The sequence below is a fragment of the Nesterenkonia haasae genome, assembly GCF_010119385.1.
Lineage (GTDB): Bacteria > Actinomycetota > Actinomycetes > Actinomycetales > Micrococcaceae > Nesterenkonia > Nesterenkonia haasae.
In genome coordinates this window covers 200,302-315,644 of record NZ_VFIE01000019.1, presented here as the reverse complement: position 1 = coordinate 315,644, position 115,343 = coordinate 200,302, and the positions used below count along the sequence as shown (strand labels likewise).

General features: G+C 60.4%; 108 protein-coding genes (1 of these 108 running past the window's edge). 70 read left to right on the top strand and 38 right to left on the bottom strand.

Translation table 11 applies throughout. From position 1 onward, the window contains the following. Positions 1-778: the end of an RNA polymerase recycling motor ATPase HelR gene (helR, locus tag FH975_RS08110; protein WP_162320893.1), read on the top strand. The gene continues 1,385 nt to the left of window position 1, outside the view; 778 of the gene's 2,163 nt are visible here — the last part of the coding sequence; the start codon falls outside the window, past its left edge; the stop codon is at positions 776-778. 768 nt (positions 779-1,546) lie between these two features. Here the strand turns inward: helR and FH975_RS08105 are convergent. The 5 genes from FH975_RS08105 to FH975_RS08085 form a co-directional block, all read right to left on the bottom strand. Then, entirely contained in the window at positions 1,547-2,323 is a 777-nt protein-coding gene (locus tag FH975_RS08105; RefSeq protein WP_162320892.1) for a phosphatase PAP2 family protein, read from the bottom strand. Positions 2,324-2,326: 3 nt separating this feature from the next. Then, positions 2,327-3,412 (bottom strand): inositol-3-phosphate synthase, encoded by a 1,086-nt coding sequence (locus FH975_RS08100; RefSeq protein WP_162320891.1) that lies wholly within the window; start codon positions 3,410-3,412, stop codon positions 2,327-2,329. Continuing rightward, on the bottom strand, positions 3,409-4,053 hold the full coding sequence (locus tag FH975_RS08095; RefSeq protein ID WP_162320890.1) for a DedA family protein: 645 nt from the start codon (positions 4,051-4,053) through the stop codon (positions 3,409-3,411). Before FH975_RS08095 ends, FH975_RS08100 begins: the two co-directional genes overlap by 4 nt. Before the next feature lie 333 nt (positions 4,054-4,386). Beyond that, complete coding sequence (locus tag FH975_RS08090; RefSeq protein WP_162320889.1) at positions 4,387-5,223, bottom strand: ABC transporter permease; 837 nt, start codon at positions 5,221-5,223, stop codon at positions 4,387-4,389. After that, positions 5,220-6,221: an ATP-binding cassette domain-containing protein gene (locus FH975_RS08085; RefSeq protein WP_162320888.1), complete on the bottom strand. Its 1,002-nt coding sequence runs from the start codon at positions 6,219-6,221 to the stop codon at positions 5,220-5,222. Before FH975_RS08085 ends, FH975_RS08090 begins: the two co-directional genes overlap by 4 nt. Before the next feature lie 207 nt (positions 6,222-6,428). Between FH975_RS08085 and FH975_RS08080 the strand changes: the two genes are divergently transcribed. Continuing rightward, positions 6,429-7,127, top strand: coding sequence for a TetR/AcrR family transcriptional regulator (locus tag FH975_RS08080; protein ID WP_162320887.1), 699 nt, complete (start codon positions 6,429-6,431; stop codon positions 7,125-7,127). Between the two features lie 504 nt (positions 7,128-7,631). Continuing rightward, the gene (locus tag FH975_RS08075) at positions 7,632-8,795 is read left to right on the top strand and encodes a glycosyltransferase (protein WP_162320886.1); all 1,164 of its coding nucleotides are present in this window, start codon (positions 7,632-7,634) and stop codon (positions 8,793-8,795) included. Positions 8,796-8,959: 164 nt separating this feature from the next. Here FH975_RS08075 and FH975_RS08070 read toward each other — a convergent pair whose 3' ends face one another. Continuing rightward, positions 8,960-9,736, bottom strand: a complete 777-nt coding sequence (locus FH975_RS08070; protein ID WP_162320885.1) for a TetR/AcrR family transcriptional regulator — start codon at positions 9,734-9,736, stop codon at positions 8,960-8,962. A 64-nt stretch (positions 9,737-9,800) separates the two neighbouring features. Here FH975_RS08070 and FH975_RS08065 point away from each other — a divergent pair, with 64 nt between their 5' ends. The 4 genes from FH975_RS08065 to FH975_RS08050 all read left to right on the top strand — a co-directional run bounded on the left by FH975_RS08065 (position 9,801) and on the right by FH975_RS08050 (position 14,711). After that, the gene (locus tag FH975_RS08065; RefSeq protein WP_162320884.1) at positions 9,801-10,724 is read left to right on the top strand and encodes an ATP-binding cassette domain-containing protein; all 924 of its coding nucleotides are present in this window, start codon (positions 9,801-9,803) and stop codon (positions 10,722-10,724) included. Continuing rightward, on the top strand, positions 10,721-11,578 hold the full coding sequence (locus tag FH975_RS08060) for an ABC transporter permease (RefSeq protein WP_328821826.1): 858 nt from the start codon (positions 10,721-10,723) through the stop codon (positions 11,576-11,578). The genes FH975_RS08065 and FH975_RS08060 overlap by 4 nt, the downstream gene beginning before the upstream one ends. A gap of 192 nt (positions 11,579-11,770) precedes the next feature. Next, positions 11,771-12,628 (top strand): alpha/beta fold hydrolase, encoded by an 858-nt coding sequence (locus FH975_RS08055; protein WP_162320883.1) that lies wholly within the window; start codon positions 11,771-11,773, stop codon positions 12,626-12,628. Between the two features lie 301 nt (positions 12,629-12,929). After that, on the top strand, positions 12,930-14,711 hold the full coding sequence (locus FH975_RS08050; RefSeq protein WP_162320882.1) for a gamma-glutamyltransferase family protein: 1,782 nt from the start codon (positions 12,930-12,932) through the stop codon (positions 14,709-14,711). Between the two features lie 8 nt (positions 14,712-14,719). Here the strand turns inward: FH975_RS08050 and FH975_RS08045 are convergent, their stop codons facing one another. Together FH975_RS08045 and FH975_RS08040 are read right to left on the bottom strand one after the other, a co-directional pair. Next, entirely contained in the window at positions 14,720-15,253 is a 534-nt protein-coding gene (locus tag FH975_RS08045) for an XRE family transcriptional regulator (protein WP_162320881.1), read from the bottom strand. A gap of 5 nt (positions 15,254-15,258) precedes the next feature. Beyond that, the gene (locus FH975_RS08040) at positions 15,259-15,873 is read right to left on the bottom strand and encodes a helix-turn-helix domain-containing protein (protein WP_162320880.1); all 615 of its coding nucleotides are present in this window, start codon (positions 15,871-15,873) and stop codon (positions 15,259-15,261) included. A gap of 194 nt (positions 15,874-16,067) precedes the next feature. Between FH975_RS08040 and FH975_RS08035 the strand changes: the two genes are divergently transcribed. From FH975_RS08035 to FH975_RS07960, 16 genes are all read left to right on the top strand, one after another. Further along, positions 16,068-16,394, top strand: a complete 327-nt coding sequence (locus FH975_RS08035; RefSeq protein WP_162320879.1) for a putative quinol monooxygenase — start codon at positions 16,068-16,070, stop codon at positions 16,392-16,394. 57 nt (positions 16,395-16,451) lie between these two features. Beyond that, a complete protein-coding gene (locus tag FH975_RS08030; protein WP_162320878.1) occupies positions 16,452-18,050 on the top strand; it encodes an ABC transporter substrate-binding protein in 1,599 nt (532 codons plus the stop codon). A gap of 4 nt (positions 18,051-18,054) precedes the next feature. Continuing rightward, positions 18,055-19,116, top strand: a complete 1,062-nt coding sequence (locus FH975_RS08025; RefSeq protein WP_162320877.1) for an ABC transporter permease — start codon at positions 18,055-18,057, stop codon at positions 19,114-19,116. 17 nt (positions 19,117-19,133) lie between these two features. Then, entirely contained in the window at positions 19,134-20,102 is a 969-nt protein-coding gene (locus tag FH975_RS08020) for an ABC transporter permease (RefSeq protein WP_162320876.1), read from the top strand. Beyond that, a complete protein-coding gene (locus tag FH975_RS08015) occupies positions 20,099-20,899 on the top strand; it encodes an ABC transporter ATP-binding protein (protein WP_162320875.1) in 801 nt (266 codons plus the stop codon). The genes FH975_RS08020 and FH975_RS08015 overlap by 4 nt, the downstream gene beginning before the upstream one ends. After that, entirely contained in the window at positions 20,896-21,744 is an 849-nt protein-coding gene (locus FH975_RS08010; RefSeq protein WP_162320874.1) for an ABC transporter ATP-binding protein, read from the top strand. Before FH975_RS08015 ends, FH975_RS08010 begins: the two co-directional genes overlap by 4 nt. Positions 21,745-21,949: 205 nt before the next feature. Beyond that, positions 21,950-23,302, top strand: a complete 1,353-nt coding sequence (glnT, locus tag FH975_RS08005) for a type III glutamate--ammonia ligase (protein WP_162320873.1) — start codon at positions 21,950-21,952, stop codon at positions 23,300-23,302. A gap of 57 nt (positions 23,303-23,359) precedes the next feature. After that, positions 23,360-24,349 (top strand): alpha/beta fold hydrolase, encoded by a 990-nt coding sequence (locus FH975_RS08000; protein WP_162320872.1) that lies wholly within the window; start codon positions 23,360-23,362, stop codon positions 24,347-24,349. 71 nt (positions 24,350-24,420) lie between these two features. Continuing rightward, positions 24,421-25,470 (top strand): D-2-hydroxyacid dehydrogenase, encoded by a 1,050-nt coding sequence (locus FH975_RS07995; RefSeq protein ID WP_162320871.1) that lies wholly within the window; start codon positions 24,421-24,423, stop codon positions 25,468-25,470. Then, positions 25,466-26,395 (top strand): NAD(P)-dependent oxidoreductase, encoded by a 930-nt coding sequence (locus FH975_RS16925; protein WP_328821840.1) that lies wholly within the window; start codon positions 25,466-25,468, stop codon positions 26,393-26,395. The genes FH975_RS07995 and FH975_RS16925 overlap by 5 nt, the downstream gene beginning before the upstream one ends. A 63-nt stretch (positions 26,396-26,458) precedes the next feature. Continuing rightward, positions 26,459-27,553 carry an FAD-dependent oxidoreductase gene (locus FH975_RS07985; protein ID WP_202923105.1) on the top strand — a complete coding sequence of 365 codons (1,095 nt, stop codon included), beginning with the start codon at positions 26,459-26,461 and terminating at the stop codon, positions 27,551-27,553. Then, the gene (locus tag FH975_RS07980; protein ID WP_202923104.1) at positions 27,550-28,377 is read left to right on the top strand and encodes an ABC transporter permease; all 828 of its coding nucleotides are present in this window, start codon (positions 27,550-27,552) and stop codon (positions 28,375-28,377) included. Before FH975_RS07985 ends, FH975_RS07980 begins: the two co-directional genes overlap by 4 nt. Then, the gene (locus FH975_RS07975) at positions 28,374-29,165 is read left to right on the top strand and encodes an ABC transporter permease (RefSeq protein WP_162320869.1); all 792 of its coding nucleotides are present in this window, start codon (positions 28,374-28,376) and stop codon (positions 29,163-29,165) included. Before FH975_RS07980 ends, FH975_RS07975 begins: the two co-directional genes overlap by 4 nt. Positions 29,166-29,265: 100 nt before the next feature. Continuing rightward, the gene (locus FH975_RS07970; protein ID WP_162320868.1) at positions 29,266-30,051 is read left to right on the top strand and encodes an ABC transporter ATP-binding protein; all 786 of its coding nucleotides are present in this window, start codon (positions 29,266-29,268) and stop codon (positions 30,049-30,051) included. A gap of 29 nt (positions 30,052-30,080) precedes the next feature. Further along, positions 30,081-31,064, top strand: a complete 984-nt coding sequence (locus FH975_RS07965) for an ABC transporter substrate-binding protein (protein WP_162320867.1) — start codon at positions 30,081-30,083, stop codon at positions 31,062-31,064. A gap of 126 nt (positions 31,065-31,190) precedes the next feature. Further along, the gene (locus FH975_RS07960) at positions 31,191-31,901 is read left to right on the top strand and encodes a TetR/AcrR family transcriptional regulator (protein ID WP_162320866.1); all 711 of its coding nucleotides are present in this window, start codon (positions 31,191-31,193) and stop codon (positions 31,899-31,901) included. Positions 31,902-31,906: 5 nt separating this feature from the next. On the opposite strand, the gene FH975_RS07955 is transcribed toward FH975_RS07960, so the two are convergent. From FH975_RS07955 to FH975_RS07945, 3 genes are all read right to left on the bottom strand, one after another. Next, positions 31,907-34,300: a DEAD/DEAH box helicase gene (locus FH975_RS07955; RefSeq protein WP_328821825.1), complete on the bottom strand. Its 2,394-nt coding sequence runs from the start codon at positions 34,298-34,300 to the stop codon at positions 31,907-31,909. 17 nt (positions 34,301-34,317) lie between these two features. Beyond that, on the bottom strand, positions 34,318-35,367 hold the full coding sequence (locus tag FH975_RS07950) for a homocysteine S-methyltransferase family protein (protein ID WP_162320865.1): 1,050 nt from the start codon (positions 35,365-35,367) through the stop codon (positions 34,318-34,320). Between the two features lie 228 nt (positions 35,368-35,595). Then, positions 35,596-36,303, bottom strand: coding sequence for a GNAT family N-acetyltransferase (locus tag FH975_RS07945; RefSeq protein WP_162320864.1), 708 nt, complete (start codon positions 36,301-36,303; stop codon positions 35,596-35,598). A gap of 284 nt (positions 36,304-36,587) precedes the next feature. Between FH975_RS07945 and trhO the strand changes: the two genes are divergently transcribed. The 3 genes from trhO to nagB all read left to right on the top strand — a co-directional run bounded on the left by trhO (position 36,588) and on the right by nagB (position 40,259). Continuing rightward, positions 36,588-37,547 (top strand): oxygen-dependent tRNA uridine(34) hydroxylase TrhO, encoded by a 960-nt coding sequence (gene trhO / locus FH975_RS07940; protein ID WP_162320863.1) that lies wholly within the window; start codon positions 36,588-36,590, stop codon positions 37,545-37,547. 197 nt (positions 37,548-37,744) lie between these two features. Next, positions 37,745-39,394, top strand: coding sequence for a DUF7059 domain-containing protein (locus FH975_RS07935; RefSeq protein ID WP_162320862.1), 1,650 nt, complete (start codon positions 37,745-37,747; stop codon positions 39,392-39,394). An 88-nt stretch (positions 39,395-39,482) separates the two neighbouring features. After that, a complete protein-coding gene (nagB, locus tag FH975_RS07930) occupies positions 39,483-40,259 on the top strand; it encodes a glucosamine-6-phosphate deaminase (RefSeq protein ID WP_162320861.1) in 777 nt (258 codons plus the stop codon). Positions 40,260-40,299: 40 nt separating this feature from the next. On the opposite strand, the gene FH975_RS07925 is transcribed toward nagB, so the two are convergent. After that, positions 40,300-41,094: a FadR/GntR family transcriptional regulator gene (locus tag FH975_RS07925; protein WP_202923102.1), complete on the bottom strand. Its 795-nt coding sequence runs from the start codon at positions 41,092-41,094 to the stop codon at positions 40,300-40,302. A gap of 70 nt (positions 41,095-41,164) precedes the next feature. Here FH975_RS07925 and FH975_RS07920 point away from each other — a divergent pair, with 70 nt between their 5' ends. The 8 genes from FH975_RS07920 to FH975_RS07885 all read left to right on the top strand — a co-directional run bounded on the left by FH975_RS07920 (position 41,165) and on the right by FH975_RS07885 (position 51,266). Beyond that, on the top strand, positions 41,165-42,736 hold the full coding sequence (locus tag FH975_RS07920) for an ABC transporter substrate-binding protein (protein ID WP_162320860.1): 1,572 nt from the start codon (positions 41,165-41,167) through the stop codon (positions 42,734-42,736). A 92-nt stretch (positions 42,737-42,828) separates the two neighbouring features. Next, the gene (locus tag FH975_RS07915) at positions 42,829-43,785 is read left to right on the top strand and encodes an ABC transporter permease (protein WP_162320859.1); all 957 of its coding nucleotides are present in this window, start codon (positions 42,829-42,831) and stop codon (positions 43,783-43,785) included. 2 nt (positions 43,786-43,787) lie between these two features. Further along, complete coding sequence (locus FH975_RS07910) at positions 43,788-45,803, top strand: dipeptide/oligopeptide/nickel ABC transporter permease/ATP-binding protein (protein WP_162320858.1); 2,016 nt, start codon at positions 43,788-43,790, stop codon at positions 45,801-45,803. Beyond that, positions 45,800-46,621 carry an ABC transporter ATP-binding protein gene (locus FH975_RS07905; protein WP_162320857.1) on the top strand — a complete coding sequence of 274 codons (822 nt, stop codon included), beginning with the start codon at positions 45,800-45,802 and terminating at the stop codon, positions 46,619-46,621. Before FH975_RS07910 ends, FH975_RS07905 begins: the two co-directional genes overlap by 4 nt. Beyond that, entirely contained in the window at positions 46,618-47,535 is a 918-nt protein-coding gene (locus tag FH975_RS07900; protein WP_162320856.1) for a dihydrodipicolinate synthase family protein, read from the top strand. Before FH975_RS07905 ends, FH975_RS07900 begins: the two co-directional genes overlap by 4 nt. Continuing rightward, positions 47,532-48,488: an ROK family protein gene (locus FH975_RS07895; RefSeq protein WP_162320855.1), complete on the top strand. Its 957-nt coding sequence runs from the start codon at positions 47,532-47,534 to the stop codon at positions 48,486-48,488. The genes FH975_RS07900 and FH975_RS07895 overlap by 4 nt, the downstream gene beginning before the upstream one ends. Positions 48,489-48,556: 68 nt before the next feature. Continuing rightward, entirely contained in the window at positions 48,557-49,252 is a 696-nt protein-coding gene (locus FH975_RS07890; protein WP_162320854.1) for an N-acetylmannosamine-6-phosphate 2-epimerase, read from the top strand. Positions 49,253-49,463: 211 nt separating this feature from the next. Further along, a complete protein-coding gene (locus FH975_RS07885; protein WP_162320853.1) occupies positions 49,464-51,266 on the top strand; it encodes an exo-alpha-sialidase in 1,803 nt (600 codons plus the stop codon). 39 nt (positions 51,267-51,305) lie between these two features. On the opposite strand, the gene FH975_RS07880 is transcribed toward FH975_RS07885, so the two are convergent. Next, positions 51,306-51,971 carry an amidohydrolase family protein gene (locus FH975_RS07880; RefSeq protein WP_162320852.1) on the bottom strand — a complete coding sequence of 222 codons (666 nt, stop codon included), beginning with the start codon at positions 51,969-51,971 and terminating at the stop codon, positions 51,306-51,308. A 292-nt stretch (positions 51,972-52,263) separates the two neighbouring features. Here FH975_RS07880 and topA point away from each other — a divergent pair, with 292 nt between their 5' ends. Genes topA through FH975_RS07860 form a run of 4 tightly spaced genes read left to right on the top strand, consistent with a single transcriptional unit; the run spans position 52,264 to position 57,375 of the window. Further along, complete coding sequence (gene topA / locus FH975_RS07875; protein WP_162320851.1) at positions 52,264-55,047, top strand: type I DNA topoisomerase; 2,784 nt, start codon at positions 52,264-52,266, stop codon at positions 55,045-55,047. Between the two features lie 22 nt (positions 55,048-55,069). Then, entirely contained in the window at positions 55,070-56,131 is a 1,062-nt protein-coding gene (locus FH975_RS07870) for a Ppx/GppA phosphatase family protein (protein WP_162320850.1), read from the top strand. A 46-nt stretch (positions 56,132-56,177) separates the two neighbouring features. Beyond that, entirely contained in the window at positions 56,178-56,933 is a 756-nt protein-coding gene (locus FH975_RS07865) for a sugar phosphate isomerase/epimerase family protein (protein ID WP_407938623.1), read from the top strand. Between the two features lie 52 nt (positions 56,934-56,985). Then, positions 56,986-57,375 (top strand): hypothetical protein, encoded by a 390-nt coding sequence (locus tag FH975_RS07860; RefSeq protein WP_162320848.1) that lies wholly within the window; start codon positions 56,986-56,988, stop codon positions 57,373-57,375. An 84-nt stretch (positions 57,376-57,459) separates the two neighbouring features. Here the strand turns inward: FH975_RS07860 and FH975_RS07855 are convergent, their stop codons facing one another. Further along, a complete protein-coding gene (locus tag FH975_RS07855) occupies positions 57,460-58,083 on the bottom strand; it encodes a TetR/AcrR family transcriptional regulator (protein ID WP_162320847.1) in 624 nt (207 codons plus the stop codon). 77 nt (positions 58,084-58,160) lie between these two features. Between FH975_RS07855 and FH975_RS07850 the strand changes: the two genes are divergently transcribed. From FH975_RS07850 to proC, 8 genes are all read left to right on the top strand, one after another. Continuing rightward, a complete protein-coding gene (locus tag FH975_RS07850; RefSeq protein WP_162320846.1) occupies positions 58,161-58,832 on the top strand; it encodes a hypothetical protein in 672 nt (223 codons plus the stop codon). A 112-nt stretch (positions 58,833-58,944) separates the two neighbouring features. Beyond that, complete coding sequence (locus FH975_RS07845) at positions 58,945-60,507, top strand: class I SAM-dependent DNA methyltransferase (RefSeq protein ID WP_328821824.1); 1,563 nt, start codon at positions 58,945-58,947, stop codon at positions 60,505-60,507. Then, entirely contained in the window at positions 60,504-61,649 is a 1,146-nt protein-coding gene (locus FH975_RS07840; RefSeq protein ID WP_162320844.1) for a restriction endonuclease subunit S, read from the top strand. Before FH975_RS07845 ends, FH975_RS07840 begins: the two co-directional genes overlap by 4 nt. Before the next feature lie 230 nt (positions 61,650-61,879). Beyond that, a complete protein-coding gene (locus FH975_RS07835; protein WP_162320843.1) occupies positions 61,880-62,680 on the top strand; it encodes a hypothetical protein in 801 nt (266 codons plus the stop codon). A 215-nt stretch (positions 62,681-62,895) separates the two neighbouring features. Beyond that, entirely contained in the window at positions 62,896-63,171 is a 276-nt protein-coding gene (gene relB, locus FH975_RS07830; RefSeq protein ID WP_162320842.1) for a type II toxin-antitoxin system RelB family antitoxin, read from the top strand. Beyond that, positions 63,168-63,434 carry a type II toxin-antitoxin system RelE family toxin gene (locus tag FH975_RS07825; protein ID WP_162320841.1) on the top strand — a complete coding sequence of 89 codons (267 nt, stop codon included), beginning with the start codon at positions 63,168-63,170 and terminating at the stop codon, positions 63,432-63,434. The genes relB and FH975_RS07825 overlap by 4 nt, the downstream gene beginning before the upstream one ends. Positions 63,435-63,544: 110 nt before the next feature. Further along, positions 63,545-66,703, top strand: coding sequence for a type I restriction endonuclease subunit R (locus FH975_RS07820; RefSeq protein WP_162320840.1), 3,159 nt, complete (start codon positions 63,545-63,547; stop codon positions 66,701-66,703). Beyond that, positions 66,700-67,539, top strand: coding sequence for a pyrroline-5-carboxylate reductase (proC, locus tag FH975_RS07815; protein ID WP_162320839.1), 840 nt, complete (start codon positions 66,700-66,702; stop codon positions 67,537-67,539). Before FH975_RS07820 ends, proC begins: the two co-directional genes overlap by 4 nt. Here the strand turns inward: proC and FH975_RS07810 are convergent. The 10 genes from FH975_RS07810 to ectA all read right to left on the bottom strand — a co-directional run bounded on the left by FH975_RS07810 (position 67,514) and on the right by ectA (position 76,406). Further along, a complete protein-coding gene (locus tag FH975_RS07810; RefSeq protein WP_162320838.1) occupies positions 67,514-67,789 on the bottom strand; it encodes a glutaredoxin family protein in 276 nt (91 codons plus the stop codon). The genes proC and FH975_RS07810 overlap by 26 nt on opposite strands. A gap of 72 nt (positions 67,790-67,861) precedes the next feature. Then, a complete protein-coding gene (locus FH975_RS07805; RefSeq protein ID WP_081652675.1) occupies positions 67,862-67,960 on the bottom strand; it encodes a 30S ribosomal protein bS22 in 99 nt (32 codons plus the stop codon). 248 nt (positions 67,961-68,208) lie between these two features. Beyond that, a complete protein-coding gene (locus FH975_RS07800) occupies positions 68,209-69,351 on the bottom strand; it encodes an acetoin utilization protein AcuC (RefSeq protein ID WP_162320837.1) in 1,143 nt (380 codons plus the stop codon). Positions 69,352-69,444: 93 nt separating this feature from the next. Further along, positions 69,445-70,485: a CNNM domain-containing protein gene (locus FH975_RS07795; protein ID WP_162320836.1), complete on the bottom strand. Its 1,041-nt coding sequence runs from the start codon at positions 70,483-70,485 to the stop codon at positions 69,445-69,447. Beyond that, entirely contained in the window at positions 70,482-71,858 is a 1,377-nt protein-coding gene (locus tag FH975_RS07790; protein WP_162320835.1) for a hemolysin family protein, read from the bottom strand. The genes FH975_RS07795 and FH975_RS07790 overlap by 4 nt, the downstream gene beginning before the upstream one ends. A 106-nt stretch (positions 71,859-71,964) precedes the next feature. Further along, a complete protein-coding gene (locus FH975_RS07785) occupies positions 71,965-72,603 on the bottom strand; it encodes a potassium channel family protein (protein WP_328821839.1) in 639 nt (212 codons plus the stop codon). A gap of 22 nt (positions 72,604-72,625) precedes the next feature. After that, positions 72,626-74,020, bottom strand: a complete 1,395-nt coding sequence (locus FH975_RS07780) for a TrkH family potassium uptake protein (protein ID WP_328821823.1) — start codon at positions 74,018-74,020, stop codon at positions 72,626-72,628. A 99-nt stretch (positions 74,021-74,119) separates the two neighbouring features. After that, entirely contained in the window at positions 74,120-74,509 is a 390-nt protein-coding gene (locus FH975_RS07775) for an ectoine synthase (RefSeq protein WP_162320834.1), read from the bottom strand. 41 nt (positions 74,510-74,550) lie between these two features. Continuing rightward, on the bottom strand, positions 74,551-75,837 hold the full coding sequence (ectB, locus tag FH975_RS07770) for a diaminobutyrate--2-oxoglutarate transaminase (RefSeq protein WP_162320833.1): 1,287 nt from the start codon (positions 75,835-75,837) through the stop codon (positions 74,551-74,553). 44 nt (positions 75,838-75,881) lie between these two features. Continuing rightward, complete coding sequence (gene ectA, locus FH975_RS07765) at positions 75,882-76,406, bottom strand: diaminobutyrate acetyltransferase (RefSeq protein ID WP_162320832.1); 525 nt, start codon at positions 76,404-76,406, stop codon at positions 75,882-75,884. A 213-nt stretch (positions 76,407-76,619) separates the two neighbouring features. Between ectA and FH975_RS07760 the strand changes: the two genes are divergently transcribed. After that, entirely contained in the window at positions 76,620-76,841 is a 222-nt protein-coding gene (locus FH975_RS07760; RefSeq protein ID WP_162320831.1) for a CsbD family protein, read from the top strand. Between the two features lie 858 nt (positions 76,842-77,699). Next, positions 77,700-77,921: a hypothetical protein gene (locus tag FH975_RS07755; RefSeq protein ID WP_162320830.1), complete on the top strand. Its 222-nt coding sequence runs from the start codon at positions 77,700-77,702 to the stop codon at positions 77,919-77,921. Here the strand turns inward: FH975_RS07755 and FH975_RS07750 are convergent. After that, complete coding sequence (locus FH975_RS07750; protein WP_235928558.1) at positions 77,918-79,438, bottom strand: amidase; 1,521 nt, start codon at positions 79,436-79,438, stop codon at positions 77,918-77,920. The two genes, FH975_RS07755 and FH975_RS07750, sit on opposite strands and share 4 nt — an antisense overlap. Positions 79,439-79,506: 68 nt before the next feature. Between FH975_RS07750 and FH975_RS07745 the strand changes: the two genes are divergently transcribed. Together FH975_RS07745 and pheA are read left to right on the top strand one after the other, a co-directional pair. After that, positions 79,507-79,836 carry a rhodanese-like domain-containing protein gene (locus tag FH975_RS07745; protein ID WP_162320829.1) on the top strand — a complete coding sequence of 110 codons (330 nt, stop codon included), beginning with the start codon at positions 79,507-79,509 and terminating at the stop codon, positions 79,834-79,836. Then, positions 79,833-80,747, top strand: a complete 915-nt coding sequence (pheA, locus tag FH975_RS07740) for a prephenate dehydratase (RefSeq protein ID WP_162320828.1) — start codon at positions 79,833-79,835, stop codon at positions 80,745-80,747. The genes FH975_RS07745 and pheA overlap by 4 nt, the downstream gene beginning before the upstream one ends. Here pheA and FH975_RS07735 read toward each other — a convergent pair. From FH975_RS07735 to FH975_RS07725, 4 genes are all read right to left on the bottom strand, one after another. Beyond that, positions 80,733-81,299 carry a TetR/AcrR family transcriptional regulator gene (locus tag FH975_RS07735; protein WP_328821822.1) on the bottom strand — a complete coding sequence of 189 codons (567 nt, stop codon included), beginning with the start codon at positions 81,297-81,299 and terminating at the stop codon, positions 80,733-80,735. The two genes, pheA and FH975_RS07735, sit on opposite strands and share 15 nt — an antisense overlap. A gap of 2 nt (positions 81,300-81,301) precedes the next feature. Then, the gene (locus FH975_RS16555) at positions 81,302-81,664 is read right to left on the bottom strand and encodes an HAD family hydrolase (RefSeq protein ID WP_235928557.1); all 363 of its coding nucleotides are present in this window, start codon (positions 81,662-81,664) and stop codon (positions 81,302-81,304) included. A 27-nt stretch (positions 81,665-81,691) separates the two neighbouring features. After that, entirely contained in the window at positions 81,692-82,024 is a 333-nt protein-coding gene (locus tag FH975_RS16550) for an HAD family hydrolase (RefSeq protein WP_235928556.1), read from the bottom strand. Between the two features lie 106 nt (positions 82,025-82,130). After that, a complete protein-coding gene (locus FH975_RS07725) occupies positions 82,131-83,240 on the bottom strand; it encodes a diacylglycerol/lipid kinase family protein (RefSeq protein WP_162320827.1) in 1,110 nt (369 codons plus the stop codon). A 107-nt stretch (positions 83,241-83,347) separates the two neighbouring features. Between FH975_RS07725 and serS the strand changes: the two genes are divergently transcribed. Further along, positions 83,348-84,631 carry a serine--tRNA ligase gene (gene serS / locus FH975_RS07720; RefSeq protein ID WP_162320826.1) on the top strand — a complete coding sequence of 428 codons (1,284 nt, stop codon included), beginning with the start codon at positions 83,348-83,350 and terminating at the stop codon, positions 84,629-84,631. 184 nt (positions 84,632-84,815) lie between these two features. After that, on the top strand, positions 84,816-85,310 hold the full coding sequence (locus FH975_RS07715; RefSeq protein WP_162320825.1) for a Dps family protein: 495 nt from the start codon (positions 84,816-84,818) through the stop codon (positions 85,308-85,310). 94 nt (positions 85,311-85,404) lie between these two features. Here the strand turns inward: FH975_RS07715 and FH975_RS07710 are convergent, their stop codons facing one another. Next, on the bottom strand, positions 85,405-86,265 hold the full coding sequence (locus FH975_RS07710; protein ID WP_162320824.1) for a phosphogluconate dehydrogenase C-terminal domain-containing protein: 861 nt from the start codon (positions 86,263-86,265) through the stop codon (positions 85,405-85,407). After that, entirely contained in the window at positions 86,262-87,062 is an 801-nt protein-coding gene (locus FH975_RS07705; RefSeq protein ID WP_162320823.1) for a sugar phosphate isomerase/epimerase family protein, read from the bottom strand. Before FH975_RS07705 ends, FH975_RS07710 begins: the two co-directional genes overlap by 4 nt. Before the next feature lie 47 nt (positions 87,063-87,109). Here FH975_RS07705 and FH975_RS07700 point away from each other — a divergent pair, with 47 nt between their 5' ends. Then, complete coding sequence (locus FH975_RS07700; protein ID WP_162320822.1) at positions 87,110-87,838, top strand: FadR/GntR family transcriptional regulator; 729 nt, start codon at positions 87,110-87,112, stop codon at positions 87,836-87,838. Between the two features lie 18 nt (positions 87,839-87,856). On the opposite strand, the gene FH975_RS07695 is transcribed toward FH975_RS07700, so the two are convergent. Then, entirely contained in the window at positions 87,857-88,777 is a 921-nt protein-coding gene (locus tag FH975_RS07695) for an SMP-30/gluconolactonase/LRE family protein (RefSeq protein WP_162320821.1), read from the bottom strand. A gap of 38 nt (positions 88,778-88,815) precedes the next feature. Continuing rightward, positions 88,816-89,604 (bottom strand): SDR family NAD(P)-dependent oxidoreductase, encoded by a 789-nt coding sequence (locus FH975_RS07690; protein ID WP_162320820.1) that lies wholly within the window; start codon positions 89,602-89,604, stop codon positions 88,816-88,818. A 187-nt stretch (positions 89,605-89,791) separates the two neighbouring features. Here FH975_RS07690 and FH975_RS07685 point away from each other — a divergent pair, with 187 nt between their 5' ends. Next, positions 89,792-90,265, top strand: a complete 474-nt coding sequence (locus FH975_RS07685) for a ribose-5-phosphate isomerase (RefSeq protein WP_162320819.1) — start codon at positions 89,792-89,794, stop codon at positions 90,263-90,265. An 18-nt stretch (positions 90,266-90,283) separates the two neighbouring features. On the opposite strand, the gene FH975_RS07680 is transcribed toward FH975_RS07685, so the two are convergent. Then, positions 90,284-91,252, bottom strand: a complete 969-nt coding sequence (locus FH975_RS07680; RefSeq protein ID WP_328821821.1) for a sugar-binding transcriptional regulator — start codon at positions 91,250-91,252, stop codon at positions 90,284-90,286. A gap of 216 nt (positions 91,253-91,468) precedes the next feature. Here FH975_RS07680 and FH975_RS07675 point away from each other — a divergent pair, with 216 nt between their 5' ends. From FH975_RS07675 to FH975_RS07615, 13 genes are all read left to right on the top strand, one after another. Continuing rightward, positions 91,469-93,211, top strand: a complete 1,743-nt coding sequence (locus tag FH975_RS07675) for a dihydroxyacetone kinase family protein (RefSeq protein WP_162320818.1) — start codon at positions 91,469-91,471, stop codon at positions 93,209-93,211. Then, a complete protein-coding gene (locus FH975_RS07670) occupies positions 93,208-93,978 on the top strand; it encodes a triose-phosphate isomerase (RefSeq protein WP_162320817.1) in 771 nt (256 codons plus the stop codon). The genes FH975_RS07675 and FH975_RS07670 overlap by 4 nt, the downstream gene beginning before the upstream one ends. Positions 93,979-94,151: 173 nt before the next feature. Beyond that, the gene (locus FH975_RS07665) at positions 94,152-95,324 is read left to right on the top strand and encodes a zinc-binding dehydrogenase (RefSeq protein WP_162320816.1); all 1,173 of its coding nucleotides are present in this window, start codon (positions 94,152-94,154) and stop codon (positions 95,322-95,324) included. Then, the gene (locus FH975_RS07660; protein WP_328821820.1) at positions 95,321-95,995 is read left to right on the top strand and encodes a DUF2291 family protein; all 675 of its coding nucleotides are present in this window, start codon (positions 95,321-95,323) and stop codon (positions 95,993-95,995) included. Before FH975_RS07665 ends, FH975_RS07660 begins: the two co-directional genes overlap by 4 nt. After that, positions 95,995-97,608 carry a sugar ABC transporter ATP-binding protein gene (locus tag FH975_RS07655; RefSeq protein ID WP_162320815.1) on the top strand — a complete coding sequence of 538 codons (1,614 nt, stop codon included), beginning with the start codon at positions 95,995-95,997 and terminating at the stop codon, positions 97,606-97,608. Before FH975_RS07660 ends, FH975_RS07655 begins: the two co-directional genes overlap by 1 nt. After that, positions 97,605-98,747: an ABC transporter permease gene (locus FH975_RS07650; RefSeq protein ID WP_162320814.1), complete on the top strand. Its 1,143-nt coding sequence runs from the start codon at positions 97,605-97,607 to the stop codon at positions 98,745-98,747. The genes FH975_RS07655 and FH975_RS07650 overlap by 4 nt, the downstream gene beginning before the upstream one ends. Positions 98,748-98,794: 47 nt before the next feature. Next, positions 98,795-99,784, top strand: a complete 990-nt coding sequence (locus tag FH975_RS07645; protein ID WP_162320813.1) for a D-ribose ABC transporter substrate-binding protein — start codon at positions 98,795-98,797, stop codon at positions 99,782-99,784. Between the two features lie 183 nt (positions 99,785-99,967). Beyond that, a complete protein-coding gene (locus FH975_RS07640) occupies positions 99,968-100,936 on the top strand; it encodes a sugar phosphate isomerase/epimerase family protein (protein WP_162320812.1) in 969 nt (322 codons plus the stop codon). A 51-nt stretch (positions 100,937-100,987) separates the two neighbouring features. Next, positions 100,988-101,965, top strand: a complete 978-nt coding sequence (locus FH975_RS07635) for a 3-hydroxyacyl-CoA dehydrogenase family protein (protein WP_162320811.1) — start codon at positions 100,988-100,990, stop codon at positions 101,963-101,965. A gap of 230 nt (positions 101,966-102,195) precedes the next feature. After that, the gene (locus tag FH975_RS07630; protein ID WP_162320810.1) at positions 102,196-103,470 is read left to right on the top strand and encodes an ABC transporter substrate-binding protein; all 1,275 of its coding nucleotides are present in this window, start codon (positions 102,196-102,198) and stop codon (positions 103,468-103,470) included. Between the two features lie 50 nt (positions 103,471-103,520). After that, complete coding sequence (locus tag FH975_RS07625) at positions 103,521-104,447, top strand: carbohydrate ABC transporter permease (protein WP_162320809.1); 927 nt, start codon at positions 103,521-103,523, stop codon at positions 104,445-104,447. A 3-nt stretch (positions 104,448-104,450) separates the two neighbouring features. Next, positions 104,451-105,401, top strand: a complete 951-nt coding sequence (locus FH975_RS07620) for a carbohydrate ABC transporter permease (RefSeq protein WP_162320808.1) — start codon at positions 104,451-104,453, stop codon at positions 105,399-105,401. A 52-nt stretch (positions 105,402-105,453) separates the two neighbouring features. Then, positions 105,454-107,790 carry a glycoside hydrolase family 3 N-terminal domain-containing protein gene (locus FH975_RS07615; protein WP_328821819.1) on the top strand — a complete coding sequence of 779 codons (2,337 nt, stop codon included), beginning with the start codon at positions 105,454-105,456 and terminating at the stop codon, positions 107,788-107,790. 15 nt (positions 107,791-107,805) lie between these two features. On the opposite strand, the gene FH975_RS07610 is transcribed toward FH975_RS07615, so the two are convergent. The 4 genes from FH975_RS07610 to FH975_RS07595 form a co-directional block, all read right to left on the bottom strand. Continuing rightward, on the bottom strand, positions 107,806-108,471 hold the full coding sequence (locus tag FH975_RS07610; protein WP_162320807.1) for a DUF624 domain-containing protein: 666 nt from the start codon (positions 108,469-108,471) through the stop codon (positions 107,806-107,808). Between the two features lie 135 nt (positions 108,472-108,606). Continuing rightward, positions 108,607-110,301, bottom strand: a complete 1,695-nt coding sequence (locus FH975_RS07605; protein WP_162320806.1) for an ABC transporter substrate-binding protein — start codon at positions 110,299-110,301, stop codon at positions 108,607-108,609. Positions 110,302-110,373: 72 nt separating this feature from the next. Next, positions 110,374-111,324 (bottom strand): carbohydrate ABC transporter permease, encoded by a 951-nt coding sequence (locus tag FH975_RS07600; RefSeq protein WP_162320805.1) that lies wholly within the window; start codon positions 111,322-111,324, stop codon positions 110,374-110,376. Continuing rightward, the gene (locus FH975_RS07595; protein ID WP_162320804.1) at positions 111,318-112,364 is read right to left on the bottom strand and encodes an ABC transporter permease; all 1,047 of its coding nucleotides are present in this window, start codon (positions 112,362-112,364) and stop codon (positions 111,318-111,320) included. Before FH975_RS07595 ends, FH975_RS07600 begins: the two co-directional genes overlap by 7 nt. Before the next feature lie 393 nt (positions 112,365-112,757). Here FH975_RS07595 and FH975_RS07590 point away from each other — a divergent pair, with 393 nt between their 5' ends. The 3 genes from FH975_RS07590 to FH975_RS07580 all read left to right on the top strand — a co-directional run. Then, positions 112,758-113,861 (top strand): Gfo/Idh/MocA family protein, encoded by a 1,104-nt coding sequence (locus FH975_RS07590; protein WP_162320803.1) that lies wholly within the window; start codon positions 112,758-112,760, stop codon positions 113,859-113,861. Continuing rightward, positions 113,861-114,781 (top strand): DUF6807 domain-containing protein, encoded by a 921-nt coding sequence (locus FH975_RS07585; RefSeq protein ID WP_162320802.1) that lies wholly within the window; start codon positions 113,861-113,863, stop codon positions 114,779-114,781. Before FH975_RS07590 ends, FH975_RS07585 begins: the two co-directional genes overlap by 1 nt. Continuing rightward, the coding region (locus FH975_RS07580) for a cupin domain-containing protein (protein ID WP_235928554.1) at positions 114,781-115,343 on the top strand (563 nt) is incomplete at its 3' end. The genes FH975_RS07585 and FH975_RS07580, both read left to right, overlap by 1 nt.

The window sequence follows — 115,343 nt, the reverse complement described above, 5'->3', positions numbered from 1 at the left end:
CGCACGGCAGGAACGTCGGCGCCAAGCGGCCATTAATGCGGAGCGTGAACAGATGTCCTTAGTCGTCGACGACTTAATTTCTGCAGATCGTGACGGTAATGACGGAGAAGGTCTGGTGACGATGCTGCGTCAGGACGATTTACAGCGCCCTCTGGTCGATGATGCTGCCCTGCCTCATACAGACCCGGACATTCTTGCCGGTCCGTTCGGACACATCATTGTTGATGAAGCACAGGAACTTACCGATACCGAGTGGGATATGGTCCTTCGTCGATGCCCTTCCCGAAGTCTCACTATCGTCGGTGACCGTGCCCAAGCCAGGCAAGGATTTACTGAGACCTGGCAGGAGCGACTTCAGCGGGTCGGACTCCAAACCATCACCCGAACTACTCTCAGCATCAACTACCGCACACCCAAAGAGATCATGGCAGAGGCCGGACTAGTGATCCGCCGCATCCTGCCGGACGCAAACGTCCCCGAATCCATCCGCAACACCGGTATCCCGGTAACCCAACGCTCCGCAAGCGACTTAGATCAGGTTATACAAGACTGGCTCGTCAGGCATGAAGACGGTATTGCCTGCGTGATAGGAGCTCCCGCATTCGCAGCGAGGCCGAGGGTAAGATCGATGATGCCCGAAGACGTCAAAGGTCTTGAATTCGACTTCGTTGTCCTCGTCGAACCAGATGACTTAAGCGTCGGCGGTGGAAAGGCTGTCGACCACTACGTCGCGATGACCCGAGCAACCCAGCAGCTCGTCATCCTCACCCACAGTTAGGGTGTTCCACGTGTTAGCGTACCCAGGCGATGGAAGCGCAGAACACCGAGACTGGCCACCCCGACCGGCTTCGGCGGGAGACCCGTCCCGAAAAACTGGGCTGGATTGCGAACATCTTGGGTATCGGTCCATTATGTCGGTCGTATTGGTCATGATCGCGTCGTCGTCGCGGGAGCATCTCAGGACCAGACCGTGGCCATCCCGAGCAAATCGCAATGTTATGTTTTGGTGATACCTCGCCTTCGGCTAGCAATCAGAATCAGAGAGCTTGGCACGGTCCAGCAATGCAAGCTGTGGTGCCTCCACGTGTGGGCAGCAGAGATCGAGATACGCCCAATAAGAAAGTCGCAAAAACGATTCCCCAGTTGCTGAAGCCCGGCCTACAGATGAATGTCGATGGCCGAAATCATTGGACCAGTGCAAGTTCACTATTCACCAGTGATTGTGGGAACGGTGTGAGGCTACATTATGTGAACTCGGCCCCTACTGGTGGAATTGCCGAGGCAGAGATAACCACCGCAGCACCGTTCTATCAATATATAATATAAATTATGTAATCTGTTTGAGTATGCCTAATTCAGTATTTATCTCGAGAGATTCTCTTCGATTGGTTCTGGTGCTGGTTAGGCTTTTGGAACGTTCGGTGATGTCGGCGTTGTAGTCTGCAGATTACTGCGCGGGCGGGGTATCTAGAAGACTAGTAGGCGGATGATTATGGAGGTCACCGCGGTCGGGATTGACAATGCAAAAAAGAGCGATCGGTTGTGCTTAGGTGTTGGGTGGTTCTGTGGAGTCTTTGGTGTCGATTCTTCGTTGGTGGCGTGTGCTGACGGCTAGGCTCGTTAGGATGATCGCTGCCCCGGCCGCGGCGTCGAGGATGAAGTGATTGCCGGTGATTACGATGCTGAGCAGCATGAGCAGTGGTAGTCCCCATCCGATGATCCGGGCCCATAAGGCAGGTGCTTCTCGTGCCAGTGCGATTCCTATGAGTAGGTTCCAGCCGAAGTGGAAACTTGGCATGGCTGCGTACTGGTTGGTCAACGACGGGGGCTGTAGTACTCGGTAAGCTTCGGAGTGCATGGTGACGGTATCTATGACTCCGATGTCGAGTAGTCGTGGCGGTGCCATGGGGAAGGTGGCAACGATGACCATTCCCACTAGTCCGGAGATTACTAAGGTGTTTCGGTAGAGTGTGAACTTCTCGCGTTTCTTCCAGGCCAACCAACCCAGTGTTGTCACGATGACTGGCCAGTGCCCCCATATGTAGATCGTGTTCATGGCCTGCTGTATTCCAGGCAGTTCTAGTGCCCAGGCCTGGAAGTCACGTTCTACACTGATGCCGATCCTCTCTTGGAGGTTGATGACCAGCTCGGCGTTGCGTGTGGCGTTTTCTGTGCTCCCTTCAGTGAAATGTCGGACTCCGAAGTAGGTGATGACTGCTACTAGGACTACCAGAGACTGGCGTAGCAGGAATGGCAGCGTGCCGTGATGTCTTGGTTTCTGCCTTGGTATGGATGAGGTAGCGGCCGAAGTGGAGAGGTTCACCAATCAAGGGCTCCCGTGGCCGCGGATAAAAGCCTCCACGTACTCATGGGCGAGATCGTCATGGTACTGCTGTGGTGGGGATTTCATAAAGTAGGCTGAGGCTGAGATCAGTGGTCCGCCGAGTTTGCGATCCAAGCCGATTTTGGCCGCGCGGATGGCGTCGATGATCACTCCGGCGGAGTTCGGGGAATCCCAGACTTCCAGTTTCAGCTCAATCGCGAGGGGCGCGTCACCGAAGTTGCGGCCCTCTAGCCGGATGTATGCCCACTTGCGGTCATCTAGCCAGGGAACATAGTCGCTGGGACCTATGTGAACATCTCGTTCTCGGAGATCCGCGGTGGTGCTGGAGGTTACTGCCTGGGTCTTAGAGGTCTTTTTGGATTCCAGTCGGTCGCGTTGAAGCATGTTCTTGAAGTCCATGTTCCCGCCGAAGTTCAGCTGATATGTCTGGTCCAGGTGGACTCCGCGGTCTTCAAATAGGTGAGCTAGTTTCCGGTGGATGATAGTGGCTCCGACTTGGGATTTAATGTCATCGCCGATGATCGGCAGTCCTGCCCTGGTGAACTTATCAGCCCACTTCTTGGTGCTGGCGATGAAGACTGGCAGTGCGTTGACGAACGCGCAGCCAGCATCGATGGCTGCTTGGGCGTAAAACTGAGTGGCTTCATCTGAGCCGACGGGTAGGTAGCAGACAATGACATCGACTTCGGCTTTTTTCAGCGTGGCAACTACGTCGACTGGTTCCAGGGGGGACTCGCTGATGGTCTGGCGGTAGTACTCGCCCAGGCCGTCGAGTGTGGGTCCGCGCTCTACGATGAGGTTGCTGTGGGGGACTTCGGCGAAAGTGAGCGTATTGTTCTGGCTGGCATGGATGGCCTCGGAGAGGTCTTTGCCTACTTTGTTGTCATCGACATCGAAAGCGGCCGCGAACTGAATATCACCGACGTGGTAGTTGCCGAAGCGCAGGTGCATCAGCCCAGGCACGTCCTGGTCCTCGGGGGCATCCTTGTAGTACTCCACACCTTGGGCCAGGGAGGCGGCACAATTGCCGATACCTACCAAAGCCACACGGATAGGGTGGTTATTCATGAGTGGTCTCCTTCTAGAGTTGGGTGTATCTGGCATCGTGAGGTGGTTTCTCTCTTCGGGGGTTCCCCTGCGGGGACTACATGTTTACGAGGAGAGGCCTCGAGTCTGTGTTGGCGCTGCGCGCGACGTCTGCGGGTGCCGATGTAAGCGATTGCTGCCCCTGCGGCAGAGCCAACGGTGATTCCAAGAACCGTGCTCAGCCAGGGCGGGAGATCCGTGGCAGAGGTGGGTAGAAAGCCCAGGCCGATCAGCCACCAGGACCACATGAATCCTCCCGTGATGGCCAAGCTCAGAAGCCGGGCCCAGCTCATTCGCATCATCCCGGCAGTAGCCATAGCAGCTGACCGGCCAAACGGCATAGCGAAGACCACCAGCAGCCCTGCCCAGGTGGAGGGGCCGCCAGCGTGCAAAGAAATCCGAAGAATCTTCCGATGCAGCAGGCGCCCCCACCTCCAGCGATAGAGCACCCGGATGAACTTGTACCTAAACAGCGCGTAGAGCCCGATATCACCTGCCAGGCAGCCGGCGAAAGTTGCAAAGAATGCACCATGGATCGGTACGAGACCTTCTGCGGCCAAAGCCCCGGAAGCGATGACCATGAACTCTGAAGGCAAGGGCGGCACCAGAGCAGTCAGTGCCACGGCCAATCCCTGTACTAGGAATAACCAGAAACCCCACTTCGTGTAGGACTCCGAAAAGTCAAAAGCCAACATGGGATCAGATCTGCTCGCTCAGACACCGAGCGCAGGTCGTTGAGTTAAAGCTGCCTGACAGGTCCAGCCGATAATCCGTGTAGGTCATACACAGAGTATTACACACACTGTGTATCCAATGCACATTCGATTGAGACTGAGATATGGCATGAAGCTGCGTCGATTCTAAAGTTGTCTTATCCATCGGAAACGCCAAAGCTTCACTAGCCCACGCTCTCGAATAGCCGGTGCAACCTGTCACGCTCGTGCCCGCCGTGGCGGTCAGCTGCGCAGGTGCCGATAGGTCGACACTGCCAAAGGCAGAAATATCGCAATGAGTAGTCCAGGCCAAACCACTGCGAAGGTCGAAGCGTGTTCGGCAAACCATGTCTCACCACCGGTCATAGGTGCACCGAGGAGTTCGCGAACCGTGGTCGCGGTGGCGGAAAGGGGGTTGGCGTCAGCGATGGTTCCCAGCCATCGGGGCATGGTCGCAGTGTCGACAAAGACGCTGGAAAAGAACAGGATCGGCCAGACCAACATGTTAATCGGACCCAGGGACTCAGGAGTAGGCGCTTTTAGCCCTACGAAGATGCCGGTCCAGAGCATCGCTACCCGGAGCAATAGCAAGAGCCCCAGGACGGCGAGTGCCTCGGCGCCGGTGGTATCGGGTCGCCACCCAAATATTAGGCCAGCGCCAAACACCACAGTGAGCGAGACCAGGGAATCCAACAGATCTGCGATACAGCGCCCCCCGACCACCGCGATGCCACTCATCGGCAACGAGCGGAAACGGTCTGTGACCCCGCGAGAAGAGTCTTGACTTACTGCCGCCATCGTTCCCTCGAGCCCCAGGAAGACTGTCATCGCCAGCACCCCGGGCATCACGAAGTTCAGGTAGCTTCCACCCAGGGCGTAGCCGAGTGCGCCTCCCATCAGTCCCAAGAAAAGTGTCATCAAGATGATCGGCCAAACCCAGTTGAAGATCCTGGTCCCAAGCATGTGGCGCCAGTGTTGGAGGTCTCGGAGAGTGATAGTCCAGGTGTCAGCGAGTGCGCGAGCTGCCGGAGAGGTCGAGCCGTCAGGCTTAGTGGTGATGGGAGTCGTGGAGGTGTTCATTTGGTGTCCTTCCCAGCAGTTTCCGGGGTTATGTGGTGGTGCGTTTCGAGCGCTGTCTGTCCGCTGATTTGGACGAAGACCTCGTCTAGACTTGGTGTGCGTAGAGCGAGGTCGCGAACCGGCAAGGTGGCTTCATGAAGTGCTGCGGTGGCCCCTATCATTGAGGAGCTTCGGTTGGCCAGCGGTACTCGGATGACACCATCGACGAGACTGACCTCCCCGCTTGACCATTTGGATAGTTTCTGGCGAAACAGTGGCCAATCTGCTTCGCTCTCGGGGGTCACCTCAAGCCAGTCGTCGCCGACTGTCGCTTTCAACTGGCTTGGGCTGCCCTCGGCTACTACGCGACCTCGCCCGAGCATCGAGATTCGATCGGCTAACTGATCTGCCTCCTCCAGATATTGAGTGGTCAGTAGCACCGTGGTGCCTTCGCGGACGAGTTCACGGATTGCCGTCCAGACGTCCTGGCGCACCCCAGGATCGAGACCCGTGGTCGGCTCATCGACGAACAAAACATCAGGAGCTGTGACAAGACCCGCTGCAAGATCAACACGTCGGCGCATGCCACCTGAGTATGTCTTGACCTGACGGTCGGCAGCCTCCCCTAGTCCGAATCTTTCCAGAAGCTCATCGGCACGCCGAGTTGCTGACGCGGGGCGGTATCGGTTGAGGCGGGCGAACATCACTAGGTTTTGTCGCCCGCTGAGTGCCTCGTCCACTGCGGCGTACTGGCCGACCAAGCCGATTCGCGAACGCACCCGCCCAGACTCGTGGACAGCATCAGCACCAGCGACCACCACCCTGCCGGCATCGGGTGCCAGCAGGGTGGTCATGATCCGCACCGCGGTGGTCTTACCAGCTCCGTTTGGTCCCAGCATCCCGTGTACGCTGCCGCGCGCAACCTGGAGGTCGAGGTTATCCAGCACCAACGTACCTTTTGCCCCTCCATAGCTCTTCTGCACGCCCTCAAGTGAGATCGCGGTTTCGATGTCCTGCATATCTGAACCTTTCTGACGCCGTAATGTACGGCGTACACTGCAAGGCTACGATAGCCTGATCGTGTTCGCACATAAGCAGGCATATGTGGCTGGCCGATCACGGAATGCAGGAGAATTATGGGCACTGAGAAGACGGCCCCGCAGCTGGTGCATAGCTTGTACCTTCTTTGGGGCCATCACCCCAGGCCTGGTCGAAGCGGGATCAGCGTGACGCAGATTGTCCAGGCTGGAGTTGATCTGGCTGACGCCCAAGGGCTGGAAGCCACCTCTATGCGGAAAATTGGCGAGCAACTCGGTGTGAGCCCGATGGCGCTTTACACTCATGTCCCGAGCAAAGAGGACCTCGTGGCGCTGATGGTCGATTCTGTCTACGGCGAGCTGTACAGCGACAAAGCCAACGCTACGAACACCCGTACCTGGCGAGACGGCCTACAGCAAGTGGCTATGTGCAACTGGGGACTATTAATCCGGCATCCTTGGCTGCTTGACGTATACGATCTGCGAAGCCTCCTGGGACCTAATGCCAGTCGGAAATACGAGACCGAGCTGAAAGTCCTGGATGGAATCGGCCTCTCTGACCTGGATATGGAAGCCAGCCTTACGACGCTGCTGAATGTGGTGCAAGGCGCCGCTCGGGACCAACGCAGTGACTTCGAGTCCGAGAACCGTTCCGGCCTTACCGATACTGAATGGTGGGCGATCGTCGCACCGGCCTTAGAGCACCTCATGAGCGAAAACGACTACCCCGTGTCAGACCGAGTTGGAAGCACCCTCGGCGAGTTATTTGACGCAGCCCGGGATTCGCAGCGATCGTTCCATACTGGGCTCGAATTGGTCCTGGCCGGCATTGAGGCGCTGATTCGCCCGCCAGACGGATCACCTGCTTCTCCGCCATCGGCTTCATAGCTCCTAAAACGCAAGCGGGCAGATTCATACGAGAGTGGATTTGGACATGGTGGTCCACTCCGATGCTGTGTCTATTCTTGTCTCCACCAGATCTACCTTTCCTGGGAATGCGGCGATGCCCGCGGGGACCAGCGCACTCGGGACAAGTGCCGGGAGCGATATGCGTAATGCGCAAATAAATGACATTGTGCGCTGAGACGGATTTGGAACAGCTTCTCTGCCCTCTGCGGCCGCTACGTCCAAGACGGGCGGAACGCTCCCAGAACTTTTAGTCGGTTGCCGAATCATTGGGCGACTTATGGCTGAGTGGATCCTCCGGGCGAATCGTTCGTCCATAGAGTCGCACTCGATAGAGAGAATTTAAGTGACAGCTGGCAGTAGGAGGAAGCCTCCCTTTTCCTGCCACTCTCAATATATAGCGCACCAGGGGGCTTGTGGCAAGGCCTGGGTCATGCCGCAAAATCATTGGTTGTGAAGTTAAATCATAGGAATGGGAGAGATGAAATGCGCGTGGTATTGGCGACGTATGGGACACGAGGAGACGTCGAACCAGTTGTCGCGTTGGCAACCCAGGTAAGGGCCATGGGTGCTGAAGTGAAGGTATGCGCACCCCCGGATGAAGAGTTTGCACAATTGATGACACGTGCCAAGTTGCCATTTGTCCCTTTCGGAAAGCCGTGGAGTTCATGGGCGAACGGAGTGTCGACGGCGGAGGAGCGAGTAGAGGACGCTGACGAGTTCGTAGCGAGGCACATCGCCGCAACATACGAAATCCTCGCCGAGGCCGCGCAGGGATGTGATCTCCTCTTGGCGACGGGGATGTTGCATTTTATTGCCCAGTCGGTGGCAGAGAAATTGTCCATCCCACACCGGTTTGTGCTCTTTTCCCCTGGACTGGAGCTGGAGTCTCCAGAAAGAGACAGGCTAGTTGGCGCGCCGATCAATGCCCATCGGACCGCTATCGGGCTGCCACCGGTTGATGATATCCGTCAGTTCCTGTTTACTGACCAGCCGTGGATGGCGGCGGACCCGGTTTTGGCACCGCAGCGAGCCTCCGGACGCGGCAGCACCGTGCGCACCCCTGCGTGGATCCTGCGAGACGATCGGCCCGTGGCAGCTGAGTTGATGGCATTCCTAGATGCTGGTGCCCCGCCCGTGTATGTGGGTTTTGGCAGCATGCGCATCACACAAGATAGTGCAAGGGCAGCCATTGAGGCGATCCGGGCGAAGGGGCGCCGGGTGCTCCTCCGACGCGGGTGGGCCGATCTGGCCGCAATTGACGACCAGGACGACTGCTTCATCGTCGGAGATGTCAATCAGCAGGCGCTGTTTCCCCGGGTTGCGGCCATCATGCACCACGGAGGCGCTGGCACTACGACGACCGCCGCCCTGGCTGGCACTCCACAAGTAGTAGTGCCCCAAGCGGCGGATCAGCCTTACCAGGGCCTCAGAGTAGCCGAATTGGGAATCGGGGCGGCACACGAGGGTTCAACACCGAGTTTTGAGTCCCTATCGGGGCCTCTCACTATTGCGCTGGACCCTGAGACTCGGGCACGCGCCACCGCTCTGGCCGGTGCTATCCGCACCGACGGGGCGACCGTAGCTGCGAGGCTGTTGCTCGACACGGCCAACGCTCAGGCGAAATCATTCTCAGCACTAAACATGTAGGAGCGGGGGCTCCTCACTTTGCCGGAACCCCCTCGAATCTGTCAGACAGCTCCCAGTAAGACGCCGTTGGAGGCACTTTGGCACTAGACGTGAGTCCAGAGCTTGGGACCCTGGTGAACACTCAAGGAACGAGCAGTTTCTTTGGTTGGATACAAGACTGACTGCTACTTGGTGGCGTCGTTGACCGGTGTTCCTTGCTGTTCCATTGTTTCGAGGCCGGAGATGATGAGGTTGAGACCTAGATCGTACTCGGCATCGATGCCGTCGCCGTTCTCAACTACAGGAACCTCGTCATCGATGTAGTTGCCGGATTTCATCACCGGCGCCAAGTGCGGAAACCGCTCTGGTGTAATAACTTCTGCGAGAACTGCGACCCCCTCTGCCGGAACGGCAACGATGCCTTCCTGGGCGAGGTCTCGCTCCAGTTCCACGGAGGAGGCAACATGCTGGGAGATTACCAGGATCACGCCAATCTTGACATCGTCGGCCAGTGGCAGATCCTTCATGGCGCCCAGGCCCAGGTTCGCTGCCCGGACGCTGTTCGGCATCAGGATGGAGACCGGGCCGCGAGGGATCTCCAACACCCACGGGTGGGCACGGTACGCCTCGCGGACCACTCCAGCCCAGACTCGTAACGCCTCTCGCCAGTCAGTTGGAAGTTCGACTTTCTCAGGAATCGTCAGTGCGGCATCCTGCATAAGCCTCAGCAGCTCATCCTTACTGGAGACGTAGCGATAGAGAGACATCGTGGTGAAGCCCAAAGGCTTGGCGACCGCCTGCATGGTCACCGCGGCCAGCCCTTCGTTGTCGGCAACCTCGATGGCAGCTTTCACTATCCGTTCATGGCTCATCCCTCGACTCGGCCCGCGCTGGGGCACTTCCTGCATTCCCCAAGCGATGGCGACCGCGCGGGGGAGCCCGGTATCAGTGGTTTCAGCCATGTTCTTCATTCTCTCACCATTTACGGAGGTGCATTTCATACACAGTGTGTGTCATAATCTGTTTATGACCTACACAAACATGCCACTCGTCGAGATCTCAGGACTCTCCAAGAGCTACGGCAAACACCAAGTCCTGAACGACTTACACATCACCCTTCCGCAAGGAGTTCATGCCCTGTTGGGACCCAACGGCGCCGGCAAGACCACGCTGGTCAATATCCTCTCGACACTGATCCCGTTCAGTTCGGGTGAGGCGCGCGTACTGGGCCTCGATGTTCACCGTGACCGCAAAAAGCTCCAAGGCCTGATTTCCCTGACTGGGCAGTATGCAGCGGTGGATGGCGCACTCTCCGGTATAGAAAACATGGTGATGATGGGGCAGCTCTTCGGACTCTCCCGACGTGACGCCAAACGGCGGTCCGATGAGCTTCTGGAGCGCTTCGAGTTGTCTAAGGCGGCCGCTAAACGGGTGGCCACATACTCGGGCGGCATGAGACGCAAGCTAGACATCGCAGCCAGTCTCATCGCCGGCCCTCAGCTGATCTTCCTCGACGAACCGACCACAGGTTTGGACACCCGCAGCCGGCAGGCGCTCTGGGATGAGATCAATACTCTGGCTGCTGCCGGGACCTCGATCTTCCTGACCACCCAGTACCTGGAGGAGGCAGATGTGCTCGCCGAGCGCATCATGGTGCTACACGGCGGTGGGATCGTCGCTGAGGGAACCGCCGTCCAGCTGAAACAGCGGGTTGGCGGTTCCACCATCCAACTGCACGACGATGCCGGGCACATCATCGAGACCCTTCCCACTCAAGGAGATGCCGCGGACCTGGCTCAGCAACTGGCAGCCATATCTCAGCAGCGGCCCGAGGTCAGCGTGACTGTGCGCAAACCGACTTTGGATGAGGTCTTCCTGGAACTCACCGGCGCGCGATCACCCTCAGTATCACCAACAACGAAAAGCGACAAGAAAGAGGTCTCCCAGTGACTAAGACTGCCACTCGACCTACATCCAGAGTGCCTGCCCGCAACATCGAAACGCACAGCGCCGAACCGATGTCTGGCGCTAACTTCGTGACAGGTTTGATTGTCTTTTCGGTGCGGAGTCTCAAGCACTCCTTTCGTGATGCCGAATCTCTGCTGATGGCTGTGATCCTGCCGATCATGCTCATGCTGATCTTCACCTATGTGATGGGCGGGGCGATGGACGTCACCGGCGATGGCGCGACCTCCAGCGCTCAATACCTCTCTTATGTGCTGCCTGCAATCGTGGTGACGGCAGCCGGCTTCGGCGCTTCATACACGGCTGTGGTGGTTAGTAACGATATGACCACCGGATTTATGAACCGACTGCGCACGATGCCCTTCCCCTCAGTCACCGTACTGCTGGGACACACGGTCTCGTCAATGGTGCGCAACTTAATGGCCACCGCGGTGGTCTTCGCTGTCGCGCTGGCTGTCGGGTTCCGCACTGATGCATCTGCTGCACAGTTGGCCGGCTCAGTCGGACTGGTCGCCCTATGGATCCTGGTGATCACCGTCGTCTTCGCCGTCCTCGGCATGGTCGCAGGTTCTGCCGAATCAGCCAGCGGATATGGATTTATGCTGCTGTTCCTACCCTACGTCTCATCAGGCTTCGCTCCAGTGGAATCGATGCCCAACTGGCTCCAAGGCTTCGCTCAGCACCAGCCCATGACCCCAATCATCGACGCCTCCCGCGCCTCGCTGAACGGCGAAACCCCCGGCAACGAATGGTGGATCGGAATCCTGTGGTGCACAGGATTCGTAGTGCTGGCAGTGTGGATGGCAGCTGTACTCTTCCCCAAGAAAGTCGCTCGCTAGCTTGCAGCGTTGAGAGCACCCATAGCGGAGCCAAAGGAGGCAGCGATCGGTTCCTGGGGACCGAAGAACAGCACATCCGGTTTCGCCTCGTAGTAGCTCAAGGAGGTCTTCGTAGACGCTTCCGTACCGATAGAAGACGCGAATAATGGTGAAAGTATCATCAGTGTCCGCATTTAGGGGAGAGGGACAAACATGACTGATGGGGAGGCTGGGTGGGTTCAACAACCTCTGCAGATTGAGCGGCCGGAGGCTGTAATAAAAGCGGAACTGCACGGGTCGACTAATGGACCTTTGGTCGTGTTCACCCATGGTGGTTGGATGGACCGGCACATGTTCGACGCTCAAGTTCAACCCTTAGTCGCCGCAGGTTATTGTGTGCTTCTCTGGGATGTAGCAGGTCACGGCGAATCCCTCCCGCGCGGGGTGGAGAGACCTTCCGTAGCCCAAATGGGAACCGACCTGCTTGCCGTGTTAGATGCGCTAGGGCCTATTGAGCCGGTTTTCCTTGTAGGGCAGTCCCTGGGCGGCATGATCTCGCAGCACGTGGCATTGGTGGCACCCGAACGGGTTGCCGGACTCGTGACGATTGGGTCTCCCTGCATCAATCCTGAAAACCCGCGGCTGGCCAAACGAATGACAGCACTGTGGCGCATCTCCGCATGCGTCGCTGGTTTGCTCCCGACATCGTTGCTCCTGCGGCAATTGCCCAAGGGTACTGCACTTACACCGGAGGCGCAGGAATACGTCCAGACTGTGACGCAGAATGTCACTAAAGAGAATTTCCGGTGGCTCACGGAAGCAGCTCGGGAGGCTGGGCGTGGATTGCAAGGTCGTTCGATTCAGGTTCCACTGCTCATCATTCGGGGCGAGCAGGATATCAGTGGCTCTGGACGGCTGACCGTGATGACCGCTCAGCACTGGTTGGAAAGGGACCCACAGGCTCGCTACTCGGAGATTCCCGACGCGGGGCACCAGGCACACCAGGACCAGCCAGAGATCTTCAATGAACTACTGCTCGACTATTTGAGCGCTGCACGTCACACGCATTGAACGGACCAGCTGGTGTTGGATATGCCTTGGGAGCGTGGTCGCCAGCCCGTCCTCGTCCTGATGAAGTGTGGCCAAGGAACGCGGTGTGGACCCGGTGCTCATGAAGTTCTCCTCTCCGAGGGAATGCCGCATCCCGATCAGCAGCGGCTAACTCCGCGGTGCCCCAGCAAGTTCTGACCGCGCCTCGAACGATGAACCCGTGGGACACCCGGAGTGTCGGCGCTGTGCCCTTACTCATGGGGGAAGACCGACTGAACCACCGGTCCAGCCGATAGTTGACCTAGGCAACTATGCTGGTGTCATGCTTGAGTCAACGCGACCTGAACTGCTCGGCGACTTCGGAATGGTCTCCTCCACCCACTGGCTGGCTTCTCAGACCGGTATGAGCATCCTTGAACGCGGAGGCAATGCCGCCGATGCGGCAGTAGCATCCGGGTTCGTCCTCCAAGTGGTGGAACCCCACCTCAACGGGCCCGGTGGGGAAGCCCCCATCCTGGTCTGGTCTGAGACCGAGCAGCAGGTGGAGGTGATCAACGGTCAGGGCACAGCGCCCCAAGCTGCCACGGTGGAACGGCTGAAAGAAATGGGCCTAGACATCATGCCGGGCACTGGGCTTCTCTCCGCAGTTGTCCCCGGCGCATTCGGCGCCTGGCTGACCTTGCTTCAACGCCACGGGACTATGAGTCTGCGTGAGGTTCTCAGCCCGGCGGTCCGGTTCGCCGACCAGGGGCATCCGGTGCTCAGCAGAGTCTCCCGAACCATCGAAACCGTGCAGGAGATGTTCGCCAACGACTGGCCGACCTCCGCAGCCACCTGGCTCTCTGGCGGTCACGTGCCCGCCCCCAACAGTCGATTTCGCAACACCGTGCTCGCTCGCACGTTCAGCCGCCTCATCAATGAGGCAGAAGCTGCTGGTGGAGACCGGGATAAACAGCTCGACGCCGCCCAGCAGGCCTGGTATTCAGGCTTCGTCGCTGAGGCCATCGAAGCATTCTGCCGCGACAACTCTGTTAGAGACACCAGCGGTCACCGGCATTCTGGGCTGCTCACCGGCCAGGACATGTCCGAGTGGCATGCCGAGGTCGAAGCCCCGGCGACCTTCGATTATCAGAACTACACCGTGTGCAAGACCGGCCCATGGGGCCAGGGGCCGGTGATGCTTCAGCAGCTCGCTCTGCTGGAGGGATACGCCCTGGATTCAGTGCCGGTAGGCTCCGCTGATTGGGTCCATGTGATGGTGGAGACCGGAAAATTGGCATTCGCCGACCGGGAGGCTTGGTACGGCGATCCACGCTTCACCGATGTCCCCCTGCAGGATCTTCTCAGTCCTGAGTACACCATCCGGCGCCGGGCGCTGATCGATGACCATGCCGCGTCGCGGGAACTCATTCCCGGTGCACCGGGCGGTCGCCAGCCTCAGCTGCCGCACTACCCAGAAGTAGGCCCGAGTGCTGAAATCGCTGGTGTGGGAGAACCGACGGTGGCTCATAACGGCGACACTCGCGGAGATACCTGCCACGTCGACGTCGTCGACTCCGGCGGCATGATGGTTGCTGCGACACCCTCGGGTGGATGGCTCCAAGCCTCTCCGACGATTCCCGAACTCGGATTCTGCCTGAGTTCAAGAGCGCAGATGTTCTGGCTGCAGGACGGACTGCCGAATTCTCTGCGACCTGGAGCTCGTCCCCGGACCACTTTGTCGCCGTCCTTTGCGCTGCGTGATGGTAAACCGTGGATGGCCTTTGGGACCCCCGGTGGTGACTCCCAGGATCAGTGGAACCTGCAGCTGTTCCTCAACGTCGTCCACGGTGGAATGAACCTCCAGGAAGCCATAGACGCTCCAGCGTTCCATTCCACCCATGTGCCGAGTTCGTTCTATCCGCGGGAGGCGTTCCCTGCCCAGGTGATGATCGAGGACCGCTTCCCGGCCTCCGTTTTGGACGATCTTCGCCGCCGGGGGCACGACCTCAAGGTCGGTGGGGGATGGACTGAAGGTCGTCTCTCCGCGGTGGCCAAAGACGGCGGGTGGCTGCGCGCCGGCGCCAACCCGCGCGGAGCACAAGGTTATGCAGTAGGGCGCTGACCTGCGGTCTAGGATCCCGAGCTCGGGGTGGTCGAGACAAGGATGTCCGCGTCCTCGGTGACATGGATCATCGCACTGAGCACGCTTCGAGCATCAAGTGCGTCACCGGGCGCAAGTGAGTACTCGGCGCCGTCGATGGTGACTACAGCTGAACCGCTCAGCATTGTCAGAAAGCAGTCGTGTCCGCTCAGCGGCAGCGGAAAGTCCAGGTTGTCTCCGGCGTCGAAGGCGCCCGCCATGATGCGAGTCTCAAGTGAGGGGTGGGAGAGTTCCCGCCAGCCCTCCCGAGGACCCGGAAGATGTGACTGTTGGACCACGAGTCTGTTCTCGTCTCGGGTCAGTTCAGCCAGGCTCGTGTTCAGCGCCGCTGCGACCTTGGCCAACAGCGGCAAGGAGGCAATCGAAAGGCCGTTTTCAATGTTGGACAGATGAGACACCGAGATGTCGGCTCTGCGCGCGACTTGGGTCAGGGTCAGGCGGGCGTCTTTTCTCCGGCGACGAATGGCCTCACCGAGGCGGAAACCCAGGTGCTCAGTATTCATCCGGCTCACCGCACCAGCGCCGGAGTGACGATCCACAGGAGTTCGACACTTCCCGTCCCGTCATCGATGGACAGCGCGTGCTCGGGATGAGAGGAATAGTGCAGCGATTCGCGCGGGCCCAGACTGAAGGTTTCGGACCCGAAGGAAAATGTCACCTCGCCCTGCAGGACCAGACAGAAGCGCTCACCCACATACCGATACGTCGCGCTGGAGTCTATGGCCGAAAATTCGTGGCGCAACGCTGTGTAGGAGGGATTATCCAGGCGGGAGGACAGCAGCGAGTACGACTCCGTGCTCGACTCTGAGAATTTCAGGTGATGGGGAGAGCCTGCCCGGTGCACGGTCACCTCAGGCTCCACCTCACGAGGGAAGAATGCCGAGACGTCGACCCGGAGCACAGCCGCGAGCGTACTCAGGGCGCTCAAGCTGGGCACTGTGGCCGAGGTTTCCACAGCAGAGATGTAGCCTTCGCTGTACCCGCCCTGCTCCGCAAGGTCGGAGAGCGTCATGCCGCGATTCTTCCTCAGTTCTCGGATCCGGGCCCCCAAATTGCTGAGCACCCCGTCGGTCTCCGACGATTCGCCCTTCTCGGCACGGTTCCCTACACCATCTGGGCTCATACCCTCCACTTTCACGTTGATCCCCACGATCACAAGCACAACAATAGTCGCCTCCGAGCCACCCTCTGGCCGGAGAAGGTTCACATGTTTCGGTTGGGTAAAACTTTTGACGCATTAGAGCGAAACTGATGACTATCGTTATAAGAGGGTATACCTTTGCTTATACAGAAATTTTCGACCTTGGAGTTCAGCACATGATCAGAACCTTCCTGACACTGGAGGCTAAACCGGGACAGCGTGATGCCCTTGTTTCTTGGTACAAGGAATCAGCGGCCCTGGAGAAGGCGGTGGAGTACGCCGGATGCATCGCCACGGAACTGTACCCGGACGCGGACCACGACGATCGCCTGATGGTCACTGCCCTGTGGAACTCCGGCGAAGACTACGACCGTTGGGTGCAGCACCCATGGCGGCAGTCAACAACCGCGGAAATCAACAATTACCTCAAAGACGAGGTCAGCCAGAGCTCCCGTGGGTCTGCGCTTGAGAGTATTCACCAAGCCTCACGGGCACATCTGTAAACCATCGCACCACGGCAACCACAGCGTTGCTCCCCCTTGATGAGAAGAGGAACATTCATGTCCGCACCACGAGTACGCCGAACAGCTGCGCTGTTTCTGGCCGGATCCCTAGCTCTCACCGCCTGTTCGGGAGGCAACACCGGCGCCCAGTCCGAATCCGATGATGACACCGGCCAGAGCACCGGCGGCACCCTCGTCATCGACACAGCGTTCTCCCTAGAGACGGGCGATCCGGGCCGCAACTACGTTCCCACAGGCTCCACCGTCCTGCACCCGCTGTACGAAACGTTGCTGACATTCGAGGGCGACGACGAATCAGAACCCGTGCCCGGCCTTGCCACGATGGAGGTGAACGACGACGCCACCGAATTCACCTTTACGCTCGAGGAGGATCGTGTCTTCTCCGACGGCTCCGCCATCGACGCTGACGACGTCGTCTTTTCCTTCGAACGCCTCCAAGGGATGGAATCCTCCAAAGCGAACCACCTCGTCGTCGGCATTGAGATCGAAAAAGTCGATGACATGACAGTGCGCATCACCACAGAGGAGCCCTACCTGCAGCTTCCCGCCATCGTGACCAACCCCGCGCTGTCGATCCTCAACTCCGAGGCTGTAGAGGAAAATGGCGGAACCACGGACGATTCCGACGAAGCTGAAGAATTCCTCAACGGCACCTCGGTAGGCTCAGGCCCATACCAGTTGGAGACTTTCGATCTGACATCTCAGGTGGTCCTGGTGCCCAACGATGAATACAACGGGGATCAGCCCGCACAGTTTGAACGCGTGGTCATCCGCAACGTCTCAGAGGCGGCCACTCAGCTCACCAACCTCCGCGGTGGCGACTCCCACCTGGCCCTCGATCTCTCCGGAGATCAGGTCGCCGAACTGGGTGAGGATTTCGATATCACCGCTGGTCCCGGCGCGCAGACCATCTTCCTGCTCGTCAACCAGGACGAGGGCGTCTTCGGCGACCTGGCCAACCCTTCATTCGCAGAAGCCGTCCGCTACGCACTGGACTACGACTCGATCCTGGAACTCGCCGGTGACGGTGCAGCCCAGGCAACTGGTGTGATTCCGCCCATGTTCCTCGGAGCTCCAGAAGAGGGTGTCGAGCAGGACCTTGACCGCGCTGCGGAAGCCCTCGAGGAATCCGGCTACGACGGTGAGACCCTCACGCTGCGATTCCCCAATGATCAGCCCATTGGCGGGGTGGACTTCACAACGCTCGCAGAACGGATTCAATCGCAGCTCGCGGAGGCTGAGATCAACGTTGACCTAGCCCCGGCACCGTTTGCCTCCGAAATCGACCCCTACGTTGAAGGCACCGCAGATTTCGCCATGTGGTACTGGGGCCCGGACTTCGCAGACTCCTCCTCATTCCTGCCCTTCGGGCCCGATGAGACAGTCGGAACCCGCTCCGGCTGGACCGCGGACGACGCCCCCGATATTGCAGATCTGGTCACTGAGGCGAGAACAGCAACGGACCTCGATGAGCGCGAGCAGGCCTTCACTGACTATGCGACCGCCATGCAGGAAGAGGGACCCTTTGTCCCGCTCCTGGTTCCCGCGCGCAGCTTCGCATCCTCAGGGGTGGATGGAGTCACCTACAACTCCAACTGGACCATCGATATTGCTGAGCTCAGCCCGGCGGACTGACCGTATGCCAACAGCCACCAAGGCAGCGCGGAGCCGTAGCACCGGTTCCGCGCTGCCGCGCTACCTGCTCCGACGACTGGGCACATCCATTGTGCTTCTCTTCGGAGTGACTCTGGTGACGTTTGTTCTCACCGCCTTAGTCCCCGGCGACCCTATCGCCGCGGCACTGGGTGAGGGTGCGATACAGAATGAGGCCACAGTCGAGGCCTACCGCGAACGGTACGGTATGGACCGATCGCTGCCCGAGCGTTACCTCCTCTATCTCCTGGCACTCGTGCAGGGAGACCTCGGCACCTCCATCCGCACCAGCCGACCAGTCCTGGAAGAACTTTCGACCGCTCTGCCGGCCACGGTTGAGGTAGCTTTCGCCGCCATCGTGGTCTCCCTGGCGGTTGCTCTCGTCCTGGGCACCATCGCCGCATGCCGGGCCGGCAAGGTCTCCGACCAAGTCGTACGTGTGGTCTCCCTGGTTGGTCTCAGTGTGCCCACCTTCTGGCTGGCGATCATGGTCTATCGGTTGTTCTTCATGCAGCTTGGCTGGGCTCCCGGGTCAGGAAGGCTTTCGCCGGCGCTCAACCCGCCGCCGCGCATCACGGGTCTCTACCTCGTGGACTTCGCCCTCGATGGGGACCCCGTGGGGTTCATCGACGCCGCCGCTCACCTGGTACTGCCGGTGGTGGTCCTGTCGCTATTCACCATCGGTCTGCTGACCAGGTTCATCCGATCCTCAGTGCTTGAGGTGCTTTCCACGGACTATGTGCGCGCTGCACGGGCAAAAGGTCTCTCGTCTCGCCGTGTGATCGTGGGATACCTCCTGCGAGGCGCATCACTTCCGATCCTGACCATGGTCGGTGTGGCCTTTGGGGCGCTGCTGTCAGGAACTGTGCTGGTGGAGGCTGTCTTCGCGTGGCCAGGTCTGGGCACCTACGCCTACTACGCGGCAATCAATCTCGATCTTCCGGCAGTGATGGGTGTCGGTCTCGTCGTCGGAGTGATCTACGTCGTCATCAACCTAGTAGTGGACCTGCTCTACGGAGTTCTGGATCCCAGAGTGAGGCTCGGATGAGTGCACAAGTTTCTCGCATGAGCCGCGCAGCCGATGCGCGGGTCTCTCGCCGATCAAAGCGCCGACTTCCCGCCGCATGGCGCAGTCCCCTGGCCCTGGTCGGCATTGTGATCGCTGGTGCTTGGTTTCTCGCAGCGATCCTCGCACCCTGGATCGCGCCCTACGATCCGCTCGCCCAAGGCCTGCCGCGGCTCACCCCGCCTGGAGAATACAGCGTGCTCGGAACAGATGTCCTCGGCCGCGATGCGCTTTCGCGGCTCCTCCACGGCGCCCGGGTGACCATCCCCTTGGCCGGTGTGCTGGTGGTCTGCGCTATGGTTCTGGGCACCATCATCGGCGCGGTCGCTGGATACATCGGGGGATGGGTGGACGAAGTACTGGGCCGCCTGACGGATCTGTTCATGGCGTTTCCCACCGTGATCTTGGCGATGGTGATTGCCGCTGCCCTGGGGCCGTCACTGTACAACGCAGTATTGGCGGGCATCGTGGTGACCTGGCCGATGTACGCACGTGTGACCCGATCCCTGGTGATGAGTCTGCGTTCTCAGAATTTCGTGATCGCCTCGAGACTGCTCGGGTACTCCCCATGGAGATCCATGGGCACTGACATCCTGCCCAATGTGATGGGACCGGTACTGGTGCTGGCCTCTCTGGAAGTCGGTACGGCCATCCTCCTGCTCACTGGCCTGTCCTTCCTGGGCCTGGGCGCACAGCCTCCGACCGCTGAATGGGGCTCCATGATCTCCGGGGCCATGCAGAATATCGACGCCTGGTGGCTCGGAGTCTTCCCCGGTTTAGCGATCCTCACGGTGGTGATGGCCTTCAACTTCATTGGTGACTCGCTCCGCGATGTCCTCGATCCGCTCTCGTCCGCGGAACGTCAGGGTGCCGGGTCAGCTGTCGGACCCACCACCGTCAATGCCGACGAGGGGGATCCCAGTGCCGCCGTGCCAAGTGAACCAACGGAGCAGGAGGCACCTCGATGAGCACTGTGCTGTCATTGACCGACCTCGCTGTAGAGCTGGGTCCCAAAACGGCTCGCCGTCAGGTGGTGCGTGGAGTCACCCTGGACCTGGTTGCGGGACAGATCCAGGGCTTGGCGGGGGAGTCCGGCTCCGGTAAGACCGTGACCGCCATGGCAGTTCTCGGATTGCTCCCGGGTTCGGCCACAGTGAGTGGATCCGTCCGCATGGGTACCACCGAGCTGACGACACTGCGAAAGCGTGAGCTTAACCGCGTCAGAGGGCGCCGCATTGCAATGATCTTCCAGGATCCCTCGGCGAGTCTGCATCCGCAGCTGTCCATCGGAGCGCAGCTGACCGACCATGTGCGGCACCATCTGGGTATGAAACGGAAGGAAGCGCGCGGTCGGGCGGCCGAGCTGCTGGACCGAGTGAAAGTTCCGGACCCGGAGAGCGCGCTGAATCGATACCCACACCAGTTTTCCGGCGGCCAGCGGCAGCGCATTGCCATTGCGATGGCGCTGGCCTGTGAACCCGAGGTGCTTCTGGCGGATGAACCGACCACAGCGCTCGATGTGACAGTCCAAGCCGGCATACTTCACCTGCTGCGTGACCTCGTGGATGAACGCAACCTTGCGGTGCTGCTGGTCACCCATGACCTCGGGGTGATGAGCGCAGTCGCCGATGATGTGGCTGTGATGCGTCATGGGCGCCTCGTCGAGTCGGGTGCGCGCAGGCAAATGTTCACCGATCCCCAGCATCCGTACACGCGGCAGCTGCTGGAGGCCATGCCCGATGCCCAGGAGAGTGAGATTCTGTGAGTGAATTACTGAGGGTGAAGGACCTGGTCGTCCGGTACGGCACCATGACCGCTGTTGATGGGCTCTCAATGAGTATCGAACCTGGTGAAGTGTTGGCGCTGGTCGGTGAATCAGGATGCGGCAAGTCCTCAACAGCCCGAGCTGTAGTCGGCATGGAACGGCCCGCAGCGGGTGACGTTCACTTCCGGGACCTCCCTGTGCCGCCCCTGGGGTTGCGGCGTCGTGAGAAGCGATTCACTGCCATCCAAATGGTGTTCCAGGACCCCAACTCATCGCTCAATCCCAGGAAAAGAGTCGGTGATCAGATTGCTGACGGGGTGCGGGCGGCCCGAGAGCGGAATATTGAATCCGAGGAACCGGGCCATTGGTTGGAATCAGTAGGGCTCGAGGCGAGTATGGCCTCCAGATACCCCCACCAGTTCTCAGGTGGTCAGCGTCAGCGGCTTGCCATCGCGCGCGCCCTGGCTGCTAAGCCTGACCTTATTGTGGCTGATGAGCCCATCTCCGCCTTGGACGCGTCAAGTCAGGCCTCCGTAGCCGCGATGATGCGCCGACTCTGTTTGGACGCAGGAGCGGGGATGCTCTTCATTTCTCACGACCTCTCCGTGGTGCGGCTCATGGCCGACCGGGTCATGGTGATGTACCAGGGCTCCGTGGTGGAATCGGGCGCCACCTCCCAGGTCTGGTCCGACCCGGTACACCCGTATACCCGGGCACTTCTGGCTGCGATCCCGCACCCCGATGGTCGCGGCGTCCTTCCGGCGGCACCGGCGGCGGAATCACCGCAGGAGTGGTCATCTCATGTCCCTGAGGCTCTGAACAGGCACGCTGCCCCCGGCCGCTAAGTAGGCCCCCGCTCTAGCGGTGATGGGAGCGCGGAGGCCGGGATGGCCATCGCGACTTCCTACGCTCAGTCCTTGCAGCGCTCTTGCACCTCCTGCTTTTCTGCATCGTGGAAGAAACCTTCTTGTAACAGAAAAGATAAGCAAGAGAAATCTTGTCCTTCTATGGTTTCGATACATAGTAGAAACCCTCCACGGAAGGACAAAAGTGTTCCAGGAAGCACAAGCCGCGACGCTAGGTTCGCAGCTCAAAAAAGACGGCGTACGCTTCGCCATTGCGGGATACACCGACCTCCACGGAAACCTCAAAGGCAAGATGGTCCCTATCGACCATTTCGTGCAGATGGCAAACGGGTCCGAGCTGTTCACGGGTGCAGCGCTCGACGGCCTGCCACAGGACGTTTCCGACGAGGAGCTCTCTGCACGTCCAGATCTTGACCGCGGCGTTGTGCTTCCTTGGCGTAAGGACGTCGCGCTCTTCCTCTCTGATCTCTATGTGGCGGGGGAGAAGTTCGACGCCTCCACGCGCAACATTCTCGGACGGCAGACCCAGGCAGCAGCTGAGCTCGGATACACCTTCAATCTAGGTGTAGAAACGGAGTTCTTTGTCCTCAAGGACGGAGACTCAGGAACCGACAACGTTAGTGACCGGGACACTCTGGACAAGCCCTGCTACAACGTTCCGGCCCTGATGGACAATCTTGGATGGCTTCAAGAACTCGTTGATCATATGAACACCCTCGGTTGGGATGTGTACTCCTTCGACCACGAAGATGCCCAGAGTCAGTTTGAGGTGGATTTCGACTACGCGGACGGCATGACCATGGCTGACCGAGTGGTCATCTTCCGGACTATGGCAGCAGAGGTAGCCCGCAAACATGGTGCCTATGCGACCTTCATGCCGAAACCCTTCGCCGACCGCACCGGATCTGGGGCGCACTTCAACATGTCCTTCGGCGACGCTGAGACAGGAGAAAACCTCTTCGCATCCGATAACGACCCGCGCCGGGCGGGTCTCAGTGACATCGGGTATCACTTTGCTGCCGGAATCGTCCGTCACGCAGCTGCCATTTGTGCGGTGATCGCCCCTACTGTCAATAGCTACAAACGGCTCGTCCGTCAGGGAAGCATGTCCGGTTCCACTTGGGCCCCCATCTTCGCCAGCTGTGGGGACAACAACCGGACCAACATGCTGCGCATCCCGCTCGGCGGCGGACGAGTCGAGTGCCGTGCCGTCGACTCAGCATGCAACCCCCACCTGGCAGCTGCCCTCCTGCTTGCCGCGGGCCTGGAAGGAATCCGCGAAAAGACTGAGCTGAAAGAGTTCCACACCGAGAACCTCTATGACGTGGACCCGATGGACTACCAGAAGCGCGGTCTGGAGTTGCTTCCGCGCACACTCGAGGAAGCGATCGATGCGTTCGAAGCCGACCCCTTCACCAAGGAAGTTTGTGGTGAGAAGTTCTGGAAGGCCTTCATCGATTACAAGCGTGGTGAGTGGGAGTCCTACGCGACCGCCGTCACCGACTGGGAACGCGACCAGTACCTGAAGTTCTACTGATCACGCACTGATGATGGGACATCCAAAACACTCAGTGCAGAGGCGGAGGGCTCAAACATGACTGTCGAAGCCACAGCGCTGCAGACTCTCACCGCAGAGAGCTTCCGGCTCGAATCCGGAGAGCTGCTCGAGGCAGAGATCCGCTACCGCACCTACGGAGAGCTCTCCGCGGCGGCCGACAACTGCGTTGTGATCTTCAGCTACTACACCGGTACTGACCTGAGCTACCTGCCCTGGATCGGCGAGGGCCGGCCCCTGGACCCGAAGCGGTACTTCATCATCATCATTAACCACTTCGGGGGAGGTGTCTCATCATCACCGTCGACGACCGAAGGACGGTTTCCGCCGGTGAGCATCGCAGACAACGCTCACGCGGCCCGCATGGTTCTCGATGACCTAGGCGTGGAGCACGTTCACCTGGCCGCCGGCTGGTCCCTGGGTGGGATGCAAGCCTTGGAGTTCGCTGTCAGATATCCCGAAAGCGTGACAGGCGTCCTGGCGGTGTGTTCTGCAGCGCGGTGTGAGCCGGTGAACCGTGTGTTCCTCGGCTCGGTGGCCGCAGCTCTGGAAGCTGATCCGCGATTCGCCACCCACGACCCCGACGATCCACCCCTGGCGGGGCTCGACGCCTTTGGTCGGGTCTACGCCGGGTGGGCCTATTCGGCGTCGTTTTTCTCACATCGGATCTATCAGGACTTCGGCTTCTGCAGTGTCGACGAGGTCCTGGACAGCTGGGGGCGTGATCACCAGGCCATGGAAGCCCAAGACCTGATGGCGAGCCTCAAGATGTGGGACTCGGCCGATATTGGAACAGGCCGTGGGGGCACAGAGGCAGCGCTAGCCAGTATCAGAGCTCGGGTCATTCTCATGCCATCGACAACTGATGCCTACTTCACCCTCGAAGACAACCTCAGCGAGGCAGAGCATCTGGCGCACGGCGAGGTCACTCCGCTGGAGTCACCGCTCGGCCATGTCGCCGGTCGTCCCGGAATCCACTGTTCTGAGCAAAAGAAGGTCGACGACGCCCTTAGCGCTCTCCTGGAATGAGGCTCGCTCTCCACTACACACAGCACAGAGACCACGTGAGACAGACCGAATCATGAATGAAGGGACAAGGAATGCGGAAAGACGCCGAACCACTCAACGTGGTCGTTGCCGGCCTACCCAAAGCCGTCCAGGGCGCAGCGGACCCGGACGAGGGTATGTGGCTCACTGAGCAGCAGAAGCAGAAGATCACCTCAGTCGCCGAGAACGTGTGGATTGAGCACCTACCAGTCTCCGAGCTCAATACCGGACGAGGCCCTCAACGTCCGCCGCACGCGATCTTGGTGGAAACCTCAGGCTCCAAGAAAGAAATCGAGATCGAACAGGGCATTCTCACCATGCCCGGACTCGAGCAACTGTTCAACCCTGACCTGAAACTGCTGCAATCCATGAGCGCCGGTGCTGAGCACCTGGTGAATATCATGCCCGACGGAGTGGTGCTCGCCAACGCATCAGGTGTCGCCGCCCCGGCCATCGCCGAAACAGTCATCGCAGGGATCCTCGCGCAGGCCAAAATGCTCCGTCAGCGCTGGGAGAACCAAGCGGCGAAGATCTGGGTCGAACTGCCAGCTCGCGAGGTCGACGGATCCACCATGGTGGTGCTCGGAACGGGAAACATCGGAACCCGCACCGCCCTGATCGCCCAGTCGCTGGGCATCCGGACCATAGGGATTAACCGGCGCGGAAACCCAGTGACCGGGTTCGACGAGACACGGCCCACAGGAGAGCTCCTCACCGCGCTCGCCGCGGCTGACTACCTCATCATCGCCGCCCCCCTGACTCCAGAGACCCGCGGGCTGATCGGCGCCGAGGCGTTCTCCACCATGAAATCCGGAGGATGGGTGGCCAATGTGGCACGCGGCGCCATTCATGATTCTGAGGCGCTCGTCTCCGCGCTCAGCAGCGGCCATCTCAGCGGGGCCCTCATCGATTGCCATGTCCAGGAGCCGCTGCCCGCCGAGGACCCGCTGTGGGAGGCGCCCGGCGCTCAGGTGTTTCCCCACGACTCCCACGCCTCACAGCTGCTTGGTGATCGCCAGGTCGATGTCTTCGTCGAGAACCTCAGGCGAATGGTCGCCGGAGACGAGTACATCAATGTGGTCGACCTAGCCCGCGGCTATTGAGCCGACCCCTGCCGAACAGCACCTACCGAAGGAGGCACGCATGAAGATCGGATTCATCGGACTAGGAGTCATGGGGAAACCCATGGCTAAGCACCTCGTCGAGGCCGGACACGACGTGGTGGTCTATAACCGATCGCGGCCGAGCATGGACGAGCTAGCAGCTACCGGCGCCGTCGCCGCAGACAATCTGGCACAGGTGGGTCAAACAGACATAGTGATCACCATGCTGCCCGATTCACCGGATGTTGAGGCGGTGCTCTTTCACGAGGAAGGTGTGGCCTCCACTCTGCAGCCCGGTGCGGTGGTAATCGACTGCAGCACGATCTCACCTCAGGCTGCCGGGGTGATCGGCGAGCAACTGGCTGCGGCGCAGGTGGACTTTGTTGACGCGCCCGTCAGCGGCGGAGAGGCAGGCGCCGTCAACGGTGCGCTGGCCATCATGATGGGAGGAGACGAGGAGACCGTCGCGCGTGCCCAGGACGTTCTCGGTGTGTTCGCAGCGGCGATGGCCCATGTCGGGCCGATCGGCTCCGGTCAGTTGGTCAAGGCGGCCAATCAGATGCTTGTCGCTGGCAACATCGCGCTCGTAGCGGAGGCGCTCTCCTTGCTGCAGCGAACTGACGTGGACGTCCCCGCCGCCGTGGACGTTCTCAACGGAGGGCTGGCGAGTAGCCAGGTCCTCAAGGCCAAGGGCCCCAAAATGCTAGCTCGCGATTTCACTCCCGGATTCCGCCTTGACCTGCACTACAAGGACCTGCTGATAGCTCTTGCCGCCTGCGAACAAGCAGGCGTGGCGGTCCCCATAGCCGGCATGACGACCCAGCTTGTCCAAGCGATGCGGGCTGCGGGCGATGGAGGTCAGGACCATGGAGCTCTCATCAAGGCTGTCGAGCGGCTCAGCGGTATTCCGCCCCATAAAACATAGTCCACGGCGTCGGGTGCGCTGATCGCACGTACCAGGCTCATTCACCAGAGGAAGGAAAATCTAGTGCCTACAGCAATGATCTGCGGGGGTGGCGTCGCTGGGCTCTCCTCTGCGCTGCACCTGAAACAGCGTGGATGGCGGGTGCGGCTCTTCGAAAAGGAATCGGAGCTTCGCACCGCTGGCGTGGGGCTGAACATCTGGCCCAACGGCACACGTGTTCTCCAGGGGCTCGGCCTCGGTGACGAGTTCCTGTCCTTCGCAGCATCGATGAACCGCTGGTGGGCCCTCGACAGCGACGGCACCGTCACCTCGGACGTTGACGTCAGTGTGTGGCGCGACGAACTCGATGCGCCCATTACCGGTGCCCGACGGCGCCGGCTCAACTCGATGCTGGCGGCGGGGCTCGAGAAGGACGAACTGATCTTCAACGCCGCCGCTGATCGCTACGAACAGAATGACGTTGGCGTGACCGTCCATTTTACCGATGGGTCATCGGCCACCGGGGACCTTCTTTTGGGGACCGACGGAGTTGGCTCCAAGATTCGCAATCACATGCTGGGCGGGCCACCCGAATTCACCGATGAGGGAATCGTCCGCTGGCGGGGAGTCTTCGAATGCGCTGCCGCGGGCGTTCCCACTGATGTGCAGGCTGATGTCTATGGTGCAGAGGGGCACTTCGGCTGGATTCCCATCGACTCCACACATGCCTACTGGTACGGAAGCCTTGCGGGACTGAGCACATTCGACGAGTTCTCCAGTGTGTACAACACCTGGTCCAACACGTCCGTGCCAAAGATCATCGCAGTCAGCGACCCGGAGACGATTATCGGCCGGGAAATCTCCCACTACAAGGATCACCTGACTCAATGGGTCGACGGCAGGGTCGCTCTCATCGGAGACTCCGCCCACCCCATGTACCCGGGGATGGCGCAGGGCGCGAATCAAGCTCTCATTGATGGGCAGACCCTGACGCAGTACCTAGAACGCTACGACGACATTCCAGAGGCTTTGCGGGCCTACGAGCATGAACGCATGCCGGTGGCGCACCGGATGGTCGAGTACTCCAGGCTGCACTTCAACTGGGAGCACAACCGCCGCGAGTACGCGACCGCCGGAAACAATCTGCAGATCGACCGATATATGGAGTTCGAGGGATGACAACTGTCACTGCACCTCCGCGCACGTCCAAGCAGATGGTCTGGGTCACCACGCACCGGCGCACTCTGGGCCGCTACATCCTACCCACGGTGTTCATTCTCGGGCTCATCGGGTTGCAAGAGCTCTTGACGCAGAATGGAGCGCTGCCTGCAACCTACTTCCCTCCCGCGAGCGAGATCGCAGCCGCGCTGATCCAGGAGCTCTCAGCGCCCGCACTGGGCAGCGCGCTCTCCAGCACACTATCCACCTGGCTCATGGCGATCCTGCTCTCCGTAGGCCTGGGAACCATAGTCGGAGTGCTGCTCGGACTCATCGTTCCCCTCGAGGCCATCCTGCGACCCATCATTGAGTTCCTGCGGCCCGTGCCATCAGTGGCGCTCATACCGCTGGTGGTGCTGACCATCGGCACTGGGTCACAGTCAGCGCTGTTTCTCGCGGTGTTTGCGGCCTTCTGGCAGGTGTTGGTTCCTGCGATCATCGGAGTGCGCGCAGCCCACCCGGTGGCGCTCGATACCGCCCGTTCTTACAGCTTTTCGCTCTGGCAGCGCATTCGGTGGATCCAACTGCCGAGTATGCTCCCCTATCTGGCCACAGCGGTCCGACTCGCGACCTCCACCTCGCTGATACTCATCGTCACCGCGGAGATCATTATTCAGATGCCGGGTATCGGCTATGAGATCACGATGTCCCGCAGTGTGGGCAACCCTGCACGGATGTACGCCTACATTGCGCTCAGCGGCGCTGCAGGAATCCTACTCAACGGTCTTGTCCGACGCTTGGAAAACAAGCTCTTCGCCACGCATGGTCTCGGAGGCACAGCATGAAAACACTGGTTGCTGCATCAACAACTGACCGTGGCCGTTTGGCGTTCGGCACCTTCGGCGCCGTCGCTGCCGTCACTGCGTGGTTCTTGATCTCCGAGCACAGCAATAACGCGTACTTCCCGCCGCTGCGTGCGATTCTCGAACAAGCGTGGAACTACTGGACGACTGCTGAGGGTGTGACCAACATCCTGGCGAGTCTTCAGACGCTCGCCGGAGGCCTCAGTCTCGCCATTGTCTTTGGCGTCGTGATCGGCCTCATCATCGGGCAGCTGCCTGTAGTGGAACAAACAGTCTCCCCGACCTTGGAGTTCGCCCGGGCGATTCCAGCCACCGCGCTGATTCCCTTCGCCATGATGCTCTTCGGCGTCAGCAGTGAGATGAAGATCTTCCTCATTGCCCTAGGCTGCGTCTGGCCGGTGCTGCTCAGTACCGCAGACGGTGCACGGCGGGTGGACCGCACGCTGAGCGATACCGCCCGAGCATTCCAGGTCTCAGGCACGCAGCGGCAGCTCTACGTGATCCTGCCGGCAGTGCTGCCCCGCATCTTGGTAGGAATCCGCATTGCTATTCCGCTGAGCCTGATCCTGATGGTCACCAGCGAGATGGTGGGTGTGCAACGGGGCCTCGGATTCGTGATTACTCAGGCGCAGGCAACGTTTCAGCTGCTGACTATGTGGTCTGGAATCCTCATTCTCGGGATTCTCGGCTTCACCCTGACGTTCCTCTACACCTTGGTCGAGCGGCGCCTCCTTCGGTGGAGCGACCCGCGCGGAGATCGCAGTTCATGACGAGAAATGAAACTACCCTGTAACACCTCCGACAATGAAAAGAAATGTGACACTTCTATAATTTCAATATGTCGTTGAAATACGACCGAAAGGCAATCATATGCTCGTCGTTTCAGGCTTAGAGAAAACCTACCCGGGTAAGGATGGTGGATTCACAGCCGTGTCCGGCATGTCCTTTGAAGTGCATGAGGGAGAGATCTTCACACTGGTGGGGCCCTCCGGAGCTGGCAAGACCACTCTCCTGCGGTGCATCGCGGGACTTGATGCGCCCACCGGTGGCAGTGTGACCTTCGATGGCGAAGTTGTCAGCGGACCACCGAGGGACTTCGCCGTGGTCTTCCAGGACTACGCCCGGTCGCTGATGCCGTGGATGACGGTCGCTAAGAACGTCGAGCTGCCGTTGATGAAGAAGGGCATCGATGCCGCCGACCGACGGGAACGCATCACACGCGCACTCCAGGAGGTCGGGCTGGGGGATGCTGCAGAGAAACGCCCCTTCCAGCTCTCAGGCGGAATGCAGCAGCGGGTCGCCATCGCCCGTGCCATTGCCTACCGGCCCAAGGTGTTGATCATGGACGAGCCCTTCGCCTCCGTTGACGCACAAACCCGTGCCGATCTGGAAGACCTGCTGCTGCGGGTGCAGGAAGAGACTGGCACCACGGTCCTATTCGTCACCCATGACGTTGATGAGTCCGTCTACCTGAGCAATCGTGTGGCGATCGTGAGTCGCTCGCCCAGCCGGGTGGCCGAAATCGTTGACATCCCACTGCCCTACCCAAGAGACCAAATCGACACCAAGTCTCAGCCCGGCTTCGCGCATCTGAGGGGACACGTCTTCGGACGCATTCGAGAGATGGTTCGTGATGCCAATCTCACTACGACCTGAACACCCATCCAGTCACAGGAGAACACACGATGAACGCTCGCACATTACCTAAAACAACCCTGGGCGGTTTGCTCATGGGTACGCTCTTACTCTCCGCGTGCGGCAGCGCGGACGCAGAGACTGAGCCTGGCACCAATAGCGAAGAAGCAGTCGAGATCAGCGTCGGCACGCTCAATGGAATTCTGAGTGCTCCGCTCTTCCTCGGCGTCTCGGAGGGCATCTTTGAGGAGCACGGACTGGATGTGGACATCAGTTTCGCTGACGGCGGTGCCGCGGTCATTCCTGCCGTGCTCAGCGGCGAATACCAGTTCGGGTACTCCAACACGGTCAGTCAATTGGCCGCCCTGGGAGAAGGGCTTCCTCTGCAATTGGTCCACCCCTCATGGGCGCCGCACGGAGAGTTCGAAGACGACGATCACGGTCTGCTGACTCTGCCGGACAACGGCTTTGACGAGCCAGAGGATCTCGAAGGTGCAAACATCGCCGTCAACACCCTCCAGAACATTGGCGAGGTCCACATTCGGACCGCGTTCGACAACCTCGGGCTCGATCACTCAGACCTCACCTGGACCCAGCTGCCGTTCTCTGACATGAGCGAAGCGCTCGAACGCGGCGACGTCGATGCCATCTGGGTGTCCGAGCCGTTCCTGGCCCCAGGGCTCGACGCCGGCTACGAGTGGCTGATAGCCCCCGGGGCGCAGTCCTTCCCCGAACAAGTCGGCGGTTTCTGGTCCACCTCAGAAACCTTCGCAGAGGAAAGCCCGGAAGTCGTCGAGTCGTTCCGTGAGGCAATGACAGAGATCAATGACTTCGCGGGCGAGAATCCGGAGCTGGTGCGGGAAGTTGCTGTCGAGGAAATGGGCTTCGATGCGGACTACATCGACGATGTGAACCTGCCGATGTTCCCCAACGACAATGACATCGACGCCCTGGAAGACTACGCAGAAGCTGCTGTCGAGTTCGGAATCATTGATGAACTCCCCGAAGATTACGAGGCACTATTCGCCGACTGAGGCTCAGCGACGTACCGCGAACGGACCCGGGACAGTGACTACCGATGCCAGCCCGGGTCCGTTTCCGCTGCGTTGGGCGCACGAGGTCAGGTGTCTGGCTGCAGCCGAACTCGATACCATCGGAGCATGGGAAAGTCAGCAGCGCTTGGGGGACGCCCGCGGCAAAGTGGAATCGTGCCCGATGACCCGCGCGAAGAAATCATCACAACGGCGGCTGAGCTGTTCGCCCAAAAGGGCTTCAAAGCCACGCGCATGACCGAGATTGCGGAGAGCTCAGGACTGCGGCAGTCTTCAATCTACTACTGGTTCCGTTCGAAAGATGAAATTCTGCGCGCCATCATGGACCAGAATCGCGTCTCGCTCACAGCGGCCCGTGCCCTGTCAGACCGCCCAGAGTCCGCAGGCGTCAGGCTCTACATTGTCCTCTACCACGACGTCGTGCAAATGTGCTCCGCTCCGCTGAATTTCTTTGATTTGGAAGAGGCTGCCAATCATCAGCCCGATGTTTTCAGTGATTTCCATTCCGACTATAGGGAACTGTTCGCTCGGCTGCTGACGATCGTCGAAGACGGTGTCCTCGCCGGCGAATTCGACCCCATTGACCCCTCAGAATTTGTTCGCACCGCCCTGAACCTCAATGAAGGAAGCCAGTATCGGTTCCACGTCGAGAGCCTCGGACTGGAGGAGATGCACCGCTTTGCTGACGCGGCGGCTCGAACTTCGGTGCGCGCGATTCTGCGCAGTGTCGATGAACTCGGGACTATCCAGCAGAGCGCCCGGGCAGGCGTCGCGGGCTACCGAGCGCTCATTAGTGACAATCAGGCATCGCTGACCTAACACCGCTAAGGCTTCGCGCTCAAAACTGCCCGGAGAAGGTTCAGGGCACCCTGCTTATGCAGCGGGGAGTTGCGGTTGCCGCATTTCGGTGACTGCACACAGCTGGGGCAGCCATCCGGGCAACTGCATGCCTCGATAGCGCCAGCCGTGGCCGCAATCCACTCCCGGGCAGTCCGGAAACCCCGCTCAGCGAACCCAGCACCACCTGGGTGCCCGTCATAGACAAAAATCGACGGCAGCTCGGTGTCCCGGTGCAACGCGGTGGAAACGCCCCCGATATCCCAACGGTCCGAGCTCGTCAGCAGCGGGAGCAGTCCTATCATCGCGTGCTCCGCTGCATGCAGCGCACCGGGGATATGCTCCACGATCACCCCAGCCTGCTGGAGTGCTGTTTCCGGTGCCGTGATCCACATCGCCTGGGTGCGCAGCGTCGAGGGGGGCAGGTCCAGAGGCTCATCGGAGAGCACCTCAGAACTGCCCAGAGCCTTGCGTTGAAACCCCACTACGGTGCTGGTGACCTCCACCGTTCCGAAATGCAGGTGAAATGCTCCCCAGACCTCATCCTCCAAATCCTCCACCACGGCAATGGAGGTGGTCTCCCGCGCCTGAGTGTAGAACGGCGGATTGGCCGGATTGACCAGTACCGCGTTCTGCTCCACATCCAGCTCTTCAACAATGAAGCTGCGGCCCTGGTGGACATACACCGCCTGCGGATGGGCCTGTGGCTGCACTTGCGCAGAGCCCATTTCTCCGACCACAGTTCCATCTTCGGCGTTGACGATCGTGTACGGACCATCCCCATCGGAACGAATCTTCACCCACGAGGCTGCGGAAACATCGTCATGGGCAAAGAACCAGCCGCGCGGCCGGCGTCGCAAATGCCCCTGATCAGTCAGCGAGTTCACCAACCAACTCAGGCCTCCGAAAAGCCCCGCCTCAGCCACATCATCAGGCGTCAGCGGCAACTCCTGAGCCGCAGCCAGCAGATGTGGAGCCGCCACATGCGGGTTGTGCGGGTCAGTGACCGCATCCTCCACAGGAGTGTCGAATATCGCCTCAGGGTTCTCCAAAAGGTAAGCATCCAGCGGGTCGTCCCCGGCAATAAAGAACGCTGCGCTGCGCTGGGCCGTATCAGCTGCCCTTCCTGCTCGGCCCAACTGCTGGAAGAACCCCGCCCTGGTCCCGGGCCAGCCCGCGATCACCACCGCATCAAGCCCAGAAATGTCGATACCCAACTCCAAGGCGGGGGTCGATGCCACCCCCAGAAGGGCCCCAGACCGCAGGTTCTCCTCCAACTCCCGGCGCTCCTCCTTCAGGTAGCCGGAACGGTAAGTGGCTACCCGCTCCTTCAAGGCCGGGTCAACGTCCAGGAGATGATCACGAGCTATCGCAGCAATGGTCTCGGCGCCGCGGCGCGACTTGATGAACGCCAGGGTTCGGTGTCCCGCCACCATCAGTGAGGAGAGCACATCGGCAGCCTCAACGGTCAGGCTGCGCTTCAGCGGCGCATCATTGTCGCCGGTGTTGTCTGATGGGCTCGACTCCCACAGGTAGACATCTACCGGGCCGTGTGGCGAACCATCGACCGTCACCGGCAACACCTCAGTGCTCACCTCCCCGATCAGGCGGGAGAACGACGACGCCGGATCACCACTGGTTGCCGATGCACCTGTGAACACCGGGTCTGCTCCGTAGGATCTGGCCACCCGGCGCAGGCGGCGCAGCAGCAGCGCCGTATGCGAACCGAAGATGCCCCGAGCCGTATGCGCCTCATCGATGATCACGTAGCGCAACCGCGACAGGAACCTGGCCCAGCCCCGGTGGTTCGGCAAGATGCCGGCGTTGAGCATATCCGGGTTCGTCATCACCACGTTCGCGTGCTGACGGACCCATCGGCGTTCATCCGGGTCCGTGTCACCGTCATAGGTGGCTGGCCTGATTCCACCGGAGGGCCCAACGTGCCCGACGGTCTCAGCCAGTTCCTGCAGCGCATCCAACTGATCAGCGGCTAGGGCTTTGGTAGGGGAGAGGTAGAGGACCGTGGCCTCTCCGGTCGGATGAGCCGTGACGTTGGGTGCCTCCGGGCGGACGCCGAGGATTGCAGCAAGCCCCGGGAGCTGGGTAGCCAAAGACTTACCCGAAGCCGTTCCGGTCGCCACAATCACATGGCGACCGGCGTGCAGTGCCTCCACAGTCTGCCTCTGGTGCGAATACAGCTGCGGCACCCCCACCTGCCGGTAGGCGGCCCGAAGCTCCGCAGGGACCCAGACTGGCCATGGAGCAGTTGACGCCTCACGGGCCGGCAGCGTTCGGATGCGCTTAATCGGCGAGCCCTTACCGACGCGCAGCGGAAGTCCGGCTGCGCGGAGCAGCTCGAGTGCGGCGTCGTCATGGGTCACCGCACCAGAGTAGTCCGTCAGGCTCGGGGGCCCAGGGCAGAGATGTTCTCCGGTAGTCGGTCATGGGTGCCGTACATGAAGTGATTCTTCATGTTCTCGGAGTACCTGCTGGCCGGAGGCGTAAGCCCCACTGCCTCGGCCACCTCCCGGATGTGCATGGGGGAGGCCCCGCAACATACTCCGAGATAGTTGATCCCCATGGCATAGGCCTCCCGGGCAAACGCTCCTACCTCATAGCGGTTCATCATCAGCGGATCCAGGGCTGTAGGGAAGGTGCGTCCGTGAGGGGAAGGCACGGAAGCTCGCACATCCGACAGATTGAAGAATGTCGGCTCCTGTGCGGTCGTGCGGTAGGGGATAGGAAGTGCCGCCACATGGCAGGAGACGGCGTTCCGAATTTCCTTCAGCCAGGGCATCATGGTCTCGGGCCCACGGAAACAGTTCAGGCCCACCACATCAGCACCAGCCTGTTCCAGGCGCTGGCAGGTCTCCACCACTCCCACGCCGTCGGCCATCTCTTCAAACGCCATAGGGGCAAGAGTCAGCACCACAGGGAGCCCCGAGGCCTTGGCGGCATCCAGCGCCGCGTACGCCTCACCGGCATAGTAGAAGGTCTCTCCGATGATGAGGTCCGCACCTTCTTCCACAGCCCACCCGACCATCTCATCGAACATGGCGCGGACCTCCCGCTGCTTCTGTTCGTCTGCGGGATCCCAGATGTTGGTATTGGATATGTTGCCGGCCATAAAGTCGCCTGGACGGGAATTTGCGACCTCGCGGGCTATCCGCAAAGCTGCCCGGTTCAGCGGCTCCAGCAGATCCTCTTTGCCGATGACCCGCATTTTCTCCCGGTGTCCGTTATAAGTGAACGCCTCAACAATATGAGAACCGGCGCGTTGGAAGTCGACGTGCAGGGTGCGCAATGCCTCAGGATGTTCCAGGGCAACCTCGGGGACGAACTCTCCGGCCGTGAGATAGCCGCGGCGCTCCAGCTCGAACAGAAACCCTTCAGCACAGATTACGGGTCCGGCGTCGAGTAGGTCTTTTAGAGAATGGGGGGCGGTCATGCGCCGCTCCTTTCAGTCGTGGGACATGAAGCTGCCACGAGGAGGAGCGGCCGAGGCGAGGCCTCGCGTATCCGGCCGGGGTGTCGAGAGAATCCGTGGCAGTACCCGCCACTCTAACGCATTGTTCACATCATTGCCATCTATGTTCAGACACGGCGGAACTGACGTGACGTGCTGCCGCTGGAGTGCCGGCTGTAGTCACAACTCCGCACAGTCGGCGCGGTGGGACTAGTCGTCCATATCGTCGTCGATCTGAGAGTGGGATGGGCGGGGCTTCCCCTTAGTGGAGGGAGATCCAAAGACATGCACATTGCCCAAGTGCGTCCATCCGAGATACTCATACAGCTCTTGACCGTCGCCGGTGGCCACCAGCAGGCCCTCTGAAACATCATGCTCATGGGCTATCGCCAGCAGTGCGCGGGTGACAAAGGTCCCCAAACCCTGGCGCCGATAGTCGGGGGAGGTGTAGATCCGGTCCAGGATGACGTAATCATCGACCACGGCCATACGGCCGCGGGCGGCCACATTGTCCTCGTGGTGCACCGTGAAGAGCGTCCACCCGTCAAAGTCCTCGCGACTGGTGGAATAAGTCTCCGGCGTGATGGGGTCCTCTACATCTTGGGTGTCCATATCAACCACCATGAGCTTTTCCTCATCGCTGATGAGTTCCAGCCCGTCGATCTCCTCAGCACCCAGGATGTCCGATTCGGGCTCTGCGATCACCGTCAGCAAACGGGAGGGGCTCTTGTTCACAGCGGAGGCGACTTTGCGAAGCTCGGTCTCTTCCGGATCGAAGACAACGTACTCCCACTGCTCAGCATCTTGACCCAGGCGTGCTGAATGCACTGCGCCCTCATGTCGCACCTCATAGCCATGGGTGCGGGCCCATCCCGTCACCCAGGTCTGGACAAGCAAGTCACTCAGCTCGGACGTCATTATCTGCTCCATTCGTTCTCGGCCTGAAAGGAATCTCCGGAGATAGTCCTCAGGTCGGGTCACCATCTATGCCTGCTCGTGTCACCCGAGCGATGCGCCTTATCGGGGAGATTCCTTACATTAGCTGACGCTGAATGATTGGACCCCCCGGCCATATCTGTCCACTACCCAACATATATGCAGGATCACATGTGTCGGTAGGGGGCAAACGTAACAATCTGGTGCGCAGGCCCACTGGGGCCTCGGTGAAATGTGGTGAGCTGCGGCGTCGTACCCTTAATACCGTGACTCAGTCCCGCATCGTTTTGTACTACAAGTTCGCGCCCATCAAAGACCCCGAAGCGGTCAAGCTCTGGCAGCAGACACTCTGCCGTGAACTGGGGCTCAAGGGGCGCATCATCATCTCCGAACACGGCATCAACGGCACGGTGGGCGGTGAACTCAGTGCCGTGAAGTCCTACGTCAAACAGACTCGCAGCTACAGTCCCTTCCGCGGCACCGAGTTCAAATGGTCCGAGGGTGAGGCTGAGCAGTTCCCCCGGCTGAGCGTGAAGGTTCGCCCTGAGCTGGTGGCTTTCGGGGTGCCGGACCAGGTCAAAGTCAATGAGGACGGCATCGTTGGGGGCGGTCAGCACCTGAAGCCCGAACAGGTCCACGAACTCGTTGAGACCAAGCAGAGCGAAGGTGTGGAGGTGACCTTCTTCGACGGGCGCAACGCCATGGAAGCACAGATCGGCCGGTTCAAGAACGCGGTGGTTCCCGATACGGAATCCACGCGTGATTTCATCACCGAGCTGGACTCCGGAAAGTACGACCATCTGAAGGACCAGCCGGTGGTCACCTACTGCACCGGCGGGATCCGCTGTGAGGTGCTCTCTGCACTGATGAAGGACCGGGGCTTCGAGGAGGTCTACCAGATCGACGGCGGCATTGTCCGCTACGGGGAGACTTACCAGGACTCCGGGTACTGGGAGGGAGAGCTCTACGTCTTCGACGGCCGGATGAACACGCGCTTCAGTGAGGACGCAAAAACCCTCGGGGAATGCGTGAACTGTTCGGCGGCGACGTCGCGCTTTTTCAACTGTGCAGACCGCGGCTGCTCCAATCTGCAGCTCTACTGCGCCGACTGCAGTCATATCCCGGCCACCACTCGCTGCGACGTCTGCACCGCCCGAGTGACAGCTGACCCGAACCACCCCAATCAGGGAGAACTGGGAAAACAGCGCCGCCTCACCTCCGCCTGATACCCCGCCGCCCGGTGCAACACCTTCCGGTCCGGGCGCTGGCGGTCTTTGGCCGCTCTCCTGGGGCATTATCAGGCGCCTGTTGAGAGTTCAGCACCCTAAAGGACGCTGAACTCTCAACAACGCGCTGATTTTTCCTAGGCGCGGGCGGACAGTGCAGCGCCACGCCACAGCCTGCCCGGCATAAGCTGAGCTCTATGCCTCACCCCGACGTCACCGCTTCGACTACAAGCCCGGCCCCGCCGTGTTCGGCTGACCTGGAGTTGGTTGCTGCCCTTCGGGAAGATTTTCTGGAGGCCGGATTTACCAACGACGGCCTGGTGGACCTCCTAGGTGCAGATGTGGTGGCCGCGCTCCGCCGCGAGCAGGTCGTGCCGGGCCAACTGCGTGTGGCGGACTTCATTGGCAGCGTGCGCAGCCCCGCCCCAGACGCTGCGCAGCGATCCGATCTGTGGAAGCGTGCGGTGCTCACTGCACTGTGGTTGGTGGCCAGCCAGGTCGACGCCGATCAGGTTAAGGCTGCCCTGCCCCGCACTGGACTTCAGGGGTTGGAGCGTTTGCGGTTGATAGAGGTGACGTCTGCCGGGGTCGTGCTGCCGCGCAGCGAACTGCAGCCCTACCTGGTGGAGACGTCCAACGGTATGCGGGATATGTGGGTCAGCAGCGACCTCAGCTCGCACCAGGTGCAGGGAGCGCTGCCCCATGACCATGTGCTCGGCATCGGGCAGGCGAGCCTCACCTTGGCTGGGGTGACCCACCGCCGCCAGGTGAAGACCGCGTTGGACATCGGCACCGGTTGCGGGATCCAGCTGCTGCATCTGCTGGACCACGCTGAGCATGTGGTGGCAACGGATCTCTCCGAGCGGGCCCTGGAGTTCACCCGCTTCAACCTCCTGCTCAACGCTCCGGCCCTGGGTATGGATCCGGCACGTCTGGATGACCGTGTGGAACTTCTGCACGGGTCGCTGTTAGAGCCGGTGGCCGGCCGACGGTTCGAGCTGGTGGTCTCGAACCCACCGTTTGTGATCACCCCGCGCCAGCCCGAAGAGACCGAAGCCGACCGGTACATGTACCGCGACGGCGGCCGTGAGGGGGATGCGCTGCTCCAGGAGCTCATTGCTGGACTCCCTGATGTTCTCAGCCCGGGCGGCACAGCTCAGCTGCTGGGCAACTGGGAAAGCACTGATGACGACGCCGCCTGGGACACCCGGCCAAGGGCCTGGGTAGAACAGACCGGACTCCACGGGTGGTTGATTCAGCGGGACTCCCAGTCACCGCCGGAATACGCAGAAACATGGTTGCGGGACGCCTCCGAGGAACGCGGTCTCAGCGAATACCGCCGCCGGTACGCGCACTACGTCGCTGACTTCACCACTCGGGGAGTTCAGCGGATCGGATTCGGGTTCATCTGGTTGCAGAGGGCTGACTCACAGTGTCCATGGGGGCGGTTCGAGGAGCTCACAGGAGACATTCAACAGCCACTGGGACCGGTGATGGGTGAAACCGCACACCGGGCGCAAGAAGAGCCGGAGACAGTACTTGCAGCTCCGCTCACCGTTCCGGAAACCGTCACCGAGGAGAGATATCAACGATTCGGGGCTGAGCACCCGGAGGTCATCATGGCCCGGCAGGGTGCAGGCTTCCGGCGCGCCCGCCCCATCAGTTCCGCAGCAGCGGGGTTCATGGGCGCCTCCGACGGCGAGTACACCGCCGCCCAGCTGATCACGGCCGTCTGTTCGCTCACCGACACAGACGAGGACGCGCTCGCAGCCGAGATCTGCGACCTGTATGTCGAGGGGTTCCTGGAGGTCGAGCTTGGGGTGGTTGATGGAGTCCGGCGCATGTGAGCGTCTGCCGTGATGACGTGCTTGCTCTCGTGGTATCTTGTCATCAGACAACAGACGTTTTGGCTCGGTGCTGTGAGGGAGGCAATACATGGAGATCGTCATTATGGAGAACGCCCAGCAGGTGGCGCATCGGGCCTCTGATGTCATTGAGCTCTACGTACGCCGTGGCGCCACTCTGGGTCTGGCCACCGGATCAACACCTTTGGAGACTTATAAAGAGCTGATTCGGCGGCACCACGCCACGGATTTGAGCTTCGCAGAGTGCCGCGCGTTTCTGCTCGACGAATACGTGGGACTGCCTCAAGGGCACCCGCAGGGCTATCGGGAGACGATACGTCGAGAGTTCACTCGTCATATCGACATCAGTGATGACCAGGTCCATGGTCCCGACGCATCCGCCGAGGACGTCAGAGCCGCGGCTCTGACCTACGAGCGTCAACTGTTGGCGGCCGGCGGAGTGGACATCCAGATCTTAGGCCTGGGCACTGATGGTCACATCGGCTTCAATGAACCTGGCAGCTCGTTGGTCTCACGCACGCGGCTTAAGACCCTGCATCCACAGACGGTGCAAGACAATGCACGTTTCTTCGAATCCCCCCAGCAGGTGCCCCGGCACGTCCTGACGCAGGGGTTGGGGACCATCGTTGACGCCGGGCACCTGCTGCTGCTGGCCACTGGGCCCACCAAGAGTGCCGCCCTGGCGGCCCTGTCAGAAGGACCCCTGAGTGCCGCGTGTCCGGCTTCGGTGCTGCAGTGGCACCCCCACGTGACTGTGATCTCTGATGAACCTGCCGCTGCAGAGATGAAACTCCGCCACTACCACCGAGCTGTGCTGGCACAGAAGCCACCCCGGCAGCCCCACTGAGCCGCGCGCCGGTGGCAGGAATTCCGTCCCGCCAGAGCCCTCAGTCGCCCAGGAGGTCTTCCAAGTGGGCGTAGTGGTTCCAGACTGCCTGCTGGTAAGCTTCCGGGTCCCCTGCCTCGGCGGCGTCGAGCATCTGCTGATGAGCCTCTGCTGTTTTGACTTGCCCATCACTGGGTGAGGGGCCCAGGTCCGGCACCACGGCCATGTGCACCATCCACATAGAGGCTGTGAGCTGCTGCGCCAGCACACCGCCGATGCGGTCCAGCAGCCCCTGGTGAAATGCGATGTCCTCGTCCATGAACTTCTCGCCGCGGACAGCTTTAGCCATCATCTGATCCACGTACTCGCGCAGGTCGGGATTCGAGGTGCCATTGAATGCGGTGACGATGTCGTGCGTCAGGCCCAAGTCCAAATACCGGCGCACCTTCACCACCTCTCGGAGGGAGCTCTTGTTGGATTTCTGCTCCAGCGCCGAGCGCAGCACGAGCGTCTCCACCATCGGCGCCAATGACATGTCCCCGACGAAAGTGCCCCTGCCCTGCCGGATGACGACAATATCCAAAGCTTGAAGTGTGCGCAGCGCCTCACGCACCGAGGAGCGCGAAACCTGCAGGTCGGCGCACAGCTTCGCCTCTGTGGGCAGGGCGTCACCCGGTTTAAGGCCTCGGCGCAGGATGTAGGCCTTGATGGCATCAGTCGTCGCAGCCGAACGGCTGATCATTTCTAGTCCGGAGAGCAACTGGCCGTCGGTCTCGTCGCCTTCGATGCGCATCAGATTCTGCAGCATCTGCTGTGGTGTGGTCTGGCTCACTTGCGTGTGTGGGTTCGACGTCATATATTGATCCTACCCGCCATTAGGTCAGATGTCAGACATATGATCTGCTCATTGAAAGGAAACGAATCACATGCGCACCACAGCCAGGGGGGTCACCACCCTCGCAAGCTTGGCCATCACCACGTTGGCGTTGACTGCTTGCGGCGGTGCTACACCGCAAGACGCCGAAGGCGAGGACGGCGGCAACGGAAGTGACACTACTCTCCGTGCCGCCGTTGCCTATGAGACTGACAACTACCATCCGTCATCAACTGCCTCGGCGCTGGCGATGGGCGCCAACTGGCACGTCATGGAGGGACTCTTCGAGCTCGACATGACCACCGGCGAGCCCTATGCGGCCCTATCCGCCGAGGACGAACTCACTGAGATCTCCGAGACCGAGTACGAGGTGACGCTGCGTGATGAGGCCCGGTTCTCTGACGGTGAACCCGTCACCGCTGCGGATGTGGTGGCCTCCTTCGAAAAATCGGCTGACCCCGACAACATCTACGGCCCCATGCTGAGCTTTATTGACGAGGTCACGGAAGTGGATGAGACCACGGTCTCCATCACCCTCCGTCACCCCTTCAGCCTGGTCAAAGAGCGCCTCGCCCTGGTCAAGATCGTTCCGGCTGACGCCTCGGATGAGGAGCTGACCTCCCAGCCGATCGGCACCGGCCCCTGGACCTATGAGTCGATTTCCCAAGCTTCAGTGGACTTCGTGCCGAATGAGCACTACAACGGTGATCGCCCCGCGCAAGCAGGCGCAATGGAATGGGACGTCATTCTCGACGACACCGCACGCACCACCTCGCTCCAGGAAGGCACCGTGCACGTGGCCGAAGCGGTTCCCGCAGATATGCAGGACGTCATCACAGGGTCAGGCGCGGAAGTCGAGGCCGTTCAAGGTTTCAACCTGCCGTTCCTGATGTTCAACACCACCAAAGAACCTTTCGATGACCCCGCGGTCCGGCAAGCAGTCCATTACGCCATCGACGTGGAGCAGCTGATCGAGAACGCGATGTCAGGCACTGCCCAGGCAGCGACGTCGTTCCTTCCCGAAGACCATCCCAACTACAACGAAGCCGCCAACGTCTACGACCACGATCCGGAGCGCGCCCAGGAGCTCCTGGACGAAGCTGGAGTGGAGGACCTCTCGCTGACCCTGGTCACCACTGACCACGCCTGGATCTCCGCTTTGGGCCCGCAGATCCAGAACGATCTGGGAGCTGTCGGGATTGATGTGAGTCTCCAAGAAGAGGCCTCGGCCTCCCTCTACGCCAACTACACCGACGTCGAAGTTCCCACCTACGATGTCGCCCTGGCACCGGGCGATCCCTCAGTGTTCGGCAACGACCCGGACCTGCTGATGAATTGGTGGTACGGGGACAACATTTGGACCCAGCAGAGGTCATTCTGGGGGGAGACCGAAGCCTTTGAAGAGTTCCACGGGCTTCTTGACGAAGCCGTCCAAGCGGAGGGGGACGAGCAGCAGCAGCTGTGGAACGAGGCATTCGACCTGATCTCTGAGGAGGTGCCGATCTACCCGCTGTTCCACCGCGAGGTCCTGACCGGCTACCAGCCTGATGCGATCAGCGGATTCGAACCCATCGGCACCACCGGCCTGAATCTGCTGGGCGCCGAGGCCACCGACGCCGAGTGATACCGACGGATGGGTGGGGCAGGCGCTGATCGGCGTCCGCCCCACCCATCCCGCCCCGTACCTCCACCGCTAGTCCTCCATCGGAATGGATTATGAACCACGTCTTCAGCCTCATCGCGAGGCGACTCATGGTGTTACCGATCATGGTTCTGGGAGTCACATTCCTTGTGTTCTTCCTCATGTCGTTCTCCAACATCGACCCCGCATACTCCGCCCTCGGCGAAGGAGCCAGCCCTGAGGCGCTAGCCGCCTACCGCGAGGCCCACGGTCTGAACGACCCCTGGCTTAACCGTTTCCTGAGCTTCCTGGGCGGACTGCTCCAAGGTGATCTCGGTACCTACGGCACACGCCAAACCCCGGTCGCCGACCGGGTCTTTGAGGCTTTCCCAGTCACCCTGGAACTGACCTTCATCGGGCTGGCCCTGGCTGTGGTGATCTCACTTCCGCTGGGCGTGCTGGCGGCGCTGTATCGCGACAAGTGGCCGGACCAACTGATTCGCGTTGCCTCGATCATCTTCATCGCCACGCCGTCGTTCTGGCTGGCCGTCCTATTGATCCTGGCATTCTCGGCGAATCTCGGCATGTTTCCGGCCTCCGGAGCACTGCCCAGCTTCTTCGAGAACCCGTCCGGCTACGTCAACCGCATGATCATGCCGACATTTGCTCTGGCCGTGCCCGTAGCCGGGTCACTGATACGCATCATCAGGACCTCCATGGTGGAAGAGCTAGATAAGGACTACGTGCGCACCGCACTCGGTACAGGAATCGCCAAGCCCGTGGTGATCGGCCGCAACGTGCTGCGCAATGCACTCATCACGCCGGTAACGGTGATGGGGCTGCGCATCGGTTACCTGATGGGCGGTGCGGTGGTGATCGAGGTGATTTTCAACCTTCCCGGCATGGGAGTGACGATCCTTCAGGGCATCCAGCAAAACCATCCCGACCTGGTGCAGGGCGTGGTGCTCATCGTGGCGCTGGCGTTCATCGTCATCAACATCATCGTCGATCTCCTGTACCTGCTCATCAACCCCAGAATCCGGGCGGTGTGATCATGAGGCCATCTCTGTTTAAGAAGCTTGAAACTGCCGGAAGCCTGCGCGGCTTTCGCGAAATGCCCCTGGGATCGAAGATCTCCCTGGTGGTCCTGATCATCGTCGCTGCGGCAGCCGTCTTTGCGCCGCTGGTAGCCCCCCATGATCCGCTGCAGATCTTCTCTGCCCGGCAGGCTCCCAGCGCTGAGCACCTCTTCGGTACGGACGAGAAGGGTCGCGACGTCCTCTCGCGCATGATCTACGGGACCAGGTACTCGCTGCTGATCGGCCTGCTGGCCACCGGCATGGCCGTCATCAGCGGTGCGCTCCTCGGGTCCATAGCGGCAGTCTCACGCAAGCCGATCTCGGAGACTGTGATGCGCGTGATGGACATCATCATGTCTTTCCCCGGCATTGCCCTTGCGGCGGTCTATGTCTCGGTCTTCGGCAATTCACTGCCCATCATCATTTTCGCCATCGGCTTCCTCTATGTCCCCCAGCTGACTCGAGTGGTGCGCGCGAATGTCCTCTCCGCGTTCGGCGAGGACTACGTCAGTGCCGCTTTGGTCGCTGGCGCCCGGGCGCCATGGATCCTCATCAAGCACGTCATGCGCAACACCATCGCTCCAGTAATGGTTTTCGCCACCATCCTGGTGGCAGACGCCATCGTCTTCGAAGCTTCGCTGACCTTCATCCAAGCGGGAATCGGCGAACCCACTCCGACCTGGGGCAACATTCTCTCGGATGCGCGCCAAGGCGTGCTGGCCGGCCGCTGGTGGCAGGCGCTATTCCCCGGCCTCGCCATCATGATCACCGTGCTGTGCCTGAACATCCTTTCCGAGGGGCTGACCGATGCGATGGTCGCCACCCCGGACAAGAAGGTCTCCGCTGCTGTGGTCAGCAGCAGCAAGAGCGACGCCGTGCTGGTGGACCCGGTGGCGGCTCACCGCATCCAGGAGCCCGATCTGCTGGCTCGTCTGGAGAGCCTGCGGCAGGTAGAGGCCGACCGCACGGACAGGCGCATCTCCGAAGGAGACAGCGCGCCTCTCCTCGAAGTGGAGCACCTGAGCATCAGTTTCCCCCGCCATGGTGATGTCAACGTCGTGGACGACGTTTCCTTCTCTGTGGCCTCCGGTGAGACCATGGGGCTGGTCGGTGAATCCGGATGCGGGAAGTCGATCACCGCGCTGGCCATCATGGGGCTGCTCGACCCCAAAGCCCAGATCACCGGGAGCGTCAAATATCTGGGGGAGGACCTACTCGGCTGCACCCCGGTGCGCAAACAGGAGCTGCTCGGCCGAGAGATCGCGATCATTTACCAAGACGCGCTCTCTGCGCTCAACCCCTCGATGCTCATCAAGTCACAGATTGCCCAGCTGACCCGCCGTGGCGGCACCCGCAGCGCCATCGAGCTGCTTGAACTGGTGGGACTGGACCCCGCCCGGACACTCAACTCCTACCCGCACGAGCTCTCCGGCGGCCAGCGCCAGCGAGTGCTGATCGCCATGGCCCTCACCAGGGACCCCAAGCTGATTATCGCCGATGAACCCACCACCGCACTGGATGTGACGGTTCAGCGTCAGGTCATCGATCTCCTGGAAGAACTGGGCGAAAAGCTGGGGTTCGCCATGGTGTTCGTCTCACACGATCTCGCCCTGGTTGCGGAGGTCGCGCATGCGGTAACTGTGATGTACGCCGGGCAAGTGGTCGAACAAGGCCCCACCAGGGACCTGCTGATGGCACCGCAGCATGAATACACCCGGGGCCTGCTCGGTGCCGTGTTGTCCATCGAGGCCGGGGCTGGACGCCTGCATCAAGTCCCAGGGACCGTTCCCTCCCCGAAGGACTTCCCCCTCGGCGACAGGTTCGCGCCTCGCTCCTCCCGTCCTGACTGGGGATTGGACGTCCGCCCGGTGCTTGCCCGCGTCGGGAACTCCGACCACTATCACGCGGTCCACCCGGAGGACCACGAAGCCCAGAGGGGCCACTTCACCACTGCGCCGCAGGGGGCACCTGAACAGGAGAACCGCACATGAGCACCACAGAAACTCCGCTCATCGAGCTTGACGACGTCAAAGTCACCTTCACCTCGCGCACCGGGACCATCTTCCGGCCGAACCGGGTCCATGCGGTCCGGGGTGTCTCCCTGCTGCTTCACCGCGGTGAGACAGTGGGTATCGTGGGGGAGTCCGGCTGCGGCAAGTCGACCACCGCGAACATCTTGTGCGGACTCCAGACGCCCACTTCAGGCACTCTGCGTGTGGGCGGCGAGCAGGTGACCCGCACCTCTCCTGCGGTGCGGCGGCGCATCGGCCGAGTGGTATCGGTGGTCTTCCAAGACCCCTCCAGTGCGCTGAACCCACGCATGCTCGTCCGGGAGCAACTCACGGACCCGTTGCGAATCCACGGGATCGGCAGTGCCGCGCAGCGGCTCCGCAAAGTCCAAGACCTGATGCCGCAAGTGGGGCTGCCCGCCTCTGCACTGGACGCCTTGCCCTCGCAGCTCTCTGGCGGTCAACGGCAGCGCGTGGCCATCGCGCGGGCGCTGGTGCTTGACCCCGAGGTGATCATCGCCGACGAGCCCACCTCCGCGCTCGACGTCTCAGTGCGAGCCCAGATCCTGAATCTGTTCATGGACCTCAAACGTGAGCTGGGCCTGTCCATGGTCTTCATCTCCCACGACATCCAGACCATCCGGTACATCTCCGACCGGATCGCTGTCATGAACAAAGGAAAGATCGTGGAGGAAGGGCCCTCCGAGACGATCCTTAATAACCCTCGGGACGCCTACACCCGGACCCTGCTGGCGGCCTCACCTTCCCTGCTTCGACCACCCTCAGTTAGGACACCATGAACCAGACATTCACCGGCGTGATCCCCCCAGTTATTACCCCCCTGACTGCTAACGGCGAGTTCGACGTCGACTCCTTTGCCCGTGTCATCGAACGGCTCATCAGGGCCGGGGTCGACGGGGTCTTTCTACTCGGCTCCTCCGGCGAGGCAGTCTTCTGCACCGACGCGCGCCGCCGCCAGATCCTCGAAGCGGGTGTCCGGATCGTCGCCGGGCGGGTCCCGGTGCTTGCTGGCGTCATCGACACCCAGACCGAGCGAGTGGTGGAGCAAGCCCTCACGGCCCAAGAGGTCGGTGTCGACGCCCTCGTGGCGACCGCACCGTTCTACGCACTCGGTGGACTGGAGGTGGTCGAGCGTCACTTCAGAGTGCTGCGCGAGCGGGTGGACCTTCCATTGTTTGCATACGACATCCCCGTCTGTGTCCATACCAAGCTGGACCCGAGAATGCTGCTGCGACTGGGACGGGAGGGCGTGATCGCGGGGGTTAAGGACTCCTCCGGCGACGACGGCGGCTTCCGCCAGTTAGTCCGTTCCAACGAACTCGCAGGCCGCCCCCTCTCCCTGTTCACCGGGCATGAAGTCGTTGTCGACGGCGCCTACCTCTCCGGGGCCCACGGCTCAGTACCGGGTCTGGCAAACGTCGCGCCGGAGCCCTATGTCAGGCAGTGGCAAGCCGCGCAGGCAGGGCAGTGGGAGCAGGCTCGTCGGGAACAGGACAGGCTGGCGGACCTGATGACCATCGTGTCCGTGACCCAGGGGGTGACAGGCTACGCAGCCGGCGTCGGGGCGTTCAAGACAGCATTATCGCTCATGGGGGTCATCGCCACGAACCAGATGACCGAACCAGTCTCACCGCTGGGGGAGGAGAATTCAGCCGCCATTGCCTCGGTGCTGCAGACCCAAGGTCTGCTGTGAACCACTCCCGTGGCGGGGCTCAGAGGTCCGCTGGTCCGGTCATCAGCCTGGACATCGGCGGAACTTCCATTCGCGGCGGAATCGTTACCGACGGCGCCCGCCCTGAGGTTCAGCTGCACCACCGTCAGCCCACTGAGGCTGAAGACGGGGGGCCGGCAGTGCTCAGGCGAGCACTGGCCATCGCGCAGAATCTTCATGCTCTTGTCCCCGAAACGAGGGGTATCTCCGTCGCCTGCGCCGGGGTCATCGACCCCGCAGATGGGACCGTGACCTCAGCGACCGAGCTGATGCCCGGTTGGGCCGGCACCGACGTCGGCGGCGCGCTGAGAGCCCAGACGGGGCTGAACTGCACCGTACTCAACGATGTTCATGCTCACGCCCTCGGCGAGTTTCACTATGGCGCCGGGCGGGGGTGTGCCTCCGCGCTGGTTGTGGCGGTCGGCACCGGGCTCGGAGGCGGATTCCTCAGTGGCGGACAACTGGTCCGTGGTGCCGGGGGCCTGGCTGGGCATGTAGGACACATTCACCACCCCGCGGCCTCCGGACTTCGGTGCACGTGCGGCAGGAGCGGACATCTGGAGTCTGTCGCATCCGGCAGCGGACTCACCGCCAGGTATCAGGAGCGCCGCGGTGCTAATGACCCAAACGCCACAGACGGGGCCGCAGTAGCGGCACACGCGGCTCGAGGGATCCAGGCCGCAGAGCGCGCGCTGCGCGTTGGGGGGACCGCGCTGGGAGAATGCCTCGGCTCGCTGGCCAATGCATGGGCCCCAGAGCGGATCATTCTCTCCGGGTCCGTCACCGGTGCCGGCGACATCTGGTGGCAGGCGGTGCGAGAGGGCTATTCGGCCTCCGCCATGACCCCCCTGCAGCTCCGGCCGATCGTCCTGGGAGAACTCGGCGACGACGCACCCTTGATCGGTGCCGCCGCCATGCACCGCTCGAACGCATGACCAGCAGGGACAGCCAGCTGAGCTTCACCACCAGGGAACCACCGCCCCCCAACCCATGAACGGATCACATGCCAAGCACAGATCAAACGACTCTCATCGACTCACTTCGGGGCGGTCTCATCGTTTCCTGTCAGGCCTACCCAGGGGAGCCCATGCGGACCCCTGACACCATGGCTCGGGTTGCGCTGGCAGCTGAGGCCGGAGGGGCAGTTGCGCTCAGATGCCAAGGCCTGGCCGACATTTCCGCCATCCGCGGACAGGTCAGCGTGCCCGTCATCGGTTTGTGGAAGGTCGGCGACTCCGGAGTGGTGATCACTCCGACCCTGCGCCACGCCAGAGCATGTCATTCCGCTGGGGCGGACATCGTTGCACTGGACGCCACAGGCCGGACTCGCCCAGACGGGCGCAGCTTCACTGAGATTGCCAAGGCGATGCATGACCAGGGCGCTGTGGTCATGGCTGACTGTGGCTCACTTGCCGATGCAGACCAAGCCGTGGAGGCCGGGGTGGCGCTGCTGTCCACCACGCTCGCCGGATACTCCGGCGACCGCCCTCACACCTCAGGCCCGGATCTGGAGCTGCTCAGTGAAATCTGTGCGGCTCACCCGGGAGTTCCGGTGGTAGCAGAGGGCCGGGTGCGGAGCCCACAGGAGGCGGCGGCCGCGCTCGACGCCGGCGCCTGGTCCGTGGCAGTCGGAACCGCCATCACCCACCCGACCTCCATCACCGCAGGCTTTCGCCAAGCACTGGTGAGCCGCAGCTGAACCTTCATGCACGAGGTGAACACACAGCCGATGTTCAGAAAGTGTTGCGGATCACACTTGCAAATTATAGTCTCAGATCAGACATTAGATGTCTGATGTCTGAACTAGAGAGGATTTTTTTGTGATCTCACGTCGAAAAAAGATGGGCAAGGCTAGCTGTCTGCTCGCGGTTGCGGCAACGGCGACGCTGATGGTGCCCATGGCGCCAGCAATGGCATCTCATTCCGAGGCAGCACCTGACTACGATGCATCGCCATTCTGGGCAGGCGAGCCGATCTACACAGAGCAGGACCTGGCAGTAGCGGGTGAGGGCGGTTTCCCCAACTACCGCATTCCCGCCCTGACGGTGACCAACGAGGGCACGGTGCTGGCCTCTTATGATGGCCGTCCCACTTCCGGAGACGCCCCGGGGCCGAATTCCATCCTGCAGCGCCGGTCCGATGACGGCGGTCGGACCTGGCAGGAGCAGACATTCATCCGGGAAGGCGATACCGAGGCACCGATCGAGGGCTATTCGGACCCCAGTTACGTTGTGGACCGCGAGACCGGCAATATCTTCAATTTCCACGTCTTCTCCATGGACCAGGGCTTCATCGGTTCGAAACCTGGAGTCGACCCCGCTGACCGCAATGTCATTCATGCCAACGTCAGCGTCTCCTCCGACGACGGCGAAACCTGGGAGCACCAGACCGTCACCGAGGACATCACCGCCGACCTCGACTGGAGGTCGCGTTTCGCGGCGGCGGGGCAGGGGATCCAGCTCAAGTACGGACCCCATGCTGGTCGATTGATTCAGCAGTACACCATTATTAACGGAGCGGGAGACTTCCAGGCGGTCTCGGTGTTCTCCGATGATCATGGAGAGACCTGGCAGGCTGGTGAACCGGTTGGTGTCGGGATGGACGAGAACAAAACCGTCGAGCTCTCGGACGGCCGCGTCATGCTGAATTCCCGAGATTCCCATAACTCTGGATTCCGGAAGGTGGCCATCAGTGAGGATGGTGGGGCCACCTACGGCGAGGTCACACTCGACCGCCAGCTACCGGACCCCACGAACAACGCCTCGATCCTGCGCGCATTTCCGAACGCGGAGGAGGGCAGCGACAGAGCGCAGGTGCTGCTGTTCTCCAATGCGGCCAGCCAGGCTGGACGCAGCAACGGCACGGTGCGCGCCAGCTGCGACGACGGCGAGACCTGGCCCATTGCACAAGTTTTCCAGCCGGGAACGATGTCGTACTCCACCATGGCGACGTTGCCCAACGGCAATGTCGGGCTGCTCTATGAACCCAGCTGGGACAGCATCCGGTACGCCGAGTTCAATCTTGCCTGGCTGGAGGGGCTCTGCGCCCCGCTGAGCGCCGAGGACCTCACTGTCGAGCGTGGGGAGGCCGGTTCGTCCACGGTTAGCGTGGAGCACCAACTTGGCCCGGCCATCCAAGGGATCGACGTCGAGACAGAGGCTCCTGAAGGATGGGATGTGAGTGCGGATGGCGCACCGGAGAGGCTTACCCCGGGACGCTCTGCGGACTTCACCGTGAACGTCGACGTGCCGGAGAGTGTGACCGGCGGAACCTACGACGTGCCGCTGGTGCTGACCGACGCTAAGGGCCGCAGCTCTCAGGGCACACTCGTGGTGGACGTCCCGAGGACCGAATACGAGGTCGATGGGATGATCACTGTCACCGGTGGAACGCTGGTGGACCCGCAGGATGAGCCCTATGAGGTCGGCGACAGGCTGACGTTCACCTACGACATCGTCAACGTCTCCGACGCCACCACCACTGTGACTCCAAGCGGCAATCTTCGCGACCTCGATCCCGACGTGGACTCGCGAAACTGCCGGTGGCGGAATCTCCCAGGAGGCGGCAACTACACCTGTGACTTCCCGTATCACACCGTGACGCAGGAGGACCTCGACAGGGGAAAGTTCGTCCCCACCACCACATGGACATCCACCTCCGGAGATGAGGTCACGGAGGTCGAGCATGAGGGGCCGGCGGTGGAACTGCCGTAAGTCATTGAGGGCATAAGCTGTTTGCCGAATGGGGCCTGGTCAACATCCTGCTGAAGCGAGGTGGTGCCCAGGCCCCATCGCCTGTGACTTACGCGTATTCACCGCGCCGCAGTATCTACAGCCGTTCCAGGTCTCCGTCGCCCCGGTCCTCAAGCACCAGCAGGTCTGCGGCCGCACCGGAGCGCAGTGTCTCGATCGTGCGGGCATCGGACATACCTGCTCGAGCGCAGCTCGGGCCAGTTTTGCGGCACCCCGCAGCTCGGGGGCATAGGTGATGCTGCGTAACACCCCGTCCCAGGCTGCCAACAGGGCTGCGGGATCGACTTCGTCCGGGTGACGCAGCAGTGCCGGGTCGTGAGCTCCGCAGCGTCCCTCCGCGAGAAACGGGCCCTCCAGGTGGATTCCAGCCAGCTGGCCTTCCCTTACTAGGGGGGCCAGTATCTCGATACGTTCTACCAGGTGAGAAAGGTCGGCGCTCACTAGACTGGCCACCATTGAGGTGGTGCCCGTTGCGTAGAGGGCGGGCAGCGTGTCGCGGATGGCGCGCTCATGGGAGGAGCCGAAGTCCATGCCGAAGCAGCCGTGATGATGCTGATCCACCAGTCCCGGGGTGATGATCCCATCGCTGGATGTTCCCCAGGAGACTGTGTCTGCGCTGCGCCGCAGTGCCTCGGGGAGATCTCGAGTGGGTCCGCTCCACAACACCGCGCCTGCACTGATGATGACATCCCCCTCCCGGATCCTGTGCCTCTCGCTGGCCAGCGAGCCTTACAGGATACGGTGCTGGGACGCTGGTGGGGACATATTTGTCCTGTCTTCGGAGGTGGAGAGCAGCGAGAAACCGTTCTTAAGCCTGGCGCGTGTGATTACCTGTTATTGGGGTTCGCGCAAGGTGCTCAGCTGGCGCCGTCGATCCCGAGCTCTTGGCAGCTGACGGCTCAGCACTGTTCACCACCGCCCATTGCGCTCCGTGATCCGCTGTTATAGTGAGCACTCGATGGCCCACCGATCGCCATCTGCACACACGTGCCAACGCTCTAGGAGTTCTGTGTCAGGCAAGAAGCTCGTGATTGTCGAGTCCCCGGCCAAGTCCCGTTCGATCGCCAAGTACCTTGGCGACGACTTCATTGTGGACGCCTCTGCGGGTCACATTCGTGACCTGCCGCAGCCCTCAGAACTCCCTGCAGATATGAAGAAGGGGCCCTTCGGCAAGTTCGCTGTGGACCCTGACAACGGGTTCGAGCCCTACTATGTGGTCTCCGATTCGAAGAAGTCCAAGGTCCGAGAGCTGAAGAAGCAGCTCAAAGAGGCCGACGAACTCTATCTCGCCACTGACGCCGACCGCGAAGGTGAAGCGATCGCCTGGCACCTCTACGAGGTCCTCAAACCGAAGGTTCCCACCTACCGGCTGACGTTCACTGAGATCACAAAAGAAGCCATCCAGCGTGCCATGGAGAATCCCCGCGAGATCGACTCGCACCTGGTGGACGCCCAAGAGACACGCCGCATACTGGACCGTCTCTACGGCTACGAAATTTCCCCTGTGCTCTGGCGAAAAGTGGGCAAAGGCCTTTCTGCTGGCCGTGTGCAGTCCGTGGCGACCCGCATGGTGGTGGACCGGGAACGTGAGCGCCTCGCCTTCGTGCCCGCAGATTACTGGGACCTGACGGGCACCTTCGCCACGGGAAGCGCCGAAACGTTCACTGCCAAGCTGAATGCGGTAGACGGAGATCGCATTGCGTCTGGTTCGGACTTCACTGACAAAGGTGAGTTGAAGAAGACTCGGCGCGACGTCGTCGTTCTCACCAAAGACGATGCTGAAAGTCTGGCAAAGGGCCTTACCGGCACCCGGTTCACTGTGGACTCGCTGGAAGACAAGCCCTACACCCGCAGGCCCCAGCCACCGTTCATCACCTCCACCCTCCAGCAGGACGCAGCCCGGCGTCTGCGGTTCTCTTCCCGGGTCACGATGCAGGTGGCCCAGCGGTTGTATGAAAACGGCTACATCACCTACATGCGTACTGACTCCACAACCCTGTCGAACCAGGCGCTCAATGCTGCCCGGAGGCAGGCCAGCGAGCTCTACGGTGCTGACTCAGTGCCGGAGAAGCCCCGTGTGTACAGCCGCCGCAATGAGACCGCCCAAGAAGCGCATGAGGCTATCCGCCCGGCCGGGGACTCCTTCCGCACCCCCAAGCAGGTCAGGAACGAACTCTCCGCAGACGAGTTCAAGCTCTACGAACTCATCTGGAAGCGCACAGTGGCCTCACAGATGGCCGACGCCAAAGGGTTTACCGCCAGTGTGCGGCTCACCGGCAGCGCCTCTGACGGCCGGACTGCGACCTTTGGGGCTTCGGGCACCGTCATTACCTTCCCGGGTTTCTTGGCCGCCTATGAAGAGGTGAAGGACAACGACGACGCCTCGGCCTCCTCGGCGAAGGCAGCTGATAAGCGCCTGCCCCAGTTGGAAGAGGGACAGAACCTCACCAGCGAGGATATTGAAGCCAAGGGGCATGAGACATCCCCGCCCGCCCGCTACACCGAGGCCACAATCGTTGCTGAGTTGGAGAAGCGCGAAATTGGCCGCCCATCCACCTACGCTCCGACCATTTCGGTGATCATGGACCGCGGGTACGTCACCAAACGCGGCTCAGCCCTGGTCCCATCTTGGACAGCGTTCAGCGTCATCCGGCTGTTGGAGGAGCATTTCGGCAAGTACGTCGACTATGACTTCACCGCTCGGTTGGAGGACGACCTGGACCAGATAGCCCGCGGAGCGATCGAACGTGAAGCTTGGCTGCAGGGCTTCTACCTGGGCGCGTCCACAGGGGAAGAAGGCCTGCGGAATGTGGTGGAGAACCTCGGAGAGATTGACGCTCGAGCGGTGAACACCATCGAGGTCGCTGAAGGCGTAGAGGTCCGGGTCGGACGTTACGGTCCGTACCTGGAACGGCCCAATCCTGATGGTGAGGCCGATGATAAGGGTGACCTGAAGCTGGATCGTGCGAACATCCCTGCGGACCTCGCACCGGACGAGCTGACCAAGGCTCGCGCTGAGGAACTCTTCGACCAGGCCGCGCTCTCCGGTCGAGTTCTGGGCACCGACCCAGAGACCGGACGCGATGTGGTGGTCAAGGATGGTCGGTACGGTCCCTATGTCACTGAGGTGATCCCAGAGCCGACGGAGGAAGAGCTCCAGGCCGCGATGGATGCGATACCCACTGAGTACTACAAGAACGGCAAACCGAAGCCCAAGAAGAAGCCGCCCAAGGAGAAGCCGCGCACCGGCAGCCTGCTGAAGTCGATGACCCTGGAGACGGTTACCATCGACGACGCCCTGAAACTGCTGTCGCTGCCCCGCACGGTGGGTACTGACGAGGCGGGGGAGGAGATCCTCGCCCTCAACGGACGGTTCGGTCCCTACCTGAAGAAGGGCTCGGATACGCGCCCGCTGCAGGATGAGGAGCAGCTGTTCACCATTACTGAGGAAGAAGCCAGGAAAATCTACGCCCAGCCCAAGCAGCGTGGGCGTGGAGCGGCAAAACCGCCACTGGCAGAATTCGGCAATGATCCCACCACAGAGAAGCCGGTGGTGGTCAAGGATGGGCGGTTCGGTCCCTACGTCACTGATGGTGAGACCAACGCGACAGTTCCGCGCAGCGTGTCCCTGGAGCAGCTGACCAAAGAGCAGGCCTACTCGCTACTGGCGGAGAAGCGGGCTCAAGGGCCAGCAAAGAAGAAAGCGCCGGGCGGACGTACACGCGCGGCAGCCAAGGCTTAGCGGAGCACCCGGAGGGTATCTCATGCGACTCGGCGTTCTAGACATCGGCTCCAACACCGTGCATCTTCTGCTGGTGGATGCCTATATCGGGGCGAAGCCCGCGGCGTTCGCCTCGCATAAGCGCCCGTTGTCCCTGGTGAAGTTCTTAGACAGCTCAGGTGCCATCACGGAGGAGGGCCAGCAGGAACTCGTTGGGTTCATCTCCGAGGCGGTGCGCTTCGCTGCCCGTCACCGGGCCGAAGACATGCTCAGTTTCTGCACCTCTGCTATTCGTGAGGCGCCCAATGGTGCTGAGGTGATCAGCCGCGTGCAGACGGCGGCAGATGTGGAACTGACTGAACTCACCGGCTCCCAGGAGTCAGCCATGACGTTCTTCGCCGTACGGCGTTGGCGGGGCTGGTCGGCAGGTCACATCCTCAATTTCGACATTGGAGGCGGATCACTGGAACTGGCCTATGGCCAGAATGAGATGCCGTCCACGGCGCTGTCGGTTCCACTGGGCGCAGGCCGGCTGACCCGGGATTTCCTGCCCAGCACCATGCAGGACGGTGCCCCACCGAGCAAGACTGAGGTCAAAGAGCTCAAGAGCTATGTGCGCGAAGAGATGGAGGCGGCTCGGCGCGAATTCCCGCAGCTGAAACAGCAGCTGGAAGTCACCGCCACGTCCAAGACGTTCCGTTCCTTGGCCCGACTGACCGGTGCGGAGCCTTCGGCAGAGGGACCCTATGTCCAGCGGACGCTGGCGTTGAAAGACCTCAAACCGCTGGTCAAGCAGTTGGCGGAGTTGCCCTCCAAGGAACGTGCAAAGCTTCCCGGAGTCTCAGAGATGCGAGCGGACCAGGTGTTCGCAGGTGCGCTCGTGGCGGAGACAGCGATGAAGACCTTCGGGATCGAGGAACTGACCATCTGCCCATGGGCGCTGCGGGAGGGCCTGATCCTGCGCCGCCTTGACACCCTGGCCAGGGAGGTCAATGTGCAGATTTCCCATGCCCCTGCAGTGGGTCACGTGGATTTGGCCACCGAGTTGCGCCGACCGACCCATAAGGATGTGAAGGCGATCGCCGTGGAGCATGCTAGTGCCTGAGCTGCCGCGCATCCCCGTGACGCTCTCTTCCTCCTCGGTCTACCCGATGGGAGTCGCCGAAACGTTCTCCATAGCTGAAGACCTGGGCTACGACGGCGTGGAAATCATGGTCACCCATCGGGCTGAAACCCAACAGGCTGATGTGCTCAACGAATGGGCGTGGCGGTTCGGCATGCCGGTGAAGTCCATTCATGCCCCCACCCTTCTGCTCACCCAGCAGGTATGGGGCACCGCCTGGGACAAGATCCGCAAGTCTGCTCTGCTGGCCCAGCAGGTTGGGTGCGATGTGGTCGTTGCGCACCCGCCTTTCCGGTGGCAGGGCACTTATGCCTCCGAATTCGCCTCCGGTATCAAAGAGATCGAGGAGCGCACCGGCGTGATGGTCGCGGTGGAGAACATGTACCCGTGGCGGGCCGGCGGGCGTGAGGCCACTATGTACCTCCCGCACTGGAATCCCGTACCTCACGGATTCAGACATGTGACCTGGGACTTCTCCCACGCCGCCACAGCAGAGGACGACTCCTATGAAGCTGTGAAAGAACTAGGGTCCCGGCTGCGGCATGTGCACCTGACCGATGGTTGGTCCAACGGTTTCAAAGATGACCACCTGGTGCCCGGCCATGGGAACCAGCGGGTAGTGGAGGCCATCGAGCTCCTCGCACAGCCCGATTTCGGTGGCAACGGGTTCCAGGGCGCGGTAGCTGTAGAGGTCGCCACCCGGTCTGCCCGCGAAGTGGGAGACCGTGAACGAATGCTGGCGGAATCACTGGAGTTCGCCCGTAAACACCTCGGCCAGGTCTGAGGGCATCGTCTAGACTCTTGGACCACGGCGAAGACGATTTAAGGGGAGCGGTGTGGATCAGTGGTGGGAGATACTGCTGTTGGCCTTCGGGTCGGTGCTGGTGTTCTTGTTTTTCCTCTACGGGATCAATTGGCTCTACCGCGATGATGAGGAAAAGTCCGGATTGTTGGACCGTTCAGCGCTGCTGCAGCTGCTTGCCGACGTCACCGCTGAGGCCCACGCCCAGGGCACCGAGGCCCAGCGCGCCATCGAGGAGCTCAGAGAGGTCGCTCCCAGCCTCGAGGCCGAGGACTGGACACTCTTCGAGGAGCGCTACCGGGAGACCCTGGAGTCCTTCTCTGCAGGCAAGCCCGAAGTGGACGCCCAGCTGGAGCATTTGGAACGGATCTTTCGCCGCGATCGAATCATCGGCCAGGCCCGCCGCGAACTCCGCGATCAGTAGCACGTGTCTAGGCAATGCTGGGCCACGCGATGATGCGTGCCAGGTGGCTTCGGGCATGAATTCGGTCCGTGCTAGATGCCAGCCTCACTGGCCGAACAGGGTGGCAAAAACTTCCGCCGCGAACTCGGCGTCACTTCGCTCAGGAGTCGGCATCACTTGATGAATGCCACCTTGAGTCAACTGCTCTAAATACACATACTGCTGGCAGGCACCGATGAGCATAGCTGCAGCGGCGGGCCACGATGGGCGAGAAGGGAGTCTGCCTTCACCATGCTCCTTCTCGAGGTATGTGCCCAGCTCTTTGATGCCCGTCGCAGGACTGAGTGTCTCGCCGTCTGCGTCCCTAAGTTCTGCTCGTGTGAGCCATTCGCGGAGCTTGGGATCACCCAAAATTGAACCCAACATCGGCGAGAACTCTCGGAAGAAATGAACGATAGCTTCCATAAGGCCGACGATATTGTCCTCTACCGTGCGGACCCCAACCATGTCACTCAAGCTACGCGCGTGTTGCCGCAAATCACCTGTGGCTTGTGAAAATGCCTCGACGATCAGCTCTGACCGATTGGCGAAGTGATTGTAGATGCTGCCTTCAGCCACGCCAGCCAGACGCGCAACAGACTTTGTGGTGGTCCCGGCTACCCCACGGGTACGCATGGACTCCAGTGCGGCGACCACCAATCGTTCGCGCATCGCTTGATTCGCAGACATCCTCCCATTCTATATGAGTGAGTGCCCACTCATGATATTCTGAGTGGGCACTCACTCATTACTTGAAGGAGAAACTCATGGCTGAACGCCTTCCACTTCCCTTGATCGCTTCCGAAACACATGGGTTCATCTATGTGACCTTCACGGTTCAGAAAAATCGGGGCCCGATCTTCCGCAACACTCAGCGACGGCGGGCTTACGCGAAGCACCTTTTGGGTGCGGCCGCTGAGCTGAAGAATCGCGCCGACGTCGAGTCGGTACGGGTGCTGCGCGCGCACTTGGTGCCACCCCTGCCTGGAGTGCCGAGACACGACTTCGCACTGCTTATCCGAACGCCCGATTTCGATGATCTAGGCAGCTTGAGGGACAGTGAGCAGTACGCCCAACTAGGAGGCACTGAATGCCTCGTCGGTAACAATGCCGCAAAGATCGGTGACACTGAAGCAACTCTGCGCGGAACTTTCCTGCTCAACCACTTCACGGCTCCATCTAGCGCCAATGCGGTGGACGTGTGGAAGGGTCTGACCGACTGGTACACCTCCACGATCGGTGTGGATAATTCCACCGCCCTCACCCCAGCCAACTCTGCTTCGCCCTACGAGTTGATCAATTATGTTCGACTCAACTCACCCCCTCCAGTGTTCTTGCTGTCCCAGCTCCTGCGCCCTAGCTTTCACCGTCTCGTGCGCGGCGCGCTCAAGCGCCATGACATGCGCGCGCTGCCGGCCTTCTACCGTGTGCTTGGGTAAGAGCGTGATTAGTATCCTGACTGTACTGACGGTTAGGTTCGGAGACCTGCGAGAGTGACACCATTTTCCCGGACCAGGACGATTACCTCTCTTCCCGATAGGGTGAATGATCGTGGTAAAGACCAAGAAGAACAGTGACAGCAAGACTCTCGAGCAGCGGCTCTGGGAAGCAGCAGATCTGCTGCGCGGCAACCAGGAACCCAGCGAGTACAAGCATGTAGTGCTGGGACTGATCTTTCTAAAGTACATCTCTGACCGGTTCACCGAACGCCGTGAACACCTTGAGATTGAGCTCCGCGAGGAGGGCATTCCGTCCAAGCAGCTGGCTCAGTTTTTGGAACACCGGGATGAGTACACATCCCACAACGTCTTCTGGGTCCCGGAGGACGCCCGCTGGGAGTATCTGCAGGAGCAAGCCAAGACACCAGGCATAGGCGAACTCATCGATTCCGCCATGGACCTCATCGAGAAGGAGAACCCCACCCTGCGTGGAGTGCTTCCCAGGAACTACGCCCGGGAGGGACTCGATCAGGGGAGATTGGGCCAGCTCGTTGACCTCGTTGGGAACATTGGCTTCACCGCCTCACAGGATCACGGGGCCGACGACGTCCTCGGCCGAGTGTACGAATACTTCCTCGGGCAATTCGCCGGTAAAGAGACAGGTAAGGACGCTGGTGCGTTCTACACGCCACGGTCTGTAGTTCGCACTTTGGTGGAGATGTTGGAGCCGTACGCGGGTCGGGTATATGACCCTGCGTCCGGTTCCGGCGGCATGTTCGTCCAGTCAGCAGAGTTCGTCACTGCCCATGGGGGCAACCAGAGGGACATCAGCATCTATGGGCAGGAGTACACGCACGCCACGTGGAAACTCGCCAAGATGAACCTGGCGATCCGTGGTATCGAGGCCGATCTGGGCAACAAGTCCGCAGATTCCTTCACTGAGGATCTACACCCGGATCTCAAAGCAGACTTTGTGATCGCGAACCCGCCATTCAACCAGGATGACTGGTTCCATCCCAAGCTGGCCGATGATCCACGGTGGAAGTATGGCCTGCCGCCCAAAGGCAACTCGAACTTCGCTTGGGTCCAACACTTCATTCATCACTTGGCGCCGAACGGTACCGCGGGAATTGTGCTGGCAAACGGCAGTCTGTCTTCCAAGTCCGGGGGAGAGGGAGATATCCGCCGCAAGCTCGTTGAGGATGAAGTAGTCGACTGCATTGTCGCGATGCCGGACCGACTCTTCTTCAACACCGGTATCCCAGTGAGCCTCTGGTTCTTCTCCAAGAACCGTCACGGCAACGGGCACCGGGAGCGTCAAGGCGAGGTGTTGTTCATCGACGCCCGCAAGCTGGGTGTTATGGCGTCTCGCAAGCTGCGCGTCCTGGATGATGACGACGTCGCGAAGATCTCGGATACTTACCACTCCTGGAGAAATAAGGACGGTGAGTACAGCGACGTCCCCGGCTTCGTGAAAGCAGCGGGCCTAGAAGAGATTGCCAAGCACGATTTCGTGCTCACTCCCGGACGCTACGTCGGCGCGGAAGAGGTCGAAGTCGACGACGAACCCATTGACGAGAAAATCACACGTCTCACAACCGAGCTCTACGTCGAATTCGACCGCGGCCGCGCCCTCGAGCAAACCATCCGCGAGCGGTTGGGGAGTTTGGGGTGAGTTGGGCGACGGTGCGGTTTGGTGATGCTGGTCGCTGGCTCTCTGGCGGGACGCCTCGAACATCTGAACCCACATATTGGGGTGGTGACCTTCCTTGGCTGAGCGCGGCTTCCTTGACAGAATTTCGCATTCGGGACGCCGAGCGCAGAGTCTCACGACTCGGTGCAGAGAATGGCACCCGGCTGGTTCCACCTGGGACTCTTCTAATGGTGGTAAGGGGGATGAGCCTAAAAACTGAGTTCCGCATGGGGATCACTGACCGAGAAGTCGCATTCGGGCAGGATTGCAAAGCAGTTCTCCCTCACGAACGGTTTGATCCGCTCTTTCTGGCCTACGCCGTACGAGCTCAGTCGCGAGAAGTCCTTGACCTCGTTGATGAGGCAGGACACGGCACTGGGCGACTCCAAATGGATCTCCTACAAGAGCTGCCGATTCCATCACCGCCCAAACACGAGCAAAGGGGCATCGCGGCAACGCTGGGCGCCCTCGACGACAAGATCGACTCCAACCGCAGAGCGGTCGACATCGCGGCGAGTCTAGGGGAGTCGCTGTTCCGCGACTCAGTGGGTGCAAAACGAGTGCTTTCCGACGTTGCCAACGTAACTATGGGGAGCTCTCCACCGGGAAGTACATACAACGAGGACCGAGTGGGGTTGCCCTTCTATCAGGGAGTCAGGGATTTCGGGGTTCGTCACCCTTCTCGTAGGGTCTGGACCCACCAGCCCGTTCGAACAGCCGGTGCGAACGCGACCCTTATTTCTGTTCGCGCGCCAGTAGGGCGTCTCAATCGCGCGACAGAACTCTGTTGTATTGGGCGCGGGCTAGCTTCAGTCACAAGCAAGTACCCCAGTGTCTGCTTTTACGCACTACTGGCCGCAGACTCAGTTTGGCGTCCCTTTGAGCAAGAAGGGACCGTTTTTGGTTCCATGAATAGACAGAGTTTGACGTCAGCCCCAGTTCCGTGGCCTGAGATGCGGGAGATTGATTCGTTGGAAGCCAGATTGGCTTCGTTGGATTCAGAGATCACATCCCTGACCGAAGAAAACATGAAGTTGGGGTCGCTGCGCGATGCGCTGCTTCCCGAGCTGCTGTCTGGACGTATTCGCGTGCCTGAAGCTGCAGCGGTTCTCGTCTCTCAGTAACATTGTCGAGTGCGAAGTGGCTGCATGCTTGCCGGATGTCAAGGACGCTGAGGGTTGGCGAGATTTCGTCCGGGTCTCGAACCTCGTGCTTGACCTTCGGCGCCATGCGCGTCTACTCGGGGATTATGCCTCGGGGTTTTTCAACCTCGTGCGCTACGGGTCAGACTCATTCGAAACAAGTCCGGGGCGTCGAAGTCCGTGATTGTAATGGTCTTTGGCAGACTTGATATATGACTGATGAACAAGTGGCAGACCTGGTGCAGGCACTCCAGGACAATGGGCCGAGTGCCGCGGATTGGATAGGCTCTGTCACGTCCGCTCTCACATTTCTTATTGCTGCCGTTGCGCTTTGCATTGCGAAGGGGCAGTTGGGGGAAGCGTCATCAGCCCGCGAACAGTCCAAAGCGTTGGAACGCGAGAAGTCTCAGCCCTATGTGGTGGCTTACCTCGAAGGGAACGGTGTAGGTTCCCATATCCACGATTTGGTAGTGAAGAACTTTGGGCAGACAGCCGGTCGCAATATAAAGGTCTCATTCGAACCCGCCTTGAACCGAACGAACGGCGCAGAAGGCGTTGAAGCAGTTGTACTTCCCGAGGCGATTTCTTTTTTGGCGCCGGGTCAGGAATGGCGAACGGTGTTTGACGTCGCGACGGCTCGAGCAGGGCGAGCCGACATGCCAATGATTTACAGGGGCGTCGTCACATACGAAAGTCTAGAGGGCGAACGTCGAAACAGCGACGTTGTAATTGATCTCCACCCCTACGAAGCGCGCATCTACACGGAAGTCTTGGGTGTCCACCACGCGGCCAAGGCGCTTCGTGATATCCGCGATACTCACAAGAAGTGGAATGAAGACATCCACGGTGGGATCAAGGTGTTTTCGCGGGATGGACACGCCAAGGATGCAGCGAAAGCAAGTAAATCCCGGGAGTGTCAAGAGGAGCGTGCGGCCGAATCGAAACCTTCACGGAGGGGGCACCAAGATTCAGCAGACGCGACCAGTGAAGCCCCGGCCGATCCCACGGAGTAGTTGAACGGACGTGTCAGCCACATCTGATGTGCTTTCGTGTTTGACTTCCACTACCTTCGCGAAGGAAGCAATAGCTCAGTGAGCCTATTGCGTGCAGAGGTGCACCCCGCGTCTGGTGAGGTGCAGCCGACCAGATTGCACACCACCGTTGCCGCACCGCCCGGATGACGCTGCTGCGTATACTTGTGACTACATGTAGTTCTCTAGGAGGAATCATGGCTAGCGCTGTTCCTACATCACTTCGGTTGCCCGCCGATGTGGACGCGCGTCTCGAGCGCCTGGCGGCTGAGACCAACCGGTCCAAGTCCTTCTACCTGCGCGAGTTGGTGACCACTGGATTGGACCGCCTGGAATGGGAATACTCCATCGCTAAGCGCGCCGAGGACATCCGCGCTGGACGCCGTGAGACCGTCCCACTGGAAGACGTTGAGCGAGAGCTGGGAATCCAGGACGAGCCGGTGGATATGAGCATTCTGGATGAGGTCGAGTGATCTGGAGAGTAAAACTCGACTCTGCCGCTCAACGAAAGCTCAAGAAGCTTGACCTCCAAGTGGCCCGCAGGCTCAGAGACGCACTGCGCGCATTGGCCTCACTCGAATATCCCCGCACCCGCGGCAAGGCTCTGGCTGGACCGTTGAAAGGGTACTGGCGCTACCGCGTCGGAGACTACCGGATCATCTGCGATATCCAGGATGAGAAGCTCGTCATCATCGCCCTGGACCTTGGCCACCGCCGGGAAATCTACGACGGCTAGGAGCTATCCATGGCCAGCAATGCGCGATCACTGAACCCGGAAAATTGAGGACCGTCTCTGACCTGCTTGTAGAGTAGTCGGCAACCGCCTGAGGCCTTGAGGGAGGGTGCATGGGGCTCGCCTACAACGAGGAAGCCGTAGAAAACGCTGCACTCGATCAACTGCGCCAACTCGGCTACGAAATTCTTCATGGACCAGACATCGCCCCTGACTCCCTCAGCCCGGAACGCGACGAATGGTTGCAGACCATCCTCGCCGGCCGCCTCGAAGACGCGATTGCGCGACTGAACCCAGAGGCCACCGCCGAGCACCACAATGAAGCCGCCAAACGGTTCCTGCGCGCTGAACACCAGGACCTCATCCTGGAAAACATGCGCAAACACGAGTTCCTGCTCCACGGTGTACCCGTCGCCTACAGCGACGGCGGCCAACAGCGCACCAAACGGCTGAGGCTCGTCGACTTCCACGATCCGCAAGCGAATGACTGGGTCGCAGTTAACCAATTCACCGTCATCGAACACCGCGTCCGGCGCCCAGACGTCCTCACCTTCGTCAACGGAATCCCCGTGGCCCTTTTCGAACTGAAGAGCCCCTCCACCCAAGGCGCAAGCCTCAAATCTGCCTGGAACCAAATCCAGACCTATCGCGAGGACATCCCCTCACTGTTCACCACCAATGCAGTAACCGTCATCAGCGACTGGTCCTCATCCTCCATGAGTACTTTCAGCGCCGGATTCGAACACTACGCTCCGTGGAAGACCATCGATGGGACCGAGACAGCCACCGGAACCGCCTCGCTCGATGTCCTCGTCAAGGGAGTTTTCTCTCCACAGCGGTTCCTGGATCTGCTGGCTAACTTCATCGTCTTCTCCGAAGAGACCACCTCAACATCGAGTGGTCAGGCAAAGAACATCATCGTCAAACGGGTGGCCAAGTACCACCAGTATTGGGCGGTGAACAAGGCAGTCGAATCGGTCGTCGTCGCTTCCTCGCCTCAAGGCGACAAGCGCGGAGGGGTCGTCTGGCACACTCAAGGCTCAGGCAAGAGCTTCGAGATGGTCTTCTTCGCCGGAAAGATTCTGACCGACCCGCGCATGGCTAACCCGACACTGGTCTTCCTCACGGACCGCCAAGACTTGGACAACCAGCTCTTCGAAGAAGTCTTCGCACCCGCATCAGTGCTCCCCGAACAGCCCGTACAAGCCGAGACGCGCGAAGATCTTCGAGAGAAACTGCGCCGGACCAGCGGCGGCATCATCTTCACCACCCTGCAGAAATTTGGCGGAGACGTTGACGGTGAACGCCTCCTTACTGATCGACGCAATGTGGTGGTCATCGCCGACGAGGCCCACCGCTCGCAATACGGTCTGCAGACCCGATTCAACGAGAAGAGCGGAAAATTTACTGGTGGTCTAGCGAAGTACATGCGCGATGCTCTGCCGCATGCCACATACCTAGGGTTCACCGGCACACCCATTGAATCAACCGACAAGTCCACCAAAGCCGTATTCGGCGATTACATCGACGTCTACGACCTCTCACAGGCGGTCGCTGATGAGGCCACCGTGCGGATTTACTACGAATCCCGGCTGGCTAAGATCGACCTGGACAAGGACGACCTCGAAGCCCTCGACCAGCTCACTGAAGAGATCACCGGGGAAGCGGAAGAATCCGCAGCGCAGAAAGCCAAGAGCAAATGGGCGCGCTTAGAAGCTGTGGTTGGTTCTGAGGCCCGCCTAGACCTGGTGGCCGCAGACATCGTCAAGCACTGGGAAGCCCGGCGGGACGAGATGGCGGGCAAAGCGATGATCGTCACCATGAGTCGCCGCATCGCCGTCGAGCTGTATAAGAAAATCACCACCCTCCGCCCCGCATGGCACTCCGAAGACCCGTCCGCGGGGAAGATCAAAGTGGTCATGACCGGCTCGGCCGCTGACCCTGCACACTTCCAACCGCACCTCTACGACAAGAAACAGCGCAACCAACTCAAGGCCCGGGCGAAGAACCCCGGAGATGACCTGGAACTGGTCATCGTCCGAGACATGTGGCTCACCGGCTTCGACTCGCCCTCCATGCACACCATGTACGTGGACAAAACCATGCAGGGTGCTGGCCTCATGCAGGCCATCGCCCGGGTCAACAGGCGCTACAAAGACAAAACCGGTGGACTGATTGTCGACTACATCGGCATCTTCACCAAACTCCAAGACGCCCTCGCCGAATACTCACCTTCAGACCGGGAGACCACCGGGGTGCCCATTGAACAGATGGTCGCCATCATGCAGGAAAAGTACGACGTGGTCACCGCCATGCTCCACGGCGTGGACCACCAGGTCACGCCCCAGATGCGTGACGTGCAACGCCTCGACGTGTATCAGCGAGTGATCAACCACGTGCTGGAGAGAGGCGCTGCTGACACATCTGAGGGGAAGAACCTCACCGCGCGTTTCCTAGATGAGGTCCTGGCCCTCCTCAGAGCATTCGCTCTCTGCGGAGCCAGTGATGAGGCCGCTAGAATCCGCGATGATGTCGCGCTCTTCACCGCCGTACGCGCCGCCATCATCAAATTTCAGGCACCCGAGTCCGGTTCTGGCGGTTCAGGTGCGGAAGACCTCGACACTGCCATCAGCCAGATCGTCAACCAGGCAATTACGGCAGACCAAGTCATCGATGTCTATGGGTTCGAGGGCAGGGAGAAACCGGAGCTGTCCTTGCTGGACGAAGACTTCCTCAACCGGCTCGCAGCTCAGAAGGACAAGGAACACGTCCACCTGGCCATGCTCCGGAAGCTACTCAACGATGAAGTCAAGACCGTACGCCGCACCAATGTGGTCAAGGGCCGGAAATTCTCCGAAATGCTCGACGCCGCGGTCAACAAGTACACCAACCAGGCTCTCAGCGCCGCGGAAGTCATTGCCGAACTGGTGAAGGTCGCCAAAGAGATGAAGGGTGAAGAGCAGCGCGCTGAACAGCTGAAGCTCTCCGTGGGGGAGCTCGCCTTCTTTGACGCACTCGCGCAGAACGGCTCGGCTGTCACTGAGATGGGTGATGAAAAGCTGCGCGACATCACCGTAGACCTCGTCCAGTCAGTGCAGTCATCGGTGACCATCGACTGGCAGAATCGAGACTCAGTCAAAGCTGGCATGCGTTCTAGACTCAGGCGCCTGCTGGCCATCCATGGGTATCCACCCGACCACCAAGAGCACGCCATTGACCTTGTCCTCGACCAGGCGCAACTGACCGCCACATATTCAGGAGTGAAGCAATGACCAAAATTGCCATGTTGGGGCTGGGCTCCATGAACGGGGCCATTCTGGCCGGGCTCCTGGGATCAGGTGTGTCTGCCGAAGATGTGGTCGCCACCTCACGCTCCGCTGAGTCCGCGCAGAAGCGCTCGGAGCAGTACGGGGTACGCATGCTCGCTGAGGAACACGACGCCGCCGCAAACACCACTGCAGCAGCTCAGGCGGATGTGGTCTTCCTCGGTGTGAAACCCCACCAGATCGTGGAGCTCTGCGCAGAGATCAAAGACGCCCTGAAGCCTGAGGCAGTCGTGGTCTCAGTAGCAGCTGCGGTAACCCTAGAGATGATGGAGTCCGCTCTCGGACAAGGCCAGTCCGTGATCCGCGCCATGCCGAACACTCCGATGTCCGTCGGTGAAGGTGTAGTGGGCCTCGCCGCAGGCTCACATGTGAGTCAGGAACAGACGCAGACAGTGGCTGAGCTGCTGGGGGCCTCCGGCACTGTGCACGTGCTGACAGAGGAACAGATCGGTGCGCTCACTGGAGTGGCCGGGTCAGGTCCGGCCTACGCGTTCTACCTGGCCGAGCATATGGCCGCTGCCGGGGTTGAGATGGGCCTGGACCCCGAGATCGCCGCAGATTTAGCCGCCCAAACACTCTACGGAGCCGGGAAGATGCTGGTGGAGAACCGGGGGATGAACGACGCCGCACAGCTGCGCCGCAACGTCACGAGCCCTAATGGCACCACCCAGAAGGCGATTGAGACGTTTGACTCCGCCGAGATGGGTTCAACGATCCGCGCTGGCGCCAAAGCCAGCTCCGCACGGGCTGCGGAGATCACTCACCAGCTGCAGCGCCCGTAGCCTCCGCCAACAACCGGCGCAGTCGGCCGGGGTCAATCTTCCAGAAGTCTCTGACCCTGCCGTTGATGCGCAGGACTGGAATTTCTTCGGCAAACTGGGCGCGGAGGGCGCCGTCGTGCTCAATATTGGTCTCTTGAACGGTGATGCCGAACTCTGCGCAAACCTCCGCTGAGACCCTGAGCGCCTCTGTGCAGAGGTGGCAGCCCGGTGTGGTGAGCAGGTCAACGACTACCTCGGGGGACTCAGACATGGGTTTCTCCTATGACGGTTAGGTCCGCACACGCAAAAGCCCCGGCCGGAGCCGGGGCCGTGCGTGAAGTTGCTACTTCTTATTGCGCCGCTGGTGGCGGGTCTTCCGCAGACGTTTGCGGTGCTTTTTCTTCGCCATGCGCTTACGGCGCTTCTTGATCACTGATCCCATAGGGTGAACAGTCCTTACGTCGGTGGGTGGAGCAAGTACCTGCCCCGTAGGCCAAAAAGGTCTTGGGGAAGTCTACCGACTCAAGTGGTGAAGGGCTAACTAGAGCAGATGAGGTGCTACGGGCGAAGCCGCTGGAAGCACTATCGCATCGCAGTGCCAGCGGTGAACAGCGCGTCGCTGAATGTAGGAAACTGCGGTCGAAAGGAGACGAGTTTCCCACATCCCGAGACGCTTTGCGTGGGCGGGGGTCAGTCGAACCAGGGGTCGAGCCCATGCAGCGGAAAGATCTCTTTGCGGGTCTGGATAATGGCGCGGTCCACTGCGTCCTCGGGGTCATATCCGAGTTCCCAGGTTCTCCACCAGAGTTGGGCGTCATCATTCATGCTCTCCGGTGCCGAAACCCCGAAGGTCCGGGCGATGTAATCTCGCCAGGCTCCCGGGATGGGGGTGTTCAAAGGAATCGGGGTGCCCGCGGCCACTGCCGTCAGGTGGGCCCACGCCCGTGGTACCACCTGGTAGATGCTGTAACCTCCGCCGCCGGTGGCGATCCACCGGTTCTCCGAGAATTCATCGGCGAGGTGACCGATGTCGAGGGCGAGCTGGCGCTGGCCATCTACGCTCATGGTCAAGTCGGTCAGCGGGTCGTCAGCGTGAGCGTCACAGCCGTGCTGGGACACGATCACTTCAGGGTCGAAGGCGCGCACCAAGGCTGGGACCACAGCGTGGAAGGCCCTGAGAAACCCAGCATCTCCGGTAGTGGGAGGCAGTGCGACGTTGACGGAGGTGCCAAGCGCGTCACCCTGGCCGGTCTCATTCGGGAAGCCAGTCCCCGGGTAGATGGTTGCACCGCTCTGGTGCAGAGAAATGGTCATCACACGAGGGTCGGCGTAGAAGATGCCTTGGGTGCCGTCACCGTGATGGGCGTCCACATCGATATAGACCACGCGTCTGGTACCACTGTCCAAGAGATGCTGGATGGCTAGCGCAGCATCGTTGTAGATGCAGAAGCCGCTCGCCCGGCTGCGGGAGGCATGGTGCATTCCGCCGGCGAAGTTCACCCCGTGGAGCGCACGCCCGGCGACCAGTTCCTGCGCCAGATGCAGTGTTCCGCCGGCGATACGCGCCGCGCTGGTGTGCATGTCGGCGAAGACTGGGACATCATCAGTGCCCAATCCGTGTTCCGCTGATGACTCTCCGGTCTCGGAGCAGGAACTGACCGCAGCAATGTAGCTGCGGTCATGGACAGCGGCCAGAGCATCATCGTCTGCAATGTCTGGGGCAGTGAGGGTGATGTTGGCGGCGTCGAAGATTCCCAAGTTGCGACTGAGCCGCTCAGTCAGATCAAGCCGCACCGGGTCCATCGGGTGCGAGTCCGTGAACCGATGACTCATCAGCTCAGGGTCCCAGACCACAGTGGTCAGGGGTGATGCAGAATTTGAGCTGGAAATCACCTTTAGAGCTTACGGCACAGTGCTGGCGCTGCGTCAACGCCCGCGAGACGAATCGGTCAGCTGCTCCTCGACGGCAGGCCAAACCTGCTTGAGCACATCCGCCCATGTGATCACTCCGAGCAACCGGCGCTGTTCCCGAATGACGGCCAGCTGTTCGCTGTTTTCTCGCATAGTTTGAAAAGCTTCATAGACCGATGTGCCAGCCGCCACGACCAAAGCAGGCCGGGCGAGTGATTCCGCCAGATCTTCCTGAGACGCTTCAAGGGTGTCTCTGACGTGCACTACCTGGGGTCTCTGGTCTCTCTGTGGGGCGATCAATATCCTTAGGTGTCCGCTGCGTTCGGCGGCACGTTGAATGTCCCGCACCGTGGCAGTGGCAGGCACCTGAGTGGGAACCGTGGTCCGTGTGGCCAGCACATCGTCCACAGTCAGCGACTCCAGGCCGATGATGCGTGAGATCTGTGATCCGGATGCCTCATCAAGAACACCGGCACGAGTTGAGTCCTCCACCAGGCGTTGAATGGTCTGAGAGTCGTAGCCGGCTGCGGCCGCCCGGTCGATGGGCTCGACCCCAGTTGCGGCGACGAGCCTGTTGGCCATGCGGTTGATCCACGTCAGCAGAGGTCGGAAGAGACCGATGAAGGCTCGGGCGGGCAGAGCGATGAGCCGGGCGGAGCGCTCGGGATGAGCGATGGCCCAGGACTTCGGGGTCATCTCACCCACAACTAGGTGGAGGAAGGTCACCAAAACTAGGGCCAGGCCGAAGGCCACAGCATCAGCGACCCACGGTGCAAGCCCCCATGCGGTGAACAGAGGCGTCATCGCGTAGTGCACTGCAGGTTTGGTCACGGCCCCGAGAGCGAATGTGCACGCCGTGATGCCCAACTGGGCACCAGCGAGCATGATGGTCAGTTCATTGAGGCTGCGCAAAGCGGCTCGGGAGGCCGCACTGGACTCTGCTGTCTCTTCTAAGCGGTGCCTGCGGGCTGCGAGAAGAGAAAACTCGATGACGACGAAGAACGCTGACAGGACGATCAGCGCGACCGTCACAGCAGCAACCACGACGGCGTTCACTTCGTCTCCTCACGTTCGGCGGTTGGTGCGTGGGCGATGGTGAGGGCAACTCGATGAGGAACGTGCCGGTCAATACTCAGAACAGTCACATGCAGTTCGCGGCGCACAATGAAATCTTCGCCGTAGTCGGACGGCGCGGGTGGCATTCCGAATTTAACGACCTCTCCGACGTCCAAAAGGTCTCCTGCCTGGGTCATCAGCAGTCCGGAGAGGGTCTCGTAGTCGCCTTCTGGGAGCTGGCAGCCCATCTTTCGTTCGACTTCATCCAAGTGCACGTCAGCATCCGCTACCCACTCACCGTCGGTCACCTCAGTAATCGCAGCCGGTTCCTCGTCGTCGTGTTCGTCCGTGATCTCCCCGAAGATCTCCTCGGCAAGATCCTCCAGAGTGACGATGCCGGCGAATCCCCCGTACTCGTCGATGACGCACGCCATGGCAGACGTCGTCTCCTCTAGTTTCTTAACAGCCTCTGGCAGTGGCATCACGGTCGGGACAATAATGGGTTCGCGCATGAGTTCAGTAACTGGGGCGCTGTCCTGGAGTTGTGAACTGAGAACATCAAGGAGATGGACGACGCCGACAGGTTCGTCATGCTGGTCGACGACGGGGTAGCGGGTGTGCCCGGTTGCCATCAGAAGGCGGACCTCGCCTACTTCAGAGCGCGGGTGGACACTATCTGCCCGCGATCGAGGGATCATGGCGTGTTCGACGTCGTGCTGCGGAAAGTCCAGCACCCGGTCCAGCGCCAGGTAAAGGTCCTCGGGGAGCTCTCCGGTGTCTCGCGAGTTGGAGACGATGTGTTCCAGATCCTCAGCGGTGGCATTGGAGTCGACGTCGTGGACGGGCTCAATGCGCATCACTCGCAACAGAGCGTTGGCGGCGACATCGAAGATACTGATGAGCCATCCGAATAGCATCAGGTAGATCCTGGTTGACCCAGCCATCGACTGTGCCAGCGGTCCTGGATTGGCGATGGCGTAGTTCTTGGGAAACAACTCACCGAAGATCATCTGAACCACGGTCGAGAGTGCGAGAGCGACGGCAGTTCCGACAGTGATACTCACGGCGGGCGGAACACCGACGCCGCCGAAGATCACACTTAGCGACTGACCAATGAGCGGCTCCGCGACTGTGCCAACCAGCAGTCCGGTAACCGTGATCCCCAACTGAGCTCCGGAGAGCATGAAAGAGGTGCGTTGGGTGATCTTGAGAGCCTTTTCAGCACCCCGGTCGCCCTTGGCAGCTTGTCCACGCAACTTGTTTCGGTCCACGGACATGTATGCGAACTCTTGAGCGACGAAATATCCGTTGGCCGCAATGATGATGAGAGTGAGTACGACTCCCGCGGCGAGAGTCAGAACCGCCGTCAGCATAGGTTTTCTGCTGACCGGCGTTTATCGGTTTCCACTGAAGTGGAAGCACCTCCTGGAAGATGACTAGTAAGTGATAAAGATGATACCGCTTCGCGCTGTTCGTGGCCTACGCGTGGTCAGCGAAGTATTCAAGCTGTGAGACGTCGCCGCTGACAACGATGGTGTCCCCCGGGGAGACCTTGGTATCCGGTTGGGCGTAGACGAAGTCCTTGCCCGGGGACTTCACGCCCACCACGTTGATCTGGAAGCACTTGCGCGGCTGCGACTCATCAATGGTCTTGCCCTGCAGTGCCTTCGGCGGCCTCATCTTGACGATCGCGAAGTCGTCGTCGAACTTGATGAAGTCCATCATCTGGCCGCTGACCAGGTGGGCGGCCCGGACGCCGGCGTCGTGCTCAGGGTAGATCACGTGGTGGCAGCCAATCCGGGTGAGGATCTTGCCGTGGGTGGGGTTGATGGCCTTGGCCCAGACTTGGTTAACGCCTAGGTCAACCAAGTTCGCTGCGATCAGCACACTGGACTCGATAGAGGTGCCGACGCCGACGACTGCGGACTCGAACTCCTCCGCCCCCAGCTGACGCAGCGCCTCAATGTCAGTGGCATCTGCCTCTACGGTGTGCGTGAGCGTATCGGCGTACTTCTGGACTAGGCCGCGATGACGGTCCACGGCCAGGACTTCCTTATCCTGGTCGACCAGCTGTTGGGCCAGAGCGATGCCGAATCGACCCATGCCGATCAGCAGCACCGGCTTGTTGGCCTGTTGATTCTTAGCCAATGATCGGCCTTCCTTCTGGATAACGGTATCGAACTCGGTTCTGGCGGACGGTGAGAGCCGCCGCGAAAGTAATGATGCCCACACGTCCAGTGAACATCAGCACCGTAAGGATATAAAGGCCCGACGGTGGGAGCTCTTCCGTCAGCCCGGATGTCAGTCCCACGGTGGCGAAGGCGGAGACCGATTCATAGAGCGGACGTTCCACATCCTGGCCGCTGACGATCATCAGCGCCAGTGTCGAGAGCAGCACTGCGGTCGCGCCCATGGCGACGACTGAGACGGCGACCCGCACCACCTGTGCGGGAATGGTCCGGCCGTGTGCACTGGACTCCTCGTGACCGCGTGCTTCGGCGAGGAATGCAAGAAATATCACCGCGATGGTCGTGACCTTGATACCCCCTGCGGTTGAGGCAGACCCCCCGCCAGCAAACATCAGTGCATCCGAAATCAGCATCGTCTCCGACGATTCCAGATTGGACTCCACCACTGCGAACCCCCCGGAGCGCATGTTGACTGATGCGAAGAGTGAGCTTTGCAGTTTTTCCAGCCAGCCCATATCGCCGATCGTGGCAGTGTTGTTCCACTCCAGCGCGGCGTAGACCACTGCGCCGATGAACAGCAGGATGGTGGTGACTTCGAGGGTCAGCTTGGCGTGGAGGCTCCAGCGCTTGATGTGCCACCGGAACTTCCACAGTACGTAGAGCACTGGAAAGCCCAGACTGCCCAGAAACACTCCGATCATGACGGTCCACACCACCAGGGGGTCGTTGCCCACGCCGCCAAGCCCATCTGAATGAATCACGAAACCAGCATTATTGAAGGCGCTGATGGCGTAGAAGAGCCCATACCAGGCACCGCGGATGACATCGCCCTCCAGTGCGATAAGGCGAGGAATCAGCACCACGGCCAATGCGGCTTGAACCACTGCGGAGCATATGACGACCGTCTTCAGCAGTTGTCCGACTTCTCCCAGGCGGCCGGTGGACATGCCTTCCTGAGCGATCAGGCGCGTGCGGAGACCTAGGTGACGAGTCACTGAGACAGCGAGCAGAGCTGCCATGGTGATGATGCCAAGACCCCCGACCTGAATCCCAATGAGGATGACGATCTGGCCGCCGAGCGTCCAGTGGTCGGCAGTGTTGACGGGCGTCAGGCCTGTCACGGTGACGGCTGAGGTGGCAACGAACATGGCATCGTGCACAGCAGCTGAACTTCTGCCCGGTGTGGCCCACGGCATCATCAGCAAAGACGTGAAAAGTCCGATCACCAGAGCGAAGACCAAAAGCGCCGTGCGGGGAGGGGAGGACTGCAGGACCTTGGTGAGCAGTCCTGTGGTCCTCTTCCAGAGTGAGCGCTCGTAGCGCAGTTCGACGTCCCCTTGTGGCACGGGGCCATAGTACGCCCCCAGACGAGTTGAGGCTCGGCTGTTTCCAGCCGAGCCTCAACCTTGAGCGGTCAGCGGTCGCTTGAGCGCCGCAGCGACTGCCTAGTCTTCAACGATCAGTGGGTACACGCCGTTCTCGTCGTGGACCTCCCGGCCGGTGACCGGTGGGTTGAACACGCAGACCATGCGCATTTCTTCTTCCACCTGCACTCGGTGCTTTTCATTACCATCGAGCAGATACAGGAACCCATCCGTGATCTGGTGTTTCTCACCCGTCTGGAGGTCCGTCAGGGTGCCTCTGCCGCCCACGCAGTAGACAGCCTCCACATGGTTGGCGTACCAGAACTCATTGTCTGTGCCGGCTCGAAGAGTGGTCTCGTGCAGCGAGAACCCCACCTTCTCTTTACCGAGCACCATCCGGCGTGAACGCCAATTCGGGGTATCAATGTCGCGATCGGTGCCGTTGAGGTCATCGATGTGGAGTGTGTACATGAAGTCTCCGTTCAGTTAGGGAAGCTTGGGGTGTAGCGAGTTCAGTGAGGGGGGCGCAGACGGCTTGGCTCGCCGCGCTGCCCGGTGGCCGCCAGGACGGCGTCCTCCAGAATCTCCAAGCCCTTGTGGAGATCCTCTGAACTGATGTTCAGTGCAGGCATGAGCTTGACGACCTCATCCTTGGGGCCTGAGGTTTCAATCAGAAGATTGCGCTTATAGGCTTCAGCGGCAACTTTGCCTGCAGTGTCAGGCTCCGGGAACCAAATGCCGGAGAGGAATCCCCGTCCGCGGATTCCAGCACCCTTGACATGCTCTGCGATCTTAGCCATACCGGTGTGAAGTTCATCGATCTTGCCGGCGAGTTCTTTTTGGAAGGAGTCATCTGACCAAAAGAGTTCCAGCGCCCGTGCTGCAGTGACGAAGGCCAGGTTGTTTCCGCGGAAGGTGCCGTTGTGCTCACCTGGTTCCCACACGTCGAGTTCTGGTTTGAAAAGTGTCAGTGCCATGGCGAGACCGTATCCGGAGATCGATTTCGACACGCAAACGATGTCTGGGTAGATCCCTGCTTCTTCGAAGCTGAAGAAGCTGCCGGTACGGCCGCAACCTGCTTGGACGTCGTCGACGATGAGCAGAATGTTGTGCCGGCGCAGCAGGCTCGAAAGGCTCTTGAGCCATTCAGTGCGGGCAGTGTTGAGACCACCTTCACCCTGAACGGTTTCTACGATGACTGCGGCAGGCTTGTCCACACCGGAGCCCGAGTCTTCCAGGACTTTCTCCAACCAGAGGAAGTCCGGAATGTCCCCATCGAAATAGTCGTCGTAGGGAATCTTGGAGGAGTTTGTCAGTGGGATGCCAGCACCCTTGCGTTTCATAGAGTTGCCGGTGACTGACAGCGCGCCGAGTGTCATGCCGTGGAAAGCATTGGTGAAGGAGAGGATGTGCTGCCGGCCGGTGACTTTGCGGGCCAGTTTAAGGGCAGCTTCTACGGTGTTGGTACCGGTAGGTCCGGGGAACATGACCTTATAGTCCAGGTTCCGAGGCTCCAGAATGAGGCGCTCGAAAGTCTCGAGGAATCGCCGTTTGGGGGGAGTGTTCATGTCCATCGAGTGGGTGACCCCGGAGTTGGCTACGTAGTCAACGACCAGGTCCCGCAACTCGGGAAGGTTGTGTCCATAGTTCAGTGCGCCAGCTCCGGAGAAGAAGTCCAGGTAGCGGGATCCATCCTCAGTGAACTGGTAGCAGCCTTCGGCTTTCTCAAAGACGGCCGGCCAGTTCTTGCTGTAGCTTCGCACCTGGGATTCGCGGGTCTCGAAAATGTCAGTAGCCATAGTGGTGTCTCAGTCCTCAGTTACTTGTCGTGAACGATGTGATGTCAGCGATTCAGAGGTTCTACAATGTAAAGATCCTCTGCGGCGTGGGTCTCGCCGGATTCTTCTGCAGCGGGGAACAGATCCTCGGTAAACAAGGATCGTCTCTCAAGCTCCGTGCCGTGTTCTCTCGCCAGAGCAGTGAACAGAGCGATCGACGCCTCGTTATCGGCGGTGATCGTCGTCTCCAAGCGGGACGCTCCAGTGCGTTGAACGAGTTCGAAGAGCATCTTCTTCGCCAGTCCGCGGCCTCGGAAGGCCGAATCCACTGCCACTTGCCAAATGAACAGCGTGTCTGGATCGGATGGTTTGGAGTAACCGGAGATAAATCCGGCTGGTTCAGCTTCCACCTCTGCGATCACGCTGGAAGAGGCGAAGTCTCGTGCCCACAGCAAGTACGCGTAGGGGGTGTTGGTGTCCAGCACCCCTGTCCCTTTGGCGAGTCGCCAAAGGTCCGCACCGTCAGCCACTGTGGGCGCTCGGAGGATTATCAGTTCGTCTGGTCGGGCAGAACTATTCTCGGCATTCATCTCTCTCCACATTAGCAAGTTCCTCGAGGCGGCGAGGAGGCAGCGTGGTTTGTCTCCTTGGTGCTGGCTCTCGGAGCTAACTTTGTGGGCGCGCCTTGGCGGAAGCCCGAGAACGCCTCAAGATTGGCTGTGAGTCTGCTCTGACCTGGTGACATGCAGTGAGAGGAGCGGTAGCGTCAGGTTTGTAATGTTCCCGAGTGAAAGGAGATTCTCATGGGTCTCGGAGACAAATTTGAAGCAGCCAAAGACAAGGTCAGCGGCTCCGCCAAGGAAGCCGCCGGCAAGGCAACAGGTGATTCTCAGCTGGAGGGTGAGGGCAAAGCCCAAAACCTCAAAGGCAAGGGCAAGAATGCCGCTGAGTCAGTGAAAGACACCGCCAAGGACGCAACAGGCCAGGCAAAGGGCGCCGCTGGTGGCGCCGACGAGCAGAGGTAGTCCAGAGCCTTGCACCAACGGCGCCGGGATCCCCAAAGGTTGGGGTCATCCCGGCGCCGTTTTGGCTTCCAGGCATGGCTTGAGCATTGCAAGGAATCTTGGGAGGTGCTCACAGGAGAGCCGGGTGCAGGCCGGTGAGCAACTAGTTTGCGTAGCGATGGCGGGATCCGAACACAGGGCCCCGCCATCGCTATGCGTCGTCTGGGTGGAGTGACTCTCTGTCTGGGTCATCACCTCTTCACCTGTGTCGCTGCAACAGCAGCCAACCCCGTCCCAGTACTCACCAGAAGGTCGCACAATGGGCAGGACTGGGGGAGAGCAGGTCATTCGCGCAGGTCAGCGCGCACATACAGCTTCACTCCTCGCTGGAGAATCACCCGTGGGAGAAGGAAAGACGCGGCCGTCAGCATGTTCTCCTCGACCTGCTTTGTTCCACCGATTCAAAAGAATGAATCATCTCCGAAGATTCTTTGCATGCATTCCGAGAATTCTTGTGATAAGTTAATCCTGACACTGTACAGACCGAGCCTTTGAAAGGAGGGGCATCATGAAAATGCTAGAGAAAATGAATCCGGGCCACACGCTTCGGTTCTCACTCAGCACCGCGACAGCGGTCCGTATGCCCCTCGGTGGCGGTCCAGTGTCCTATAGCTGCTGAAGGCAGAGCGCCAGCGCCTGACGTCACTGATCTCTTATTACTTTTCCGTGCAACTCCTCAGAGCACTGCTGCGCTCACCGCGCCCCGCCAGTCCTCATGTTTCATCATATTAATTCACTGAGTTGCGCGTGCCATTTATGCACTCTTGAGGCATTTTTGACTGCGGTTCACTATGCCTTTTTATCTCTTGAGGAAACACTGTGTCTACTTCTATTCCTACGTTTCGCTATAGCGCCATTCAACGCGCAGCGCTAGCGGTTTCAGCGGCATTAACGTCGTGGGCCGAGGCTTCAGCGCGTAAGCAGCAGATCAGCGCCGAATCCAGGGTGCAGGACTCCCATAGGCAGCTTCATCTACGGGAGGCGGAACGCCGACGTGAGGATGCTCTCGCTCAGCGGTTTCTTATGCCCCGCCAGTTCTAGCCCATCATTGTTGCGGCGATCGCCAACAGCTGCTCTTCACTGCCCCGCTTGCCCATGAGCTGAATCGACCAGCTCAACCCGTCGGTGCTGTTATGGAGGGGCACGTTGATCGCCGGGAGGCCCAGTACATTGACCACAGAGCTATAGGGGGTGAATCGGCACTGCTCGGCGTAGTTGTCTTCAGGTGCCATCGATGAAAACCAGCCAAGCTGTGGGGGTGCGAACGCCAGCATGGGTGTCATCAGAACGTCCCAAGGTCCAAAGATGTCCTCGGCGTCGTCAGCGAACTCCTGCAGTTCGCTCATCGCAGTTCGTGTTGTGGCCTGCGGGCGGGAGCGAGCGAGTTCTATGAAGTACTGCGTGAGCGGTTCCAGCAGCTCAGCCTGAGCATCAGTGAAAGCCAGTTCCCCCAGGCGGGCGGTCCACAGTGCTCGAAAATTCTGGTGATAGTTCTGGCTCCAAAAACGTTCAGGGCCGGTGCAGCTCTCGGTCCCTTGAACGTGGTGTCCCAGTTTTCCAAGAGAGGAGATGCCGTTCTCCAGTGCTTGAACGGCGTCTTCTGCAAGGGAGATATCGAGGTCGGGGGAGAAGGGCGATTCCGTTGTCACCCCTACTCGGAGGGGCGTGACTCCGCTTGCGAGCGCTTCTTGGACAGCGTTCTGAGCCGCAGGGCCCTGTTTGGCCATGACGTCAAACAGGAGCGCTGCGTCCTCAGCAATTGTGGCGATGGCGCCCGATGTCACGAGGTTCTGGACGGAAGGTAAGGGGTCATCGTCGGGGATTCTGCCGCGCCCGGGTTTGAGCCCTACAAGTCCGCAGGCCGCCGCCGGAATGCGGACCGAACCTCCACCATCACTTCCTGGAGCAAGTGGCAGGATTCCTGCCGCTACAGCCACAGCTCCACCGCCGGTCGAGCCGCCTGCCGTGCGGGTGATGCAGAGGGGATTCCTCGCCGGGGCAGCAAGTTGGTTTTCGGAGTAACAGGGCAGGCCAAACTCAGGCACCTGGGTTTTCCCGATGCTGATTGCTCCTGCTTGGTGCACCGTTCTGGCCAGAGGGGCGTCCCGGGCAGGAACCACTGCTGGCGAAGACGCAGTACCGGAGGTCAACGGGAGTCCGGCCACTGGTATGAGGTCTTTGAATGCCGTCGGCAATCCGAGCAGGGGGGATGACCTGGCGAGTTCATGCGGCGACATACTTCGCCGCAGAAGCGTCAGGGTTCTGTCTTGCTGCTCTGCTCGGGCCAACGCGAATTCCGGGTCGAGGTGGATGAACGCGCCGAGTCCACTCATGGTGGCGGCAGCAGTGAGCGCCGTGGTGGCCAGCTCAACGCAGGAGACCTCACCGGTCAGCACCGCCTCGCGCCATTGAGCCGCAGTGGCAGCGCGGAAGTCCGCCATGGACAGATCAGTGGTGTGCTCCGCACTTGGGCTGGCGGATTCGGGGATGCGCGCAGGGGTGGTGATGCGTCCGCGTGGCATATCAGCGGGTTGCCGTGCCTGCTCGACCTGTTCCATGACCTCACCCTATGGAATTTCGCGGATCGGCGCAGGCATTCGGTGAGTTCTCGGACTAATGTGGTGGTATGTCCGACTTCGAAACGGTTCCTGCCGCCGAGGTGCCACGTGGTGCCATCGTGCTGGACGTCCGCGAAACCTATGAGTTCCAGCCCGGTCATGCCCCGGGCGCGGTACACATTCCCGTGGACCAGATCCCCGCCCAGTTTGAGGAAGAGCTGGATCCAGATGAGGACTACTACGTGATCTGCCGGACTGGAGGCCGCAGTGCGCAGATTACCGGTTGGCTCACTGCCAAGGGATACTCAGTGTTTCTTGTCGGTGGGGGTTACGATGCGTGGATTACCGCTGGTCACCAGCTGGAGTCATCCACCGGCGAGGAGCCACAGATTCTGTGAAGTATTCCTATTTGGGTCCCGCGGGGACTTTCACTGAGGCCGCATTGCTGCAGATGCCTGGCGCTGATTCAGCTGAGCGGGTTCCCGCTGCGAGTGTGCTGTCCGCCCTTGCCATGGTGGAAGACGACGACGCCGATGTGGCCGTGGTGCCCATCGAGAATTCAGTCGAGGGCGGAGTCACAGCGACACTGGATGCGGTCTCGGTCGGGCACAATCTGCACATCACCGCTGAGACGCTTGTGCCGATCACCTTCGTGCTTGCTTCTGCTGTCCCGATGCCGATGGAGCGGGTCAGGTCCATCGCTACCCACTCCCACGGTTGGGCGCAGGTACGCAAGTGGGCGGAGGCCACAGTGCCGCATGCGGAATTTGTGCCGGCGTCGTCTACTGCTGCTGCTGCACACGGTCTGACTCGCGAGCCGGCTACCGCAGATGCCGCTGTCTGCGCCCCTCTGGTGGCCGAGCAACTGGGGCTCCATGTCATTGCTAGCGAAATCGAAGATGTCCCCGGGGCTGTGACACGGTTCGTCATGGCGGCTAAGCCGGGCCCCGTGCCCGCCATGACCGGTTCGGATAAGACGACGGTCATGATCCCGCTGCCTGAAGATCATCCCGGTGGGCTAATGGAGATTCTCGAGCACTTCGCCACGAATGGAGTGAATATCTGCCGGATTGAGTCGCGGCCCACCGGCTTCAGTATGGGTGATTACTTCTTTTCGATGGATTTGGAAGGGCACATCGCAGAGGCCCGAATCGCCGACGCTTTGGCCGGGATCCACCGCATCTCACCGCGGATAAGGTTCCTCGGTTCCTATCCCCGCGCAGACGGTAAACCTCAGCATGTTGGCCCCGAGGTATCTGAGACCGCCTTCAGCGCAGCGCAGCACTGGATCGAGTCACTGCGCGGGTAACTGAACCGCATCGAGCAGCTGGGTTGCGAGCTGACGCGCGTGCAGAAGGCGGTTCGGATTGGCTTCCAGTCCCGCTCTGCTCACAGCACCTTCGAGAATGAAAGAGAGGTGCTCAGCCCAGGCCTCACCATCGGTCGTGACATCCCGGAGGTGCTCACGCATCAGGGCCTCTACACGCTCCTTATGCCTGCGAACGATAAGACGCCCGGGCGAATCACTGGCCAATTCAGCGGCGGCGTTGAGCAGACCGCATCCACGGAAGCCGTGCACATAAGCCGCATCGGCGTGTTCCAGATAGGCGTCGAAGACGGCGAGGACTCTCTGCGCTGGAGTCTCAGCAACGCGGACTCGTGCTTCGTAGAGTGTCATCCATTCCTCTTCTCGCTGCACAAGATAGGCCTGGACCAACTCGTCCTTCGAGGCAAAGTTGTTGTACAGGCTCATCTTGGCCACTCCAGCCTCCGCCGTGATGGTGTCTATACCAGTCGCCCCAATTCCCCGGGCATAAAACAGTCGCGCGGCAGCTTCCAGCAGTCGGTCCCTAGCAGCCACCCTCACTCCTTTTTGTCGAATTCTCTCTCCACAGCGGAGGCGAACTCGGCCATAGAGGCGTATTCGGCATCGTACGTCCACTGCTCTTCAGGCTCCGGGGTGGCGCCCCATCCTGGACGGTCGTGACGACGGTTAATCCATACGGAATCGAGGCCAAATTTTCGGGCGGGGACGTGGTCGTGGAAGAGGCTCTGCGCTACGTGCAGCAGCTGATCCTGTTTGAGGCCCTGCTCCTGGAGCCAGGCAGAGAGGGCCTCAAAATGGGGTGCAGCCGGCTTGTATGCGCCCACGTCTTCGGCGGTGATGACGGCCGCGTATTCCCCCTGGAGGTGCTGATTGCTCCCTGCGAAACCTGCATGGTGCACATTGGAAAGGATGACGAGGTCGAAGTGCTAACCGAGTCGCCGCAGGGCGTCGGCGGAATCGGGAAACGCTGGCCAGTCCGGAACTGAATTGCCCAGCCTCTCCGCCCACTGCTCAGTCACCGGTCTGCCGAGATGGTCCCCCGCGCGCTTGAGCGCGGCCGCTAGTAGTTCCGGGTAGAGCTTGGAGGGGTGCTCTTGCATCACAGCAGCTTCCCCATCTGCATAGGCCAGGAGTAGCTTTTCATCATCAAGTTTCAGCTCCTGCTCATCTGCCCATGGGCGCAACACACCCAGCAGCCCAGCTTCCCAATCAATGAGAGTCCCGTAGCAGTCAAAGCTCAGCACCTTGTAGTCAGTCATGTTTTTCACAGATTCTCCCAGCCGTTTGATCACCGATAATGAGTAGACAGGTCTACCTAAAAAATAGCATGGACGAGACTACCGCGGTTAGAGAAAGGGTGATGCCCTAGTGTTCGGGGTGTTCCAGAATTTCTGTGGGAACGCCATGAACGATCAAAGATTCGGGCGCCACCCGAGCTGAAACGCTGATGACATCCCCCACGGCATCACCGTCGATCTGGAAACGCATCGGTTCCGCCATGGTGAGTCGTCCGGTGCGCGCCTGGCGAACCTTCATCACAGGAATGTCGGCCGAATAGCGGAAGGCTGTCTTAGCGATGACCCGAGCCCAATCCAGAGCGTGGCGAGGCGTGAATAGGGCGACGTCCATATGCCCGTCGTCGAACTTGGCCTCTGGGATGAGTCGTATCCCGGCCTGGAGTGTCCCGCAGTTCGCCAAAAGCACCGATCGCACGCGGTAGGTCTCCGGCTCGGCATCGTCGAGCTTGACTTCAACAGTTTTTCGCGCGCCCATCACGTGCCTGAGCCCAGCCTCACCGTAGGCCAACCAACCAGCCCGGGCTTTGAGAACTTCTCGGGTGTCATCCATGACCTCGGCGTCCAGGCCCCCACCTGCGATGACTAAGCTGATCTCATGCTCAGACCGTCCGCCGGGGCGACGCAGCTCCAGCTGCAGCGTATCGACTCGGTGCGGGGTGCCGTGAATGGCTTCAGCCGTGCAGGCGGTGAGGTCGTGATACGGAAGTCCGATGTTACGGGCGAACAGATTACCCGTGCCCAGAGGAATGATGCCCAGCGCCACGTCTGTGCCAGCGAGTCTGGAGGCCACCGCGCGCAGGGTGCCGTCACCGCCGGCGGCGATGACCACATCACAGCCCATCTCGATGGCACGCTCGGTCATGACCGCTCCTGGGTCTTCCGCGGTCGAGGCCTGGATGAAGGGATCCGGCATTCCCGCAGCAGCGCAGGCCTCGTGGACCAACTTAGTGACGTGGCCGGCGTCGTCCTTGCTGACGTTGACCACCATTCCAATCCGCCGGTCCTCTGGCCGCTTGGGATGTGCTGCGACGGCAGCGGTGACCTCGACGTGCTGCTCAAGGTCGGCCACCTGGCGTTTCAGGCGGCGCAATCGCTGAGCAAGCCGGGCGATCGCGATTATCAGTATTACGACCACAGCCACAGCCGCGGCCAGCACCCACCCGAAGTCCTCGTTCATGATGTAGAGCCTATCGGCACGTAATGAGGGCCCCTGCCATGAGGAGTTCTCCGCATTCTCGCTCAGGCTGAAATCTGCGCCGGCCTGCGCGTACTAGGCTTAGCTCTGTGATTGATATCAAGGACCTCATCGCCGAACCCGATAAGTACCGCGCCAGCCAGCGAGCTCGGGGGGCCGACGAGTCTGTGGTGGACGCTCTTATGGAGGCGTCCCACGCGCGATCTAGTGCACTCACCCGGTTTGAGACTCTGCGCGCTGAGCAGAAAGCCCAGGGCAAGAAGGTTGCCAAGGCTCAGGGTCAGGAGAAAGAGGATCTGCTCACGCAGGTGAAGCAGCTGGCCTCCGACGTCAAGGATGCCGAGGCCGCAGCCGACGACGCCGCGGACCGGCTCCGCGCCATCCAATCCTCGTTTCCCAATCTCATTCATGACGGTGTTCCCGCTGGTGGCGAGGATGACTTTGTCACCCTGCGGACCGAGGGCTCACCGCGGGATTTCTCCGCCGAGGGTTTCGAACCGCGCGATCACCTCGAGCTCGCCGAGCAGCTGGGTGCGGTGGACATGGAGCGCGGAGCGAAGGTTTCCGGCTCCCGGTTCTATTTCCTCAAGGGAATAGGCGCTCGGCTGGAGTTGGCGATCATGACCATGGGCCTCGACCAGGCCATTGAGGCTGACTTCACACCGATGATCACGCCCACCCTGGTCAGACCAGAGACTATGGACGGCACGGGGTACCTTGAGGCACACGACGACGTCTACCACCTGGAGCGCGACGACCTCTACCTGGTAGGTACATCCGAGGTAGCCCTTGCTGGCTACCATGCGGATGAGATCCTGGATCTCTCGGCAGGACCGCTGCGCTACGCCGGTTGGTCAACCTGCTATCGGCGCGAGGCCGGCTCTCACGGTAGGGACACCCGCGGCATCATTCGGGTCCACCAGTTCAATAAACTGGAGATGTTCGTCTACTGCACTGCCGAGGAGTCCAAAGCCGAGCATGAGCGTCTGCTGGCATGGGAAGAACAGATGCTCGGCAAGCTGGAGCTGCCCTACCGCGTCATCGACACTGCTGCAGGGGACTTAGGGCTTTCTGCGGCGCGGAAGTTCGACTGCGAAGCCTGGGTTCCCTCGCAATCCACCTATCGGGAACTGACCTCCACCTCAGACACCACCACCTTCCAGTCCCGGCGCCTCAATATTCGCGAGCGTACAGCCAGGGCTGATGGTGGAAAGGCGATGACGCAGCCGGTGGCAACGCTCAACGGGACACTCGCTACCACCCGGTGGATCGTAGCCCTTCTGGAGAACCACCAGCAGGCTGATGGTTCAGTTCTGGTGCCCCAGGCCCTACGCAGCTACCTCGGTGGGCTCGAAGTCATTGAACCTCAGTAGGGTCCATCCAGCGGTTGGTCAGGTTGTGCTCATCTTCGCTCGATACCAAAGAATGTGAAAGTTCAGAAGGAGGCAGGCAAGGCCAGCCTCATCTTGCTAGCGCCGCTTCTTCTGAGTTACTAAGATTTAGTTGTGACGCCGACAGAGAGCCGGCGCACTGTTTGCGCATCGAAGGAGTGTCGAGATGACTAAGACTGCTGAATACACCGTTCCCGGACTTGGCAAGGAAAACGGCGAGGAAATCGCTGGTCTGCTGCAGGACCGGTTGCACGCGCTCAATGACCTGCAGCTCGTTCTGAAGCATGTGCACTGGAATGTGGTGGGACCCAACTTCATTGGTGTTCACGAAATGCTGGATCCGCAGACTGAGCAGGTTCGTGAGTATGCTGACGAGATCGCCGAGCGCATCGCGACCCTCGGCACTGCTCCTTCCGGGCTCTCCGGCGAATTGGTCTCCGAGCGCCGGTGGAAGGATTACCCGCTGTTTAAGGCCAATGTGGAAACCCACTTGGCTGAGCTGGACAAGGTTTACACCGGGGTTATCGAAGATCACCGGCAGGTTCTTGGAAAGGTCGGCGACACCGACCCCATCACTGAAGACCTGCTTATTGGCCAGGTCAAGGCCCTGGAGCTGTTCCAGTGGTTCATCCGCAGCCACGTGGAGAAAGTCTCCGCATAGTCTGAGTTCTGCTCAGCCCGCGCCAAGAGGCGACGACGCAACCCAAATACTCAAGGTTGCGTCGTCGCCTCTTCGCTGTCGCTGGGGCTGTTCGTCACTGGCGGCGGACCTTGTCGATCCGCAGCATTTTGGCGATCGTCTCATCGAGGACGGAGTCGTCGAAGACGTCTTTCCAATCCTCTTTGATAATCAGATCCCGGCCATGGTCCATGGCGATGTGGCAGGCCTCGGAAAACGGGTTGTCTCCTCGAAGGGCATTGGCCAGGGCCACCTGGACATGACCGTAGAAGAGTGCCTCCGCAGCGGGCCGGGGCACACCGACGGTATTGACAGTCTCTTCCAGGGCTTCTTTCAGCAGTCCGCCGACCATGCAGGTGATCGTCTCCACCAGGGTAGGTTCCAGGACCGCAAGATGTTTGAGACTCACCCAATGAACATCAATAACCGGTGCGTACATAGCTCTAATGACTACCTCCGCGGTCGATGCTATGGCCGCGTCGTCGGACTCTGCAGCAGCGACCACATGTTGGGCAGCTGCGATCCCGCCAAAGGTGTCGGCGTACTCCTCCTTCGTGGTTCTTTCCAGAAAGACAGAGGGGTGCGCTGGGTGGGCGCAGACGTAGTCGATGTCTGCACGGTGAGCCAATAATCCTGCATAGGCGGCAGCCGGATCGAGGGTCATCACAATCGAACTCGAGTTCATCTGCGGGACGATCTGCTCGCTCACCGCACCGAGTGCGGTGTCAGGTACGGCGAGAATGACGACATCGGCGTCGGCCACAGCGCTTTCTGCTGGTGATGTCTCAAGTCCGGCGTCAGCCAGGCGCTGCCGGCCACCGTCGGAGTTCTCCACGTAGCGTACGTCAGCGGAGGTGGTCTTGAGGTTGTTGGTGATGCGCTGACCCATCTTGCCGCCGGCGCCGATCAGGGCGATGCGGAGGGTGTCAATGTTCATGGATTCGTGCTCCCTAGGTAGTCAATGGCCTGCTGGGTCCACAGCCGTTCGTCCCGAAGAGTTTCTTCTGGACTGTCACGACGGGGGAGCCAGTGTTCGATGATGTGATGCAGTCCACGGTCGGAGGCTTTGACAGCCTCTGACATCGAGGAATAGTCCAGGAGCCCCTCGCCTAGGGGTGTTCCTGAGAAATGGAAACCCACCCAGCCCGGCTGGCGGGTGAAGGTGAAGTCCTTGATGTGCAGATTGTTCACCCACGGGGCGGTGCGCTCTACGACGTCACCGGGAAGCTCCAGGTTTGCGACGCAATTGCCGGGGTCCAGAACGATACCCAGGGCGGGGCTGTCCACAGTGGCGACCAACCCCACCAGATCGAGACTTGAGATCTGTTCGTAGGTTTCAAGGCCGAGCCTCAAGCCACGTGCGGAAAAGTCATCCACGGTCCCGCCGAGGAGGTCAGCCGCCTCCTTGACCGGGGTATCTCTCGGCTGGACCATTGAACGGATGAAGGTGGCCCCCAGGGATTCGGCAATCTGCGCGTAGCGCTGCAGATGCTCCCGACGGATACCCCGTGTTCCAAGCTCTAGAACCACGCCAGAGGATTCGGCGGTCCTGCGCACCTTCCTCAGCTCAGCGGAGCCGAGCATCTCCAGCGGAGGATAGTCACAGATCTGGAACACCTCGGCGCCTAATTCTGCGGTGTCGATGATCATCTCCTGCAGGGTCATAGGTTCGGGGTTCACCTCCGACCAGCGCCAGAGGTAGGCGTACGTGCTGAGACCGATGATGGGGCTCATTGACTCTCTCCTATCAACCGGTTGACCTCATCGCTTATTATCGCTCTATGCCCCGATACCCACAGGATCCGGCCGAAGAGCTCCAAGGGCGCCTGAACGCTCTTCCGGCTTCCACCCCGACTGCTGCCGTGGCTTCGGAACTCCTTAGGTACTTCACCAGTGGGGGACTTGAGCCTGGCTCCCGTCTGCCTGCCGAACGCAAGCTGGCGGAAATGCTCGCCACGGGAAGATCGGCGGTGCGGGAGGCCTTGGCGGCTCTTGAAGTTTTGGGCATTGTGGAAGTCCGCCCCGGTTCTGGCACTTATCTGCGCTCCAGCGCATCGGAGCTGCTTCCGCGCACTCTGAGTTGGGGCCTGATGCTGGGGGCGCAGGACGCTCGGGACTTGATGCACGTCCGGGAAGCATTGGAAGTGCTGGCGGCACGATTGGCCACACAGAAACGCGACGACGCCGCCGTCGCTCGGCTCCGTGAGCACCTTTCGACCATGTCTCGACACGCAGATTTGGGTGATCATCACGCTTTCGTGGAAGCTGATGCTCACTTTCACCAAGAACTCGCGGTCATTGCGGACAACGCCGCATTGGGTTCGGTGCTGCAGAGCGTGCGGGCACTGTTGCGTGTTTGGGTTGATCGCAGTGTCGACAATGCCGCTGATGCCCGCCGTGCTCTCCACGAGCACACAGCGCTGGTGCACGCGGTGGCTGAGGGAGACACGGCGGCTGCTGAAGACACTATGACGGCTCATATGAAGACCGCCGGAGAGCGCATTTTGTGAGTCCGTGGTCTGCGCGCATCATGGGTGACCATGACTGCGTCCGGCCGTAGCGGCCTCGCGCACGGCTGTGCGGAGGTGATAGATGCTGCTGGTGGCCGCGATGTAGAGATCGTATCCATCCGGTCCGCCGAAGCAGAGGTTGCCCACCAGTTCCGGAACGGGCACATGCCCGAGCAGCGACCCCTCCGGAGTAAAGATGTAGACCCCATCCGGTCCGGAGCTCCAGATGTTGCCTGACTCATCAACTCGGAACCCATCTGGTATGCCTTCAGGGATCTGGAAGACCGTCCTGCCGTTGGTGCACTCAACGACCCCGTCCGTGACGCTGACATCGTAAGCTCGCACGTGGTGGTTGCCCACACCTGGGGGACGCCGCACTGCCGACGTGTCCGAAACGTACAGCACAGACTCGTCGGGAGAGAACGCCAGGCCGTTGGGCTCGTCGATATCAGTGATGACGGGTCTCGCTTCTCTCGTGTGCGGATCCCACCGGAAGACATAACACGCCCCGTACTCCATGTGCCCGGGATGCCCTTCTCCTTCTACAGTGATCCCGTAGTGCGGATCCGTGAACCAGACAGCGTGATCGCTGGCGACGACGACGTCGTTGGGAGAGTTGAAGCGCCCACCGGACCACGAATCCACCAGGGCACTGACTGTCCCTGCGTCGTCGACCTCAACTCGACGGTGTCCGTGTGAACACTGGACCACGTACCCGTCAGGGTGAAGAGTGCGTCCATTGGTGAACTCGACCTCGTCGCGGTAAATCGATGTCTCTCTGGTGGCAGGGGAGTACTGAAGTATGCGGTTGCCGTGTATGTCACTCCAGCGCAGAGTCCCTTCTGAGGGGATCCAGCAGGGCCCTTCGGACCAGGTGGCGCCGGTGGCTACCCGGGTCAGCGTGGCGTCGGGATCAAGCAGGGAGTCAAGAGATGTCATGGTGGTGTCCTTTGGCCTGGTGTCTGTGACAGGGGCGGTCAGGCCGCTGTGTAACCGCCGTCAACCTGGAGATTTGCGCCGGTGATGAATGACGCTTCGTCCGAAAGCAGGAAGCAGTTGGCGCCAGCGACCTCTTCGGCCGATCCGATTCTGTTCACCGGATGAGTTTGGGCGAGTGCGACCTCTGCGGCCAGCGGGTCGTCCTGACTGGAGAGAAACGCGTCCAGAACTGCTGAGCGCACTGACCCTGGGCCCACCGAGTTGCAGCGGATTCCGGCCGCGGCATGCTCCACTGCGACCTGGCGAGTCAGCTGCACGATGGCCCCTTTGGAGGCCGCATATGCCACCTGACCTTTCTGTCCGGTGAGCGCAGAAATGGATCCGGTATTCACGATCGCGCCATGGATGGCGTGCTCTAGGAAGTGGCGGACAGCGTACTTGCAGCCCAGAAAAACGCCGCGAGCATTGATGTCCATGCAGCGGTCCCACTCCTCCACAGAGGTGTCGACCAGCGCCCGGGTGACAATAACGCCAGCGTTGTTGACGATGCCGTGGATCCTGCCGAAAGCCTCCGCAACTGCCTCGACCATCGCCTCAACCTCAGCCTCCAGCGCGACGTCTGCAGTGAAGGCGACAGCCGTGCCACCGGAATCATTGATCTCAGCCGCCACGATTCCGGCGTTTCGCGCGTCCAGGTCCACCACGGCCACAGAGGCGCCCTTGGCGGCCGCCATGCGTGCAGTAGCCGCGCCGATGCCTGAACCGGCCCCAGTGATGATGATGTTTTTGTTCTCCAAGAGGCGCTGCGGGGTGTTCGGATCTGTCAAGAGGTCCTCCCGGACGGCTGAATATCGACGACTTTCACGTTGTGAAGTCTGTCACGATTCTCAGCAACCAGTCAACCGGTCAACCAATTAAATTTGCAGATCATTCTTGTGCACACATGTTCATGACATTTGTTCTACAGACCTGTAGCATCGAAGGAAACCCACCTTTCGACAAGGAGAAAGTCCCATGACATTCCCACTGCGCCTAGTTGTCGGCTCCGATGACGCTGGGTATGACTACAAAGAAATTCTCAAAGCCGATTTGGAGGCAGATGAGCGAGTCTCCTCGGTTCACGACGTAGGAGTCGGGGCCGATGAAGGGACCGCCTACCCGAATATCGCTGTGGCGGCAGCAGAGTTGGTAGCCGCAGGAGAGGCTGACCGCGCACTGCTTATCTGCGGCACCGGACTCGGTGTGGCCATCTCAGCCAATAAAGTCACCGGCATCCGGGCTGTCACAGCCCACGATTCATACTCTGTAGAGCGCGCCATCCTGTCCAATAACGCGCAGGTTCTGTGTCTCGGTCAGCGAGTGATAGGCCAGGAAGTTGCCCGCAAGTTGGCCAAAGAGTGGTTAGCGCATGAGTTCGATCCGGCCAGTGCCTCGGCGGAGAAGGTCCAGGCGATTACCTCCTACGAAGAGACTGGCAGCTGTAGCTAAGGTTGTTTGCTCGGGCGTTCAGAGCGCCCGGGTGATCGCGCGTGCGGTTTCCTCATCGGTGACCAGCACGTTGAACCACCCAGATCGGGCTGCCGTGAGTATGCTGATGGCCTTTTCTGTCCCCACGGCCACAGCGATCCGCGTAGGAACCGCGTGCAATGAGGGCCCAGGAATTCGCACCATGCGTTCATTGCCGGGAAAACTGATCTCGTTGCCCGCGTCGTCGAAGAATGCAAGGCAGACGTCCCCGGCCGCCTTCACGACGTTGGGGTGAGTGCGCGGCACTGACCGGGCGATCGACTTGCGCGTCCGAGGCGGAGCGCCCACTCCGACGAGCGCTACTTGCGCCCTGTTCCAATCGTCAACGATCTGTCGATATCCAGGATCATCTTGCAATGCGTCCAGAAGTGCCTCGGAGGGCATTGATGGGGCAAAGAGATAGTGCGGGTACCCGCCGGAGGACACGGCGAAGGCGCGGACCACCTCATTGGTCTGGTGCCACGGATCAGGTTCGGCCTGACCGCCGACAGTTGGTGCGATCACTACGCCCGAAAAGTCTCCGAGCCGATGCTGCGCCAAAGCGTAGGTCGTCTCCCCCGAAGCGATCAGCATGGCGTCCCCCGCACGGAGGTTCACCTGTTCAAGGGCTTGTCTTGTGGGCGGGACGAGCCCGGGGCCCAGTCGGCGCGACTGGTCCCCAGGTGCCAGGTAAACCGCGTCAAGGCCGAGTTTTTCTATCAGCTCCTCGCGCAGGTGCTCCATATCCGAAGGTGCGGGCCGCCGGACCCGAATCTCAACGATTCCGAGAGACCGGGCATCAGCGAGCATGCGACTGATCGACGGGCGGGAGACCTCCAGCTGCTGAGCAATCTCGGCCTGGGTAGCGCCCTGCTCATAGTAGAGCTGCGCAGCCTGATAGAGGCGCTCGAGCTCAGTATCCCGCGGATCGAGTGCTTCCGGGGCGCTCTCAAAGGGCTGATCCGTCACAAGTAGGCCTCCATCAACTGTCATGGTTCAGTGAGCAACATTACTGGCAGCACCCTCCTCAAGACACAACTGCGCAGATCTGAAACAGTTCCGAGGAACGGTGGCGAGTATCACATAGTCTGCCTTATGGTGGACTAGAACATACGTCAATGCACAAATGTGCCGCTCGTTTTCGCTCAACGTCAACAGTCGGCACCCGGTACCAGAGGACCCCAGATGACTTATCTGATCAACACAGCTTCTGATTTCCCATCCGAGGCGCTTCGCGGTTTCGTCGCGGCGCATCCTGAGTACGTCACGGGCGTTCACGGCGGCGTCGTACGTTCGACGGACACGCCGGCGGGGCAGCCAGCTCTGGTGATCGGCGGTGGTTCGGGGCACTACCCTGCATTTGCGGGATGGGTCGGACCGGGTATGGGTCATGGGGCACCGTGCGGGAACATCTTCTCCTCGCCTTCGGCTTCCCAGGTGTACTCCGTGGCGCGCAGCGCCGAAAACGGGGGAGGGGTCATCATGGGATTCGGCAAGTACGCCGGAGACGTCCTGCATTTTGGTGCGGCCGCCGAAAAGCTGCGCGCAGAGGGCGTCGACGTCCGCATCGTGGCTGTGACGGACGATATCGCCTCCGATTCGCCCGAGAACCACCGCAACCGCCGCGGCATTGCCGGGGACCTTCCCGTGTTCAAGATTGCAGGTGCGGCCATTGAAGCGGGTGCCGATATTGACGAGGCAGAACGCATCGCATGGAAGGCAAACGATGCCACACGCTCCTACGGTGTGGCGTTCGATGGCTGCACGCTGCCCGGCGCGGAAGAGCCGCTGTTCCACGTCGAGAGTGGTCAGATGGCTATCGGATTGGGTATCCACGGCGAACCAGGCATCAAGGATCTCCCACTGGGGACCGCATCCGAAGTAGCCGATCTTCTGTTTGACGGAATTATGGCCGAAGCCCCGGCCGGCCACTCGGGCCGCGTCGCCGTGCTGCTCAATGGTTTGGGCACTGTGAAGTACGAAGAGCTATTCGTGGTGTATTCCAGGCTGGCCCAGCGTCTCGAAGAGCAGGGACTCACACCTGTTCAGCCGGAGGTTGGCGAGTTTGTGACCAGTTTGGACATGGCTGGACTGTCACTGACCCTCGTCTTCCTAGACGAGGAACTGGAACGGCACTGGAGCGCACCGGTCGATACGCCAGCCTTCCGACGAGGAGCTCCTCGCGACCTGCTTGCTTTGACGGACCGCCCGGCGCGCACCGAATACTTCACCCCTGGCGAAGAGCCTGTTGCGCCCGCCACGGAAGAGTCCCGGCAGTTCGCCCAGAGCCTCCAGGGAGTGCTGGACCTGTTCGAGGCCACCTGCCGGACCCACGAAGGCGAACTCGGCCGCCTAGATGCAGTAGCAGGAGACGGAGACCATGGCCAGGGCATGGTTCTCGGTTCCGCGGGCGCCGTGCAGGCGGGGAAGAAGGCGCTCGAGCGCAGGGCCGGTGCTCGCGCCCTCCTGGTCCACGCCGGGACTGCGTGGGCTGAGTCAGCCGGGGGGACCTCCGGGGCCCTGTGGGGAGCAGCACTCACAGCAGCGGGCCGGGCACTCTCCGATGACCTCGGCAGCGATAAGAGTGCCGCGGTGCGAGCCATGCTCAACGCTGTAGAAGCTCTTCAGCGCCTCGGCGGAGCCCAGCCGGGAGACAAAACCATGATCGACGCAGCAGTTCCTTTCGCCGAGACCCTTGAGCAGGAATTCAGTCAGAGCGAGGACCTCGCACGTTCCCTCACTGCGGCTGCCGAGCGCGCCCGGCTGGCCGCGCAAGGTACTGCTGAGCTGACCGCGCGACTCGGCCGATCCCGAGTCCTCGGCGAGAAATCCGTGGGCACTCCTGATCCGGGGGCGACGTCGTTCGCCATCCTGATGGGGGAGCTCGGTCATCACATCGATCAGCTGCAGCAGAGTCAGCAGTCATGAGCTGCCGCTGGATCGGCACCAGCTGGAAGATGAACCTCACCTTGGCAGAGGCAGAGGCGTATGCCCAGGTTCTCCAGCGCGTCCTGCGGAGCCGCCCTGAGCTGACGGCCGGGATCCAGCCGTTCATCATTCCTCCCGCGACCGCCCTGGCTGCAGTCCATAGAGTGTTCGGTGACCGATCTCAGCGTCCAGGAGGGCTCAAGCTCGGCGTGCAGAACGCCCATTGGGAAGACAGTGGTGCCTGGACCGGGGAGATCTCCGTGCCGCAGGCGCTTGATGCGGGTGCCGACATCGTGGAGATCGGTCACTCCGAACGGCGCGAGTTCTTCAACGAGACCATCCGGACTACCCGGCTGAAGGTTCTCGCCGCACTCCGCCATGGAGCCTATCCGCTTCTCTGCGTAGGCGAGCCCCAGGAGGTGCGAGAACGTGGTCAGGCCGCGCCCTACATCCTCGGGCAGGCCAATGGGGCACTTGAAGGACTGAGCCCAGAAGAGCTCAGCACTGTACTGATCGCCTACGAGCCTATATGGGCAATCGGGGCCTCAGGCCGCCCAGCCACCGCAGCGGAACTCAGCGAACCATTTGAAGCGCTGCGCGAACGGTTCGGAAGGCACGTCGGGGCCCTGCTCTACGGCGGTTCCGTCAACCCGCAGAACGCTGCCGAACTGCTTGGCATGGAGAATGTCGACGGCCTTTTCATCGGCCGTTCGGCGTGGACTGCGGAAGGGTTCACCGAGCTCCTTGAGCTCGCGTCTGCGGCGTGAGGAGAGCGCTCTGAGACCTGTTCTGGACACCTGAACATATGTGCTTGACAATTGTGCAGCACACTGGTTCACTGTGATACACGGCACGTGATAAGCGTCACCGATCGTTGACTGAATGAGGATATGTCCCCGAGGTCGGAATGTCCGGCCACCTGCACTTGAGGAGCAACCCCATGACCACGACCTCGACCGAGGCTGAAGAGACGACTGGCACACAGGTGCCCAGCACTATGCGCGCAGTCGTGGTCCACGGCCCGGAGGACTACCGCCTCGAGGAGCGCCCGGTTCCCGTTCCCGGACCGGGTGAACTGCTGCTGCGCACCGACGCCGTCGGGGTGTGTGCTTCAGACCTGAAGTGCTACCACGGAGCCGAGAAATTCTGGGGCGGAGAACATAAGCCAGCATGGGCGGAACGCAATCGCATCCCCGGGCATGAGTTCGTCGGAACCGTAGTCGCTGCCGGGGCAGGGGCACTGGAGGTCCGCGGCGTCGTGCTCGGTGACCGTTTGGCGTGTGAACAGATCGTCCCTTGTAACGACTGTCTCTACTGCGAACGCGGTGGCTACTGGATGTGCGAACCGCACGACATGTTCGGGTTCAAAGGTTTCGACGGTGCGATGGCTGAGTACGTGCTCGTGCCGGAACGTGCACTGACCCACGTGGTCGCCGGAGGCCTCCCCGGCCAGTTCGCGGCCTTTTCCGAGCCGCTATCCTGTGCGCTGCACGCGGTCGAACGGGCCAATATCAAATTCGAAGACACCGTGGTCATTGCAGGTGCAGGACCGATCGGGCTCTCAGCAATCGCCGGCGCGCGTCAGAAAAACCCACTTCGCGTCATCGCATTGGACATGGTGGAAGAGAAGCTCGAACTCGCCAAGGCCTGCGGGGCGGACATCACCATCAACATTTCTCAGGACGACGCCGTGGCTAAGGTCAGGGAGCTCACCGGTGGTTATGGTGCCGATGTCTACATCGAAGCTACTGGCCACCCTTCGGCCGTTCAGCAGGGTCTGAACCTGCTGCGTAAGTTCGGCCGGTTCATTGAGTACTCGGTCTTCAAAGACAAGGTCTCGGTTGACTGGTCGATCATCTCTGACGACAAAGAACTCGACGTCCTGGGAGCCCACCTGGGGCCCCATTGCTGGCCCGCGGCGATCAAGCTCATTGAGGACGGAAAACTGCCGATGGAGCAGATCTGCACCCACCAGTTTCCACTGGAGCGTTTCCAAGATGCCCTGGACCTGGTGGGCGACTCTTCCGGCGGTTCCGTGAAGGTCTCCATCCTGCCCAACGGCCCAGTTCCCGCAGACTCGGCTAACAACCTTGTGGGAGGTGACGCTGCGTGAGCGCCCATACCCAACGCAGGAAGCTCATCCCGCGACTCATCGGCGCCGGCGCGCTGCTGGTCCTGGTTATTGCGATGCTGCTGAACACCAAATTCCTCACACCGGAGGAAGTGGATGCGCTCACCCCGGATCAGTTCGACCCGGAGGAGACAGCTCAGGAACTCTACGCCTCGGTGCAGTCGGAGATGACCGAGGATCCGGCGCCACTCGGAGACGTCACCAGTGCGCTGGACGAGGACCCGGAGGCAGCGGCCGAAGAGTTCGAGGCCCAAACCGTCAGCGAAGGAACTGTCGTGTTCGCGGTGATCGCTGAGGGTACGGTAGCTGAAGCCACAGCTGACAACCTGATCCTTTCTGTCGACGGGGTCTCAGAGGGGCGGCAGATCGTCGTGCCGCTGAGCACGGCGTTAGACGGCAACTTGATTCGCGATGTCTCAGGCTTCCGCTTTGGTGATGCGCCGGGCCAGACTGGCTACCAGCGTGTAGGAACCGAGATCAGCACCCTGTTGCGTGGCGATGCCCAGGAGGCAGCAGGGGAAGACCCCGAGTCACTGGCCGGCGAGGACATCACAGTCAGCGGAGTCATGCGCTACGTGGCGACCGACGCAGAAGGCGACGACGAACGGCCCATCATCATCCAGCCGCTGAACCTGGAAGTGGGGTCGTCGTAATGGTCACCGCAGATTCGGACGCTAAGAGTGAGGCCCGCGGCACTGAGCAAGCCGGCGAGGTAGTGCTGCGTGCGGTGAACATCGCCAAGACCTATGGGGTGACCCGAGCGCTCAAAGGCGTCAACTTCGAGGTTCGCAGTGGGGAGGTCACCGTTCTCTTCGGAGAAAACGGTGCCGGTAAGTCCACCCTGATGAAGATCCTTTCGGGGGTTGAACGACCCACCGCGGGACACCTTGAACTGGATGGTGAGGTGATCCAGCTGGCCACCACCACGGACGCTGTGGAGCGTGGCATCTCGATTATCCACCAGGAGCTCAACCTCAATCCCAATCTCAAAGTGCGGGACAACATCTTTCTGGGACGCGAGCTGATGTCGGTCCGCGGCATCGACTACGTCGAGCAGTCCCGTATCACCCGTGAAGTCATGGATCGGCTCGAGGAGCCCATTTCACCCGACACCTATGTGCAGGATCTGCGTGTTGGACAACAGCAAATCGTGGAGATCGCCCGAGCGTTGTCCACGGATGCGCGGATTCTCATCATGGATGAGCCGACATCGGCTTTGAGCACGACTGAAGTTCATGTGCTGTTCAAGATCATCCGTGAACTCAAACGCCAGAACGTGGCAATTGTCTACATCTCTCACCACTTGGAAGAGGCGATTGAGATCGCCGACCGGGCGGTCGTCTTCAGGGATGGCGAACTTGTCGCCAAAGAAGACGCTGCGAACATCGACCTTTCGTGGGTCGTTCGCACTATGGTCGGACGTGAAGCTGACTACGATTTTCGTGACGAACCGCGAGAATACGGCGACGTCGTCCTTTCCATCCAAGATGTCTCGGTCTACGACCCAGTGAGTGAAAAGTTCCCTGTAAATCACGTGTCACTCGACGTGCGTGAAGGTGAGATTGTCTGCCTCTACGGCCTGATGGGGGCTGGACGAACTGAGCTCATGGAGACCCTTGCTGGCCGTGACAAGGTGGCCGGCGGCAGGATCATGCTTGACGGCCAGGACATGGCTAGACGCAATGTCTCAGAGCGCATTCAACGAGGCATGGGACTGGTTCCTGAGGATCGCCAACGTGATGGCCTCATCCAGTTGCAGTCTGTGGGGAAGAACCTGTCGTTGGCGGGACTCAGCAGATGGGTCCGTAACGGTCTGCTCCAGCGCGGCGCCGAGAACCAGCGGGTGAAAGAACAGATCGCTGATATCGGTGTCAAGACGGCGGGGCCTCAGGCACCGATCACCTCGCTCTCTGGAGGAAACGCGCAGAAGGTAGTCATCGGAAAGATGCTCCTCACCGACCCGAGAGTAGTCCTGCTGGATGAGCCCACTCGCGGCGTCGACGTCGGGGCCAAAGGCGAAATCTTTTCGCTGATCTTCAAGCAGGCACGCAAGGGCCTTGCGGTGCTGTACGTCACCTCAGATGTCGGCGAGGCGCTGACGGCCTCCCACCGCATCGTGGTGATGAGCAGAGGCCATCTGGTCACTGAGTTCGACCCGCGTGAAGCGACCCGTGAGGACGTGATGGCGGCGGCGGAGGACAGCACCCCTGAACTATTGAGCGCCGAAGCACCCGGTGCGCACGCAACGAATGGAGCAGAAGGATGACCACTACGGCCGAGGCGGAAGTCGCGGAGAAGCCCAAGCGGTTCAACGTCAACCTCGGGGCTCTGATTATGGAGGGCCGCGCACTGGTGGCGCTGATCATCATCATTGCGATCTTTGCCCTGATGAACGACAACTACTTGTCCTCCGGCAACCTCGCCACCATCGCCAAGGACGTCGCGTTCAACGCGATCATCGCTCTGGGCATGCTGCTGGTGATCCTCAAGGGCGGTATCGATCTCTCCGTGGGATCCACGGTCGGCCTCACCGGCGCAGTTGCCGGAAACATGTTCCAGGGCGTTTCCCTACCGCTGACGGATGCGGTCATGTACCCCTCCCTCTGGGTCATCGTGGTGATCGCAGTGGCAGTAGGCATGCTGGTCGGGTGGATCAACGGCATGCTGATATCGCGGTTGAACCTTGCACCGTTCATTGTCACGCTCGGCATGTTGTACGTGGGCCGCGGTCTCACACAGGTGCTGCTGGGTGGTACCAACATCACCAACGAGCTGCGCGGACAAGAAGGGTTGAACAACGAAGGCCTCTTCGCAATCTTCGCCAGCTACCCACTGGGAGTGCCCATCTCCGCCTGGGTCATGATTGCTCTCGCCGTGATCTTCTCCATCATTTTGACCCGCACGCCCTTCGGCCGGTGGCTCTACGCCACAGGCAGCAACGAACGGGCCGCTGAACTGTCCGGTGTTCCCGTCAAGCGCGTCAAGACTCGCGTGTACATCTTCACCGGTATGTGCGCCGGGATGGTCGGCATCCTGCAGATCGCCAATATCCGGTCATCTACTGCGGACCTCGGCAGCCTCTACGAGCTCAACGCAATTGCCGCAGTCGTCATCGGCGGTGCGGCACTCTCCGGTGGCCGAGGAACAGTCCGGGGAACCATCATTGGTGCCTTCGTGATCGGCTTCCTCACCAACGGCCTGGTGATCGTTGGAGTCTCACCGTTCTGGCAGACAGTCATCACCGGCGCGGTCATCATTCTTGCTGTGGCGATGGATCAGATCCAACAAATTGTGCAGAGGCGCAGGGCAGACGCCAGGGCTGTTGCTCAGGCAAGGCGAGAATCACAGAAACACGACGACGCGGACGCGGCCCATGAGCCCTCCGACACTCAGAAAGTTCACTAGGCGTGCTGAGAAATCCGGTACGCCGAATTCCAGAGAGGAATCGCATCATGAAGAGAAGCATCAAATCCACAATTGCGGCCACCGCGGCTGCAGGTTTGGTCCTGACCGCTTGCGGAGGGGACGAGAGCGGCAATGGGGGCGGCAACGGCGAGGGTGAAGAGGGTTCGGGTGGAGAAATTGCCATCATCACCGTCGACCCGTCGAACCCATACTGGGCCGCAGAGGTCTCCATAGCTGAAGATCTCGCCGAAGAGATGGGCTACACCACCACCACAAGCGCCCACGGCAACGATCCGGATGAGCAGACCAGCCTGATGGAAACCGCCATCAACAATCAGGTGGACGGTATTCTGCTGGATCCAGCCGGGGCCGACGAGTCGGTCGCCATCGTTGAACAGGCTGTCGACGCCGGTATTCCTGTCGCACTCGTCAACGCCGAAATCTCGGAGACGGGTCTGGCCGAGGTGCAGGTTGTCTCCAACAACGCCCAAGGTGCCACACTCGGCGCTGAAGCCTGGGCTGAAGCTATGGAGTACGAGGGTACCTACGTGGAACTCTTCGGCAACCCCAGCGATAACAATGCCCAGGTCCGTTCAGACGGCTACGCCAGTGTTCTGGACCAGTACCCAGATTTGGAGAAGGTCGGTGAAGAGATCGCCAACTGGGACCGTCAGCAGGGGCAAACCGCCATGGAGCAGCTGCTGTCTCGCTACCCCGACATCGACGGAGTCATCGCCGGCAACGACGAGATGGCCCTGGGCGCCATCAACGCCCTCGAAGAAGCAGGTCGGATCGACGAAGTCGCCGTTCTGGGCTTCGACGGAAACAACGATGCCGCCGACGCGGTCCGCGAAGGCACGATGGTCGCCACGGTGCTGCAGCCGATCGCCGATGGCACCGAACGGGCAATGGAAGTCCTGGATGAAGTGATTCAGACTGGTGAGAATCCAGTAGATGAGGAAAAGATCGCTTTGGACTGCTACCTCATCACTGAAGAGAACGTTGACCAACTGGATGACTTCATCCTCAGCGAGTGACGCCGGTTGGGCAGTGTAGCCAACTGATCAACATCAAGTGAAGAAGGCCCGAGAGACGCTGGTTGACGACCTGCGGCTCTCGGGCCTTCTTGCGTCGGCAGCGGGAACACGATGAGGTAAGGAGTTGACAGTGTGAAGTGAGTTACACCACGATAGACCGCGTCGCACACTTGAAAGGAACAGATGTTCACAGCGGAAGATTGGCCCATCGCAGGCAACATGCTCGCCTTCGGTGCAACGACCGCTGACGGCATACCCACATGGCAGGCGCCCACTGAGTACTGGGCCGACTGTCTCCGGCAAATGCGCGAACTTGGCTTCGACCATATAGATCCCACCGATGCCTGGTTGCCGCTGCAGAAACTCACCCAGGATCGTCTCGAAGAGTTCAAGCAGGTCCTCAACGCCGAGGGCCTGGGAATCTCGTCTATCTCAATGACGCGCAATTCTGTTGTGGATGCCCAACACGGCGAACGCAACCTGGCGGATGCACACAGACTCATCGACATCGCGCCTGAATTCGGCGCCACCATCGTCAACACCGGCTTCATGCAAGCTCTGACCCCAGCTCAGCTCGAAGCCACTTGGTTCTGGCTGGAGCCTGGCCACCACGATGATCCGGCCCTGCGTCATATGGCCATCGAACGAGTCCGTGAACTGGGCGACCATGCAGCTGCCAACGGCATCCAACTCAGTCTCGAGATGTATGAGGACACTTTCATCGGCACTACTGACGCCGCTGTGGAGTTCCTCACCAATGTCAATCACGAGGCTGTCGGTCTGAATCCCGACATCGGCAACTTCGTCCGGTTGCACCGCCCGCTCAGCACGCTCGGGGGAGCGACCGCCGATGAGCTCTACGAGAAGGTCCTGCCGCACAGCAACTTCTGGCACATTAAGAACTACACCCGAGACGAAGATCTGGCGACCGGCAGCTATTCCACTGTGCCGGTGCCACTGAAGTACGGCGTCATCAATTACCGCAGGGTCATCCGGCGCGCTATTGAGCTGGGTTACGCCGGGCCGTTCTGTTGTGAGCATTACGGTTCCGACTCGATCGGCGTCAGTGGAGAGAATAAAGATTACATCAGGCAGGTGTTGAAATCTGCTGAAAGAAGCCCATTATTGGGCTCCCGCTTTGCCCAAGAATGAGGCTTCACCTCAGTCCGCCCACAGCCTGACAACTCATGAAAGAGGCCACACGTGTCGCTCACAACAATCAGCACTGTCACCGTAGTGGGAGCCGGCTATATGGGTGGGGGGATCGCCCAATCGCTCGCCCTGGCCGGCTTCACCGTCGAGATTGTCGATGTAGACGTGGAAGCTTCTGTCAAGGGGTTAGAACGATTGCTGGAGGAGGCGCAGCAGTTCGAGGATCAGGGTCTCTACAGCCCAGGATCCACGGCAACAATCAAAGCTAATATGACGGCCGGGCGCACACTTGAAGAAGCCGTGGCGGAGGTCGATTTCATTGAAGAGGCTGTCTTTGAGGACCCCCAGGTCAAACGTGATGTGCTGAGCAGGATCTCTGAGCATGCGCGGGAGGACGCCATCATTGGCACGAACACCTCAACCATCCCAGTCAGTGTCCTGGCCCCCGCAGTGAGATTCCCCGAAAGGTTCCTCACTGTGCACTTCTCCAACCCCGCACCCTTCATACCCGGAGTCGAGCTAGTCTCCGGAGAAACCACCACTCCGGAAGTGGTTGCTGCTGTGAAGAAACTCCTCGCCCGCGCCGACCGTCAGGGCGCCGAAGTCGCTGACACGCCGGGCATGGTCCTAAACCGGCTGCAGTACGCTCTGCTCAAAGAAGCTGCCAATGTCGTGGAGGAAGGCGTTGCCACCCCGGAAGACGTGGACACCATTGTGCGCACTACATTCGGTTTTCGCCTGGGCTTCTTCGGGCCCTTCGAGATCGCAGATCAGGCAGGTCTGGACGTCTACGCCAAGGGCTTCGAGACGTTGAAAGCGGCTTACGGAGAACGTCTGGAGGCGCCGCAGTTGTTGATGGACAACGTGACCTCCAACCGGCATGGGGTGAAAAACTCCAAGGGCTGGACTGGTGACTTCGACGAGGAGACCAAAGCGGCGTTAATCGCCTACCGCAATAAGGCCTATGCGAAGATGGGGGAGCTGGTGCGCGAACTGGGTCCTGCGCCCCAGGGCAAGCCCCGCTCGTAACGTTTCCCCCGCTCAGCGCTGAGGTTGGATGAGTTTCCGCCTCAGCGCGCCCTTCCCTGCATCGTATCCATGTGTCGTTTGACACACTCGTGTGCGATATTTAGTCTTGCGGTAAGACGAAATACGGTTGCACCTCCACCGAGCAAGCTTCTCGGTTGCATTCTCCAGCCAAGAGAGCGCTCCACTAACACCATTCAGCAGGATCTCGCACCAAAAGAAAGGACCGCGCCATGTCGCGTCACCTCACACTGCGTACCGGCACTGCCGGCGTAGCCGTTGCATCACTCCTCACACTTTCCGCTTGTGGAGGCGGCGCCGATGGCGCCTCTGCATGGATCCTCACCGGTGGCGGCTGGCCAGCCATCGAGGACGACCTCGAGCGCTTCGGCGAAGAGCATGAGGCCGAGATCGACGTCGAAGCTCTCGAGAACGACGCGTATAAGCAGCAGATCCGCACCGCAGTCGGTTCCGGGGATGCGCCAACTCTCATCATGTCTTGGACTGGTGGAGCCCTCCTGGAGTACGTCGAACAGGAGCGCATCGTCCCACTCGACGGCAACACCGGCGATCTGGAAAACCGCGTCTACGACTCGGTGTGGCAGAACGGAGTAGTTGATGACACCGTGTACGCCGTCCCGCTGAACGATGTCCAGCCCGTAGTCATGTACTACAACCAGGAAGTGCTGGATGAGCACGGACTGTCCATCCCAGAGACCTGGTCCGACGTCGAAACAATCATCGACACATTGGACGATGTCGAAGACGTCGACGCCTTCTCACTCGCGGGTGGTTCAGTCTGGCCAGCGTTCATGTGGCTGGCATACCTGACCGACCGTCACGGTGGGGAAGAAGCATTCCAGGCCGTGGTCGAGGGTGAAGAGGGCGCCTGGGATCATGAATCCATCATCTGGGCGCTCGAAACAATCCAAGAGCTCGGCGAGGACGGCTTCATCGGCGACTACAACGCCGTCGACGCAGGCCAGAACGAAGACGCACAGCTGCTGGCAGATGGCCGAGCCGCCTTCCTGCTGCAGGGGTCCTGGGTCTACGCAACTATCAACCAGGACTTCCCAGAGTTTGCCGACTCAGGCAACTTTGGCTTCACTGAATTCCCAGTGCTCGAAGAGGGCGACGGTGATCCGAGCAACATCGTGGGCAACCCGGCCAACTTCTGGTCGGTGTCCTCCGATGCTTCGGAAGACGAGCAGCAAGTTGCCTTCGACTACATCTCAGAGCACCTCTACAACGACGAGACGGTCGACGAGATGCTGGACGCCGGATCGCTGCCACCGCTCAATGACATCGAAGACCGAATTGCGGGAACCGAAGCCGAGGACTTCCTGGGCTTCGCGGATGAGCTGGTCGACAACGCTAACCACTTCCAGCTCTCTTGGGACCAGGCGATCAGCCCCTCCGAAGAGCAAGCTTTCGGTGACAATCTCGCAGGCATCCTGCAGGGGAACATCACCCCGCAGGAGTTCGTGGACAGCATGAACGCCCAGTAAGCACCCCCGAAGCAGCTGCCGCCCTAGCGAAAGAAGCTGACACTAGCTCAATGACTACAACTGCCTCACAAGACCGCAAAGTCCGAGGCCAGGCAGATGGGAAGCGCCGTCAGGGACCCACATTCCTGATGGCGCTTCCCGCCGTCCTGTTCTTCGGACTGTTCGCACTGGTGCCCCTGGTAGGGGTGTTCGCCATCTCCTTCATGGAGTGGAACATCCTCGGCTCCCCCTCATGGGTGGCTCTCGACAACTGGGATACGGTCATCAACGACCGGCCGTTTACCTGGCGCGCGCTCTCTCTGACCCTCATCTTCGTGGTCGGGTCCTACCTCTTCCAGGCGCCAATCGCTCTGCTACTCGGTGTTTTCATGGCCGGCGAGCAGAGGTACCGGGCCTTCCTGTCGGTGCTGTACTTCCTGCCGCTGCTGTTCTCCTCGGTGGCCGTGGGCCTGACCTTCCAGTCCCTGCTCAGCCCCTACTACGGAATCTCAGCGGCGTTGCCGTTTGACTGGCTCCCCAGCGACTGGCTCTCCAACAGCGACATTGTCATGTACGTCATGATCTTTGTAGTCGGTTGGTGCTTCGTGCCGTTCCACGCATTGCTCTATCAAGCAGGGGTGCGGCAGATTCCCACTGATATGTATGAGGCCGCCACCATTGACGGTGCCGGCCGGATGCGGAAGTTCTTCTCCATCACACTTCCGCAACTTCGCTACACCATCATCACCTCCTCCACGCTGATGCTCGTAGGCTCCTTGACGTACTTCGACCTGATATTCGTGCTGACCGGTGGCCAGCCGCAGAACGCAGTGCGTATTTTGCCGCTCGACATGTACATCACCGGTTTCAGCGCCAACAACCTCGGCCATGCCTCCGTCATAGCGGTCATCCTGGTGACGATCGGACTGACGATGTCCCTGCTGCTCAACAAGTTCTCCGGCTCCAGCAAAATGGAGTCCGACAAGGCAGGTGCCTAACCCATGACTCACGCTGCATCCACCGAATCTAAGCTTCCGAACGCCGGAACCGCGCTGGACCCGAACAAACCCGACGGCGGCGTCGTCGGGATTCAGAATCCAGCAGCCAAGCCCCGCCGTGGCAAGGCGCGCAAGCCCGCAGACAAGCCCAACATCATTGGCGGCATCTTCGGGTGGACCTGGTTGGCAATCATCATCCTGCCGATCTACTACATTGTCATCACCAGCTTCCGGACCAGTCAGGATCTGCGAGCCAACAACCAGCTGATTCCGTCATCCGAGCCGACCATCGCCCCGTTTATTCGGGTCATTGAAAACGACTTCTTCCACTTCTTCTTCAACTCAGTGGTCGTCACCAGTGCCACAGTTGCCGTAGTGCTGGCTCTGTCGTTGATGGCTGCCTACTACATCACCCGTTCCACCAGTTTCGGCGGAACCCGTCTGTTCCAGCTGATCTTGCTGGGCATCGCGATTCCGGTCCAGGCTACGATCATTCCGGTCTACTACCTGATCCGTCAGCTGGGTCTCTATGACACCCTGTGGGCACTGATCCTTCCGCAGATCGCGTTCGCGATCCCGCTGAGTGTGCTGATCATCGTCAACTTCGTCCGGGACATTCCCAACGAGCTGTTCGAATCCATGCGCGTCGACGGAGCAGGAGATTGGAAGATTCTGTGGTCATTGGTGCTGCCGATGGCCAAACCAGCACTTATGACCGTGGGCATCTATCAGGCGCTGCAAGTCTGGAACGGGTTCCTCTTCCCGCTGGTGCTGACCCAGTCACGCGACGTGCGCGTGCTGCCCCTGTCATTGTGGGAGTACCAGGGGCAGTTTGGTATCGACGTGCCAGCTACGCTTGCGGCTGTGGTGCTCTCGGCTGTCCCGCTGTTCATCGCCTACATTCTCGGCCGGCGCTACATTGTCGCGGGTCTGACCGCAGGGTTCAGCAAGTAGGTTCGCCGCCATTGATACTGCCCGACGAGACTCGACACCAAGGAGATTGAACGTGACAGAGCGATTGACCGGACCGTGGAACGATACGTCCCTCCCCGTTGACGAGCGAGTAGAGGCGCTGCTGGAGCAGATGACTCTGGAGGAGAAGGTCTCCCAGCTGGGTTCGCACTGGGAGATGCGCGAGGAAGAGGACGCCCAGGGTGAAGTCGCGCCTATGGAAGATGCCATGTCGGCGGGAAAACTTCCCTTCACGCAGGAGATCATCAACGGTGAGGGCCACCTGACGCGCACCTACGGGACCGTCCCACTGACCGTGCCGGAAGGCGCCAAGGATCTGCGCGAACGCCAGGCCGCCGTGATGGCCAGCAACCGGTTCGGCATCCCCGCGATCGCTCACGAAGAGTGCCTCACTGGTTATACCGCCTATAAGGCGACCGTCTACCCGACGTCTCTTGCCTGGGGCGCCACGTTCAACCCTAGCCTCATCGAAGAGATGGCTGCAGCGATCGGCCGGGATATGGCGGCTACCGGGGTCCAGCAGGGACTCTCCCCGGTGCTGGACGTGGTCCGAGACGCCCGCTGGGGGCGGGTCGAGGAGACCATCGGTGAGGATCCCTATGTGATCGGGACTCTCGCGACTGCATACGTCAAGGGACTGCAGTCCTCCGGAATCATTGCCACGCTCAAGCATTTCGCTGGGTACGCCGCCTCCCGAGCCGCCCGAAACCATGCGCCCGTTCACATGGGGAGGCGGGAACTTGTCGACCTGATCTTCTTCCCGTTCGAGATGGCTGTCCGCGAAGGCAAAGTCGGATCCGTCATGAATTCTTACGCGGACATCGACGGCGAGGCTCCGGCGGCGTCGAAGTGGCTGCTCACCGAGGTCCTCCGCGATGAGTGGGGATTCGAAGGCACCGTGGTGGCTGATTACTGGGCTGTGGCGTTCCTGGAGAAGATGCACCGAATCGCCGCAGATCAGGCGGAGGCAGCACGCCTTGCACTTTCGGCGGGGTTGGATATCGAACTGCCGCACACCGGTGGGTACCGCACTCTTGCCCAGCAGGTTCGCGACGGTAAGCTTGCTGAGAGCATCCTGGACCGTTCTGTGCGCCGGGTTCTGAAGCAGAAGGCAGAGCTCGGGCTGCTTGATCCGGGGTGGGAACCGCAGATTGATGAGTCCGTGGACCTCGATTCGGAGGCGAACCGCGCGCTGGCGCGAACAGTTGCCCAGCAGTCCCTGGTGCTGTTGAAAAATGATGGCACGCTGCCGCTGAATCCTGCTTCTGTAGGCACGGTGGCAGCCATCGGTCCATCGGCAGATGATCCGCGCACCATGATGGGGTGTTATTCGTTCCCCAACCATGTGTTGGCCAAATACCCTGCCAATACGTTTCCACATAAGGGGATCGGCGTGCCGATGCCATCAATCCTCGATGCCCTGCGTGAGCATTTCTCTGCAGTCACCTATGAGCCCGGCTGTCCCATTGTGGAGTACGACGACGCCGATATCGACGCAGCGGCCCGCGCCGCAGCACAGGCAGATCTCGCCGTGGTCACAGTTGGTGACCTAGCAGGCATGTTCGGTGCCGGCACATCAGGAGAAGGCTGCGATGTCGAGGATCTGAGGCTTCCTGGCGCGCAACAGGATCTGGTCGAGGCTGTACTGGCCACTGGAACACCGACGGTGTTGGTGGTCATTTCCGGGCGTCCCTATGCCCTTGGCGAAGTTGCTGAACAGTGCGCCGCGATCGTGCAGGGGTTCTTCCCCGGCGAAGAGGGCGGCCCGGCATTGGCTGATCTGCTCACAGGTGCGGTGGAGCCGACCGGGCGGCTTCCCATCGGGGTCCCGGCAGGACACGGTGGGCAGCCCGCCGGGTACATCGCAGCCCCGCTTGGACAGAACAGTCAGGGCGTGTCCAATTTGGACCCCACTCCGTTGTACCCGTTTGGCCATGGGCTGAGCTATTCCTCAGTGGAGTACTCGGATCTGCACATCGAGTCTGCTGAGATCAACGTTGACGGAACAGTCAACGTTTCAGCCACGGTCAGCAATACTGGGGAGCGTCCGGTGGTTGAGGTGATGCAGCTCTACTTCGGTGACCGTAATGCTCAGGTTGCCCGTCCGGTGCGGCAGCTGCTCTCCTATGCGCGTGTGGAACTGGCACCTGGAGAGGCAAAAGAAGTCACTTTCTGGGTGCACGCCGACCGTTTCGCCTTCACGGGAGTGGACTACCGGCGGATCGTTGAACCCGGCGTCATTGACCTTTGGGTGGGCCCATCTGCTGGCGACTTGCCGCTCTCTGGTGAAGTCGACCTCGTCGGTGAGACCCGGGAGGTAACCGGCCATCGGGTCTTGACGACTCCGGCCAGAATCAACAGCATCCGATAGCGCTGTTCCTGGCTTCTAGTGAGGGTGTCCTTCACGGTCGACAAGGTCGGCATTGATCTGCATGATCATCGGCCGCACAATCCTGGCTAGGAGCAGCAGCATAAATGAGGCGATGAGCACCAGGACCCAGTCTGCCCAGAAGAAAACTACTGCTCCTGCGAGCAGCGTGGTGGACACCACGCCCAGAGCAGATAGTGGCGCACTCGCGGTCCCGTACATCACCACCGTGAAGAGGTCACGGGTGCGGAACGTGAAGTTGGCGACGATCACCAACAGGGCAATGCCGTACACCGCTGCAGCAGCAGCGATCACCACGCCTCCGATGATGAAACCTGTGGGCACATCAGCATAGGCAGCGTTGAAGGCCACCAGTCCGCAGATCGCGACCACCGGAACCCAGACGACCATAGTTTGGAAAAAGGACTCGATCCAGCCTTTCCAAAACCTCAGCCAGGGGACTACGTCTTGGTCAGCTCTCCACGCATACACGCCCGCCGAAATCGCCGGTCCGAAGAACAGCGCAAACAAGCCGTAGAACGGAATGTTGCTCGCGTGCTGCTCTAGGAAAAAAATCCCGATGAGCGCGGGTGAGGTTGACAGCACGAAAGCCGACTCGATGACGATCAGTCGGTAGACGAAATTGGTGAGCGTGGCCAGAGGTCCTTCTCGCTCTTGTTCCATGTTCTCCTTGGGTACTACGGTGTTCCGATGTCTCCAGGAGGCAGAGCGAGCCTCCGTTTCGGTCCAGACTGCCGCTTTCCGGACAGAAACGGAGGCTCACGGTCTCCTCATGGTTGGAGACGCGATGACCGGGAATCAGTTCTCGACGTCTTCCTCAATGCCACCAATCTCTTCCTGGGCACGCTCATAGGCCTCGTTCTGCAGTTCGACGTAGTCAGCCAGTCCTTGACCTTCAATTTCTGAAACGTAAGCATCCCATTCGTCGAATGAGCGGCTGCCAGTGATGAACTGTGCGGTCGCGGTCTGAACGGAGTCAATAATGGACTGCTCAGTGATTGATGCGGTCTCGCGCTCGAGTTCGTCCAGTGGTCGGGCCGGAGCAACAGGCAGGATCTCCTTGTCCGCCATCGACTCTCGGAAATCGACTACCTCCTCACGCAGCATCGACTGCACGAGATCGACCGAGGAGCCGTGTGCGGGCATGAATACGCCGTTGTGGAAGCCATAGTCCACGTTGAGTGACTCAGATGCGCCTGGGTTGAGATCGTTGATGTCGATGTTCTCGTCCAGAACCCGCGTATCACCGTCCCGTTCGAAAGTCTCACCTTCGATCCCCCATTTTGCGTACTCCAGTCCCTCATCGGAGTAGTACAACCAGTCAAGGAACTGCAGAAGCGCAACAAAATAGTCTTCCTCGGCAACGTTGGAGGAAAGCACCATGCCTGACTCCAACTGCCCGCCGGCGACGTTGTCCCCGGCTGGGCCTTCGGGAACGCGAATCATGCGTACTTCCATGTCTTCATCGCCGACCTCCTCGATAGAGGTGCGGTACGCCAGTACCTCCTGGTCATTGGCGCCGATCGCCGCCGACTGTCCGGAGGCAAACTTCTGAATGGCCTGATCATCGTCCTGAGTGATGGACTCTGAGTCCAACAGCCCTTCCTCTACGAGACCACCGAAGTATTCGAGCAGGTCGCGGTACTCGTCAGACGTAGGGCCGAAGATGAACTCGTCAGCGTCCTCGTCATAGTACATCCCGTCGCCGAGGCCCCAGCCCGCTGCGGTGTCGAAGTTCGGGGCAGCGATGTTCAGGGTCGCGTCAAGTGTCCAACGGTCGGAGTAGGGAACCATATCCGGGTACTCTTCCTGTACCCCGCGCAGTTGCTCGGCGAACTCATCCCAAGTCTCTGGATCGTCGTAGCCGAGCTCATCCCAAATGTCTCCGCGGACGGCGATGGAGTACTGGTGGGATGGAGCCTCGTGGATTCCGGGAAGGATGTAGAAGCTGCCATCATCCTGGTAGAGAGCATCGAAGTCAGTTTGCAGATCCCACGTCTCGATTTTCTCCGTGAGATTGGGCATGAATTCCAGATAGTCGCTGATGGGCAGTAGGGCGCCGCCAGCGATGAACTGCGTCTCATCTCCAGGATATACAACAGGGATGAAGTCCGGAGCATCACCCGCTCCGATGACCAGGGATCTGCGCTCCTCCCAGTCGGATAGAGGAGCATTCTCAGGACTCAGCGTGACGTTGTGTTCTTCCTCCAGATAGGTCAGGAAGCGCCAGTCATTCTGAAGGGGGTAGTTCGGGTGGTCACGGTAAAGGAGGGAGAAGTTCACCGGTTCAGTCGCCACAAATGTATCGCCGGCACTGAAGTCCTCCATGGCGCCCATGCCGGCGTCATCGAGCACCTCCTCAGCGTCGATGTCATCTTGATCTCCTCCTCCACAGGCGCTCAGTGTGAGCGCGCTGATGGCAGCGAACGCGGCCGCTGAATACAGCTGCGGCCGCCCGCGCTGCGGGGTGAAATTGGATGTTGAGTTTCTCATGGTGCGAGTGTCCTTTCCTCAGGATGCTAAGGCTTGAGTGGATTCATCAGGTGAGTACAAGTTGTCCTTTTCCTACTGTTTGACGGAGCCGAGCATGATGCCTCGTACGAAGTATTTTTGGAGGAATGGGTAGAGACAGATGATGGGGAGAGTGGTCAGGAGCATGGTGACTGCTCGGACGTTGGAGGCGATTTGGGTGGACTCTCCTGCTTCGCCGCCGATTTGTTCAGTGCCGGTTGCTCCGGCGAGGAGGTTTCGCAGGTAGACAGTGACGGGGTAGAGCTCTCTGCGGTCTAGGTAGAGGAAGGCTTGGAACCAGGCGTTCCAGAACTGAACGGCGTAGAACAGCACCATCGTCGCGATGACGGCTTTGGAGAGGGGGATGACGACTCGCCAGAGGATCCCGTAGGTAGTGAGTCCGTCGATGGAGGCGGCTTCCTCGAGTTCGGTGGAGAAGTTTTCGAAGAACGCTTTCATGACAAGGAGGTTGAAGATGCTGATGGCGTTGGGGAGCACAATCGCCCAGATGGTATTAGTCATTCCCAAGGAGTTGATCAATACGTAGTTGGGGATCAGCCCCCCGTTGAAGAACATTGTGAATACCGCGACCCCGATGAAGAAGGTCCGACCTTTGAGGTACTTCTTGCTCAGCGCGTAGGCCATGGTCGTAGTGAGAATCATTGCGATCACGGTGGCCACCACGGTGTAGATCACAGTGTTGGCGTAATTCCGCCAGAACATCGGATCGCTCATGACCACTTCGAAGGTGGTGATGTTAAAACCACGCGGGACGATGTTGACCTGCCCTGCGTTGATATACCCCTCCGAGGAGAACGACTGGGCGATAATGTTCAGGAACGGGTACAGAGTGACCGCGCAGATCAGCACGATGGCAATGCCGTTGAAGACCCTGAATGCGGTGTAGGAACGGGAGTCCTTGATCGCGGTGGTCTGGGTGGGTCGAGGTTGGAAGGTGGTTTTCTTCGCGGGTTTCGTCCCTGGTTCTGCGGCAATGGTCACCATAGTGAGGTCCCCGTCATTCTGCGTGCTGCGTAGTTGGCGGACAGGATCAGGATCAGACCGATAATTGCTTCGAACAGGCCGATCGCGGTCGCGTAGGAGAAGTTCGCCGAGGTGATCCCCACCCGGTAGACGTAGGTCGCGATGATGTCAGCGGTCGCGTACGTCAGCGGGTCATAGAGCAGCAGCACTTTTTCGAACCCGACAGCCATAAACGTGCCGACATTGAGCACCAGCAGTACCACCATCGTGGGCAGCAGCCCTGGGATGGTCACATGCCACATTTGCTGCCACCGGTTGGCCCCGTCAATCCGGGCTGCCTCATAGAGTTGCGGATCGATCGTCGTCAGGGCGGCCAAGTAGAGGATGGTCCCCCAGCCAACTGTTTGCCAGACCTCAGAGGTGACATAGACAGTCCTGAACCATTCCGGAAGCTGCATGAACGGGACTGCGTCACCGCCGAAGAACCCGATGACCTGATTCACCGTCCCATTCAGGCTCGTAATCTGCAGCACCATGCCTGCCACAATGACGATCGACATAAAGTGCGGCAGGTAGCTGATCGACTGAGCAATACGCTTGAACGTATTGGAACGCAGCTCATTGAACATCAGCGCCAACACAATCGGCAGCGGGAAACATACCGCTAGGGTCAACCCACCCAGAATCACGGTGTTCCAGAAAACATCCCAGAACTTAGGGTCATAGATGAACATCTCGATGTAGTGGAAACCTACCCACTCATCACCAAAGATGTTCGATCCTGGGCGGAACCTGCGGAACGCGATCACATTCCCCGCCATCGGCAAGTATCGGAAGATCAGCAGGAAGATCAACGGAGCGACCAGCAAGCTGTATAACCGCCAGTCCCGCTTCAGATGGTGCTTCCACGTATCAGTTCGATTCGTTCCCTGATACAAGTCCTTCTTCCGCACCTTGCGGGGCCTCTGTCGCTTGCTTTCCGGGCCAGAGCCTGCCAGCACTGCCGCCGCGGGCGCTCCGCGGCTAGGTTGTTGTCCCGGCGAAAGCTGAGTAGAAGTCATATACCCCGGCCCCCTCTGTGATTGGCCTCATGGCAAGCGGTTTCCAAAACGGTGAAATGTGTGGTGGCTCACAGTTTAGGCATGGATGGCGATTTATGTCACATCGTGAGTCAAATTCCACCGATGTGCCGAACGGCGTAATTGGCAACTCTCTGAGACGGGATTCTGGTCAGTGGCATGGCTCGTCGAGAAGGCGCCGATCCCGCGTGTTTACTGGTCTGGAGATGCACTAAATGGAGACCTGGAACTGCAGGGGGCGAGGAGTGAAGATGCGGTTCTGGGGCCTCAGGAGTCTCCCACTAGAAGCCCCAAAACAGTTTTCGCCGTTGCAGCTGGCAAACGCTTTCCCGTAGTCTGTGAACGGAATCACAACCTCTCAAGGAGTCCCTACTCATGACAAAGGTTAAAGTCGGCCTTATCGGTGCTGGCGGCATCGCCACCATCGCCCACCTGCCTACCCTGCAAGCCCACCGGGATCGAGTTGAGGTCGCCGCGATAGCGGACGTGGACAGACAGCGCGTCGAGCAAGTGGCCGGCGAATGGAACATTCCCGGCCGCTATACGGACGTGGATGATTTGCTGGCGGCGGAGAAGCCTGACCTGCTCATTGTGTGCACGCCTCCCTCAGCACATAAGGAGGCGGTGCTTAAGGGACTTCAGGCTGGGGCGTGGGTCTGGTGTGAAAAGCCGCCCATGCTCTCACTCAGTGATTACGACGATGTCGAGTCATCAGAACGCGCAGGTGGCCCCTACGCCAGCTACGTGGTGCAGCACCGGTTCGGTTCTGGTGCGCAAACGTTGAAGAAACAAGTTGCTGACTCCTCTTTGGGGCGGCCTCTAGTCGCACTGTGCAATACGCTCTGGTATCGGCCGCATGCCTACTATGACGTTCCTTGGCGTGGAAAATGGGCCACTGAAGGTGGCGGCCCCGCCATGGGTCATGGGATCCACCAGATGGATCTGCTTTTCGAGATCCTAGGAGACTGGACAGAAGTCACTGCAATGGCAGGAACGCTGGACCGGAACATTGAGACCGAGGATGTGAGTTTCGCTGTGGTGAAGTTCGCATCCGGCGCGATGGCCAGCATCGTCAATTCTGTGTTGTCCCCGAGGGAAACCAGTTACCTTCGTTTCGATTTCCAGGACGCCACTGTCGAGGTTGAGCACCTGTACGGATATGACAATTCTTCCTGGAAGTGGACCCCAGCGCCCCATGTGGCTGAGAACCCGGAGCGTGTGCAGTCCTGGGCTCCGGAGGAGGACATTCCCTCTTCACATAAGCAGCAATTGGCCGAGCTGCTCGACGCCATGGAATCCGGTGTGCGTCCACGCGCTTCAGGACATGATGGCCGTCGGACTCTGGAGTTCATTGCGGCGCTGTATCAGTCCGCTGAAACAGGTCAACGTGTGCGTCGTGAAGACTTAGTCAAAGACGGCATCTATTACACCGGAATGCATGATGAGAATTACACCTATGGGAAGGACACCCAACGCTGATGAGCCAGTTCAGTACAGAGATCCAGGGCGACGCCGTTGTGGTCACCGCTGGGACCGTGGAGATCGCCCGATACAAGACCGACCCACCGTCTCCACAGGATGAAGCTCCGAAACCCTATTTGTTCCCGCTGAGATTTACTGGCGGCGCGGAAGCCTCCGTGCGCCGACCCTGGGATCATCGGTGGCACACGGGTCTGCAGTTCACCTGGAGTCACGTCGACGATCAGAACTTCTGGGGTGGACCCACCTTCGACACTGAGACTAAGTGGTACCAGAAGAAGGACAACCTCGGCACCATGAAACACATCGGGTTCCGCACCGAACCCACCAGTGGTGACGACGTACTTCTGGACGAAACTCTGCAGTGGATCACCTCCGCGGGAGAGCACTGGATGGATGAGCACCGGGTTCAGCGTCTCCACTCCTTAGACACTGAACGCGGCATTTGGGCCGTGGACTTGAACACCTCCATCACCAACGTCCGGGGGTCCACTATCGATCTGGGAAGCCCGACGACGGCCGGCCGGGAGAGCGCCGGGTATACGGGATGGTTCTGGCGAGGTCCTCGTTCCTGGACCGGCTGCAAACTGGTCTCCTCAACCGGTCTAGAGGGGGAGACCGATATCATGGGCACCGAAGCCGAGTGGATTGCCTTCAGCTCAGAACACGATGACTTCAACGGCGGCGGAACTATCCTCGTCTACGCAGGCACCTCTACTTCGGAGGCCACGGAGGTGCCTCCGGTGAAGTGGTTTGCACGTACCGGAATATTCACGGTTGCCAGCCCGTCCCCGGCCTTTGACCAAGAGATCCATCTGCCAGCCGGCGGTACCCTGGAATTGAACCACAGGTTCGTATTCATCGATCAAGTTCTCGAAGGCGAAGACCTGAAAGCGATAGCGGAGGAGCACAGGCTCTGATGTCTACCCAACCTCAAACCTCACCGGTGGACCGCGCGCTGCCCCAGTTCCCTGGGGGCACCTCGCTGAGCCACCTCTGTGTCTACGACTGGGATACCCCTGACGGCATGCATGGGGGTTCACCGCATCTCCACACGCTGTCCACTGAAGCGTACGTCATCACAGCTGGTCAGGGAGAGGTGCACACCATCAGTGCAGAAGGACCAGCACGTGACCCGCTGGGTCCGGGTTCACTGCTCTGGTTCACCCCCGGAACCGTGCACCGGCTTATCAATCACGGTGGCCTTGAAATGTCTGTGCTGATGTCCAATGCCGGACTTCCCGAGGCGGGCGATGCCGTACTGACATTCCCTGAAGAGGTGCTCGCAGACCCGGAGAAGTATGCCGCTGCGGTCGCTCTTCCGCAGGGAGATGACGACGCCGCCAAGGCCGCAGCTGCCCGAACACGCCGCGATCTTGCCATCGAGGGTTATGAGCAGCTGCTGGACGCTATCGAACGTGATGGTTTGACTCCGGCTATGGGCCGGCTCTATTCGCATGCGGTGCGGTTGGTGGCTCCCAA

Coding starts and splice junctions, on each gene's coding strand:
- FH975_RS08085 (WP_162320888.1), bottom strand. CDS start 6,221: ATGCAGGACATCGAAACCGCGATCTCACTTGAGGGCGTGCAGAAGAGC.
- relB (WP_162320842.1), top strand. CDS start 62,896: ATGGCTAGCGCTGTTCCTACATCACTTCGGTTGCCCGCCGATGTGGAC.
- FH975_RS07885 (WP_162320853.1), top strand. CDS start 49,464: ATGGCATCTCATTCCGAGGCAGCACCTGACTACGATGCATCGCCATTC.
- FH975_RS07605 (WP_162320806.1), bottom strand. CDS start 110,301: ATGAGAAACTCAACATCCAATTTCACCCCGCAGCGCGGGCGGCCGCAG.
- FH975_RS07620 (WP_162320808.1), top strand. CDS start 104,451: ATGACTCACGCTGCATCCACCGAATCTAAGCTTCCGAACGCCGGAACC.
- FH975_RS08030 (WP_162320878.1), top strand. CDS start 16,452: ATGTCCGCACCACGAGTACGCCGAACAGCTGCGCTGTTTCTGGCCGGA.
- FH975_RS07685 (WP_162320819.1), top strand. CDS start 89,792: ATGACATTCCCACTGCGCCTAGTTGTCGGCTCCGATGACGCTGGGTAT.
- FH975_RS07820 (WP_162320840.1), top strand. CDS start 63,545: ATGGGGCTCGCCTACAACGAGGAAGCCGTAGAAAACGCTGCACTCGAT.
- FH975_RS08090 (WP_162320889.1), bottom strand. CDS start 5,223: ATGAACACCTCCACGACTCCCATCACCACTAAGCCTGACGGCTCGACC.
- FH975_RS08055 (WP_162320883.1), top strand. CDS start 11,771: ATGACTGATGGGGAGGCTGGGTGGGTTCAACAACCTCTGCAGATTGAG.
- FH975_RS07670 (WP_162320817.1), top strand. CDS start 93,208: ATGAGCTGCCGCTGGATCGGCACCAGCTGGAAGATGAACCTCACCTTG.
- FH975_RS07960 (WP_162320866.1), top strand. CDS start 31,191: ATGGGAAAGTCAGCAGCGCTTGGGGGACGCCCGCGGCAAAGTGGAATC.
- FH975_RS07995 (WP_162320871.1), top strand. CDS start 24,421: ATGCGGAAAGACGCCGAACCACTCAACGTGGTCGTTGCCGGCCTACCC.
- FH975_RS07950 (WP_162320865.1), bottom strand. CDS start 35,367: ATGACCGCCCCCCATTCTCTAAAAGACCTACTCGACGCCGGACCCGTA.
- FH975_RS07850 (WP_162320846.1), top strand. CDS start 58,161: ATGGCTGAACGCCTTCCACTTCCCTTGATCGCTTCCGAAACACATGGG.
- FH975_RS07700 (WP_162320822.1), top strand. CDS start 87,110: ATGCCCCGATACCCACAGGATCCGGCCGAAGAGCTCCAAGGGCGCCTG.
- FH975_RS07710 (WP_162320824.1), bottom strand. CDS start 86,265: ATGAACATTGACACCCTCCGCATCGCCCTGATCGGCGCCGGCGGCAAG.
- FH975_RS07630 (WP_162320810.1), top strand. CDS start 102,196: ATGTCGCGTCACCTCACACTGCGTACCGGCACTGCCGGCGTAGCCGTT.
- FH975_RS07665 (WP_162320816.1), top strand. CDS start 94,152: ATGACCACGACCTCGACCGAGGCTGAAGAGACGACTGGCACACAGGTG.
- FH975_RS07650 (WP_162320814.1), top strand. CDS start 97,605: ATGACCACTACGGCCGAGGCGGAAGTCGCGGAGAAGCCCAAGCGGTTC.
- FH975_RS07745 (WP_162320829.1), top strand. CDS start 79,507: ATGTCCGACTTCGAAACGGTTCCTGCCGCCGAGGTGCCACGTGGTGCC.
- FH975_RS08015 (WP_162320875.1), top strand. CDS start 20,099: ATGAGCACTGTGCTGTCATTGACCGACCTCGCTGTAGAGCTGGGTCCC.
- FH975_RS07610 (WP_162320807.1), bottom strand. CDS start 108,471: ATGGAACAAGAGCGAGAAGGACCTCTGGCCACGCTCACCAATTTCGTC.
- FH975_RS08020 (WP_162320876.1), top strand. CDS start 19,134: ATGAGCCGCGCAGCCGATGCGCGGGTCTCTCGCCGATCAAAGCGCCGA.
- FH975_RS07945 (WP_162320864.1), bottom strand. CDS start 36,303: ATGACGTCCGAGCTGAGTGACTTGCTTGTCCAGACCTGGGTGACGGGA.
- FH975_RS16550 (WP_235928556.1), bottom strand. CDS start 82,024: ATGACTGACTACAAGGTGCTGAGCTTTGACTGCTACGGGACTCTCATT.
- FH975_RS07600 (WP_162320805.1), bottom strand. CDS start 111,324: ATGGTGACCATTGCCGCAGAACCAGGGACGAAACCCGCGAAGAAAACC.
- FH975_RS08025 (WP_162320877.1), top strand. CDS start 18,055: ATGCCAACAGCCACCAAGGCAGCGCGGAGCCGTAGCACCGGTTCCGCG.
- topA (WP_162320851.1), top strand. CDS start 52,264: ATGGCCCACCGATCGCCATCTGCACACACGTGCCAACGCTCTAGGAGT.
- FH975_RS08035 (WP_162320879.1), top strand. CDS start 16,068: ATGATCAGAACCTTCCTGACACTGGAGGCTAAACCGGGACAGCGTGAT.
- FH975_RS07855 (WP_162320847.1), bottom strand. CDS start 58,083: ATGTCTGCGAATCAAGCGATGCGCGAACGATTGGTGGTCGCCGCACTG.
- FH975_RS07920 (WP_162320860.1), top strand. CDS start 41,165: ATGCGCACCACAGCCAGGGGGGTCACCACCCTCGCAAGCTTGGCCATC.
- FH975_RS07625 (WP_162320809.1), top strand. CDS start 103,521: ATGACTACAACTGCCTCACAAGACCGCAAAGTCCGAGGCCAGGCAGAT.
- FH975_RS07585 (WP_162320802.1), top strand. CDS start 113,861: ATGAGCCAGTTCAGTACAGAGATCCAGGGCGACGCCGTTGTGGTCACC.
- ectA (WP_162320832.1), bottom strand. CDS start 76,406: ATGAATGCCGAGAATAGTTCTGCCCGACCAGACGAACTGATAATCCTC.
- FH975_RS07790 (WP_162320835.1), bottom strand. CDS start 71,858: ATGCTGACGGCGGTTCTGACTCTCGCCGCGGGAGTCGTACTCACTCTC.
- FH975_RS07975 (WP_162320869.1), top strand. CDS start 28,374: ATGAAAACACTGGTTGCTGCATCAACAACTGACCGTGGCCGTTTGGCG.
- FH975_RS07865 (WP_407938623.1), top strand. CDS start 56,178: ATGGGAGTCGCCGAAACGTTCTCCATAGCTGAAGACCTGGGCTACGAC.
- FH975_RS07760 (WP_162320831.1), top strand. CDS start 76,620: ATGGGTCTCGGAGACAAATTTGAAGCAGCCAAAGACAAGGTCAGCGGC.
- FH975_RS07655 (WP_162320815.1), top strand. CDS start 95,995: ATGGTCACCGCAGATTCGGACGCTAAGAGTGAGGCCCGCGGCACTGAG.
- FH975_RS07890 (WP_162320854.1), top strand. CDS start 48,557: ATGCCAAGCACAGATCAAACGACTCTCATCGACTCACTTCGGGGCGGT.
- FH975_RS08065 (WP_162320884.1), top strand. CDS start 9,801: ATGACCTACACAAACATGCCACTCGTCGAGATCTCAGGACTCTCCAAG.
- FH975_RS07695 (WP_162320821.1), bottom strand. CDS start 88,777: ATGACATCTCTTGACTCCCTGCTTGATCCCGACGCCACGCTGACCCGG.
- FH975_RS07980 (WP_202923104.1), top strand. CDS start 27,550: ATGACAACTGTCACTGCACCTCCGCGCACGTCCAAGCAGATGGTCTGG.
- FH975_RS07645 (WP_162320813.1), top strand. CDS start 98,795: ATGAAGAGAAGCATCAAATCCACAATTGCGGCCACCGCGGCTGCAGGT.
- FH975_RS07640 (WP_162320812.1), top strand. CDS start 99,968: ATGTTCACAGCGGAAGATTGGCCCATCGCAGGCAACATGCTCGCCTTC.
- FH975_RS07870 (WP_162320850.1), top strand. CDS start 55,070: ATGCGACTCGGCGTTCTAGACATCGGCTCCAACACCGTGCATCTTCTG.
- proC (WP_162320839.1), top strand. CDS start 66,700: ATGACCAAAATTGCCATGTTGGGGCTGGGCTCCATGAACGGGGCCATT.
- FH975_RS07705 (WP_162320823.1), bottom strand. CDS start 87,062: ATGAGCCCCATCATCGGTCTCAGCACGTACGCCTACCTCTGGCGCTGG.
- FH975_RS07805 (WP_081652675.1), bottom strand. CDS start 67,960: ATGGGATCAGTGATCAAGAAGCGCCGTAAGCGCATGGCGAAGAAAAAG.
- FH975_RS07900 (WP_162320856.1), top strand. CDS start 46,618: ATGAACCAGACATTCACCGGCGTGATCCCCCCAGTTATTACCCCCCTG.
- FH975_RS08045 (WP_162320881.1), bottom strand. CDS start 15,253: ATGAATACTGAGCACCTGGGTTTCCGCCTCGGTGAGGCCATTCGTCGC.
- nagB (WP_162320861.1), top strand. CDS start 39,483: ATGGAGATCGTCATTATGGAGAACGCCCAGCAGGTGGCGCATCGGGCC.
- FH975_RS08070 (WP_162320885.1), bottom strand. CDS start 9,736: ATGGCTGAAACCACTGATACCGGGCTCCCCCGCGCGGTCGCCATCGCT.
- FH975_RS07810 (WP_162320838.1), bottom strand. CDS start 67,789: ATGTCTGAGTCCCCCGAGGTAGTCGTTGACCTGCTCACCACACCGGGC.
- FH975_RS07905 (WP_162320857.1), top strand. CDS start 45,800: ATGAGCACCACAGAAACTCCGCTCATCGAGCTTGACGACGTCAAAGTC.
- FH975_RS08075 (WP_162320886.1), top strand. CDS start 7,632: ATGCGCGTGGTATTGGCGACGTATGGGACACGAGGAGACGTCGAACCA.
- FH975_RS07925 (WP_202923102.1), bottom strand. CDS start 41,094: ATGACGTCGAACCCACACACGCAAGTGAGCCAGACCACACCACAGCAG.
- FH975_RS07715 (WP_162320825.1), top strand. CDS start 84,816: ATGACTAAGACTGCTGAATACACCGTTCCCGGACTTGGCAAGGAAAAC.
- FH975_RS07675 (WP_162320818.1), top strand. CDS start 91,469: ATGACTTATCTGATCAACACAGCTTCTGATTTCCCATCCGAGGCGCTT.
- FH975_RS08000 (WP_162320872.1), top strand. CDS start 23,360: ATGACTGTCGAAGCCACAGCGCTGCAGACTCTCACCGCAGAGAGCTTC.
- FH975_RS07725 (WP_162320827.1), bottom strand. CDS start 83,240: ATGAACGAGGACTTCGGGTGGGTGCTGGCCGCGGCTGTGGCTGTGGTC.
- FH975_RS07750 (WP_235928558.1), bottom strand. CDS start 79,438: ATGGAACAGGTCGAGCAGGCACGGCAACCCGCTGATATGCCACGCGGA.
- FH975_RS07935 (WP_162320862.1), top strand. CDS start 37,745: ATGCCTCACCCCGACGTCACCGCTTCGACTACAAGCCCGGCCCCGCCG.
- FH975_RS07590 (WP_162320803.1), top strand. CDS start 112,758: ATGACAAAGGTTAAAGTCGGCCTTATCGGTGCTGGCGGCATCGCCACC.
- FH975_RS07915 (WP_162320859.1), top strand. CDS start 42,829: ATGAACCACGTCTTCAGCCTCATCGCGAGGCGACTCATGGTGTTACCG.
- FH975_RS07775 (WP_162320834.1), bottom strand. CDS start 74,509: ATGTACACACTCCACATCGATGACCTCAACGGCACCGATCGCGACATT.
- ectB (WP_162320833.1), bottom strand. CDS start 75,837: ATGGCTACTGACATTTTCGAGACCCGCGAATCCCAGGTGCGAAGCTAC.
- FH975_RS07800 (WP_162320837.1), bottom strand. CDS start 69,351: ATGAGTCATCGGTTCACGGACTCGCACCCGATGGACCCGGTGCGGCTT.
- FH975_RS07595 (WP_162320804.1), bottom strand. CDS start 112,364: ATGACTTCTACTCAGCTTTCGCCGGGACAACAACCTAGCCGCGGAGCG.
- FH975_RS07835 (WP_162320843.1), top strand. CDS start 61,880: ATGACTGATGAACAAGTGGCAGACCTGGTGCAGGCACTCCAGGACAAT.
- FH975_RS08100 (WP_162320891.1), bottom strand. CDS start 3,412: ATGAATAACCACCCTATCCGTGTGGCTTTGGTAGGTATCGGCAATTGT.
- FH975_RS07970 (WP_162320868.1), top strand. CDS start 29,266: ATGCTCGTCGTTTCAGGCTTAGAGAAAACCTACCCGGGTAAGGATGGT.
- FH975_RS07910 (WP_162320858.1), top strand. CDS start 43,788: ATGAGGCCATCTCTGTTTAAGAAGCTTGAAACTGCCGGAAGCCTGCGC.
- FH975_RS08050 (WP_162320882.1), top strand. CDS start 12,930: ATGCTTGAGTCAACGCGACCTGAACTGCTCGGCGACTTCGGAATGGTC.
- FH975_RS08040 (WP_162320880.1), bottom strand. CDS start 15,873: ATGAGCCCAGATGGTGTAGGGAACCGTGCCGAGAAGGGCGAATCGTCG.
- FH975_RS07965 (WP_162320867.1), top strand. CDS start 30,081: ATGAACGCTCGCACATTACCTAAAACAACCCTGGGCGGTTTGCTCATG.